We start from the raw sequence: 113,281 nt of genomic DNA, 5'->3' as shown, positions 1-113,281 counted from the left end.
GGCCATCACCGCGATGCGGTCGGCGCCGATGACTTTGCCGCTGCTGCGGATCTCACGCATCTTGCCGTCCAGGTAGCGCGCGGCGCTTTCCAGGTTGGCGTGTTCGCCCGGCGGGCAGGCGATGCAATATTCTTTGTCGAGAATATGGACGGTAACGGTATTCGACTGGGTCATGAGTCCTGCTCCAGGGCTTTGAGGCGCGAAATCATGGATTCGACCTTGTGTCGGGCCATTTCGTTCTTTTCGATTAGATGGGAGCGTTCCTCGCGCCAGGCCTGTTCATGTGCCAGGAGAACCCGGTTGCGGGCCTTGAGCTGCTCGACGCGCTGGATCAGTTGGTCCAGCTTGGTCGTGAGGGCGTGCAGGTCGACGTCTTCCATGGGGTCTCGCTAAGGCAAGGATTAACCGGACTATATAGGCTTGTACCTGAACGAGGTCAAACCTGCGCCGGCCTTGGATGGTCTTGGCGCGTCTGCCGGTGCTAGGATACGAGGCCTTCATTCTAGTGATTGCGCCGCTTGGCGCCTAGTGATCTATGCCGACTTCAAGTTCTCCTTATACCGCTTTCGCCGCGCTGCTCGCCAACAGCGGTCATCCCGTTTCCCCGGCCGAGTTGCATGGCCTGCTGCTGGGTCGCAGCTGTGCCGGCGCCGGCTTCGATATCGACGCCTGGCTGGTGGATGCCGCCGAGCTGCTCGGCGCTGCCCCGCAAGATAACGTGCGCCAGGCGCTGCTTGGCTTGCAGGAGATGGTCAAGGGCGAGCTGTGCGGTGACGAGGTCACGGTGGTGCTGCTCTTGCCGTCCGACGACGCGCCGCTGGGCGAGCGTGCCGCGGCCATTGGCCAGTGGTGCCAGGGTTTTCTCGGCGGCTTCGGCCTGACCGCACGTGAGAGCGCCCTGAGCGCCGAGGCAATGGAGGTGCTGCAGGACCTCTCGGCCATTGCCCAGGTGCAGAACGCCCTGGAAGAGTCGGAGGATGGCGAGAACGACTACATGGAAGTGATGGAATACCTGCGGGTGGCCCCGCTGTTGCTGTTCAGTGAATGCACCAAGCCTGTAGCCGCGGCCGCCAAACCGTCGCTGCACTGATTTTTTACGCATTAGAAATGGATCCAACCTGCCCATGATCAGCATCCCCAAGTCGGAATACGTCCGTCGACGCAAGGCGTTGATGGCGCAGATGGAACCCAACAGCATCGCCATTCTGCCGGCGGCGCCGGTGTATATCCGTAACCGCGACGTCGAGCACGTCTACCGCCAGGACAGCGACTTCCAGTACCTCTCGGGCTTTCCCGAGCCGGAGGCGGTGATCGCGCTGATTCCCGGCCGCGCACATGGCGAATACGTGCTGTTTTGCCGCGAGCGCTCTCCCGAGCGCGAGCTGTGGGATGGCCTGCGCGCCGGTCAGGACGGTGCGATCAGCCACTATGGCGCCGACGATGCCTTCCCGATTGGCGACATCGACGACATTCTTCCCGGTCTGATCGAAGGCCGCGAGCGCGTGTACTACGCCATGGGTACCAACCAGGAGTTCGACCGCCACCTGATGGAGTGGATCAACGTGATCCGCTCCAAGGCGCGTCAAGGTGCGCAGCCGCCCAACGAGTTCGTCGCCCTCGACCACCTGCTGCACGACATGCGCCTGTACAAATCGAGCAACGAGGTCAAGGTGATGAAGGAGGCCGCGCAGATTTCCGCGCGCGGCCATGTGCGCGCCATGCAGGCCAGCCGTGCCGGCCTGCATGAGTTCCACCTGGAAGCCGAACTGGACTACGAATTCCGCAAGGGTGGGGCGAAGATGCCGGCCTACGGTTCGATCGTCGCGGCCGGCAAGAATGCCTGCATCCTGCACTACCACGAGAACGATGCGCCGCTCAAAGACGGTGACCTGGTGCTGATCGACGCCGGTTGCGAGATCGACTGCTATGCCAGCGACATCACCCGCTGCTTTCCGGTCAACGGCAGGTTTTCGCCCGAGCAGAAGGCCATCTACGAGTTGGTGCTGGCCGCCAACGAAGAGGCGTTCAAGCATATCGGCCCCGGCAAGCACTGGAACGAAGCCCATGAAGCCACGGTGCGGGTGATCACTGCCGGCCTGGTCGAGCTGGGTTTGCTGCACGGCGAGGTCGACGAACTGATCGCCGCCGAGGCCTACAAACCCTTCTACATGCACCGTGCCGGCCACTGGCTGGGCATGGATGTGCACGATGTCGGCGACTACAAGATCGGTGGCGAGTGGCGGGTGCTGGAAGTCGGCATGGCCATGACCGTCGAGCCGGGCATCTACATCGCCGTGAATAACACCAGTGTGGCGAAGAAATGGCGCGGCATCGGTGTGCGCATCGAAGATGACGTGGTGGTGACCAAGAACGGTTGCGAGGTGCTTAGCCTTGGCGTGCCGAAAACCGTCGCCGAGATCGAGGCGCTGATGGCCGCCGCACCCACAGTGGCGGCCTGAATCCATGCAGCGAGTCGATCTGGCAATCATCGGCGGCGGCCTGGTCGGCGCCAGCCTGGCCCTGGCCCTGCAGGGCGAGGCCAAGGCGCGCGGCTGGCGCATCAGCCTGATCGAACCTTTTGCGCCGGGCGCAGGCTATCAGCCGAGCTACGATGCGCGATCTACCGCGCTGTCCTACGGCACGCGGCTGATCTACCAGCGCTTTGGCTTGTGGCAGGCCATCAGTGAGCGCGCCGAACCGATACTGCAGATCCACGTCTCCGATCGCGGCCGCTTTGCCGCGGCGCGCCTGCGCGCCAAGGACGAGGGCGTGCCGGCGCTGGGCTATGTGGTGGAAAACGCCTGGTTGGGCCAGTGCCTGTGGCAGGCCCTGGATCAGCAGGTGGTCAGTTGGCGCACTCCGGCGCAGGTGACTCGCCTGGATGCGCTGGAGAAGGGTTATCGACTGACCCTGGATGATGAGTCCAGCCTGGAGTGCGATCTGGCGATTCTGGCCGATGGTGGCCGCTCCGGCTTGCGCGAGCAGTTGGGCATAGGCGTCAGCCACAGGCCCTACGGCCAGAGTGCGCTGATTGCCAATATCAGTCCGCAGGACGATCACCAGGGCAGGCCTTCGAGCGCTTCACCGCAGACGGGCCGATGGCCATGTTGCCGCTGGCGGACAAGCGCTGTGCGCTGGTCTGGACTCGCTCAACGGCAGACGCCGAACGCTTGCTGCGGCTGGATGAGGCAGGCTTTCTCGAGGAATTGCAGCAGGCCTTCGGTTATCGTCTCGGCGCCTTGCGCCAGGTCGGTGCGCGGCATCTGTACCTGCTGGCGCTGACCGCGGCCGAAGAGCAGGTGCGCTCCCATCTGGTGGTGCTCGGCAATGCCGCGCACAGCCTGCATCCGATTGCCGGGCAGGGCTATAACCTGTCCCTGCGCGATACCCTGGCGTTGGCCGAGACGCTTCAGGCCAGCAGTGCGCCGCTGGGCGATCTGGCCACCTTGCAGGGTTATCTGCAACGGCAGCGGGTCGACCAGCAATTGACCGTGGGTTTTTCCGATCAGGTCACTCGCCTGTTCAGCAGTGGCGAGCCGCTGCTGGCCGCCGGGCGCGGCCTGGGCCTGCTGGGCCTGGATCTGCTGCCACCGGCCAAACGCTGGTTCGCTCGCCAGGCCATGGGCCTGGGCACCCGTATGGAGCGCTAGGCAATGACGGCTCGCCGTTTGGCGCGCAAGGCGCGCATGCTGCGCTGGGCGATGAATATCTATCCGCCCTACCTGGGCGCCGGGGTGTGGGTGCGGCATATCAGTGCGGACTTCCGTCAGGTGCAGGTCAAGATGGGCCTGAGCTGGTACAACCGTAATTATGTGGGCACCCAGTTCGGCGGCAGTCTGTATTCGATGACCGATCCGTTTTTCATGCTGATGCTGATGGAGAACCTCGGGCGCGACTATATCGTCTGGGACAAGGCCGCCCACATTGACTTCATCGCGCCGGGCAAGGGCCCGGTGTATGCAGACTTCAGCGTCGGCGCCGAGCTGTTGCAAGACATCCGTGCGCAGACCGCCGCCGGCGAAAAATACCTGCCCGAGCTGCAGGTCGAGGTGCGTGACGGCGCCGGAACCCTGGTGGCGCGGGTGCATAAAACCTTGTACGTACGGCTCAAGCCCCGTGCCCGACAGGCAGTTTAAGGAATCAACATGCGTGCGGATCTAATCATCGTGGGTGCCGGTATGGTCGGCAGCGCCCTGGCGTTGGCCCTGCAAGAGCAGGGCTTGGACATTCTCCTGATCGACGGCGGGCCGCTCAGCGTCAAGCCGTTCGATCCTGCCGCTCCCTTCGAACCGCGGGTCAGTGCGCTGTCGATCGCCAGTCAACGGGTGCTCGAGCGTCTTGGCGTGTGGCAGGGCGTCGCCGCGCGCCGCAGCAGTCCCTATGCCGAGATGCAGGTGTGGGACGGTTCCGGTACCGGGCAGATTCATTTCAGTGCGGCCAGCGTGCATGCCGAGACGCTCGGTCATATCGTCGAGAATCGTGTGGTCCAGGACGCCTTGCTCGAGCGTTTGCACGAGGGCAATGTCGGCCTGCTGAACAATGCCCGCCTGGAGCAGTTGCGCCGTTCCGGCGACGACTGGCTGCTGACCCTGACCGATGGCCGCCAGTTGCGTACGCCCTTGCTGATCGCCGCCGATGGCGCCAACTCGGCGGTGCGCCGCCTGGCCGGTTGCGCCACTCGTGAGTGGGATTACCTGCACCATGCCATCGTCACCAGTGTGCGCTGTGCCCAGCCGCACCAGGCCACGGCCTGGCAGCGCTTCACCGACGACGGTCCGCTGGCCTTTCTACCCTTGGCTTCAACGCCAGGCGAGCACTGGTGTTCGATCGTCTGGTCGGCCACCCCGAGTGAAGCCGAGCGCCTGATGGCGCTGGACGACGCCGGTTTCTGTGTCGCGCTGGGCAAGGCCTTCGAACATCGCCTGGGCGAGGTGTTGCACGCCGATCCGCGGCTGTGCATCCCGTTGCGCCAGCGCCATGCCAAGCGCTACGTCGAAGATGGGCTGGCGCTGATCGGCGATGCCGCGCACAGCATCCATCCGCTGGCTGGGCAAGGCGTCAACCTGGGCTTTCTCGACGCTGCAGTGCTGGCCGAGGTGCTGCTGCATGCCCTGGCGCGTGGTGAGCGTCTGGCCGATGAGCGCGTGCTAAGCCGCTACGAGCGTCGGCGCATGCCGCATAACCTGGCGATGATGGCGGCGATGGAGGGCTTCGAGCGGCTGTTCCAGGCCGATCCATTACCGCTGCGCTGGCTGCGCAACGCCGGCCTCAACTGGGTCGACGAATTGCCCGAGGCCAAGGCGCTGTTCGTCCGCCAGGCGCTGGGCCTCAGCGGCGATCTGCCGGAACTGGCGCGCGCCTGAAGCCGTCGCAACACCTTCCCTGTGTCACCCGTCACTGCGCCTGCAAAAGGCGTGGCGCACGGTGTTGCGGATTAAAAGGTTGGCGAAGATTGACCTAGGTCATGGCGGATTACGTCTGCGGGGCGAACAATGGTTGAGAAACGAAATGACATTCACTATTATTTAATCTTTCGACTCACCTTCGCTCAAGAGGCAGGATTCATGCAGGTAAGTAAGCGTTTGTTTGCCGCTCTCACCCTCACTGCGCTGGCCGGCGCCGTCCAGGCTGCCGATGAAGTGGTGGTCTACTCCGCCCGTATCGACGAGCTGATCAAGCCAGTCTTCGACGCCTATACCGCCAAGACCGGTGTAGCGGTGAAGTTCATCACCGACAAGGAAGCGCCGCTGCTGGCTCGCCTGAAGGCCGAAGGCGAGAACACCCCGGCCGACATGCTGATCACCGTGGATGCGGGCAACCTCTGGCAGGCCGAGCAGGAGGGCGTCCTGAAGAAGCTCGATTCCCAGGTGATCGCGAGCAATATCCCTGCTCAGTATCGCTCCAGCACCGGCGCCTGGACCGGCCTGTCGCTGCGTGCGCGGACCCTCGTCTACTCCACCGAGCGGGTCAAGCCGCAGGAACTGTCGACCTACGAAGCCCTGGCCGACAAGAACTGGGAAGGCCGTCTGTGCCTGCGTACCAGCAAAAAAGTCTATAACCAGTCACTGACGGCCACCCTGATCGAGACCCACGGCGCCGAAAAAGCCGAGACGATCATCAAGGGCTGGGTCAGCAATCTGGCGACCGATGTATTCGCGGACGATACCGCATTGATCCAGGCGATCGACGCTGGCCAGTGTGATGTCGGCATCGTCAACACCTATTACTTCGGCCGCCTGCACAAGCAGCAGCCGGACTTGAAGGCCAAGCTGTTCTGGCCTAACCAGGCCGACCGCGGTGTGCATGTCAACCTGTCCGGTGCCGGTGTCACCTTGCACGCACCGCACCCCGAGGCCGCACTGAAGCTGCTGGAGTGGATGACCACCGAGGACGCCCAGGGCCTGTTTGCCAGCCTGAACCAGGAGTTCCCGGCCAACCCGCAGATCGCGCCGTCCGCTGAAGTGGCTGCCTGGGGCAACTTCAAGGCCGACAGCATCCCTCTGGAAGTGGCCGGCAGGCGTCAGGCCGAAGCGACCATGCTGATGGATCGCGCCGGCTGGAACTGATCCAGGTCAGTGTCTGAGCGGCAACGGCAGAATCGCTTCGGTTTCCTGCTTTAGGCTGCAGTTATACTCCACGCCCCGGCTTAGTCCGGGGCGTTGTGTTTATGCCGTCGAGAAAATAGTTTCGAGGATTGTGCGTGGCCCTTCCTGCCCAGCGTCGCTGGTATCCCATCGCTTTTGCCGTTGCCCTGCTGGTCTTGCTGCCGCTGAGTGTGCTGCTGTTCAGCTGGCATGAGGTGGATCGGCAAATCTGGGCGCACCTGTGGCAAACCCAACTGCCGCGCCTGATCGGCAACACCCTGATGCTGGTGCTCGGTGTCGGGATCGGGGTCACTGTGCTCGGCGTCAGCCTGGCCTGGCTGACCAGCCTCTGCGAATTCCCTGGGCGGCGTTGGCTGGATTGGGCGCTGATGTTGCCCTTCGCCATTCCTGCCTATGTCCTGGCTTTTGTCTTCGTCGGTCTGCTGGATTTCGCCGGGCCGGTGCAAACCTTGTTGCGCGACTGGTTTGGCGCTGGCCTGCGTCTGCCGCGGGTGCGCTCCACCGGCGGGGTGATCATCGTCCTGGTGCTGGTGTTCTACCCCTATGTCTACCTATTGGCGCGTAATGCTTTTCTGGCTCAGGGCAAAGGCCTGATGGAAGCGGCAAGGGTGCTCGGGCAGAGCCCCTGGCAGGCGTTCTGGCGGGTGGCTCTGCCAATGGCGCGACCGGCCATCGGTGCGGGCCTGGCGTTGGCGATCATGGAGACTCTGGCCGATTTCGGCGCCGTATCGGTGTTCAATTTCGATACCTTCACCACGGCCATCTACAAGACCTGGTACAGCTTCTACAGCCTGACCAGTGCCACCCAACTGGCCAGCCTGCTGTTGCTCGCGGTGATGCTGGTGCTCTATGGCGAGCGCCGCGCTCGCGGTGCCGTGCGTCCGGCCAACGAGCGGCCCCGGGTCAAGGCGCTCTATCACCTCAAGGGTGGCCAGGCACTGGCCGCCAGCGTTTGGTGCGGCCTGGTGTTCGCCTGTGGTTTCGTCATTCCCGTGCTGCAGTTGCTGGTGTGGTTCTGGCAGCGCGGCCGTTTCGATCTGGACGAGCGCTACACCGCCTTGATTCTGCACACCGTCTACCTCGGCGGCATGGCCGCGTTGATCACGGTCACTGTGGCCTTGCTGCTGGCTTTTGCCCGGCGTATGGCACCGACTCGCTTGATGCGCTCGACCGTGAGCCTGGCCAATCTCGGCTATGCGTTGCCGGGGTCGATGCTGGCGGTGGCAATCATGCTGGCCTTCAGCTTCCTCGATCGCGAACTGGTGATTCCGCTGTCCAGTTGGCTCGGCGGCGCGGGCAAGCCGATCCTGCTCGGCAGCCTGTCAGCCTTGTTGCTGGCGTATCTAATTCGCTTCATTGCGGTGGCCTACGGGCCGCTGGAGAACAGCCTGGCGCGGATCCGGCCATCGTTGCCGGAAGCCTCGCGCAGCTTGGGGGTCGGCGGCATCGGCCTGTTCTTCCGGGTCTACCTGCCGCTGCTGGTGCCGGGGGCGATGTCGGCGGCGCTGCTGGTGTTCGTCGATGTGCTCAAGGAAATGCCCGCGACCTTGCTGATGCGCCCCTTCGGCTGGGGCACCTTGTCGGTGCGGGTGTTCGAGATGACCAGCGAGGGCGAATGGGCCCGTGCCGCGCTGCCGGCCCTGACCCTGGTGCTGGTCGGTCTGCTGCCGGTGATCCTGCTGATCCGCCGTTCGGCGCGGCGGATCAGCTAGGGGGCGGACCGGGACGCCGGCCGCTCATGAGCGCAGCGAACAGTCCACCGTTCGGCCGCGGAGAGTACGGCCAACGGCCAAGATGACCCGCGGCGGTCTTGCGGCTACAATGCGCGCCATTCGCTGCGGAGCGTCATTGCGATAGCCCGGGCCAGCGCCCTGTTGCAAAGGGCTCAGCCGGGTTCAGCACTTGCCCGCAGCTCTGCCAAGCCCGGAAGGAGACACCCATGGGACAGCGCACCCCTCTGTATGACCTGCACCTCGCCTTGGGTGCCAAGCTGGTCGATTTCGGTGGCTGGGATATGCCGCTGCACTATGGCTCGCAAGTCGAGGAACATCACCAGGTGCGTCGCGATTGTGGGGTCTTCGACGTTTCCCACATGTGCGTGATCGATGTCGGCGGCAGTCAGGCCAAGGCCTATCTGCAGCACCTGCTGGCCAATGACGTGGAGCGTCTGCACCTCTCCGGCAAGGCCCTGTACAGCGCCATGCTCAACGAGCAAGGTGGGGTGATTGACGACCTGATCGTCTACCTCACCGACTCCGCCGAGGGGCAGAGCGGCTATCGTCTGGTGGTCAATGCCGCTACCCGCGACAAGGATCTAGCCTGGATGCGTCAGCAGAGTGGCGCCTTCGCCGTCGAACTGCATGAGCGCAGCGAACTGGCCATGCTCGCGATCCAGGGCCCGCATGCCCGCGCCAAGACCTGCGAGCTGGTGACCCAGGCCCGCGCCGCGCTGATCCACGAACTCACGCCGTTCCAGGGCCTGGCGGAAGGCGACTGGTTTATCGCCCGCACCGGCTACACCGGCGAGGATGGTCTGGAGATCATGTTGCCGGCCGATCAGGCCGTGGAATTCTTTAATGACCTGGTCGGCGCCGGCATATCGCCGATCGGCCTGGGCGCACGCGATACCTTGCGCCTGGAGGCCGGGATGAACCTGTACGGCCAGGACATGGACGAGAACGTTACGCCGCTGGCGGCCAACATGGCCTGGAGCATCGCCTGGGTACCGGCCGGGCGTCAATTTGTCGGGCGCAAGGTGCTAGAAGAGCTGAAAAATACGGGTGTCCAGTCCAAGCTGGTCGGCCTGGTGCTGGAGGAGCGTGGTGTGCTGCGCGCCCATCAGGTGGTACGGGTTGAAGGCCTGGGCGAGGGTGAAATCACCAGCGGCAGCTTCTCCCCGACCCTCGGTAAGTCCATCGCCCTGGCGCGCGTACCGACCGCCACTGGCGAGCGCGCCGAGGTGGAAATTCGCGGGAAATGGTATCCGGTCAGGGTGATCAAACCGATGTTTGTCCGCCATGGCAAGGCCCTGATCTGAACGCGACTGCAGGCTGCGTCAAGCCTGTAACCTAGATGGAACTGGGAATGCCGTCACCCGCTGGGTGCGGCTGTGTGCGCTATGTTGCAATGACTTGATTTCGCTAAGAGGGTGTTTACAAATTACTGCGCTTGACCATGCCGCGTTGAAATCAGCCTCGAGTGCGAGCCCAGTCAAAATGCTCATGTACTCCTCGTACATTCCGCTTTTGACTCGCTTCGCTCGCCCTACGGGCCAGCCTGCGGCTGTTACTCCGCTGCGCTGCGTTTCGGTTGATTTCGCCTTGCCAGGTCATCGCGCGCTACTTTTGTAAGCCCCCTCTAAGGCCAACCCCTGCTAAATTCTCCTGACGGCGCGGTCGCCGTCATGTCTTACGAGGAACGACACATGAGCACTATTCCCGCCGATCTGCGTTACGCCACCAGCCACGAATGGGCCCGTCTGGAAGCCGATGGTACGGTCACCATCGGTATCTCCGATCACGCCCAGGAAGCCTTGGGCGACGTGGTCTTCATCGAGCTGCCGGAAGTCGGCAAGACCCTGACTGCCGGGCAGGAGGCCGGGGTGGTGGAGTCGGTCAAAGCCGCATCCGATATCTACACGCCGGTGGGCGGCGAAGTGATCGCGATCAACCAGGATCTGGCCGACAGCCCGAGAGCGTCAACAGCGATCCCTATGCCAGCTGGTTCTTCAAGCTCAAGCCAAGCGATGCCAGCGAGCTGGACAAACTGCTGGATGCGGCCGCCTACAAGGCGACTGCCGACAGCGACGCCTGATCGGCTCGCGCCAAACCGGCCCGTCGGGCTGGTTTGCGCACATGGAGCGGTGTTTTGTCCCGGCGGATAGAGCCTCGCGATGTCGAGACTTGGTCATTTTCATGCGTCCTCGACCCGCTTAGTGATGCCCGCCAGGCGTTCGTTGCCGGACTGTTCGCCGGCATCGCCAACGCCTGGGTCGGGGCGGTTTCCTGCTAAGGTAGACGCCCGCCATCCAGTGTGTCTGCTCGATTGATTGCCCATGCCTGAACTGCCTGAAGTCGAAACCACCCGCCGCGGTATCGCTCCCTTTCTCGAAGGTCAGCGGGTTACCCAAGTGATTGTGCGCGAGCGTCGTTTGCGCTGGCCGATCCCGGAAGACCTGGATGTGCGCTTGTCAGGGCAGCGCATCGAGTGTGTCGAGCGACGGGCCAAATACTTGTTGATCAAGGCCGAGACCGGCAGTTTGATCAGCCACCTGGGCATGTCCGGCAGCCTGCGCCTGGTTGAGTGTGGCCTGCCGGCGGCCAAGCATGAGCATGTGGACATCGAGTTGGAGTCCGGTCTGGCGCTGCGTTACACCGATCCGCGGCGGTTTGGAGCGCTGCTCTGGAGCACTGATCCCTTGCATCACGTGCTGCTCAGCAAACTCGGTCCGGAACCGCTGACCGAGTCGTTCGACGGCGAGCGCTTGTATCAGCAATCGCGTGGTCGTTCGATGGCGGTCAAGCCCTTCATCATGGACAACGCCGTGGTGGTCGGGGTCGGTAATATCTATGCGAGCGAAGCGTTATTCGCCGCCGGTATCGATCCGCGCCGCGAAGCCGGTTCGATTTCCCGGGCGCGCTATATGGCCCTGGGCGCGCAGATCAAGCGCATCCTCGTCCATGCCATCGAGCGCGGTGGCACCACCTTGCGGGACTTCGTCGGTGGCGACGGTCAGCCGGGTTATTTTCAGCAGGAGTTGTTCGTCTATGGGCGCGGCGGCGAATTTTGCAAAATTTGCGGCACGACCCTGCGTGAACTCAAACTGGGGCAGCGCGCCAGTGTCTATTGCCCACGCTGCCAGCGTTGAGCGGTTGTGAAAAAACGCTCGCCTACTGCGGCCGCCTCCAAACGACCGCAGCGGCGTTGCGCGACGTGAAAAGCAGGGTCATTTAGCTCATTAAACGCCCCTGCTTTTCATGCATCGCGCCTTGCCGCGAACGCCTGGAGACGGCCTCGCGACGGCGCTCGATATTTTCACAACCGCTGAGCGGTTGTGAAAAAACTCGCGAACGCTTTTCATGCGATTGACGGGCGTCACGCTGACAATTTCAAGAGCACTGTTATAGTTACTGGCACTGCCTCCTAATAGCTGAAGGATCGCCCCGATGAAACTGTTTCCCTCAACCGCTGTTGTCCTGGCGCTGACCGCTGGCTTGCTGGCGCTGCCGGCACAGGCGGAAGTGGTGCAAAACGCCAGTGGCGATCCGCTCTACACTGCCGAGGCGCCAGACGCCTTCTCGATGGTGGCGGATCTGTTGATTGCTCGTCCCTTGCTAATCGCTGCCACCGTGATCGGTGCCGGTGTATTTGTCGTGGCGCTGCCGTTCGCCGCTACCGGTGGTGGTATTGGTGATGCCGGCCGGGCCCTGGTGGTCGAGCCGGGCAAGGCGGCCTTCGTGCGCTGCCTGGGGTGCACCGGGGATGGCTACAACAAGCGCCAGTGATTGCGCTTGAACGCACACTGAATGCCTGACGCCGGCCGCGGCCTGCTTCTGCGATTACGGTCGTTTAGCTGGATTTTCCTGTTTGCCCTGCTGGCCCTGAGCTTCTGGTTCAGTGCCGGCTGGCTTGGCCTGTGCGCCGGCCTGGCGCTGTTCCTGTTCGGCATGCAGTGCCTCGAGGAGGGGCTGCGCCAGCTGGCCGGCGGAAAACTGGAGCGCCTGCTGGCGCTGAGCACTGCCACGCCCTTCAAAAGCCTGATGTTCGGCGTGAGCGCCACCATGCTGGTGCAGTCCAGTTCGCTGGTGTCGCTGCTGACCATCGCCTTCCTCAGTACCGGCCTGATCCAATTGGCGGCGGGAATCGCCATCCTGTTTGGTGCCAACCTGGGCACCACCAGCGGTATCTGGCTGCTGGCCCTGGCTGGGCAGAACGTCAGTCTCGGCCCCCTGGCGTTGCCTCTACTGGTGTTTGGCGTGCTCGGCAGTTTCACTGGTCCGCGAGGGCCTGCTGTCGGCCGGGTGGTGTTGGGCGTGGCGTTCCTGTTTCTTGGCATCGACCAGATGAAGGCCGGCTTCTCCAGCGTGGCCGGCGACTTCGACCCCCTGCAGTACCAGCTTCCCGGTATTGCCGGCCATCTGCTGTTTACTGGCGCAGGCTTGCTGATCACGGTATTGCTGCAGTCCAGCCATGCCACCCTGATGCTCACCCTGACGGCTCTGGCCGGGGGCCAGTTGGCGTTGGAGCAGGGCTTGGCAATCGCCATCGGCTCAAACCTGGGCAGTACGGTAACGGCGGTGATCGGCGCCCTCGGTGGCTCCCGCGCCGGGCAGCGCTTGGCCTTGGCGCATGTGCTGTTCAATCTGACCAGCGGTGCCCTGGCACTGGCTCTGCTGGTGCCGTTGGCGATCTTGGTGCAGTGGCTGACGGCGCCGCTGGGCCTTGGCGGCAACCTGCTGATTCAGCTGGCGCTGTTCCATACCCTGTTCAATGCCATGGGCGTGAGCCTGTTCTGGCCGTGGCAGGGTGCGCTGGCGGGCCTGCTGGAACGCTGGCTGCCGGACCACGAAGAACCCCAGGTGCTGATCACCGAACTGGCCGAGCCGGCGACTGAGCGGACGCGCGCGCGTTATCTCGACGACAGTGCCCTGGCCAGTGCCGACAGCGCGGCTCAAGCGGTGGTGCTGGAGTTGCAGCACCTGGCCCGTCTCAGCCTGGAGGTGATTTGCCACGCGCTCTATGTGCCGGTGGATCAGCTCGAGCGTAGCCGCCAGGACGAACGCCTGCTGAGCGCCCGCCCCGATCCCCGCGCGCTGGATGCCGAGCAGCTCTACCAGCGGCATATCAAGGGTGTGTACAGCGACTTGCTGAGTTTCATGAGTCGCCTGGAAGTCAGCCTCGATGAGGCGCATCAGCACTTCTGGGTCAGCTGCCAGCTGGCGGCGCTGCAACTGGTGGACGCGGTGAAAGATGCCAAGCACTTGCAGAAGAATCTCGGCTGCTACTTGCGCCAAGCTGACAGCAGCACCCGCCAGAGCTATGTCGAGTTGCGTCGACATCTGCTCGGCGTGCTTCACGAGGTACGCGAGCTGGGTCGGCTCGAGTTGCCCGATACGCTCTTGGACGAGCGCCTGCGGCAGTTCGACGAAGGGGCGGCAGCCTTCGACAGTGGCTTTCGCCAGCGCCTGTTCGCCGCCGTGCGCGAGCGTCGGCTGGATGGCCAGCAGGCCAGTTCGCTGATGAATGATCTGGGCTATGTCAGCCGTATCACCCAGAGCCTGCGCAACGTGCTGCTGCTCGGGCAGGGCGAGGGAAACGAGCTGTTCCGCCCGTTGCGCCAACTGGTGGCCGAGGATGGCCCGTTGATCCAGCTGGATTGAGGTATGAGTGGCCAGCGCTGCAAGGCTTGCTCGACGCTAGCTACCGCCGTGGCGGCGTAACCACTGCGCTGATGCCTACGCCGCGGGGGTCGCTGGCGGCTTGGACCCGTTTGCCCGACTTGTCCCAGAACAGCACCTGCTGGTTGCCGTAACTGCGCTCCAGGGCCTTGAGTTGATGGCCGCGGGCGCGCAGGGCGGCGATCTGCGCCGGGCTGAAGGTGTTCGGTTCGTGCTCGATCAGATCCGGGCGATATTGATGGTGATAGCGGGCGACGCCCGGCCAGCGGGTAATCGGCTGGCCGTCGAGGTACTCGAGCATCGCCAGCAGCACCATGCTCGGGATGCGGCTGCCGCCAGGGGTGCCGAAGCTGGCGAACTCGCTGGGGCTTTCGATAAAGCTCGGACTCATGCTCGACAGCGGGCGCTTGCCGGCGGCGATGGCGTTGGCCGGGCTGCCGACCAGGCCGTAGGCGTTGGCGCCCTGGACATCGGCGGCGAAGTCGTCCATCTCGTCGTTGAGCAGCACGCCGGTGCCGGGCGCAATGAAGGCGGCGCCAAACGGCAGGTTGATCGACAAGGTGGCGGCCACTGCATTGCCGTCGGCATCGAGCACCGAGAAATGGGTGGTGTGGTCGCCTTCGTGCCAGCCAACAGCAGGTGGCAGGCTGTCGCTGGGCGTGGCTTTATCTGGATCGATGCTGCCAGCCAGTTGGTTTATATAGCTCGGCGCGAGCAACTGCTCTTGCGGGTTGGCGACAAAGTCCGGGTCGCCGAGCAGGCCGCGATCGCGGTAGGCACGGCGCAGCGTTTCGACGACAAAATGCGTGCGTTGCACCGGTTCGGCCTGGCGCCAGGGCAGTTGTTGCAAAATCAGCAGGCTTTGCGCCAGGGCCAGGCCACCCGCCGAAGGTGGCGGCGCACTGATCAGCTCGCGACCATCAGCCAGGGGCACGCGCAGGGGGTGGCGTTCGACGATCCGGTACTCGGCCAGGTCGCGCAACGACCAGATGCCGCCGGCAGCGCGCACGCCACTGACCAGCTTCTCGGCGATATCTCCGGCGTAGAAGCCGGCATGGCCGTCGCGGGCCAGGCGTTCCAGGGTCGTGGCCAGCTCCGGTTGGCGCAGCAGGGAGAACTCTGCGGGGATTTCGCGTTCATCGTCGAGGAAAATCCGCGCGCTTTGCGGGTCGTCGCGCAGGGCGGCCAAGCGCCAGCTCGCCCGCTCGCGGTAGACCCTGTCGATGCTGATGCCGTCGCGGGCCAGGCGAATTGCCGGGGCCAGCGAGTCGCGTAGCGGCAGCCGGCCGAAGCGTTCAGCCAGCAGTACCAATGCGGCGGGCAGTCCGGGAATAGCGGCGGCCAGCGGGCCGTTGAGCGATAGCGGCTTCTGTACCTCGCCGTCACGCCGGTAGAGGTCGACGTGGGCGGCCAGAGGCGCGCGCTCGCGGGCATCGAGAAAACGATAGGTGGGCTGTGCGCCGGCTTCACGCAGCAGAAAGAAACCGCCGCCACCCAGGCCCGAGCTGTAAGGCTCGGCCACGGCCAGGGCAGCGCTGATGGCGACCGCCGCATCGAAGGCATTGCCGCCCAGGGCCAGGGTTTCCTGGCCGGCGACGGTGGCGGCGGGGTGGGCGCTGGCGATGGCCGCGCGTCCGGGTTGTTCGGCTGCCTGCAAGCCCAGGGCGAGCAGCAGCAACAGCGAGCTGGCGAACAGGCGCCAGGGCAGCGCGCCGCGATTCAGGCGGTGCATGGCGTCACGCCTTGCCAGTAATGATCAGGTACTTCTCCATCAGCTCGTCCTTGCTCTCGACGTGATGCTCGTCGAGCGGGATGCAATCGACGGGGCAGACTTGCTGGCACTGCGGCTCGTCGTAGTGGCCGACGCATTCGGTGCACAGGTTGGGGTCGATCACGTAGATCTCCTCACCCTGGGAGATCGCGCCGTTCGGGCATTCTGGCTCGCAGACGTCGCAGTTGATGCAGTCGTCGGTGATGATCAGGGACATGGAATTAAAGCTCCTGTCGCAGCCTTCGGCGACGACATTCTCAAACAACAATAGGCAGACAACGATGGCGAATTGTGCCGGATTGTTGGGGCGGGCGCCATGTGTGGGCGCGGGTCGGGAACAGGACATCTGGGCTGTAGGAGCAGGCCATGCCTGCGAACCGGGGCTGCCCGCAATACCGATCGCACGCATGGCGTGCTCCTACAAGGGTGGTCGCTCAGCGTTTGAAACGCTCGTGCAGGGCATCGGCCACGGCAGGATGGACGAATTTGCAGATATCACCGCCCAGCGCGGCGATCTCGCGCACCAGGGTCGAGGAAATATAGGAGTATTTTTCCGACGGAGTGAGGAACAGGCTCTCCACGTCCGGCGCCAGTTGACGGTTCATGTTGGCCAGCTGGAACTCGTATTCGAAGTCCGAGACCGCGCGCAGGCCGCGCAGAAACACATTGGCACCCTGCTCCTGGGCGAAGTGCGCGAGTAAGCTGGAGAAGCCGACCACCTCGACATTCGGCAGGTGCTTGGTCACTTCGCGGGCCAGTGCAACCCGTTGTTCGAGGGGGAACAGCGGGTTTTTCTTCGGGCTGGCGGCCACCGCAATGATGACGCTGTCGAACAGACGCGCGGCGCGTTCGACCAGATCGCCATGGCCTTTGGTGATGGGGTCGAAGGTGCCTGGGTATAACACTCGATTCATCGTGACGTCCTGGCGGATCCGTTGGGGAGTCGGATGGTAGCGCAGCGATCCCCTTGGGGCCAAGTCGGCGAGCGATTTAGGCTTTGCCACGGGCCACCTGGTACAACAGCACCGCGAGCGCCAGACAGGCCAGGGCGATCCAGTCGGCGATAACCACGCGGCGCAAGGCGTCGTTATAGCCGGGAGCGCTCCAGGCCAGCAGTAGAAAGCCGAGCACGCTGACCAGTCCGCCGAACAGGGCGAGGGGTTGCAGCGTCGGGCGCCAGGCGGCGTAGATCATAAAGGCGCCGAGTAGGCCGAACAGCAGGGCGCGGCTGCGCATCAACAGCAATAGGTTGGGCTCCTCGAAGGACAAACCATAAAGTGCCGCCAACCGCTCGGCGCCGAGCACGCCGCTGAGCGGCAGCAGGTGGATGATGCCGGTGACTATCAGCAGGCCTGAGAGGATTTTGGGCAGCATGCGAAGCTCCTAAGTGACAGATTCAGGTAGAAAGCCGCTCGGCCAGTTGGCTCGCCAGCTGCGCGGTCAGGCCATAGATCGACAGTTGTGGGTTGGCGCCGATGCTGGTGGGGAACAGCGAGCCGTCGTGGATCGACAGGTTGGCCAGCTGGTGATGCCGGCCCAGGCTGTCGGTGACCGCCTGGCGCGGGTCTTCGCCCATGGCGCAACCGCCCATGACATGGGCGCTGCCTAGGCGGGTGCGGTAAATTTCCAGACTCAAGTTGTCGATCAGGTTCTTGGCTTCGCCCAGGGTCTTCACATAGCCGGCGTCGGCATGCAGGGGCAGCACCGCGTTGGCGCCGGCGGCAAACTGGATCTCGGCCATGCTGTGATAGGCGCGGCGCACGCCATCCCAGGTGTAATCGGTCATCTGGTAGTCAAGCACCGGGCTGCCGTCGTCACGCAACTCGACAGTGCCTTCGGCGCTGTCCGGGTGGAAGCCGTCGCGCAGCAGGGCCAGCATCACGTTGGTGTTGGGCAACTGCTCCATGCGCAGGGCGTTGTCGATGCCGAAACGGCCGAGCAGGGTGGCGGTCAGGGCCGGGTGCAGCGGCGGCACTTCCAGCTTGTAGGACAGGCGGCCAGCCGTGCCGTCATCCCACTGGAAGTGATCGGAGTAGATCGATTGCGGCGCGCCATAGAAGGGGTTGATCACCTGTTCGAATAGCGCGGCGGAGAAGTTCACCAGGTGCAGGTAAGTGCGCTTGCCGGTGCGCCGGTGCGGGTCCGGCGCCTGGGAACGCAAGAGAATGCCCGGCGTGTTTATGCCGCCGCCGGCCAAGACATAGTGCTTGGCCTTGACCCGGATCTTGCGGCCGTTCGGCGCCACGCTGCGTTCGTCCATGCCCAGGCACTCGATGCCGGTAACCCGCTCGCCATCGATCAGCAGGCGTTCGGCGCGGGCCAGATAGAGCAGCTCGCCGCCTTTGTCCAGGGTCGCCGGGATGGTGGTGACCAGCATCGACTGCTTGGCGTTGGTCGGGCAGCCCAGGCCACAGTAGCCGAGGTTCCAGCAGCCGCGCACGTTGCGCGGGATGATTTTCCATGCGTAGCCGAGCTTGTCGCAACCGCTGCGGATCACCTCGTTGTTGGCGTTGGGCGGCACGGCCCAAGGTGCGACGCCCAAGCGTTGTTCCATCAGCGCAAACCAGGGCGCCATCTCCTCCTCGCTGTGGCCGGTAACGCCGTGTTCCCTGGCCCAGTGCTGCAGGGTCGGCGTGGGGGTGCGAAAGCTTGAGGTCCAGTTGATCAGGGTGGTGCCGCCTACCGCACGGCCCTGCATGATGGTGATTGCGCCATCCTTGCTCATGCGGCCGATGCCTTCCTGGTAGAGGCTGGCGTAAGCCTCGGCCTCGAGCATCTTGAAGTCGTCGCTGGTCTTCAGCGGGCCTTCCTCGATCAGCAGCACCTTGAAGCCGGCGGCGCTGAGGATCTCCGCGGTAGTGCCGCCGCCTGCGCCGCTGCCGACGATGGCGACATCGGCTTCCAGGGTCAGGTCGCTGTCCAGGCGCGAGCCGTCGTAGGTTTTCCAGCCGCGGGCCAGGCCTTGCTTGAACATGTCGGGTACGGGCATTTCGAATTCTCTTGTTGTTCTGGGCCGGTGTGGCGGCTCTGCGGTGGGTAGCGCTGCGCTCAACCTGCGCGGCCCGGCCCATCATACGTACGTAGGGTTTTAGACCGTCGGTGGGCCGGGGTAGCCGCAATGGGCCCAGGACTCGGCGCGGCTGTACCAGCTCATCATCACCAGTTGCAGCAGGGAGGCATGACCCATCTTCAACAGGCCGATGGAGCTGTTCTGCCAGCGATTGAGGAACACCTGCACATCGGCTGCCGAGGCGTTCTGCCAACTGCCCCAGACCCCGGTCAGTGGGCCGCGGGTCAGGGGCATGGCCAGCACGTCGAACAGTTGCACGGTCAGCTTGAGCAGTTCGGGCGACAGGTGGTTGAGGCTGTAGTCGAGGCTTTCGAGGGTGCCGTTGACGGCCTGCGCCATCCTCGCCGGAGCCACAGCGCCTTTCAGCATCACCGGAATCAGGGCCTGGAGGAAGGGCAGGTCGGATTCGCGGATCACGCTAAAGCCGAGCTTGGGCGTGCTGGCCGAGCAGCCGCTGAGGCTGGCGGTCAGCCCGGCAGTGGCGAGAAAGGCCGAGCCGAACAGGCCGACTTTCAGCAGGTTGCGCCGCGACAGGTGCGGGCGGGCAATCGTGGTGTCGTTCATTGTTGTTATCACCTGGATCGGCTTGTGTAGGGGGCGGGACGCCTAGTTCCATGCCTGCGAGAGCGACCATGCAAAAACATCGCGGGCATGGCCCGCTCCTACAAAGGAAGAGCTAGCGCACGAACAGCTTGTAGACCAGCTTGTGCAGCGTCTTGCCATAGGGTGGATAGATCAGCTTGGCGGCATTCAGGCGTTGCTTGATCAGCACGCCCTTGGCCTTGCTGAAGGTCAGGAAGCCTTCGTGGCCGTGGTAATGACCCATGCCGGATGGGCCAACGCCGCCGAACGGCATATCGTCCTGGGCTACGTGCAGCAGGGTGTCGTTCAGGCACACGCCGCCGGAATGGGTCTCGTGCAGTACGCGCTCTTGTTCGCCCTTGTCGTAGCCGAAGTAGTAGAGCGCCAGCGGCCGGGGGCGCTGATTGACGTAGGCGAAGGCCTGCTCGATGCCCTCGTAGGGGACGATCGGCAGCAACGGGCCGAAGATCTCGTCCTGCATCACCTGCATGTCGTCGCTGACATTCAACACAACGGTGTGCGGCATGCGCCGGCCCTGGGTTTCGGGGTACAGCGCAACCAGGGTCGCGCCCTTGCTCTCTGCATCGCTCAAGTAGCCGTTGAGGCGCTGCTGCTGGCGCTCGTTGATGATCGCGGTGTAGTCGGGGTTGTCCTCAAGCTGCGGGTAGAAACCCAGTACCGCCTGGCGGTAGGCCTCGACGAAACCCTCCACGCGGTCTTTCGGCACCAGCACGTAGTCAGGCGCCACGCAGGTCTGCCCGGCATTCATGGTCTTGCCGAAGGCGATGCGCTCGGCGGCGTCGGCCAATGGCACAGTGGCGGAGACGATGGCCGGCGACTTGCCGCCCAGTTCCAGGGTCACCGGGGTCAGGTTCTCGGCGGCGGCGCGCATCACGTGCTTGCCGATGCTGGTGGCGCCGGTGAACAGCAAGTGGTCGAACGGCAACTTGGCGAAGGCCATGCCGACTTCCGCCTCGCCCAGCACCACGCTGACCAGGTCCTCGGGAAACACCTTGGCCAACAGCTCCTTGATCAGTTGCGAGGTGGCCGGGGTCGACTCGCTCATCTTGATCATCACCCGGTTGCCGGCCGAGAGCGCGCCAACCAGCGGGCCAATGGCCAGAAACAGCGGGTAGTTCCAGGGCACGATGACGCCGACCACGCCGAGCGGCTGGTAGACCACCTTGGCCGAGGCCGGCAGGAACTGCATGCCGACGCTGCGCCGCGAGGGTTTCATCCACTTTTTGATGCGTTTGCTGGCGTAGTGGATGCCGTGCAGGCTGGGCATCAGTTCGGCGAGCAGGGTCTCGTCGGCCGAACGGTTGCTGAAATCCTGGGAAATCGCCTGGACCAGCGCCTCGCGCTCGTTGCTCAGCCGCTCGCTCAGGGCCTTGAGCCACATCAGTCGCTGCTCGGCGGACGGCATTGGGTTGGCCTGGTACGCCTGGCGTTGCAGGGCGAAGCTGGTTTCCAGCTGGCTGATCTGCTGCTGGCTGTGTTGCGGGTCTTGTAGATAGGCGGTGTCGGCGGCCATGTGCAGTTCCTCGGCATTGCAGTCCTGTCGACCCGAGAAGGGGAGGCCTGCGGAAAAGGGTGTGCTGGATTTTTAGAGCAATTACTCTAATATGTCAAATGGGATAACCGTGCCAGGCGACCAGCGCACCCAGGCGAGTCATCAGTCGCTGCCCAGAAGCTGCGCCTGGCTAGCCTATTGCGCCTTCCACCCTGTACCTTTGCCGGGCACTTGCAGTCGAGACCGAGCAGTTATGGCAGCGCCACCGAAAACCCGCGAACGCATCATTCAGGCCAGCCTTGAGCTGTTCAATGCCCATGGCGAGCGCAGCGTCAGCACCAACCACATCGCCGCGCACCTGGGCATTTCGCCGGGTAACCTGTACTACCACTTCGGCAACAAGCAGGCGATCATCGCCGAGCTGTTCGGCCAGTATGAGCGTCACGTCGACAGCTTCCTGCGTCTGCCGCCCGACCGGCCCATGAGCATAGACGACAAGACCTTCTACCTGGAGGCGCTGCTCGCGGCCATGTGGCACTACCGCTTCCTGCATCGCGATCTGGAGCATCTGCTCGACAGCGATGCCGAGCTGGCCGAGCGCTACCGGCTGTTCGCCCAGCGCTGCCTGCAGGGCGCGCAAGGCATCTACCAGGGCTTCGTCGAAGCCGGGATCCTGTTGATGAACCCTGCGCAGATCGAGGCGCTGGCGCTCAATGCCTGGATCATCATGACCTCCTGGGTGCGCTTCCTCTGCACCACCCGCAGCCAGCCCGGTGAGCTCAGCGAAGCAATGTTGCGCCGCGGCATCTATCAGGTACTGGCGCTGGAAGGCGGCTATATCGCGCCGCAGGCGCAGGCGGCGGTTGATGCCTTGTATGAGAAGTTGTTTGTGCCACTGCAGCAGGTGCTCTAGCTATTTGTTTGTGATGTTGATCACAGATTGACGGTAGAGTGGGTGGCGATCTAGTATCATTTTCTGCATGTGCACGTCGACCCTGTTCGGGGCCGGCGAGCATGCTAATCCTGCCTCCTTTTCTCTAAGGTTAATGCGCTTTCGGTGCATTGAGGTGTCTGTGAGTGCCCCCCCGTCGGTTCCAGCGGCAGCAGAGTTGCTGCCTTCTTCGCGTGCTTTGAGAAAAATCATGCTGGTCTTCGGTACACGTCCCGAGGCCATCAAAATGGCACCTGTAGCTCAAGCACTTGCGGCGGCCGATGACCTGCAACTGTGTTTGTGCGTCAGCGGGCAGCACCGGGAAATGCTTGACGATGTGCTAGGTCTTTTTTCGTTGAGTCCAGATCATGACCTCGACGTGATGACGCCGGGCCAGACACTGAATGGCCTCAGCGCTGCGATTCTCGCCAAGCTCGATCACGTATTGCAGGTCGAGATGCCTGACATGGTTCTGGTGCACGGCGACACAACAACTTCCTTCGCCGCTGCACTGGCAGCATTCCATCGCGGCATTCCGGTCGGCCATGTCGAAGCGGGGCTGCGAACCAACAATCTTTATGCGCCTTGGCCAGAAGAGGCCAATCGGCGGTTGACCGGGGTGCTCGCCAATCTGCATTTTGCTCCGACCGCCTGGGCGCAGGCGAACCTGCTCAAAGAAGGCGTGCCGGCCGCTCAGGTCAGTGTTACTGGCAATACAGTGATCGATGCTCTCATGTGGATGCGTGCCAAGTTGCGAGAAATGGACTGGAGGCCCGCTGATTCGACACTGGCTGGCCTGGGTGGTGAGGCGAGGATGGTCCTGATCACAGGGCATCGGCGGGAGAACTTCGGCGATGGGTTCTTGCGTATTTGCCAGGCGCTACGCAGTCTTGCTCAGCGTTACCCTGAGGTGCGTTTCATCTACCCTGTGCACCTCAATCCACGGGTTCAGGAGCCTGTCTATCGGTTGCTTGATGGACTGCCCAATCTACTGCTCATCGCGCCGCAGAGTTATCAGTCCTTCGTTTATCTGATGGATCGGGCCAGCATCATCCTCACCGATTCGGGTGGGGTGCAGGAAGAGGCGCCCTCATTAGGCAAACCCGTGCTGGTCATGCGCGATACCACCGAGCGTCCGGAGGCGGTGGCTGCCGGGACGGTGCGCCTGGTTGGAACCGATGAGGCACGTATCGTCGAGGAAGTATCACGCCTGCTTGATGATCCGGCAGCCTATGCGGCCATGCAGCGGACGCACAATCCCTATGGCGACGGCCAGGCGAGTGCACGGATCGTCGAACAGGTGCGTCAGTACCTGATGGTAGGGTGCCAGTGAGCGATTCAATCAGTTTGAGCTATGCCTTGATTGACGGCTTTACCTACTACCTCTACGGCCTGAAGTGGGTGACATTGGTCCTCGCCGTGCTGATGCTGGTGTTGGGCGTGGACGACCTGTTCATTGACCTGGTGTATTGGGGGCGAACACTCTGGCGTAAGCTGGGGGTGTTTCGTCGCGTTACCCGGGCCGACGAGTCGCTGCTCTACGGCGTCGCGGAAAAGCCCTTGGCAATCATGGTGCCGGCCTGGCGTGAGGTCGGAGTGGTCGGTGAGATGGCGCGTCTCGCGGCCTCGACCCTGGACTACGAGAACTATCAGATATTCGTCGGCACCTATCCGAACGACCTGGAAACCCAGGCCGACGTAGACGCCGTCTGTCTGCGTTATCCGAATGTGCACAAGGTCGTCTGTGCCCGTCCAGGACCGACCAGCAAGGCTGACTGCCTGAACAATATCATCGACGCGATGCTGCGGTTCGAGGAGCAGGCGAAGCTGAGTTTCGCCGGTTTTATCCTGCACGACGCCGAAGACGTAATTTCCCCGCTTGAGCTACGCCTGTTCAATTACCTGTTGCCGCGTAAAGACCTGATTCAGGTGCCGGTGTATCCCTACGTCAAGCGCTGGTGGAACTTCACGACGGGCCATTACGCCGACGAGTTCGCCGAGTTGCATGGCAAAGACGTGGTGGTGCGCGAGGCATTGGTCGGCCAGGTGCCGAGTGCGGGGGTGGGTACCTGTTTCAGCCGCCGCGCCATAGTCGCGTTGCTGGAGGATGGTGACGGGGTGGCCTTCGACATCCAGAGCCTGACTGAGGACTACGACATTGGATTCCGTCTCAAAAGAAAGGGAATGAAAGAGATTTTCGCGCGTTTCAGCGTATCGGATACAACCCTGGCCCCGCTGGGAGAGCGGCGTCGGGGGGTTAATAAACGTGCGGCCGGCGTCATCTGCGTGCGTGAGCATTTTCCCGAAACCCTGGAGGCCTCGATTCGCCAGAAAGCCCGATGGATCACCGGGATCGTCTATCAGGGCACCCGTACGCTTGGTTGGAGCGAGCAGCCGATGCTCAACTATTTTCTCTGGCGCGACCGCAGGGGTGGCGTCGCCAATATGGTCGGTCTGTTGGCCAGTTTGGTTTTTGTACAGTTGCTGATGATTTGGTCAGTCAGTCTGCTGCTGCCCGGCGCCTGGAATTTTGCCTCGGTACTGGGGGACAGTCCGCTGCTGTCCAGCCTGTTGCTGCTCAATGGCCTGCTGCTGGCTAACCGCTTGTTTCAACGTTGCTACTTTGCCGGCTCATTTTACGGTGTGGCGCAGGGCGTGCTGGCGGCGCCCCGGATGCTGTGGAGCAATTGGGTGAATTTTTTCGCCAATTTACGTGCAATGAAACAAGTGATCGCCATGGGCGATTCCCGTCGCGTGGCGTGGGACAAGACGTCTCACGAGTTTCCGGCGCTGGTCGACTCGCCCCGTCGCGAACCGATTGGCAGGAAACTGCTGCGTGCTGGGCTGATCAATCAAGAGCAACTGGAAGCGGTGCTGACCGCACCTCGTCGGCGGATCGGGCGAGAGTTGCTGCTGCGTGGCTTGGTCGACAGTCAGCAACTGGCCCAAGCACTGGCCGAGCAGGCTGAGTTGGAATGCTGTCCGCTCAATCCTTTCGCGCTGGATCGGCGCTTGATCGATGCGCTGCCAGCGCGCCTGGCACTGCGCTACTCAGTCCTGCCGGTTGCGGAGCAGGCCGATGGACTGGTCATCGTCTCCGAACGCGCACTCAGTCAGGTCGCACTTGGCGCAATGGCTCGTCAGCTGGGGCGTCCATTGATCAACAGGATCGCGCCGCAGGGCCGGGTCACGGTCGGGCTGCGGTATTGGTACGGCCGCCATCAGTCCAGCGCTACGGGTGAATTGCTGGAGCAGCTGGCAGCACGTCAGAACGACGCTGAGCTGATGGAGCGGGTCTGTCGTCATCAGGTCATGCTTGGAGACCTGATCCAGGAGTTCGGTATGTTGCCGAATACGGTCATGGCCCAGGCCCTGATCGATTTTGACCCTGAACTGGAGAGTCTGGGGAGTTCGCTGGTGCGGCGCGGGCTGGTCAGTGAAGTGGTTCTCCAGGAAGCCCTGGAAGAACAGCGCAAAGAGCAGCAAGTCGGTTTCCACGCGCTGGAGGAATGCATCAGATGCCACGCCATCACCGTTTAGGGCTATTGCCACTGCTCTTGCTGGGCTCTTGGTTTGCTCACGCAGAGCCGGCTGATGGGGCAAGTGAGCTGCAAAACTTCCGCAGCTTTCCTTTTATCGACAAGGCCTACAAGGCTCTGCAAAAAGACCAGCCCGTAGCAGCCGAAGAGCTGGCGCGGCATGTCCTCGAGAAGATCTCACCGAATGCCGTGGAGGCGAGACGGATATTGGTCCACGCCCTGCTGAAGCAGGGCCGCTATGCCGATGCGCTGGAAGTGGCCTCGGCCTTGCCGGCGCAAGAGCGCGCGGCGCAGATCAACGCGCTACGGATCGGCTGGATCACCTCCAGTGCAGCGCCGCCGGCGAAACAGCTGGAGGCCTGGTTACAGGCCGAGCCTGATGCGCTCGCCCGCGAGCGACTGATGCTGGCCTATGCGCAACAGCTGAGCGAGCGCGAGGGGCCCCCGGTCGCCTGGGCGTGGTTGCAGGCAGTGCCGATCGAGTTGACCCCGGTCTTGCGCCGTCATCGGGCGGTGCTGGCCGAGCAGTCCGGCGACTGGTCGGCGGTCATCGAGAGTCTCTTGCCCCTTCAGGCCGAGGCCGAGCTGGACGCCGAAAGTTGGCGCCGACTGGGGCTGGCCTATGCGGCGCTTGGGCGGCAGCAGGGAGTGGCTGACCTGCTGCGGCAAGCCCCCTCCCCGGAGGATGAGGGTTGGTTACGGCTGCTGCTGGCAGACCGAGCAGTTGGCCAAGGGCATACGCGTTCGGCGAAAGAGTTACTGCTGCCCCTAGATAGTGCAGGGGAACTCGATGCGCCGCACCGCGTCAGGCTGTTACAGCTTGCGCGTGATGATGGGGATGTTGAGCTGGCCATGGTCATGGCTGACGCCTTGCATCAACCCTGTCTGGATAATGCGGCCTGGCTGGCCAAGCTTGATCCGCCGCGGGCTCGTCGCGAGCTGGAACGTTGCTCGGCCGAGGCCGAGCCGCAGCGTTGGCTGGTGCTAGTTGAGGCTTTGCAGGCCGAGCAGCTAATGGCGCGCACAGTACTTGCCGAACCTTGGGATGCACTGCGCCGGGAGCATTTGCTGGCCCGTTGGATTGCGCGCGGAGACTTTATCAGCGCCCGAGCCTGGCTGGATGCCCAGCCCGACAGCGCGCAACGCTCAGCGCAGCAGGCGCAGCTCGCGCAGAAAATGGCTGATGCACCTGCGGCAGCAACGTGGTGGCAACGGCACTACCAGGCTACGGGCGATCTACGCTCGGCGGACCTGGCCAGTTATTTGTGGATGCAGACCGGCCAGCCGCTTCAGGCGCGGCAGCTTCTTGAGCGGGTGCAGCAAGGTCGGCGCGGCAATCTACCCGAGCCGCTACTGACTCGCCTGGTCGATCTGTATGGGCAGGCGAGGGATATTCCGTCGGCCCGCCTCGTTACCTTCAGAAGGCAGCTGCCGGCGACGCTACAAGGGCGCCTAACCAGTAGTTTGGCCGCTCAGGGGCTTTGTCCGCGGGTACAAGAACTCGCTGGCGATACTCCATCCGACCCGCTCGAGTGGCGTGCGCTGGGGCAGTGCTCGATGCCGGACCAGCCTGGACAGGCAGTGGTCTATCTACAGGCGGCGGTAGCTGCCGGCGATGCAGACAGTCGCGGTTTGTTGGCCTACGCCCTGGCTGCAGCCGGAATGCCGGCCCAGGCTTATGAACTGTGGTCGAGCTTTACCGAGCAGCAACTCGACGTTGAGGCCCGGCTCGCGCGGACCCGTGTAGCGTTGGCGAGTGACCAGGCCGACAAGGCCGAGGTGCACTGGCAAGAATTGACGGCGCGTACAGCAGAATACTGGCGGCTCGGCGCGTCTATCGCTGACGCGCGCAGTCGCCCCGCCGAAGCGTTGGCGCGCCAGCGAAAGGTCTTGGAGCTGGAGACGCAGGGCGGCGATTACTATCGGGCGGGCCAGCTAGCCATAAAAGCGGGTGGGGAGGAAGAAGGGCTGCAATGGCTGCGGCGTGCTGCCGAGCTGGAGCCGGACAATGGCGTGCTGCAGAGCGAATACGGCTTGCGCATGGCCGCCTCGCCTACTCCGGAGCTGCGGGCAACCGCCATCGCACCGTTGGTCAGGGCCAGTGCCTTGCAGGCGGAGGATTTTCGTCTGGCTGAGGCGCTCGCGGCGCGCTATATCGAAGTGGGGGATAAGCCGCGGGCGCGTGAGAGTCTGCGGCGCGCCATCGACCTGGAGCACGCGCAGTTGAAGGTGGTTGATGAGAGCATTCGCGATCTTCAGGAGCGCCGCTATGCCGCACGCCGCCAGCATGAATATCTGCAGCGGCGCGACAGTATTTCACTGGCGAGTACCTGGTCACCGGACGGAGTCGCCAGCGCCGCCGACCAGCGCGACTCGGGCGAATTTACTGAGACCGCGCTATGGGACCACTCCCTGGAGGACTACAGCGGCAAGCGGTTGTCGGTGTACGGGCGGCTGCTCGGCTCAGGGGATGGCGGTCCGCTGAGTTCGACCCTGGGGGGCGGCATAGGTCTGCGCTATGTGCCGTTCAATAACCTGAATCTGAACCTGTCCGCAGAGCTCTATCGGGAAGACTTCGGGGTGGCGGATAACGACTTGATGTTGCGTGCGACCGCGTCGTTTCTCGACCAGGGCAACTATCGCAATGACTGGCGCCCGACGCAGGACAGTTGGCCCGAGCGCTCGCTCTATCTGGATGCGGCATGGTGGGTCGATGAGTCCGAGCGCCTATTGCTGGTGCGCTACAACCAGGGCCAGATGTTCAAACTGGGCAGCCAAGGCGCGCAGGCGCTCGGCCCCTATGCGATGCTGCAAGGCACCGAGCAGGACGCGCAGCAGGACGTGCGCCTGGGCGCCGGGTTGCGTTGGCAATTATGGTTTGGCGCCACGCAGTACAGTGCGTATCGGCATCGGCTGGCGCTGAAGGTGGAATATCAGCAGGCACTGGGCGGCACGTTGTACGACGGTTCGAACGGTTGGTTGCTGGGTGTGGAGCTCGCCCTATGACGCGATTTTTGCTGGTCCTGGCACTTGCCCTGGGCATGGCGCAGGCGACTCGTGCTGAGACGCTGTTCTATCAGCCGTTGAACAGCGACGCGCAGCTCAGTGCCAGTGAATGGCGCGCTATCTGGCAGCAGAGCCGTGAACAGGGCGTCGATCGCCTGATCGTGCAGTGGACGCGCTATGGCGACGAAGACTTTGGCGGTGAGCAGGGCTGGCTGCGGGCCGCACTCCTGGACGCGCAGGCTCAAGGGTTGCAGTTAATCCTGGGGCTGTACCAGGATCCGGACTATTTCAGTCGGGTTGCCGCCGTCGACCAGCTGCCATTCTATTGGCATCAATTACTGGCGCGGGGGCTGGATCAGCAACGCCGTCTGGCTGTCGAAGGGTTTGCACCAGCAGGCTGGTATCTGCCAGCGGAGTTGTCGGATCGGACCTTTAACGACCGGGAACGGCGTGAGGAGTTCTTGCGGCAATTGCAGAGTCTGGCGGAGTTAATCAAGCAGCCACTGCATGTCAGCGCATACAGCAGCGGCCAGTTGGCGCCCGTGGCCAATGCCCGTTGGCTAAGCGAGCTGAAGGCGCGGGGGGTGCAGGTCTGGTGGCAAGACGGTGCAGGCCTGCGCGACATCCCCGCGGTGATACGCAGTGCTTATGCATCGGCCTTGCCGTGCGAGGTCGGTATCGTCAGCGAGGCCTTTACCCAGGTAAATGCGGAAGGGCAACCATTCCGGGCGGTTCCCGCAGCGCCCGTGGCTTACCCCGCCTGTCATCCAGCTGCAGTCTTTTCATTGCGCTATCAGCCGTGGGGAAAAGCCCTGCTCAGGGCCATGCCGCTATAGCGTCTCCAGCCACAGGGGAATGCGCCGCTCCAGGTAGTAACCCGGTCGTCGCGGCGAGCCGTCGATAAAGCCGACATGGCCGCCCTGCTCATGCAGCTCGAACTGGGTGCTGGGCGACAGCTCGTCGGCCTCGGGCAGGCTGTGGCGGAACACGAAGGGGTCGTCGGCGGCCTGGATGATCAGGGTCGGAGTTGCGATGCTGCCCAGGAAGTAGCGGCTGGACGAACGTTTGTAGTAGTCCTGGGCATCGCTGAAACCATGCAGCGGCGCGGTGATGCGCCCGTCGAAGTCCCAGAAGGTGCGCATGCCATCCAGTGCCCCGAGGTTGTCCAGGGTGGACAAGCGATCGGCCATGCCCTGGTGGGCGAACAGGCGCTGCTTGGTCTTCACGTAGGCGACCATCTCGTTCATGAAGTGCGCCTGGTAGATCCGCGAGAAGCCCAGGCCGAGGCGATCCGCACATTGATCCAGGCGAAACGGCACCGATACCGCGACGGCGCCTTGCACCTGGCTGTCGCTGCCGCTTTCGCCGAGGTACTTGAGCAGCACGTTGCCGCCCAGCGAATAGCCGACGACATACAGCGGCGTCATCGGCCGTTGTGCGCGTAGGTGGCGCACCGTTTCGGCCAAGTCGTCGCTGGCGCCGGAGTGGTAGCCGCGCGCCAGCAGATTGGGTTCGCCCGAGCAGCCGCGCCAGTTCAGCGCCGCGCTGGCCCAGCCGCGCGCCGCCAGGGATTGCTGCAGGCCGAGCACATAGTGCGAGCTGGACGACCCGGTCAGGCCGTGCAGCACCAGCACCAGTGGTGCTTCGGCGGCATGTGGACCGTGCCAGTCGAGGTCGAGAAAGTCACCGTCCTCCAGCCACAGGCGTTCACGCTGGCGCTGCAGTTGCGGTGGCTTGCGGCACAGCGGGTTCCACAGGGTCTGCAGGTGCGGGCCGGGTAGCCACCAGGCGGGGTTGAAGGTCGGACTCATGCTTGTCGCTCGTAGCGCGGATGCAATCCGGGGAAGTTGTGGCTAATCGACAATACCCCGCGGATTACACCCGGGCTACAGGGGCTGGCTGATGCGCCTGCCTGTTCCGGATTGGCCAGGACCGTGGCGGGGTGCCGTCTCAGCCACCCTGCGCGCTGCGCTGCCACAGCGCGTAATACACCTGACCGGCCTTCTGCTCTCGGTGCTGGCGCCAGTTGCCGGGCAGGCCGAGGCTGGAGGGCGGATGTTCGCTTTCGGTGTAGATCCAGGCATCAGCCGCCAGCCAGCCGTGTTGCTCCAGCAGGTTGCAGGCGGGCAGGAGCAGATCCTGGCTGAACGGCGGGTCGAGAAACACCAGGTCGAACGCTGTGGCGGCCTGGGTCTGCAGGTAGACCAGGGCATCGCTTTGCAGCAACTGGCCGTTCTCGCAGTTCAGGGTCTGCAGGTGGCCGCGCAGGCCGGCGATGGCGCTGGGGTTGCTATCCAGCGCCAGGGCACTGCCGGCCCCGCGTGACAGCGCTTCGAGGAACAGTGCGCCGCTGCCGGTGAACGGGTCGAGCACCGTGGCACCTTCGATGTAGGGTGCCAGCCAGTTGAACAGGGTTTCGCGCACGCGATTGGGGGTGGGGCGCAGGCCGGCGGCCATGGGGAAGTTGAACTGGCGCGAACGCCATTGCCCGCCGATGATCCGCAGTTGGCCATCGCCACTATGGGCTGTGCCCGCTTTGCTTGGCTTGCGCATTAGTGCTCCGGTACGGCTGAGGGTTGTTCGGCGGGGTCGTCGCTGGGTGGCGGCAGTTCTTTCTGTTCGACGGTAGGGCCTGCAGTGACAATCACCAGCGCCTCAGGATCGAGGTGCTTGGCCATGGCAGCCTTGACCTGCTCGGTACTGAGGGCCTGGACTTCACGCATGAAATCTTCCAGATGGCTCAGCGGCAGGTCGTAAAAGCCCATGGAGCCGAGCTGGCCAACGATCGCGGCGTTGCTCGCGGTGGACAGCGGGAAGCTGCCGGCCAGCTCGCGCTTGGCGTTGTCCAGTTCCTCCTGGGTCGGGCCGCTGGCCAGGTAGTCGCCCAGCATGTCCTTGACCAATTGCAGGGTGCCGGCGCTGAGTTCGGCGCGGGTCTGCAGGTTGATCATGAAGGGCCCGCGTGCCTGCATGGCGCTGAACCCGGAGGAGACGCCGTAGGTCAGGCCGCGCTTTTCGCGGACCTCGGTCATCAGCCGGGTGCCAAAGCCGCCGCCACCGAAAATCTGGTTACCCAGATAGAGCGCGGCGTAGTCCGGGTCGCGGCGGTCGATGCCGAGCTGGGCGATCATCAGGTGGGTCTGGTTGGACGGGAACTCGATATGGCTGAGGCCTGCTTGCGGCACTTCCGGTTGGGCAATGAGGGGTAGGGCCGGGCCTTGCGGCAGTGCGGCGGAAACCTCAGCCGTGAGTGCTTCTGCTTCGGCGCGCGAGAGGTCGCCGACCAGCGCGATCACGGCGTTGCCGGCGGCATAGGCCTTGGCATGAAAGGCCTGCAACTGCTCGCGGCTAATCGCCGGGACGGACTGTTCGCTGCCTTCGCTGGGGTGGGCGTAGGGGTGGTCGCCGTAGAGCCGCTCGAACAGCTGCAAGCTGGCGAGCTTGCCGGGGTTCTGCTTCTGGTACTCGAAACCGGCCAGCAGCTGGTTCTTGATCCGTGCCAAGCCATCGTCGGGGAAGGTTGGCTGGCCGATCACCTGATTGAACAATTGCAGGGCCGGCTCGCGTTTATCCACGGCGCTCAGGCTGCGCAGGCTGGCCACCGCCATGTCGCGGTAGGCGCCGTTGCCGAACTCGGCGCCGAGGTTTTCGAAGCCGGCGGCGATGGCGCCGACGTCTTTGCCCGGTACGCCTTCGTTGAGCATGGCGTTGGTCAGCATCGCCGCCCCTGGTACGCCGTCATCCTGGCTGCTGCCGGCGGCGAAGGTCAGGCGCAGGTCGAGCATCGGCAGCTCGCGCGCCTCGACGAACAACACCTTAGCGCCCTCGGCGGTTTGCCAGGTCTGGATCTCCAGGTTGCGCCGGCTCGGTGCCTGGCCGTTGAGTGCGGCGAGGGATTCGATGGCCGTCGACGGGGCGGGTTCGGCTTGGCTGCTGGTTTCGTCGGGGCGATTGTTCACCAGGACGAGAAGTGCCAACAGCGCCAGTACCGCCAGGCCGAGCAGGCCGTAGCGCAAACCATTGCGCTTACTCATCATGCTTCTCCTCGGGTAGAACATGGGCGACGCTCAAGCGGTCGCGGGTAAAGAAGGTTTTCGCCGCGCTCTGGATATCGGCCGGGGTAACGGCTTCCAGTTCGGCCAGTTCCTGATCCATCAGCGTCCAGGACAGGCCGACGGTTTCCAGCTGGCCGATGGCGGTGGCCTGGCTGGTGATCGAGTCGCGCTCGAAGACCAGTCCGGCGATGACCTGAGCGCGCACGCGGGCCAGCTCCTCGGCGGAGGGCGGGTTCTGCTGCAGATCCTGCAGCTCGCGCCACAGGCCGGCTTCGGCTTGCGCCAGGGTCTTGCCGGTTTGCACATTGGGCGTGGCGGACAGGACGAACAGGCTGTCGCCGCGCGTCTGGCCGTCATACCAGGCGGAGGCCCCGGAAACCAGTTCCTCGCCACGTTCCAGGCGCGTCGGCAGACGGGCGCTGTAGCCGCCATCGAGCAGGGTGGCGATCAGGCGCAAGGCATGCACCTGTCGCGGGTTTTCGGCGGTGGCCAGGCCCGGCACGTTGAAGCCCAGCATCAGGCTCGGCAGCTGGGTTTTCAGGTGCAGGGTGATCCGTCGCTCGCCCGGCGCGGCCAGTTCGCGGGGGATTTTCGCCGGCGGCACCGCGCGTGCAGGGATGTCACCGAAATAGCGTTCGGCGAGCACCTTCACCTCGCTGGCACTGACATCGCCAACCACCACCAGGGTGGCGTTGTTCGGTACGTACCAGGCTTCATACCAGGCGCGCAGCTCCTCGACGGTCATGCGCTCGAGGTCGGCCATCCAGCCGATGGTCGGGGTGTGGTAACCGCTGGCGGGGTAGGCCATGGCCTTGAACCGTTCGTAAGCCAGCGAGCTGGGCTTGTCGTCGGTGCGCAGGCGCCGCTCTTCCTTGATCACCTCGATCTCGCGGGCGAACTCTTCGGCCGGCAGCTTGAGGCTGGCCAGGCGATCGGCTTCCAGCTCCAGGGCCACACTCAGGCGATCCCGCGCCAGCACCTGGTAATAGGCAGTGTAATCATCGCTGGTGAAGGCGTTTTCCTCGGCGCCGAGCTCGCGCAGGATGCGTGAGGCTTCGCCGGGACCGAGCTTGCGGCTGCCCTTGAACATCATGTGCTCGAGGGCGTGGGACAGGCCGGTCTGGCCGGGCGTCTCGTAGCTGGAGCCGACCTTGTACCAGAGCTGGGACACCACCACCGGGGCGCGGTGATCCTCGCGCACGATGACCTTGAGGCCATTGTCCAGGCTGAATTCGTGAGTTGGTTGCGGCTCTGCGGCCAAGGCCGTCAGGGGCATGCAGAGCGCAGCGAGGAGCAAGGCGGCTGCGCGTTGGACTGTCATCTTCATCAATTGTCGACCTGTCGGACGGACCCGCTTGGACTTAGCGTCGGCGGGCGCGGAGGTGCTAGGATACGCATCCGTTTTACTGGCGGCCACGTCTGGTATGTGGTCTGAATATTACTGTGCGGTTTCTTCAGCTTTTTACCCGCCGCGCAGGCAATGTCTTAGACCCGCCCACTGGCGCGTCGCACCTTTGAGATAGCCGGCCTCCATGTTTGGTTCCAACGACGACAAGAAGACCCCCGCACCCAGCGCTACGCCGCCTGTGCCAGCAACTGCCGAGAAGCCCGCGGAGAAACCCGTGGAGAAGAAAGACCTGTTCGGCTGGTTGCGCAAGAAGCCGCAAGAGCCCGCCAGCAGTCAGCTTCCGGTTGCCCCTGAGCCGACGCCGGCTCCTGAACCGCAAGCATCAGTCGCCGAGACCGCTGCGCCAGCGGTCGAACCGCTTGCGCCGCCTGCCAGTGCCGTGCCGGCAATGACGCCGACGCCGACGCCGACGCCGACGCCGACTGAGTCTGTGGCCGAACCGGTGCAGGCGCCGCGACCTTCGCGGTTCCGCATCAATGCCGGCAGTGAAGTGCTGCATCCCGTCGCTCACCAGCCTGAACCCGAGCCGCCGACGCCGGTACCGGTGCCGGTGCCGGTTGCGCCGATCATGGAGCAGCCTGCGGGCGCCGAGGCGCTGGCCGAGCAGAACAAACCGGGCGATAACCAGGGCGGCTGGTTCGCCCGTCTCAAGCTGGGCCTGTCGAAGACCAGTGCCAGCCTGGGCGAGGGCATGGCCAGTCTGTTCCTCGGCAAGAAGGCGATTGATGACGAGCTGTTCGAGGAGCTCGAGACCCGCCTGCTGACCGCCGACGTCGGTGTCGAAGCCACCAACCTGATTATCCAGAGCCTGACCCAGAAGGTCGCGCGCAAGCAGTTGACCGACAGCGGCGCCTTGTACCAAGCGTTGCAGGACGAGCTGACGGCGCTGCTCAAACCGGTCGAACAGCCGCTGCACGTGGATCAGACCAAGCAGCCCTATGTGATTCTGGTGGTGGGCGTGAATGGCGCCGGCAAGACCACCACCATCGGCAAACTGGCGAAAAAACTGCAGCAGGACGGCAAGAAGGTCATGCTGGCCGCCGGCGACACCTTCCGCGCCGCCGCCGTTGAACAGTTACAGGTCTGGGGTGAGCGCAACCAGATTCCGGTGATCGCCCAGCACACCGGGGCCGACTCGGCATCGGTGATCTTCGATGCGGTGCAGGCCGCCAAGGCGCGCGGCATGGACGTGCTGATCGCCGACACGGCCGGCCGCCTGCACACCAAAGACAACCTGATGGAAGAGTTGAAGAAGGTCCGCCGGGTGATCGGCAAACTGGACGACACGGCGCCCCATGAGGTGCTGCTGGTGCTGGATGCTGGCACCGGGCAGAACGCGATCAATCAAACCAAGCAGTTCAACCAGACGGTGAACCTAACCGGCCTGGTCCTGACCAAGCTGGACGGGACCGCCAAGGGCGGGGTGATCTTCGCTCTGGCCAAGCAGTTCGGTCTGCCGATTCGCTATATTGGCGTCGGCGAAGGCATCGACGACCTGCGTACCTTCGAGGCCAACTCTTTTGTCCAGGCGCTGTTCCAGTCGCGGGAATCGTAATGATCAAGTTCGAGCAGGTCGGTAAGCGTTACCCCAACGGTCACGTCGGGCTGCACGAGTTGAGCTTTCGCGTGCGCCGCGGCGAATTCCTCTTCGTCACCGGCCATTCCGGGGCCGGCAAAAGCACCCTGCTGCGCCTGCTGCTGGCGATGGAGCGGCCGACTACCGGCAAGCTGCTGCTGGCCGGGCAGGATCTGGGGCAGATCACCAACGCGCAGATCCCCTATCTGCGCCGGCAGATAGGCGTGGTGTTCCAGAACCACCAGCTGCTGTTCGATCGCAGCGTGTACGACAACGTCGCCCTGCCGCTGCAGATTCTCGGCCTGTCCAAGCCGGAGATCGGCAAGCGCGTCGGTGCCGCGCTCGAGCGTGTTTCGCTGGCGGACAAGGCCGAGCAGTTCCCCGGCGAACTCTCCACCGGCCAGCAGCAGCGTGTCGGTATTGCCCGCGCGATCGTGCATCGGCCGGCCCTGCTGCTCGCCGACGAGCCGACCGGCAACCTCGACCCGCGCCTGGCGGCGGAGATCATGGGTGTGTTCGAGGACATCAACCGACTCGGCACCAGCGTGCTGATCGCCAGCCACGACCTGGCGCTGATCGCGCGCATGCGCCATCGCATGCTGACCCTGCAGCGCGGCCGCCTGATCGGCGATGGGGAGGCCGTCTGATGAGCGCCACCCGCATGCCACCCCCACAGCCGGCGCAGCGCGTTGGCGCCGCGCCGAAAAAGCACGAGCCGAAAACCCCAGGCGACGAGCCGGACTTTCGCAGCCAGCTCGACGCCTGGCTGGAAAGCCACCGCGCCAGCCTGGTCGACAGTCTGCGCCGCCTGACCAAGCAACCGATCGGCAGCTTCTTCACCTGCCTGGTGATGGCCGTTGCCCTGAGTCTGCCGATGGGCCTGGCCTTGCTGCTGGACAACGTCGAGCGTCTGGGCGGTTCCTGGCAGCGCGCCGCACAGATATCCCTGTTCCTGCAGGTCGAGGCGAGCGAGGCCGAAGGCCAGACGCTGCGCGAGCAGATTGCGGCGATGGACGATGTCGCCGCGGCCGACTGGATCAGTCGCGAGCAGGCCTTGCAGGAGTTCCAGCAGCAATCCGGGCTGGGCGAGGCACTCAAGGACTTGCCGGAAAATCCGTTGCCGGGCGTGGTGCTGGTAACCCCCAGGGAAGTCGACAAGGTCACCCTGGAGGCCCTGCGTCTGCGTCTGGCTGACTTGCCCAAGGTGCAGCAGGCGCAACTCGATCTGGTCTGGGTCGAGCGGCTGACGGCGATTCTCAGCCTGGGCGATCGCTTCGTCTTCGGCCTGACCCTGTTGCTGGTGATGGCCTTGTTGCTGGTGATCGGCAATACCATTCGCCTGCACATCGAGAACCGGCGTACCGAGATCGAAGTGATCAAGCTGGTCGGCGGCACTGACAGCTATGTGCGTCGGCCCTTCCTTTATATGGGCGCGCTCTATGGTTTGGGTGCCGGGCTGCTGGCTTGGCTGGTGCTGGCCTATGGCCTGGGCTGGCTGAATGACTCGGTGATTCGCCTGGCCGGACTGTACGGCAGCAACTTCGCCCTGGCTGGCGTGCCGGCAGGTGACGGCTTGTCGTTGCTGCTTGGCGCCGTATTGTTAGGCTATATCGGCGCCTGGCTGGCGGTCGCTCGGCACCTGAATGAATTAGAACCTAGATAGGTAAGTTATTGTTTTTATTGATATTGACTATGTGTAAGGGAACTTGTACAGGCGTTCCTAGTCGTAGAACTCAGTGTTACACTGCGTTCGATTCGTGAGTCGGAGGATCCACATGTCCACTTCTTTGCAACCTGTTCATGCTTTAGTCCCGGGCGCCAACCTGGAGGCTTACGTGCATGCGGTCAACTGCATACCGCTGTTGACCCCTGAGCAGGAGCGCGAGCTGGCCGAGAGCCTGTACTACAAGCAGGACCTCGAAGCCGCTCGGCAAATGGTGCTCGCCCACCTGCGTTTTGTCGTGCATATCGCGCGCAGTTATTCCGGTTATGGCCTGGCCCAGGCCGACCTGATCCAGGAAGGCAATGTCGGCCTGATGAAGGCGGTCAAGCGCTTCAACCCGGAAATGGGTGTGCGCCTGGTGTCGTTCGCCGTGCACTGGATTCGTGCCGAGATCCATGAGTTCATCCTGCGCAACTGGCGCATCGTCAAGGTCGCCACCACCAAGGCGCAGCGCAAATTGTTCTTCAACCTGCGCAGCCAGAAGAAGCGCCTGGCCTGGTTGAACAATGAGGAAGTGCACGCCGTGGCGGAAAGCCTGGGTGTCGAGCCGCGCGAAGTGCGCGAGATGGAAAGCCGTCTGACCGGCCACGACATGGCCTTCGATCCGGCTACCGAGGCCGATGACGAAAGTGCGTTTTACTCGCCGGCCCAGTACCTGGAAGATCACCGCTACGATCCGGCGCGGCAACTCGAGGCTGCGGACTGGAGCGACAGCTCTGCCGCCAACCTGCATGAGGCCCTCGACGGACTCGATGAGCGCAGTCGCGACATTCTCTACCAGCGCTGGTTGGGCGAGGAGAAAGCCACGCTGCACGAGCTGGCCGCCAAGTACAACGTCTCCGCCGAGCGTATCCGCCAGCTGGAGAAAAGCGCCATGAACAAGCTCAAGGGCTCGATCGCGGCGTAGTTGCTGCGTGACCCGAACAAGCCGCACTCGAGTGCGGCTTTTTTCCGTCTGGAGAATGCGTATGAACATGCCGCCCCTGCGTGCGCAGCATGGCTTGATCTTTGTTGCCGTCGCCCTGCTGTTCTTCGCCTGGGGCGCCTGGCTGATGCGCCCGCAACCTGCGGCGGCGCCACTGCCTTGGTTGGCCGAGTGGCAAACCGCCGTGCTCGTGCCCTTGGCCGATAACCGCCTGAGTCTGGCGATGTTGCGAACTCAGGTGGAGGGCGAGCTTTGGCTGCAGCCGCCGCGCTTGCTCTATCGTGCTGACTGGCAGGCGAGTGGCGAGCCCTGGACGCTGGAAGCCGAAGTCAGCCTGGGCGAGGCCGAGCGCGCCAGTCTGCTGGCCGCGGCCGGGTTGGGGGGGCAGCCGCTCAGCCAGCAACTACTGGCCGAGTTGGGCACGCATGCCATCGTTGCGCTGAGTCTCAAGCCGCAGCAGGCTGTGGCTGCTGAGCGGCTGGTCAGTAGCGTCGGCCAGCCGCGCCTACGCCTGGAGTTGGGCGAAGGCCAGGCCTGGGTCTATCCCGAGTCGGGGCTGACGGCACACACCGAAGACGAGCAGCTGCTGCTGTTGCATGTGCTGCCACGGCAGGCCTTGAAGCAGCCCTGACACCGACTTGCAGGGGCCCCGTCAGGATTTCAGCCAACTCGGCCACCAGTCCGGGAGCGTGACTTGCAGTCGGCTGAGGTAGTGGCTGCCGCCGAGTTGGCGCATCTGCTGGCGAATCCAGCGGGCGCGCCGGCTGACTTGTGCGCTTGGCTGGCCGGCACTGCGTTGGCGTGGGTTCGGCAGTACGGCGGCCAGCAGGCTGGCCTGTTGGGCCGACAGGTAGGGCGCGCCGATATTGAAGTGATGCCGTGCCGCGGCTTCGGCGCCGAAGATCCCGGTGCCCCACTCGGCGCTGTTGAGATAGACCTCGAGGATTCGCTGTTTCGGCCAGAGCAGCTCGATCAAACCGGTAAACCAGGACTCGATGCCCTTGCGCAGCCAACTGCGGCCCGACCAGAGAAACAGGTTTTTCGCCACCTGCTGGCTTAGCGTGCTGGCCCCGCGCAGCGAGCCGCCTTGCTGGTTGTGTACCAGCGCGGCGCGAATCGCGGCGATATCGAAGCCCCAGTGCTCGGCGAATTTCTGGTCTTCGCCGGCAATCACCGCGATTTTCAGGTCGTCCGGCAGCTCGCTCCAGGGGCGCCAGCTGCGCTCCAGGTCGATCGGTTTGCCGTCGATCCAGGATTCGACCTTGCGTTCGACCATCAGGGCCGTGCCAGGTGGCGGCACCCAGCGCAAGACCAGTACCAGTAGCGCCGAGCCGAGCATGAGGCAGAGCAGCAGTTTGAATATGAGGCGGCGGATGGAGCGAAACATGCGGGCTTGGCCAGGGGGATTTTGCCGGCCATTATAGCGGCCGGTTTGCCCTTGTCTGGAGTGATACATGGCGCGTCTATGGTTGTTGCTGTCTGCCTTCGCCGGTTTTACCGGTGTCGCCCTGGGGGCCTTCGCTGCCCACGGCTTGAAAAATCGGTTGAGCCCGGAGCACCTCGCAGTATTTCAGACCGGCAGCCACTACCAGTTGATCCACGCCTTGGCGCTGTTCGGGGTCGCCTTGCTGGCGCTGCAGGTGCCTGGCCGGTTGGTGAATCTGGCCGGAGGCTGTTTCGCCCTGGGCATTCTGTTGTTCTCCGGCAGCTTGTATCTGCTGAGCCTCAGCGGCATCGGCGGGTTCGGGATCATTACGCCGTTCGGTGGCCTGGCCTTTCTCGCCGGTTGGCTGTGCCTCGGCCTGGCGGCCTGGCGCTTCACCGAGCGCTGAACAGGACGGCTGGCGTGCCGCCCGGCGTTGCCAGTGCCGGTTAACCTGACCCCCACGTCAGAATGCTGGACGAATGGCACCCTTTAGCCTTGGTCATCGCCCGCGATCGGGCTAGAATGCCCGCCCCTCCCAAGTTGTGACCGCTGCGTTATGCGTATTCAGTTGAACGGTGAATCTTTCGAACTGGCCGATGGCGCTACCGTTGCCGACCTGGTCAGCCGTCTGGATCTGACTGAACGCCGGGTCGCGGTCGAGCTCAACCTGGATATAGTGCCGCGCAGCCAGCATGCCGCCACCGCGCTTCGCGACGGTGACCGGGTCGAGGTGGTGCACGCGATTGGTGGCGGTTAATCCGCACAGGAGTTTGCAATGAGCCAAATACGTAGCGACAAGCCTTTTACCCTGGCCGGCCGTACCTATCAGTCACGTCTGCTGGTCGGCACCGGTAAATACAAGGATCTCGATGAGACCCGCGCGGCTATCGAAGCCTCGGGGGCGGAGATCGTCACGGTCGCCGTGCGCCGCACCAATATCGGCCAGAACCCGGGTGAGCCGAACCTGCTCGACGTTATCTCGCCTTCGCGCTACACCATCCTGCCCAATACCGCCGGCTGCTACGACGCCGAGGATGCCGTGCGCACCTGTCGCCTGGCCCGTGAGCTGCTCGATGGTCACAAGCTGGTCAAGCTGGAAGTACTGGCCGACCAGAAGACCCTGTTCCCCAACGTGATCGAAACCCTCAAGGCCGCCGAAGTGCTGGTCAAGGACGGCTTCGACGTGATGGTCTACACCAGCGACGACCCGATCATCGCCCGCCGGTTGGCCGAGATGGGCTGTATCGCGGTGATGCCGCTGGCCGGCCTGATCGGCACCGGGCTGGGTATCTGCAACCCTTACAACCTGCGCATCATCCTCGAAGAGGCGACCGTGCCGGTGCTGGTCGATGCCGGCGTGGGCACCGCGTCCGATGCCACCATCGCCATGGAGCTGGGCTGCGCGGCGGTGCTGATGAACAGCGCCATCGCCCATGCGCAGCACCCGGTGATGATGGCCGAGGCGATGAAGTACGCCATTGACGCCGGTCGTCTGGCCTATTTGGCTGGGCGCATGCCGAAGAAGCTCTATGCCAGCGCCTCGTCGCCGCTGGACGGGCTGATCCGTTGAACCGAGCATGATCTGCTGCGCGTCGGCCATACGGCGTTAAAAATGGCTTCGGAATGCTCATTTACAGCCGTAAACTCGCATGCGAGCCCAGTCCGCATCCTCAGCCATTTTTGCCTTGTCTGGCTCTAGCTCGCTAGATCCGAGAGAGCTTTGCGTGCTGTAGGCAGACCCAAGAACCACCGATTTGAAGAGCCTCCGATGACCGAATCGCACCAACCCTCGTCTGCAGCCGAGGACAAGCGCCAGCACCGCGCTATCAAGAGTTTCGTGATGCGCGCCGGGCGCATGACCGAGGGCCAGCAGCGTGGCCTCGACCAGGGCTGGGCCAAGTTTGGTCTGCAGTTGGACGCTGGCGCCCCGGATTTCGATGGGCTATTCGGCCGCAGTGCGCCGCGGACCCTGGAAATCGGTTTCGGCATGGGCCAGTCCCTGCTGGAAATGGCGGCGGCGGCCCCCGAGCAGGATTTCATTGGCGTCGAGGTGCACCGCCCCGGTGTCGGCGCCTTGCTCAACGGCCTGATGACGCAAAACCTTGGCAACGTGCGGGTCTACAGCTGCGATGCCCTGGAAGTGCTGCGCAACTGCGTGGCCGACGCCAGTCTCGACCGCCTGCTGTTGTTCTTTCCCGACCCCTGGCACAAGGCGCGCCATCACAAGCGTCGTATCGTCCAGCCGGCGTTCGCCGAGCTGGTGCGGCAGAAGCTCAAGGTCGGTGGCGTGCTGCACATGGCCACCGACTGGGAGGCCTACGCCGAATACATGCTCGAAGTGATGAACGTGGCGCCCGGTTACCGCAACCTGGCGGCCGACGGCCGTTGCGTGGAGCGCCCGCAAGAGCGGCCGGTCACCAAGTTCGAGCGTCGTGGCGAGCGCCTCGGTCATGGCGTCTGGGACCTGAAGTTCCAGCGCGAGAACTGAGCGCTTGTGAAACGGCTCTTGTCTACTGCGGCCGCCTGCGAACGCCCGTAGCATGCCGCGCCGCGAACGCCGGGAGGCGGCCTCACGACGGCGCTCGATATTTTCACGACCTCTGCGCCTGTGTGAAGAAGTCGCGCTACAGCGAACGCGATGTCAGCGTCGCTATAGGTAACTGCAACTAAGCAGAGTATCGTGCCAGCCGCTGCTCCGGCAGCGTGACTGGGCTGACCCACAGCCACAGGACGCTTGCACAAGACCGGGACCACCCGGCGTCAGGACAACCCTCACCGCAACAGCGAAGCACATCAATCCCGACCCTTTTTGCGGTTCGGGTACAAAAAAGCAGTGGCGCAAGACGTCAACTGCGCTGAGGAGTTGGTTGTGTTGAGAAAATGTTCAATTCTGCTGCTGGCCGTCGTGGCGCTGCAGGCGCAGGCCCAGGTCGACAGTGCCCAGGCCGCGCGGCTGGGTCAGGATCTCACCCCGCTGGGTGGCGAGCGCGCCGGCAACCTCGCCGGCACCATTCCCCGTTGGCAGGGCGGGTTGGCCCAGCCGCCGGCCAATTACCGGCCCGGTATGCACCATCCCGACCCTTATGCCGGCGATGCGCCGCTGTATAGGCTCGACAGCCAGAGTCTCGCCCAGCACCAGGGGCAACTGCCGGCCGGCCTGAAGCTGCTGCTGGAGAACAATCCCGACTACTTTCTGGACGTCTATCCGACTCGACGTAGCGCTGCGGCGCCGCAACGCATCTACGACGCCACCCGCTTCAACGCGCAGAATGCCAAGTTGATCTCCGGCGGCAACGGCGTCGAGGGCGTTGCCGCGGGTATCCCGTTCCCGCTGCCGCAGAACGGCCAGGAAGCCATCTGGAACCACATCATGCGTTACCGTGGTGAGCAGCTCAGCATGGTTACCAACCAGGCAGCGGTGCTCGCCAATGGCGATTACAGCCTGCTCAAGCTGGAGCGTGACGTCTACTTCCGCTATGGCCGCGAAGGCACCAGCCCGCAGGATCTGGACAACACCCTGTTCTATTACAAGTACAAGGTGATTGCCCCGTCCATGCTGGCGGGCTCCGCGCTGGTGGTGGAGGAAACCCTCGACCAGGTGCTGGCGATCCGCAAGGTCTGGCGCTTCAGCCGTGGCGAACGCCGCGTGCGCCGGCTGCCGATGCTGGCCTATGACACCGCACGGCCGGATACCAACGGCATGGTCACCGCCGACCAGGTCGATGCCTACAACGGTGCGCCGGATCGCTACGAATGGAATCTGCTCGGCAAGCAGGAAGTGCTGGTGCCCTACAACAGCTACGCGGTGCATCAGCAGGGCATTGCCTACGAGGACATCCTCAAGCGCAACACGCTCAACCCCGAGCTGTTGCGCTATGAACTGCACCGCGTGTGGGTGGTCGAGGCCGAGCTGCGCAAGGGTTTCCGCCATCCCTATGGCAAGCGGCGCTTCTACCTGGATGAGGACAGCTGGCAGATCCTCGCGGTCGATCTGTATGACAAGAATGGCGAACTGACGGGGCTGCAGGAAAGCCACCCGATCAGTTACTACGAGGTGCCGATGTTCGGCAGCACCCTGGAAACCGTTTACGACCTCAAGGGCGCTCGTTATTTCGTCGATGGCCTGGATAACAACGAGTCGATGTACGACTTTAACGCGGCGCTGAGCCCGCGCGACTTCACCCCGCAGGCTCTGCGCCGCGACGGTAACTGAGGCGCAAACCAAGCGCAAAAAAGCCGCCTAACTGGCGGCTTTTTGCTGTGCGCGGCGCCGTCCTCGCTTGTGGCGATTAGGCGCTGGTGCGCGAGGAGTCGATGCCTCTGGGTTGCTGTGGTGGCCGCTCCAGGGGTTGAGTGCCAGGCACTCTGCGCGCCAGCCAGTGGTGCCGAGCCAGCGCGTTAGCAGGCCGTTGAAAAATGTAGCGAGCGAAGGCTAGGCAAGGCGAAATCGGCCGAAAAAGCGCAGTTTACGTGGTGTAAATGAGCATTTGATTCGCTTCGCTCACCCCTTCGGGGCCGCGCTAAAGCGCGTTCAACGCTTCGCTTTTGTGAGGCCGGTTTCAACGCCGCTTAGTCGAGCGCAGTAGTTTTTCAACGGCCTGTTAGGCATCAAGCAGGTCAGGCGACGGCGTACACCACCAGCTCCACCAGCATTTCCTCGCGGGCCAGGCCGGCGATGACCATGGCTGCGCGGTTGGGGTAGGGCGCGCTGAAGTATTCGGCGTACACCGCGTTGACCGTGGTCAGGTAGCTGCGGTCGGTGACGTAGATCAGCACCTGGGTCACCGCGTCCATGCCCAGGCCCGCGCATTCCAGGGTGTGCTTGAGGTTGTCCAGGGTCTGCCGGGTCTGCGCCTCGATGCCGCCGGGCACCACCTGGCCCTGGGCGTCGATGGGGATCTGCGCGGTGTACAAGGTGCCGTTGCCGATCACCGCCCACTCCAGTGGGGCCTTGGACGGGAACAGCTGGGTTTTCACGGCCTGTTTCATGGCGTGCTCCTATTTCGTGGGGAATAAAAAAGAGGGAGGCGACGGCTGTCGCGTTCCCTCAGAAAACTAGCGTCGAAGCGGTTACAGCCCTTGCTCGTCAGCCATGCGCCGGGCGATCTGCGGTGCGTTCCACAGGGCCGGCAGCAGCACCAGGGACACCGGCACGGCGGTGATGACGATGAACGATTGCAGCGCACTGATGCCGCCCGAGCCGATGGAGATCAGCAGGGCCGCCACCACGCCCATCATCACGCCCCAGAACACACGGATCTCGGTGCGTGGATGATCGGTGCCGGTCATCACCATGGAAATGGTGTAGGTCATCGAGTCACCGGTGGTGGTGACGAAGATGATGGTGAGGATCAGGAACAGTACCGAGATCAGGTAGCCCAAAGGCAGCTGCGCGGTGATCGCCAGCAGGGCGCCGGGCAGGTTGAAGCCGGCGAAGGCTTCGGACACCGAACCGGGGTTGCTCAGCTCGAAGGCCAGGCCACTGCCGCCGACGATGGTGAACCAGAAGCAGGTGATCACCGGCGCGACTATCGCGATCATGGTCACCAGCTCGCGGATGGTGCGACCACGCGAGATACGTGCGACGAACATCGCCATCAGCGGACCATAACCGAGGAACCAGCCCCAGAAGAACACCGTCCACCAGTCCAGCCAGGCCGGGTCGGCGCGGAAGGTGGCCATCGGGATGAACTTGTCCAGGTAGATGCCCATGGACTGCACGTAGGCATCGAAGATGAACGCGGTCGGGCCGAACAGCAGGATGAACAGCATCAGCACCACCGCCAGCACCACATTCAGCTGGCTGAGGATCTTGATCCCACGGGTCACCCCGGACACGGCGGAAATGGTGTAGGTCGCCACCAGTGCGCCGATGATGATCAGCTGGGTGCCGTAGTCGTTAGTGATGCCGAACAACTTCTCCAGGCCGAAGCTGACCTGCAGGCCGAGGAAGCCGATCGGGCCGATGGTGCCAGCGACTACCGCCAGCACGCAGCAGGCATCGATCAGGGCGCCGAACCAGCCGCTCATGACGCGCTCGCCGAACATTGGGTAGAGCAGGGTGCGCGGCTTGAGTGGCAAACCTTTTTCGTAGTGCAGGTGCATCAGCACGATGCCGCTGAGGGTGCCGAGAATCGCCCAGGCGAGGAAGCCCCAGTGCATGAAGCTCTGTGCCAGTGCGTTGTAGGCCGCCTGTGGGGTGCCCGTCTCACCGCCGTACAGTGGCGGTGGCGAGAGAAAATGCGCCATCGGCTCGGCCGCCGCCCAGAACACGCCGCCGCCGGCGAGCAGGGTGCACATGATGATCGACACCCAGGTGTAGGTCGGCATCTCAGGCGCAGCCAGGGCGCCCAGGCGCACGCGGCCGGTACGGCCCACGGCGAGGAACAGGCCGATGACGAAGGTCATGAGCAACAACACCTGCCAGTAGGCGCCAAACACCTTGGTCGACCAGGCGAAGGCGGTGTTGACCCACTCGGTCATCAGTTCGATGTCGAGCAGCGCGAGGATGGCGAACAGCAGCACGGCGCCGCCGCTCATCAGCAGTACGGGTACATCCACATCATGCAGCAGAGAGCGTTTGCCACTGTCGACGGCCCCCATCTGGGCCGCCTGCGATTTGCTATTCATAGTGTTCTCCTGACAAGAATTTTGTACTTGTTGAGTTGTTCAGGACAGTTACGGGGCAGGCTTGAGGCCCTGCTCCAGGGTGTTGAGCCAGTTGATACCCATCACCTTGGCGGTGTCTTCGGCGCTGAAACCGCGCTGCAGCAGGCCCTGGGTGATGTTCGGGAAGTCGCGGCTGTCGCCGAACCAGGTCAGCGGCTTGGGCCAGCTGGCGTTGCTCGCCGAGCCCTCGCCGTAATCGACCTGCTTCGACCAGCGGCCGCTGCGCATCCACTCCAGCACCGACTGCGGCTGGTTCTGGCACAGGTCGGTGCCGATACCGATGTGGTCGATGCCGATCAGCTCGGCGGTGCGCGCGACCATGTCGCAGAACTGCGCCAGGGTGCAGTCCGAGCCGTTGTGCAGGTGGAAGGGGTACAGGCTGAAGCCGAGCAGGCCGCCGGACTGGCCCAGTTCACGCAGCACGGTCTGCGACTTGTTGCGCTTGGCCGGATGGAAGAACTCCGGGTTGGCGTGGGAGATGATGATCGGCCGGCTCGACAGCTCGATGGCTTCCAGGGTGCTGCGCTCGGCGCTGTGCGACATGTCGATGAGCATGCCGACCCGGTTCATCTCGGCGATGGCCTGCTTGCCGAAGCGGGTGATGCCGCTGTCGCTGCCCTCGTAGCAACCGGTGGCCAGCAGGCTCTGGTTGTTATAGGTCAGCTGCATGATCAGCAAGTTGAGCTGGCGGAACACCTCGATCAGGGCGATATCGTCCTCGATCGGCGAGCAGTTCTGCGCGCCGAAGAAGATCCCCACCTTGCCCAGCTCCTTGGCCCGGCGGATGTCGGCGGCGCTAGCCACCGGCATGATCAGGTCGCCGTGTTGCTCGAAGCGGAGGTTCCACTCACCGAGACGGCTCAAGGTCTCGCGGGCGTTCTCGTGGTACACCAGGGTCACGTGCACCGCAGTGACTCCGCCTTGGCGCAGCTGGGTGAACAGCTCGCGGTCCCAGTTGGAGTATTGCAGGCCGTCGATCACGATCAGGTCGTCATGCATGGCGCCGTCCTCAAGCACGGATGTAGGTGGTCTTGACCACGGTGTAGAACTCGCGGGCGTAGGTGCCCTGTTCGCGCGGGCCGAAGCTGGAGTTCTTGCGGCCGCCGAACGGCACGTGGTAGTCGGTGCCGGCGGTCGGCAGGTTGACCATCACGCAGCCGGTCTTGGCGCGGCGCTTGAAGTCGCTGGCGTGCTTCAACGACTGGGTCATGATCCCGGCGGTGAGGCCGAAGTCGGTGTCATTGAGGGTGGCCAGGGCCTCCTCGTAGTCGGCGACCTTGATCACGCAGGCGATCGGGCCGAACACCTCGTCGCGGTTGATCTGCATGTCGTTGCGGGTCTCGACGAACAGCGCCGGGCGCATATAGAAGCCTTCGTACTCTTCCTCGATGCGCTCGCCGCCACAGGCCAGCACCGCGCCATCGGCCTTGGCCTGCTCGATGTAACGCAGGTTCTGCTCCAGCTGCTTGCCGTCGATCACCGCGCCTATCTGCGTGCCTTCGCGCAGCGGATAGCCGACCTTGAGCTGACCCATGCGCTCGACCAGGGCGGCGACGAAGCGGTCGTGCATGCCGGCGGTGACGATCAGCCGCGAAGAGGCGGTGCACTTCTGCCCGGTGCCGAAGAAGGCGCCGTTCAACGCGCAGTCCACGGCCAGGTCGAGGTCGGCGTCGTCGAGCACGATCAGGGCGTTCTTGCTGCCCATTTCCAGCTGGCAGCGGACGAAGTTGGCGGCGGTGGCGCAGGCCACCTTGCGCCCGGTCTCGACCGAGCCGGTGAAGCTCAGGGCATCGATCTTGTTGGAATGGATCAGCGCGTCGCCAACCGTGGCGCCGCTGCCCATGACCAGGTTGAAGGTGCCAGCCGGCAGGCCCTGGCGGGCGATGATCTCGCTCAGCGACCAGGCGCTGGCCGGTACCGCGTTGGCCGGCTTGAACACCACGGCATTGCCGAACGCCAGCGCCGGGGCGATCTTCCAGGCCGCGGTGGCCATGGGGAAGTTCCACGGGGTGATGATGGCGACTACACCGACCGGCTCGCGGCGGGTTTCGATTTCCACACCGGGGCGCACCGAATCGGCGGTCTCGCCCATCTGCCGCAGCACTTCGGCGGCGTAGTAGTGGAAGAACTGGCCGGAGCGGTAGACTTCGCCCATGCCTTCGGCGAGGGTCTTGCCTTCTTCGCGGGCCAGCTGCTCGCCCAGTTCGGCCTTGCGCGCAATCAATTCGTCACCGATCGCGGTCAGCACCTGATAGCGCTGCTCCAGACCGCTGCGCTGCCACTCGAGCTGACCGGCGATAGCCGCGTCGAGGGCCTGCTCGATTTGCCCAGCGTCGGCCTGGGCATAGTCGCCCAGCACATCCTGGATGTTCGCGGGGCTGATATTACGGATAGTCGCGGAGCCCGTAAGCCACTCGCCATTGATGTAGTTAGCAAAGATATCGCCGGACATATGCACCTCCTCTCAAACTGTTAACGAATGGTAGGCGCGGTTTTCGATAAACTAAAATGAGTTGTAAATATTGTTTGATAAGGAAAACTTACCGTGCTCGCCGACCTCAAGATCGTCCAACTGCGGCACTTCGTCTGGGTGCATGAGCTGCAAGGCTTTCATGCCGCCGCGGAAAAGGCCCACCGCACCCAGCCGGCGATTTCCCTGTCGATCCGTGACCTGGAGGGCAAGCTCGGCCAGTGCTTGTTCGAGAAGCGCAACGCCCGCGCGGCGCGGCCGGAGCTGACCCCCTTCGGCGTGCAGTTCATGGCCTACGCCAAAGAGCTGATCGCCCACCACGACCGGGTGATCAAGGACATGAGCCTGATCGCCCAGCATAAATCCGGGCATTTGCGCATCGCCTCGGTGCCGTCGATCGCCAGCCGCCTGCTGCCGGATATCCTCACGCGCTTTATCGGCGATGCCACCGACCTGCACGTCAGCCTGTTCGACGACAGCTCCGAGGTGGTGCTGGCGATGGTCGAGAACCAGCAGGTGGATTTCGGCATTGCCAGCCTGTGGGAGGCGGAGAGCGACATTCGCTTTATCCCGATCTGGGAGGACAGCATCGGTGTGGTCTGCCGCAGCGATCATCGCCTGGCTGGTGAAGCCGAATTGAGCTGGCAGCAACTGCGCGGCGAGCGGCTGATTGGCAACGGCACCTCGCGCCTGCTGGCTGGCACCGAGGCCGAAGAGCTGGTGGCCGATGCGCAGTTCTATATGTCCAATATGATCTCGCTGCTGGCCATGCTCGAAGCCGGCATGGGCATCACCACCCTGCCGCGTTTCGCCTTTCCGCTGGAGCACAGCCAGCTGCGCTTCATTCCGCTGAGCGAGCCGCTGGTGACGCGCGACATCGGCATCGTCTGCCTGGCCAATCGCTCGCTGCCGGTGGCGGCCCAGGCGCTGTTCGAGTTCATCCTGCGCGATAACGAGCTGGACCCGAGTGCGCTTTAATCTGATCGAGATGGCGTTATAGATAAGTTTCCCTTATCGGCTGATAGGGCGATCTGAATTGCCCTGCGCCGACCCTTGGACCACCATCGACGGCAGATAACAACAATCCTCCGTATCCCGCTTGGCCCTCAGCAGGCCGCAGTGCCGGGTACGGTTTGCCCCAGTCGAGGTCAAGCCCATGAGCACTCCTTCCAGCATCGATCCCGTCAAGCGCGGGGCACAGGCGATCCGCCTGCGTCCGGCCCATGTGGTCATGGACCTGGAACGCCTCGGCAGCCTGCACCAGAGCCGCCTGAGTTTCATGCGCTGCCTGGTGCGCAAGATCATGCGCGAGGGCTGGCAGATCGAGGCGCGGCGTTTCGAACTGGATGCCGAGGGCTACGGCACCGTGATCTACCGGGTGCAGACCAGCGGCGACCTGTTCAGCTTCGTGCTGTTTTCCCAGTATCTGGACCCGGACAAGCGCAACGACCGGGTGATTGCCAGCGAATGGGACCTGACCATGGCGCTGTGCGAGGGCGAGGTGGACGACGCCTACGTCGACTACCTGCGCCTTAACGTGCCGTTGCAGGAAGCCGGCCGCCTGGATTCACGGGTGATGGTGCTGTCGCGGGCCAACCGCAGCGTGCGCAACTTCGACAGCGTGGTGGCGGCCCTGAGCGCCGGCCAGCAGCCCGAGGTGGAGCAGATCGCCAAGGTCGGCTACCTCTATCGCACCACCGCGGTGTACGGCAGCGGCAAGCTGGGCATGGCTGACTGGGAGAAGGTCAGCAGCAAGCACCCGGACTTCGCCCGACCCTTCGCCGCCGAGATGTTCAACTGCTTCATGCTGCGCAACTTCAGCCTGCAGCAGGCCGAGCACATCGCCCGTCAGCGCGCGCCGGACACCGCAGTGCCGCTGCAGCCGGCGCTCAAGCGCTACTTCGGCATAGGCAATTCCACCGGCCTGGGCATGGCGCCCTACCTGATCAATCACCCGCAGCTGATCAGCCGCTGGATCGAGATGCGCGAGCTGGCCCTGGCGCGGGTGCGCGGTCTCGGCCAGGTCACCGCCGAACGTCTGGCTCGCCTGCAGGTGCTGGTCGAGCGCGGCACCCTGCATATCCAGCAGACCGTCACCGAGGACGACTGGCAGACCGGCAACAACCGGGTAGTGCTGGAAGACTTAGCCGCGCTGCAGGACTGGCTCGCCAACCACCCGCTGCAAAGCTGGGAGCAGTTGTCGAGCTGGGCCGAGCAGCAGCTCAGCCTGCAGGGTCAGGAGCTGCTCAACTGCATCCTGCTGGAGCTCTACCCGGAGCTGATCGACAGCTTGGAAGACAGTTTTTCCCTGGTCGAATCCCTCGAGTTGCAACCACAGATGCCGGCCGCCGAGTTGCAGGCGCTGATCGAGCAGCATTACGCCTGGGCCCTGGCCATCGACTTTGCGGCCGACGGCGCCAGTGAAACCTTCTGGTACCGCTCCGAGGAGAAACAGGAGCCGCGCCTGGGCAACTGCAACCTGGAGAGCGGCCGCGACAAGCAGATGCCCCTGGGCATCGGCTACCTGGCGCAGCAGTGTCATCGTCAGCTTGGCGCCTACCTGGCCGAGCATCCCGCGCAGTGCACCGCCAGCTTCCTCCTCCGTCACCCCGAGCAGCGCGGCATCGTGCGCCGTATGCAGAGCATGGCCAAGACCCACTACGGCGAGATCCAGGCCAACCTGCTCGATCGCGAGGTGCTGCCCATGCACCTACTGCGCTGCAAACTGGCCTTCTTCGGCGTCAGCAAGTTCGACCCGCGCTCGCGTCTGTGGGTGCGCAACACCATGTTCCAGGGCGCGCCGCTGCTGGAGGATATCGGCCAGCCGTTCGAGGACGACTGGTTCCTGCCCCTGGCCCCGACTGAGGAGAAGCGCTGATGTTGATCTCGTCGAATGAACTGACCTCCCTGCTCAAGCGCGTGTTCGAAGGCATGGGCTATCCCGTCGGCTACTACGAGGACGCCGCCGCCTTGGTGAAATGGCTGCAGGTGCATGGCGAGCTGGGCTTCGGCGAGCTGCAGCGGGCCTTGCCCTATGTCGCCGACAGCCAGAGGCCGGCGATGGAACTGCTGGCCGAGGAGAGCCAGGCGCTACTGTTCGACTGCTTTGGGCGCAGCGGCCTGAACTGCCTGCCGAGCATCGTCGAGCTGGCGCAGACCAAGGTACTGGAGCAGGGCTGCGTCAACGTCAAGGTGCGCAACTGCCACAACCGCAAGTTCATCCTCAAGCTGCTGGTCGACTGCGCCCGACAGGGCATCAGCGGCTTGGCCTACTGGCAGAACGGCAAGCAGCCGATCAGCGAGCATGTCGCCAGCATCGCCGCCGGCGCCCGCTACCCGAGCTACAGCGAGGCGCTGCTGGCCGATCCCGCCACGGCCGACACCCAGACGCTGACCCTGCTGCTCAGCACCCGCATCGACCTGCAGGGGCAGTTGCACGGCAGTGCGGGTCAGCGCAGCGGCTATCGCCAGGTCAGCCCCGAGCAATTCGCCCGCGCCGGCGAGGGCGCCCTGGAAGCCGGCATGGATATCTCCATCGAGCTGTGGCAACAGCTCAACCAGTTGGCCGAAGCGGTGCTGGTGGAGAACTCCGAGCAATCGCGCAGCGGCGCCGGTGGCCGTTAACAGGCCGTTGAAAAACGACTGCGCTCGGCTGACGTCGCCCTGCTTAGCTTTCGCGCGCTACATTTTTCAAAGGCCTGTTAAGGCTAGTGTCACGACAACGTTTAACTGTCGGTTAATCGCGGTCGTACCCATGTACCGCGATCCCTGTAGGGTGGGTTAGGCGCATGCTACCGATCGCGATGAGCCTGCAAGATCCGTTGCGGCGTAACCCGCCATCGGCGCGACGCAGGCCTATCGCCTGGTGGGTTACGCGGCGTGCCACCATAGCGCAGCCTGATTGTTCGCAGCTTGGCGCCGCTAACCTGCGCGGCCCGACCTAAGCGGCCCCACCCACCCTACAATGATCCGACCTTGCATGATTGACACGACACTAGGTAGATATAGGCCTTGATGGACTACAGCGGCAGCGACTGTCTGGCGCTGTTGATCGTGCTGGGCGGCAGCCTGGTGCAGGGGCTGCTGGGCATCGGCTTCGGCCTGCTGGCGGCGCCGCTGCTGTATCTGCTCGACCCCAGCTACGTGCCTGGGCCGATCTTGTTGCTGGGCTTTCTCCTGGCCTGCTGCATGCTGCTCGGCAATCGCCAGTCGATGGCCTGGCGTCGGCCCTTGCCGGCCATTCTGGCGCGATTGCCCGGCGCCTGGTGCGGCGCTCTATTGCTCGGCTTGCTGCCTGCCGCCTGGCTCGGTCTGCTACTCGGCGCCTGCGTGCTACTGGCGACCCTCAGCAGCTACCGCTGGCTGGAAGTGCGTTGCAACCCGCGCAACCTGGCCATTGCCGGCTTCTGTTCGGGGTTGATGGGCACCGCCACCTCGGTCGGAGGCCCGCCCATGGCCTTGGTCTACCAGAGCTGCAGCCGCATCAGCGCGCGCGATGAACTGGCCGCCTTCTTCCTGCTGACCACCCCGGTCTCGGTGCTGTTCCTGCTGTACCAAGACCGCATGCCGCTGGATTACCTGCACAGCACCCTCAAGCTGGCGCCTGGCGTGGTGGCCGGCTATGCCCTGGCCCGCTGGCTGGACGGCCGCTTCGACACACGCAGCCCGCGCCAACTGTTGCTGCTGCTCTCCCTGCTGGCGGCGAGTGGCTTGTTGGTGCACAGCCTGTGGCGGCTGTTGGCTTAGGCGCTAGGCCGAAGCGGTTGAGCGACTGAACAGCTGGTGGACAGCCTGATGGCAAATCAGTAGCTTCGCTGGGGCTTGCCGTCCATGTCGCGTTGTCCCCCGAGTGATGTCGCGTTTGCCGCGACCACCTCTGAGCTAGACAAGGACTTATAGGGCGACAAGGAACGTTATACGACATGTCGTCACGACAGAAAGCGCGACATGGCATGTCGCCTAATTACTAGTGATGCACTAAGAGCGCGCGCCAGGGTCTGGTTCAATATTTTGAGCTGATATTATTCAAGAATTTACAAGCTGAGTAGAGGAATATGAATCGTCGTAAAAAAATAAATCAGTTATTAAAGGCGCACGCCAAAAAAGCTAGTGCCAAATTGGCGCCAAAAAGTAAGTCTAACTACATTTGTAAAGCTGACCGTTTGAAACTAGCTACTGAGGCCGCTCAAGACGCAACCATTTTTTCTGAGAATTGATCCATGTATCTTAAGCGCCAAGTTAGTTCTATGTAGTGGCGGGTAAGATATTCTGTGCCGGCGCGCATAACAAGGCGCTGAAATCGCAACTTTTATTCGCTGGGACGGCGTACCGCCGCCCCTTAGCTTAATCATTATGCCTATAGAGCATGCCGCCATGAAACTGAAGGATCATGTTTGCCTAATGGCAGACTATAACCAGTGGATGAATCAAAAGATTTACGAAACAGCGGGAACGCTTCCGCCAGAAAAGCTGCATGAGAATAAAGGTGCATTCTTTAGTTCAATATTTGGCACGTTAAATCATATCTGTGTGGCTGACACCATCTGGCTCAAGCGGTTTACGCCTGCTTTGCTCGCGCATCAGGCATTGAATCAGATACTGGATTTGTCGTGTCCTGAGTCACTTGACGTACTGCTCTGTGAAAACTTCAGCGAACTTAAAGGCCGTCGCCAACTACTAGATGAAATCTTTTCAGATCTGGCTGCTTCATTAAGTGACGAAGAGCTTTCGCAGGTTGTTAGTTACCAGGACACTAAGGGTGTGGCTTCTACGAAGATTTTTTTCAGTCTGCTTATGCATGTTTTCAATCACCAAACGCATCATAGGGGGCAAGTAACAACACTTCTGAGTCAGTCTGGTATCGATGTTGGTATAACCGACCTTGTCTTTATTGTGCCAAATGCATAACAAGTCGCTCAACGTCGCCGCGTTGCGGCTGGACAGCCCCAGTCAGCACCTGCTGCGCATTTTATGCGCTGCCTGTGTCTGCCCTTTAGCCCATGTACAAGCGAGGTAGCCTGGGAACGAATTGCTGGACAACGCTTGCTTGTCCAGCAGCCTCTGCGATTGGCCGTGCCAGATTGCTTGAGGGCTATGCGGTCGTCAGCCTGATGCCGCATGCCAGCCGCGAGCCTGTAAAATAGCCGCCGCCATTACGGGCTGGGTTAAGCGAGCGGTAGTTGTATGGATGTGGCGTCACCCCTGGCAGCCTATCGGCGGGCCATCGAGCAGCAGGGCTTCGAGTCGGATCAGGCGCAGTGGCAGGCCGCGCAGTTGCTGGAAGACTGCCACCAGGCCCTGCATCAAGCAGGCAGCGCAGGGCAGCCACCGACCGGGGTGTATCTCTGGGGGCCGGTGGGGCGTGGCAAGACCTGGTTGATGGACCAGTTCCATCGCAGCCTGCGGGTGCCGACGCGGCGGCAACACTTTCATCACTTCATGAGCTGGGTGCATCGCCGTCTGTTTCAGCTGACCGGCACGCCCGCCCCTTTGCAGGCGCTGGCGCGCGAGCTGAGCGCAGAGGTGCGGGTGCTGTGTTTCGACGAGCTGTTCGTCAATGACATCGGCGATGCGATGATTGTCGGTCCTTTGCTGCAGGCGATGTTCGAGGCCGGCGTGGTGTTGGTTGCCACCTCCAACCAGCCGCCGCGGCAGCTGTATGCCGAGGGCTTCAACCGCGAGCGCTTTCTGCCGGCGATCGTGGCGATCGAGCAGCACATGCAGGTGTTGGGTATCGATGGCGGCCAGGACCATCGCCTGCATCCGGGCGCCGCGCAGCCGCGCTATTGGGTGGCTCATCCAGAGCAGCCGAGCGGCCTGAGTGAGGTGTTCGAGCAGCTGACGCCAGGCCAGCCGGCCTCGACCGAGCAGATAACGCTGGGGCACCGGGCGATTAACGTGGTGCGGCGTAGCGCGACGGCGCTCTGGTGTCGCTACGCCGAACTGTGCGAGCAGCCGCTGTCGGCCCTGGACTTCATCGGCCTGTGTGACCGTTACTCGGCCATTGTGTTGAGCGAGGTGCCCAACCTGAGTGCCCAGCAGCGCGCCGCGAAGATTGCCCGTGGCACCGAGGATGGTGTCGAGCGGGTGCAGGCCGGCGACCGTGAGTTACCCGAGCTGTCGGTGCATGACGACAGCGTGCGGCGCTTTATCGCCCTGGTCGATGAGTGCTACGACCGCCGCGTACCGCTGTATCTGGAGGCGCAGGTGCCGCTGGATCAGCTGTATACCCAGGGTTATCTGGCCTTTGCGTTTCGCCGCACCCTCAGCCGTCTGCACGAGATGCAGTTGCAACGCTTCGCCAGCGTCTAGCCCCCGCTAGCTGCGATCCGCCAGCACGCCGATCAGGAAGAACACCAGCAACAACACCGGCGCCAGGGTGTAATTGTTGAAGTGGCCGAGGCCTTGGGCCAGCCAGGGGGTGACGAAGACCATTGCCAGGCCGTAGCCGACCGCGCAGATCAGGACGAAAATCAGGGTGCGGAAGACGAAGTTGAGGCCGCCGATACTGCGTTGCACCCAGGCATTGATGCCGGGGCCGAACAGCACCAGCAGGGTGGCCATGATGGCCAGGGCGATGTCGTAGAGGTGGCCACGGCTCCAGCGCGACAGGGTGGCAATCAGGTCGAATAACAGGTCCAAACGGGGTCCTTAGCGCCGCGTGGCGCACAGCAGGTCAGGGTAGAAAGTGTTGCAGCAGGTCGTTGAGAAACAGCTGGCCTTCGCGGGTCGCCGTCAGGCGCGTCGGGTCGCTGTGCAGCAGGCCTCGGCGCTCGGCCTCGGCGCGGGCGGCGGCCAACTGGCTGAGTGGTAGGCCGGTGCGCTGAGTGAACAGCTCGCTGGCGCTGCCGGCCGATAGGCGCAGCACGTTCATCAGAAACTCGAAGGGCAGTTCGTCGGGGCCGAGCACTCGCTCGCCGGCGCTGAAGCCTTTGCTGGGGTCCAGGTAGTCCTTGGGCAGGCGGGTTTTCCAGCTGCGCTTGATCGTGCCGTCCGGGTTGCTCAGCTTGGCGTGGGCGCCAGCGCCGATGCCGAGGAAGTCGCCGAAACTCCAGTAATTGAGGTTGTGCCGCGCCGCCTTGCCGGGCTGGGCGTAGGCGGACACCTCGTACTGGGCGTAGCCGTGTTCGGCCAGCAGCGCCTGACCGGCTTCCTGGATGTCCCAGAGGATATCGTCCTCGGGCATCACCGGTGGCTGGTTCCAGAACACCGTATTCGGCTCCACCGTCAGCTGGTACCAGGACAGGTGGGTGGGGCCCTGGGCGATGGCGATGCGCAAATCGCTGAGGGCATCCTCAATCGACTGATCCGGCAGGCCGTGCATCAGGTCCAGGTTGAAGTTGTCGAAGCCGGCGGCGCGCGCCATGTCGGCGGCGCGGATCGCCTCGTCACCATCATGGATGCGGCCCAAGGCCTTGAGCTTGGCGGCCTGGAAACTCTGTACGCCGATCGACAGGCGATTGATGCCAAGGCCACGGTAGTCGCGGAACTTGGCCTGCTCGAAGGTACCGGGGTTGGCTTCCAGGGTGATTTCGATATCGGCGGCGAAGGGCACGCGGCGCTCAACTCCTTCGAGCAAGCGGCCCAGCGCCTTGGCCGAGAACAGGCTGGGCGTGCCGCCACCGAAGAAAATCGAGGTCAGTTGGCGGCCGTAGACCTGCGGTAGATCTTCATCGAGATCGGCGAGCAGGGCGTCGACGTATTCCTCTTCCGGCAGCGTGGGTCCGGCGGCATGGGAGTTGAAGTCGCAGTAGGGGCACTTCTTCACGCACCAGGGGATATGGATATACAGCGCTAACGGGGGCAGTTGGAAGCCCCCGCCCGTGGACAGTGTCATGCCAGCCTCAATCGTTGCTTGAGCAGGGCCATGGCGCGGGCGCGATGGCTCAGTTGGTTCTTCTCGCCGGGCGCGAGTTCGGCGCTGGAGCACTGGCGCTCCTCGACCCAGAACAGCGGGTCGTAGCCGAAGCCCTGTTCGCCGCGTGCGGCATGCAGGATATGCCCGTACCAGAGGCCTTCGCAGATGATCGGCAAGGGGTCTTCGGCATGCCGCACCAGTGCCAGGCAACAGACGAATTGCGCGCTGCGCTGCACGTCAGGGACGCCTTGCAAGACTTCGAGCAGTTTGGCGTTGTTCGCCGCGTCGCCGCGGCCATCGGCATAACGCGCCGAATAGATGCCCGGTGCGCCGCCGAGAAAGTCGACGGCCAGGCCGGAGTCATCGGCCAGTGCCGGCAAGCCCGATACGCGCGCGGCATGGCGCGCCTTGAGGATGGCGTTTTCGATGAATGACAAGCCGGTTTCTTCGGGCTCCAGGTCGCTGAACTCGCCGATTGAGCGCACACGCACCGCATTGCCAAGCATGGCCTGGAGTTCCTTGAGTTTGCCGGCGTTATGGCTGGCGAGGACGAGCTCGTTTAACTGGATCATCAGTCGGGGAAGAGTTCCTGGTTGAAGTCGAGGCTGTGCGTGTTGCCGCCGTCCGCCTGGATACTGAGGCTGAAGCGCAACATCTCCTGTTGCTCGATGGGGAACTGCGCCAGGTAGTAAATAGCCGTGCCTTCTTTCACCTGCTTGAACTGCAGGGGGTGGATCTGGCCGAGCAGGTTGCGTATCTCGCCACTGACGGCGGCGGCGGTCGGTTGGCCGGCCTTGAGCACCGCAATATTCAGCACGCCCTGTTTCTTGTTGCGGCTGAGGCCCGTCGCCGCGGCGATATCCGGTTGCAGGAAGCTGGAGTTGAAGGCGCTGTAGTGCACGTCCAGGTCGCCGAAGCTTTGTTTGCGTTCGGCAAGTGCCGGCAGACTCAGGCACAGGGCGATAAACAGTAGGGCGATGCGACGCATGGTGGTTCTCCTCAGGATGACCTGGTTGCCGGCGAATCAGTTGGCGGTCGGTCCGCTGATCCGATAGATGCCGATCTCACCTAACAGATTAGGCCAAATGCGGCTGGCCCAACCGTGCAGATGGTCGCGATCGACCGCCAGGCGGTTCAGTACCCTGGCGTTTTGTGCCAGGCACAGGCGCTCGAAGTCCTCGAAGGTACAGAAATGGATGTTCGGCGTGTTGTACCAGGTGTACGGCAGGAAGTCGGACACCGGCATGCTCCCCTTGCTCGCCAGGTACCAGCGGCAACGCCAGTGGGCGAAGTTGGGGAAGGTGATGATGCAGGTCTTGCCGATGCGCAGCATCTCCGCCAGTACTTTGTCCGGGAAGTGCAGGGCCTGCAGCGACTGGGTCATCACCACCACGTCGAAACTGTTGCTGGCGAAGTTGCCCAGGCCCTTGTCGAGGTTCTGCTCGATGACGTTGACGCCCTTGCCGACGCATTGGGCGATGTTGTCCGGGTCGATCTCCAGGCCATAACCGCTGACCTCTTTGTGCTCGGCCAGCCAGGCGAGCAGTTCGCCATTACCGCAGCCGAGGTCGAGTACCCGGCTGCCGGCGGGGATCCAGTCTTGGATGATGTCCAGGTCGGCTCTCATGCGCGCCTCATACTGCGATTCGGTTCATATAGCTGCTGAACGCCTGCAAATAACGCGGGATCGGGATCAGGAAGGCGTCGTGGCCCTGGGGCGCGTCGATTTCCAGGTAGCAGACGTTCTTGCGGGCGGCGATCAGCGCATCGACGATCTCCCGCGAGCGCGCCGGCGAGAAGCGCCAGTCGGTGGTGAAGGACATCACGCAGAAGTGCGCCTGCACCCCGGCCAGAGTTTGAGCCAGGTCGCCGTCGTGGTTGGCCGCCGGGTCGAAATAGTCCAGCGCCTTGGTCATCAGCAGGTAGGTGTTGGCGTCGAAACGCCCGGAAAATTCCTCGCCCTGGTAGCGCAGGTAGCTCTCGACCTGGAACTCGACGCTGTGGAAGTCGTAGTTGAGCTTTTCACTCTTCAGGCCACGGCCGAATTTCTCGCCCATGGCGTCGTCCGACAGGTAGGTGATGTGGCCGACCATGCGCGCCAGCATCAGGCCGCGCTTAGGGATCACCCCGCGCTCCTGGAAGTGCCCGCCGTAGAACTCTGGGTCGGTGAGGATTGCCTGGCGCGCCACTTCGTTGAAGGCGATGTTCTGCGCCGACAGCTTGGGCGCCGAGGCAATCGCCAGGCAGTGGCGGATGCGCTCGGGGTAGCTGATGGCCCACTGCATGGCCTGCATGCCGCCGAGGCTGCCGCCGACCACTGCGGCCCACTGGCCGATGCCGAGGGCATCGGCCAGGCGGGCCTGGCTGTGCACCCAGTCCTCCACGGTCATCACCGGGAAGTCCGCGCCAAAGGGTTTACCGGTGGCCGGATTGAGACTGGAGGGGCCGGTCGAGCCGTTGCAACCGCCGAGGTTGTTGAGGCTGACGACGAAGAACCGGTTGGTGTCGATCGGCTTGCCGGGGCCGATGCAGCTGTCCCACCAGCCGGGCTTGCGCTCGTCCGCGCTGTGGTAGCCGGCGGCATGGTGATGGCCGGACAGCGCGTGGCAGATCAGCACCGCGTTGCTGTGCGCGGCGTTCAGCTCGCCGTAGGTTTCGTAGACCAGTTGGTAGTCGGCCAGGCTGCGTCCGCACGCGAGCGCCAGGGGTTCGGCGAAATGCAGCACCTGCGGGGTCACCAGGCCAACAGAGTCTTGGGGAAAGGCAGTGGGCATCGACCCTGCTCGCAGTAAAGGAAGTGCCGCAGTCTAAAGAGCGCGGCCCCAGGCGGCAAGCGTGCGGGGCCGCGGGCAATGCCCGGCCGCGCTGCTGCCGGGCGGTTATTCGCCGCCGCTGTGGGCGCGTGCCACGCCGGGCAGATTGACCACCTTGCCCTGGCGCTGGATCGGCGCTGGACGGCGCAGGTGGCGCAGCATCTCGCCCGCCTGGGCCAGTTGCTGTTGCAGCTCGTCGCGGTAACCGGCCAGATGCTGGCCGCGCTGACGCGCCTGCTGGGTTTGCTGGGCCAGGGCCTTGAGCCGCAGCATGTGGCTTTCCAGCAACTGTTTGTGTTCCAGGGTGTGTTGCATCAGTGGCATCAGCGCGTCGCTGGCCCATTGCCCGGCCTCGACCCGCAGGCGCTGGTGCAGGCCGATGACTTCCTGCACCAGGGTGGCGAAGAAGCGTTTGCTCAGGCTGCGCTGTTCGGTGAGCAGGGTTTTCAGGTGCAGGCGGAACTGGTCGGCCTGGGTCTGCAGCTGTTTGAGTTCGCGCCGGTAGCGGTTGATGTTGAACTGCGGTGCATCGACGCCTTGCAACGGATTCTCTTGGTTGTGCCGGCGGTAGATGGCGGCGACCATCTTGTTGGCCATCTCGGCCTCATGCGCCAGGCTGTCGAGGTCATGCTCCACCGCGCGGAAGAACTGCAGGATTGCCTGGTTGATGCCCAGGGTGGTCCAGCTGCCGGCGAGGTCCTTGCGCACTTTATTCAGGTGTTCGTCGAGGCGTTCCGCACGCACGGCGATCTGCAGTAGCGCGCCTTGGCGCTTGAGCAGGCGCTGGTTGGATTTCAGGCCGAGCAGGCGCTTGTGATGCTGGTTGTGATCGTCCTTGGTCTTGGCAGTCAGCTCGAACAACAACTGGCCGTTGTCGTGCTGGTGGTTGCTCAGCAGCGCGTGTTGTTCGTTGACCTTGTCCAGGCGCAGGTTGAGTGCATGCTGACTGCCCTGCAGCAGGACGAGCACCTGGTTGACCACGCGCTCTTCGATCAGGCGTTCTTTCTGGCTGACGATGCGCTCGCACAGCAGATTCTCCAGATTGCTCATCTGGCTGCGGGTCAGCAACGCCTGATCCTTGCGCACCTTGGCCAGCAACGCCTGTTTGGCCGACAGCGGCAGCACCTCCTCGGGCTGGATGCCGAGTTGCCTGGCCGTGAGGGTCTGGATCTGCCGAATGGCGTTCTGCACGAAAGCTTCGCCGGCCAGGTCGTCCCAGAGGATGTCGATCTTGTTCAGCACGGCGAACAGGCAGGTCTGGGTGTCATCGTCGAGTTGGCGAATATGCTGCTGCCAGACCGCCATGTCGCTGGCGGTTACCCCGGTGTCGGCGGACAGCAGAAAGATGATCGCCTGGGCGCTGGGCAGCATCGACAGGGTCAGCTCCGGTTCGCTGCCCAGGGCATTCAAACCGGGGGTGTCGAGGATGCGCAGGCCCTGGCGCAGCAGCGGGTGGTCGAAGTTGACCAGCGCATGACGCCAGGCCGGCACCAGCACCTGGCCGGGTTTGCCGGTGCTTTCCAGGGTGTCGGGGTGGAAGCCCAGCTGGATGGCTTGCTCCACCGGCATGGGCTTGCTCTTCGCCACCTGGGTGAAGGCCTGGACCATGTTGTCCGGGTCGCTGAGGTCCAGCGGGATGTTCACCCAATGCCGGGGAATGCGCTTGAACTGAGCGACACTGGCCTCGGTGGCGCGGGTTTCGATCGGCAGCAGGCGGATGTAGGAGCGTTCCGAGCGGGGGTCGAAGAACAGCTCGGTGGGACACATGGTGGTGCGCCCGGCCTGGGACGGCAGCATGCGCTGGCCGTATGCGGAGAAGAACAGGCTGTTGATCAGTTCGGTCTTGCCGCGCGAGAACTCGCCGACGAAGGCCAGGGTGATGTGGTCGGTACGCAGCAGTTTCAGCGCGCGTTCGAGTTTGCCGTCCAGCGCCTCGGAGTTGAGCCGGTTGTTGACCAGCCAGCTGCGGTAGCGCGTGATCTGGCGCATCAGCTCGCGCTTCCAGTCGACGTAGGCATCGACCTGTTGACTGAGACGTTCCATGCTCATCCTGGCGTTCCTCTGGCTAGCGCGGCTCTGGGGCCGTGCTGTTACCGGCTCTGTCAGGCATCGCGTGGCGGGCGCTGATGCTCTGGGCTGACGAGCATTATGCGGAGCGAGCAGGGGGTGTCAATTGGCTAGCCGGTCGTTGAAATACTATCTGCGTGGGCGATACGGCGTTAAAAATGCGCTAAAAATGCTCATTTACACCAGTAAACTCCGCTTTTGACTCGCTTCGCTCGCCCTGCGGGCCAGCCTGTGGCTGTTACTCCGCTGCGCTACGTTGCGGTCATTTTTGCCTTGTCTCGCCGGCCTCGCCTACGTTTTTCAACGGCCTGCTGGTATTTCGATCCGGCTTGATGGTCGTTCAGGCGGGCCGAGCGGTCAGTTCGAGCTCTGCGGGCAATTGCCGTGGCTGTGTGATGCGCACGCGCTTCTGGCGGCTTTGCTGGCCGCTTTCCAGGCTGACCTGGCGCTTGCTCACGGCAAAGGCGTCGGCGAGAAAGGCCAGCAACTTGGCGTTGGCCTTGCCGTCGACTGGCGCAGCGGTGAGGCGGATCTTCAGCCGCTCACCGTGCAGCCCGGCGAACTCGTCGCAACTGGCTTTGGGCTGCAGGTGGCAAGCGAGGATCAGATCCTCGCCGTCCCAGCGATAGAAGCTCATCAGACCGCCAGGCTGAGGCCCTGGAACATGCCGGACATTACCGCCAGGTTGCGAATCACCAGCATGTCGATCAGGTTGAGAATCAGGAAGGCCACGATCGGTGACAGATCCAGGCCGCCCAGGCTCGGCAGCATGCGCCGGATCGGCGCCAGCAGCGGTTCGCAGATCTGATTGATCAGTTCGGCCGCCGGGTTGTGGCTGCCTTGGGCGACCCAGGACAGGATCACACTGATGATCAGGGCGAAGAAGAACACCTTGATGAACAGTGCGGTGACGCCAATGATCGACCAGACCAGCAGTTGCAGCGGATTGTCGAAGCCATAGCCCATCAGCATCAGGACCAGGGCCATGAGCACCAATTGCACCAGGATCGCCAGCACCAGCGAAGCCAGGTCGAGTCCGGCGAAACTGGGGATGATCTTGCGCAGGGGTTTGATCAGGGGGTGGGTGGCGCGCACGATGAACTGGCTGAGCGGGTTGTAGAAGTCGGCTTTCACCAGTTGCAGGATGAAGCGCAGCAGCACGATCAGCAGGTACAGGCTGCCGATGGTTTGCAGGACATAAAGCGCTGCGGTACTCAGTCCGATCATTATTGACTCCTTAATGGCTTATCTATCTGTGGGTCGGGCTGTTTATTGACCAAGCTGCTCGGCCAGTTCCGCCGAACGCTGGGCGGCGGCATTCAGCGCCTGTTCGACCAGGGCTTCGAAGCCGCCAGCCTGGAAGGTCTTGATGGCGGCCTCAGTGGTGCCGCCCAGCGAGGTAACGCGGCGCCGCAGTTCGCTGGCATCGACATCGCTGGCCACGGCCATGCGTGCGGCGCCCAGCGCCGTGTGCAGGGCCAGTTGGGCGGCGGTGTCACGCGCCAGGCCGAGCTTTTCGCCGGCGGCGGTCATGGCTTCCATCAGCAGGAAGAAATACGCCGGACCGCTGCCGGATACGGCGGTAACCGCATCGATCAGCTGTTCTTCGTCCAGCCACAGGGCTAGCCCCACCGCGCCAAGCAGCTGTTCGGCCTGCTGGCGCTGTTGCGCCGAAACCCGGCTGTTGGCATACAAGCCGCTGACGCCCTGGCGCAATAGCGACGGCGTATTCGGCATACAACGGACAATCGCAGGGACTGCCTCCGGTTGGGCGGCGAGCCAGCGTTGCAGGCTGGCGCAGTTGATGCCGGCAGCGATGGAAACGACCAATTGCGTCGAGTCGAGATGGGCGGCCAAGTCCAGGCAGACGTCTTTCATCACCTGCGGCTTGACGGCCAGGACGATGACCGCGCAGCCCTGAATGGCTTCGGCGTTGCTGGCGAAAGTTTCGATGCCATGTTCGGCGCTGATCTTGGCGCGTTGTTCGGCGCCATGGTCGCTGGCGCGAATGCTGCTGGCGTCAACGCCTTGGGCGCGCAGCCCGCCAATCAGGCTAGCGGCCATATTGCCGGCGCCGATAAACGCAATGCGGGGGGAGGTCATAAGCGGTTTCCTTATTTATCGAGTCGAGTAGAGCGGCGCTTATGCATAGTCGCGCTCGCCAAACAGGGCGGTACCGATACGTACCCAGGTCGCCCCTTCGGCAATGGCGGCCTCAAGGTCATGGCTCATGCCCATGGACAGGGTGTCGAGGTTCAGGTTCAGCTGGGCTTGCAGTTCAGCCAGGCGGGCGAAGGCGGCCTGTTGCGTCGCGCGGTCTTCGCTGGGTTGGGGAATTGTCATCAATCCACGCAGCTTGAGGTTGGGCAGTTGCGTCACCGCCTGTGCCAATGCCGGCAATTCTTCTGGGCTGCAGCCTGATTTGCTGGCCTCGCCACTGACATTCACCTGCAGGCAGATATTCAGCGAGGGCAGGTGTGGCGGGCGCTGCGCGGACAGGCGTTCGGCGATTTTCAGGCGATCCACCGAATGCACCCAGTCGAAATGCTCGGCGATCGTCCGGGTCTTGTTGGATTGAATGGGGCCGATGAAGTGCCAAATCAATGGCAGGCCGGCCAACTCGAGCTGTTTTTCCAGGGCTTCCTGCAGGTAGTTCTCGCCGAAATCATGCAGGCCGGCAGCATAAGCCTGGCGAATTGCCGCTGCGGGTTTGGTTTTGCTCACTGCGAGCAGGCCAATCGTTGCACAATCTCGCTCCGAGGCTTGCGCCGCCTCACGGATGCGTGCTCCGACCTTTGCAATATTCTCTGCTATCGTGGACATTACTTGCGCCAGCCGCCTAGTGTTCGCGGCATTCTACCGTCATTAGGGAGTCCCATGGATATCACTGAGCTGCTTGCCTTCAGCGCCAAGCAAGGCGCGTCGGACCTGCATCTCTCTGCTGGTCTGCCGCCGATGATTCGGGTTGACGGCGATGTGCGCCGGATCAATTTGCCGGCCCTGGATCACAAGCAGGTGCATGCACTGATCTACGACATCATGAACGACAAGCAGCGCAAGGATTTCGAGGAGTTCCTCGAGACCGACTTCTCCTTCGAAGTGCCTGGTGTCGCGCGTTTCCGGGTCAACGCCTTCAACCAGAACCGTGGCGCCGGTGCGGTGTTCCGCACCATTCCGTCCAAGGTGCTGACCATGGAAGACCTCGGCATGGGCGAGGTGTTTCGCAAGATCACCGACGTGCCACGGGGCCTGGTGCTGGTCACCGGGCCCACGGGTTCGGGCAAGTCGACCACCCTGGCGGCGATGCTCGATTACCTCAATAGCACCAAGTACCAGCACATCCTGACCATCGAAGACCCGATCGAGTTCGTTCACGAGTCGAAGAAGTGCCTGATCAACCAGCGTGAAGTGCACCGCGACACCCTGGGCTTCTCCGAGGCCCTGCGCTCGGCACTGCGCGAAGACCCGGACATCATTCTGGTCGGCGAGATGCGCGACCTGGAGACCATCCGCCTGGCGCTGACCGCCGCGGAAACTGGCCACCTGGTATTCGGCACCCTGCACACCACCTCGGCGGCCAAGACCATCGATCGGGTGGTCGATGTATTCCCTGCCGAAGAAAAATCCATGGTTCGCTCGATGCTCTCCGAATCCTTGCAGGCGGTGATCTCGCAGACCCTGCTGAAGAAAGTCGGCGGCGGTCGGGTGGCGGCCCATGAAATCATGATTGGCACCCCGGCGATTCGTAACCTGATCCGTGAGGACAAGGTGGCGCAGATGTACTCGTCGATCCAGACCGGCGCTTCGCTGGGCATGCAGACCCTGGATGCCTGCCTGAAAACCCTGGTAGCCAAGGGCCTGGTCACCCGCGAAAATGCGCGGGAAAAATCCAAGACCCCGGATAACTTCTAATTCGTATCTGGCCAGCCGCGAGGTTGGCCGAGACCCAGATCGCTGGTGAGGCACGCGCCCCAGGGGCTGGAGGTTGGCTAAGCGCGTGACGGTGATGGGCGAGATAACGCATGGAATTCGAAAAACTGCTGCGCCTGATGGTAGAAAAAGGCGGCTCCGACCTGTTTATCACTGCCGGCGTACCGCCGTCGATGAAGGTCAACGGCAAGATCATGCCGGTGACCAAGAACCCCATGTCGCCAGAGCAAACCCGGGAAACCGTGCACTCGGTGATGAACGAGCAGCAGCGCCGCGATTTCGCCGAGAGTCACGAATGCAACTTCGCCATCAGTGCCCGTGGCATCGGCCGCTTCCGCGTCAGTGCCTTCTACCAGCGCAACCTGGCCGGCATGGTGCTGCGCCGCATCGAGACCAACATCCCGACTCTGGATGACCTCAAGCTGCCGGAAATCCTCAAGAAGCTGGCGTTGACCAAGCGTGGCCTGGTGCTGTTCGTCGGCGCCACCGGTACCGGTAAATCGACCTCGCTGGCGGCGATGATCGGTTACCGCAACAAGAACAGCAGCGGCCACATCATCTCCATCGAAGACCCGATCGAGTACATCCACCAGCACCAGAACTGCATCGTCACCCAGCGCGAGGTCGGTATCGACACCGAATCCTTCGAGGTGGCGCTGAAGAACACCCTGCGCCAGGCGCCGGACGTGATTCTGATTGGTGAGGTGCGCACCCGCGAGACCATGGATCACGCCGTGGCCTTCGCCGAAACCGGCCACCTGTGCCTGGCCACCCTGCACGCCAACAACGCCAACCAGGCGCTGGACCGGATCATCAACTTCTTCCCGGCCGACCGGCAGAATCAGGTGTGGATGGACCTGTCGCTCAACCTCAAGGCCATCGTCGCCCAGCAGTTGATTCCAACCCCGGATGGCAAGGGGCGCCGCGCGGTGATCGAGGTGTTGATCAATACCCCGCTGGCGGCCGATCTGATCCGCAAGGGCGATGTGCACGAACTCAAGAACTTGATGAAGCGCTCCACCGAACTGGGTATGCAGACCTTCGATCAGGCGCTTTACAGCCTCTATAGCCAGGGCGAAATCACCTACGAAGATGCGCTGCTCTACGCCGACTCGGCGAACGATTTGCGCCTGCTGATCAAGCTCGGTTCGGAAGCCGACGGCGACCACCTGGCCCACCTGAGCGATGGTCTGTCACTGGAAGTCGCCCCCGATGACCCCGGCCGGCGTTTCCGCTGAAGTAATTCAATCCAGCCCGCACTCGCGGGCTTTTTTCATCGGGCGGTAAACCCTGCGCGGTCTTGCCGGTCCCATTCGTACCATTCAGCGGCGCAGGAGCAAGGCATGGACGTAAGAAAGGACACCCACAGCAAGGTCATCGGTTATCTACTGTGGATCTTCGGTTTTCTCGGCGCACACCGGTTCTACTACGGCAAGCCAGTCACTGGGACTATCTGGTTCTTCACCCTCGGCTTGCTGTTTATCGGCTGGATCGTCGATCTGTTCCTGATTCCGGCGATGGATCGAGAGGCCGATCTGCGCTTCACCGCCGGCGACAGCGATTACAACGTCGCCTGGGTTCTGTTGACCTTCCTCGGTGTTTTCGGGGTGCATCGCATGTACCAGGGCAAGTGGCTCACCGGGATCCTCTACCTGTTTACCGGTGGCCTGTTCCTGGTCGGTGTGCTCTATGATTTCTGGACCCTGAACGAGCAGATATCGATCAAGAATGCCCGGCGTAGCTGAAGGCCTAATAAAACATCGCCCGCAATGGATGAGTGTCATTCACCAATGAGGTTCAACCCTGCCGTGGGAGGGGCTTTAGCCGCGATAGAGCCGTTAAAAGCTCGCCGCTGAAGCGCCTCCCACATAGCCCAACCACCCTTATGCGTTAGCAATCACGCCTGGTAGCTGATCCGTCCATCGACCAGGGTGTAACGCACCGCGCCGGGCAGGCAGTGGCCGATAAACGGGCAGTTGGCACCCTTGGAGAACCAGCTTTCTCCGGCCAGGGTCGAGGCCTGCGGGTCGAACAGCAGCAGGTCGGCCGCTGCGCCCACGCTCAGGCGCCCGGCGGGCAGGCGCAGGGCCTGGGCCGGGCCGCTGGACAGGCGCGCGAGCAGGGTCGGCAGGTCGAGCAGGCCGTCTTGCACCAGGCTCATGGCCAGCGGCAGCAACAGCTGCACGCTGCTGATGCCCGGTTCGGTGGCACCGAAGGGGGCCAGCTTGGCGTCACGTTCGTGGGGTTGGTGGTGGCTGGAAATGGCACCGATCACCCCGTTCTTTAACGCTTCGCGCAGGCCGTCGCGGTCGGCGCGAGTGCGCAGCGGCGGTTGCACGTGATACAGGCTGGAGAAGTCGCTCAACGCCTCATCGGTGAGAATCAGCTGATACAGTGCCACATCGGCCGTCACTGGCAGGCCGCGGGCCTGGGCGGCGGCGATCAGTTGCGCGCCGCGAGCGCTGGTCAACTGGCTGAAGTGGGCGCGCACGCCGCTTTGCTCGACCAGCAGCAGGTCGCGGGCCAGGGCCACGGTCTCGGCGGTTTCCGGGATGCCGGCCAGGCCGAGGAAGCTGGCCGTAGGGCCTTCGTGGGCCAGACCGCCTTCGGCCAGGTCGTGGTCCTGGGAGTGGAAGATCACCGTCAGGTCGAAGGTGGCGGCGTATTCCAGGGCGCGGCGCAGGGTACGGGTGTTGCGGAAGCTATCCAGGCCGTTGCCGAAGGCCACACAGCCGGCGTCGCGCAGGGCCACCAGCTCGGCCAGCTGTTCGCCGTCCAGGCCTTTGCTCAGGGCGCCGATGGGGAAAACCTTGGTGTGGCCGGCCTCGCGGGCGCGGTCGAGGATCAGTTCGGCCACCGCCGGGGTGTCCAGCACCGGTTTGGTAAAGGGCGGGCAGCACAGGCTGGTGACGCCGCCTGCCGCCGCGGCCAGGGTTTCGCTGGCGATGCAGCCCTTGCGGCTGTAACCGGGTTCGCGCAGGGCAACGGACAGGTCGACCAGGCCGGGCGCGGCCACCAAGCCCTGGGCGTTGATGATTTTCTCCGCGACGAAACCGGCCGGCGTCTGGCCGATGGCGATCAGCTTGCCGCCATCGATGAACAGGTCGGCGACCTGGTCGAGGTTGCTGTTCGGGTCAATGACGCGGGCGCCAAGGATTGCGGTACGCATCAGTTGGATTCCTCGGCTTCCTGGTTGAGTTGACGCTGGGCATTCTGCCCGCTCATGGCCATCGACAGCACGGCCATGCGCACGGCAATGCCGTAGGTGACCTGGTTGAGAATCACCGATTGCGGGCCGTCGGCCACCGCCGACTCGATTTCCACGCCGCGGTTGATCGGCCCCGGGTGCATCACCAGGGCATCCGTTTTGGCCAGGGCCAGGCGTTGCTCGGTCAGGCCGAACAGGCGGTAGAACTCGCCCTCGCTGGGCAGCAGGCCGCCAGTCATGCGTTCGCGCTGCAGGCGCAGCATGATCACCACGTCGACATCCTTGAGGCCGGCGGCCATGTCGCTGTAGACGGTCACGCCGTACTGCTCGATGCCGACCGGCAGCAGGGTCTTCGGTGCGATCACGCGGATGTCCGGGCAGCCGAGGGTCTTGAGTGCCAGCATATTGGAGCGGGCCACCCGCGAGTGCAGGATATCGCCGACGATCGCCACCGAGAGGTTCTCGAAGCCGCCCTTGTGCCGGCGGATGGTCAGCATGTCGAGCATGCCCTGGGTCGGGTGCGCATGGCGGCCATCGCCGCCGTTGATGATCGCCAGGTTCGGGCACACGTGTTCGGCGATAAAGTGCGCGGCGCCCGAGTCGGCATGGCGTACGACGAAGATGTCGGCGGCCATCGCCTCGAGGTTGCGCAGGGTGTCGAACAGGGTCTCGCCCTTGCTGGTCGAGGAGGTCGACACGTTGAGGGTGATGACGTCGGCGGACAGCCGTTGGGCGGCTAACTCGAAGGTAGTGCGGGTGCGCGTGGAGTTCTCGAAGAACACATTGCACACGGTCTTGCCGCGCAGCAGCGGGACTTTCTTCACTGCCCGGGCGCCGACTTCGAGGAAGGAATCGGCAGTATCGAGGATTTCCGTCAGCAGTTCACGGGGCAGGCCGTCGAGGGTGAGGAAGTGGCGCAGCTGGCCTAGGTCATTCAGCTGCAACGGGCGCTTGGCATCAATCGGCGTCATCGCGAGGGTCTCAGTTGGCAAGCATCTGGAGTTCGAGGGTCAGCGGTGTGGGACCGGACAGTTTGACCCGCTGATCGGTGGCCAGCACCAGGCTGGCGCCGACCACGTCGGGACGGATCGGCAGCTCGTGAGCGTTCAGGTCGAGTAGGCAGACCAGGGTCACGCTGGCCGGGCGGCCATAGTCGAACAGTTCATTGAGGGCGGCGCGGATGGTGCGGCCGCTCATCAATACGTCGTCGATCAGCACCAGGTGCTGACCTTCGACCTCGAACGGCAACTCGGACGGCTGTACCTGCGGGTGCAGGCCATTCTGGGTGAAGTCGTCGCGGTAGAAGGAGACGTCGAGGATGCCCAGTGGCGCTGGATTGCCCAGGGCCTCTAGCAGCGCCTGGGCGACCCATACGCCGCCGGTACGGATGCCGATAAAACGCGGCTCGCTGATTTGCCGCTGGTTGAGATGGCCGATCAGTGCCGCAGCCATTTGCGGCAGCAGTTCGGCAGGATTGGGTAGGCTCATCGGGAACTCCTTGTGGGCGGGCCGGGCGAAAGCTGCTGCGGGCTGGGCGCATGATGCGGGCTTAAAAGCAGGCTCGGCGCGCCGGACTGAATGTTGTTCGCTAGGTTTATACAGGACCCGAGATCGCGTTTTTTCAAGACGAACAGTGCTCTGTCAGCCAGCCTTCGAGCAGCAGCGCGGCGGCCAGGGCATCGACCGGGCGTTCGCGATAGCCACTGTTCTGGCCTTGTTGCAGGCGCTGGCCCTTGGCCTCATAGGTGGTCAGGCGTTCATCATGGGTATGCACGGGCAGGTTGAAGCGGCCGTTGAGGCGGCGGGCAAATTTCTCCGCGCGCTCGCTCATCTCGCTCGGAGTGCCGTCCATGTTCAGCGGCAGGCCGACGACGATGGCATCCGGCTGCCATTCGCGCAGCAGCGCTTCGACCTTTTGCCAATCCGGCACGCCATTCTGGGCCTTGAGGATGCACAGTTCGCGGGCCTGGCCGGTGATCACCTGGCCGACGGCAACACCGATCTGCTTGCTGCCATAATCGAAACCCAGTAACAGGCGCAACGGTTTGGCCTCGCTCATCAGGCGTGTCCGGCTTGCGAGGTGAGCAGGCTGAGGTTGACGCCCAGGCGCGCGGCGGCGGCGTTCAGGCGTTGATCGAAGGGCAGTTCGAAGAGGATCGCATTATCGGCCGGGCAGGTCAGCCAGGCGTTGTCGGTCAGTTCGGCTTCCAGTTGCCCGGCATCCCAGCCGGCATAGCCGAGGGTGATCAGGTATTTTGCCGGTCCCGTGCCGTCGGCAATGGCGAACAGCGCGTCCTGGGAGGTGGACAGGCCCAATTCACCGAGCTCCAGGGTCGCCTGGAATTGCGGGCCGGTCGGGTGCAGGACGAAACCGCGATCGGTCTGCACCGGACCACCGGAGAAAATCGGCAGGTTCTGGCAGCGCAGCGGCGGCTCCTCGTCGGGACGCAACTGCTCCAGCACATCGGCCAGGCTGAGACCGTGGGGACGGTTGATCACCAGGCCCATCGCGCCCTGTTCGTTGTGTTCGATCAGGTAGATCAGGGTCTGCGCGAAATTTGGATCGGCCATGTGCGGCATGGCAATCAGGAACTGATGCTTGAGGTAGCTTGGTTTGGCGTCTTTCATGGGCATTAGTTTCAGGCCTGGAGCCAAGAGCTTCAAGCGTCACGCTGCAAGCGGCAAGAAAAAATCCGCTTGAGCTTGAGGGCTTGTGAAAAAATTCTCGCGACGGCGCTCGATTTTTTCACAACTTCTGAGCGTCAGTTGCTGGACAGGCGGTCGCCGCGTTCGAAGCGCCAGGTGCGGATGATTTCCAGGCGGTCGATATCGGCCAGGTCACCGGTGAACGGGGCGTAGGGTGCGGCCAGGCGCACGATGCGCAGGGCGGCCTGGTCAAGCAGTTGCTGGCCGGAGGACTGCAATACCTGGACTTCGTAGAGGGTGCCATCACGGTTGATCGAGACCAGCACCCGCAGGCTGCCATAAATCTGTTGGCGGCGTGCATCGTCGGGGTAGTTGAGGTTGCCGACTCGTTCGACCTTCTTGCGCCACTCGTCCTTGTACCAGGCGCCCTTGTCGCGCATGGTCGAGGCCGCACTGAGGCGGTGGATCTTCGGCCGTTTGGCGTACTGCTGGATGTCGTTGGCCAGTTCGGCTTCCAGGCTGGCAATTTCCGCAGAGAGTTGCGCGCTGTCGAATACCGGTGCCGGGGGGGCTTGCACGGTGGGCTTGACTGCTTCGCGCTTGACCGGGGTCTTTTGCTGTTGCGGGGCGCGAGTCGCTACTGCGGCTTTCGGCGCTTCCTGGCGCACCGCCGGCTGTGCCGGGGCCGCGGGCGGCGTTACACGCTTGACCTGGGTGTCCTGGAACAGTGCCTGCTCGGTGGTTTTCGGCGCGGCCTTGTGTTCCAGGGTACCGCTGCCCTGCTGGTTGTCCTGGGCGAGGAAGTCGGCTTCTTTCGGCTTTTCCTCGCTCTTAAAGGTCGACAGGGTGATTTCCAGGGTTTTGCTGATCTGGCTGGGCTCGGCCAGGCTGAAGCCCAGACCGAGAATCAGTGCGGCATGCAGGGCCGCGGCGAGGAACAGGGTAAAGCCCAGCCGATCCGCTGGGCGGACGCCAGCGGCGGGTAGATCGGGTGGGTTGGTGGCTGGGTTCATGCTGCTTCGGGTCTGTTCAGGTTGTCGCGCAGTCTGACGGCTTCACGCCGCTAGCTGCAAGCGACACGCTCGAAGCTGCTACTTGCTTCAAACTTTCGCCTTGACGCCTGTGGCTTGCAGTTGGCCCGCGATGGCATCCATCAGGCGCTCACCGATGCGGGTGTCGTAGGCGGCATCTATCTCGCGGATGCAGGTCGGGCTGGTCACGTTGATTTCGGTCAGATAGTCGCCGATCACATCCAGGCCGACGAACAGCAGGCCTTTCTCGCGCAGGGTTGGGCCGACGCCTGCGGCGATCTCACGGTCGCGTTCGCTCAGTGGGCGTGCTTCGCCGCGCCCGCCAGCGGCAAGGTTACCGCGGGTTTCGCCGTGTGCCGGGATGCGTGCCAGGCAATACGGTACTGGCTCGCCATCGATCATCAGGATGCGTTTATCGCCTTCGAGGATCGCTGGCAGGTAGCGTTGCGCCATGATCTGCTGTGTGCCATGGGCAGTAAGGGTCTCGAGAATCACCGAGAGGTTGGGGTCGCCCTCAGAGTGACGAAATATCGAAGATCCGCCCATACCATCCAGGGGTTTGAGAATGATGTCACGTTGCTCTTTGGCAAACTCGCGCAGAATGTCGGATCGGCGACTGACCAGCGTCTCGGGGGTGAATTGGGGGAACTGGGTGGCAAACAGCTTCTCGTTGCAGTCGCGCAGACTCTGTGGGCGGTTGACCACCAGTACGCCGGCTTGCTCAGCCTGTTCCAGCAGGTAGGTGGAGTAGACGAATTCGTTATCGAAGGGCGGATCCTTGCGCATCAGGATCACATCCAGCTCGGTCAACGCGACGTCGCGCTCGGCGCCCAGTTCGAACCAGCGCTGGGGGTCGTTGAATACGTTGAGTGGGCACAGGCGGGCACGTGCTTCGCCTTTGGCCTGGTAAAGGTCTTTCTGCTCCATATAGAAGAGCGACCAGCCGCGCGCCTGAGCGGCCAGCAACATGGCCAGCGAGCTGTCTTTTTTAAAGGCGATCTGGGCGATGGGGTCCATGACAATGCCGAGGCGAACGCTCATGGGGGATTCTCCGTGAAAGGCAGCAGGTTAGAAGGTGTCAGGGCTGGTGTGTGGCGTCAGGGTGGCGCCGGTACGGCGGGTGGTCAAGGAAAAAACCTTGGCCTTCCGCGGCTTATAGCTTGCATGGGGAGAGTGTGCTAAAAAGGCCCGACGATTGGGTTTTGACCCGTCGGTGGTAAGGCCTCAGGCGCACTGATAGAACGCAAAATAACGACTCACCGAGGCGATGGCAGGGTAAACATGGAACAGCATTCCGAGGGTTTGAGGGTGATGGTGATCGACGATTCGAAGACGATTCGTCGTACCGCGGAAACCCTGCTAAAGAAAGTGGGTTGCGAGGTAATTACCGCAGTTGACGGCTTCGATGCTTTGGCAAAGATCGCCGACACCCATCCGAATATTATTTTTGTCGACATCATGATGCCGCGGCTCGATGGCTATCAGACCTGTGCCCTGATCAAGAACAACAGTGCTTTCAAGTCCACCCCGGTGATCATGCTGTCGTCCAAGGACGGCTTGTTCGACAAGGCCAAGGGGCGCATCGTTGGCTCCGATCAATATCTGACCAAACCTTTCAGCAAGGAAGAGTTGCTCGGCGCGATCAAGGCCCATGTCCCTAATTTCACCCCGGTGGAACAGGCATCCTGACGTCTGCTGGATCGCGGTAGACGCCTTTTCATGTATTGGGAAACACCATGGCTCGAATTCTGATTGTTGATGACTCTCCGACCGAAATGTACAAGTTGACCGCCATGTTGGAAAAAAATGGCCATCAGGTACTCAAGGCGGAAAATGGCGCGGACGGCGTTGCCCTGGCGCGCCAGGAAAAACCCGACGTCGTGTTGATGGATATCGTCATGCCGGGCCTCAATGGTTTTCAGGCGACCCGCCAGCTGACCAAGGACGCCGATACCAGCCACATCCCGGTGATCATCGTTACCACCAAGGATCAGGAGACCGACAAGGTCTGGGGCAAGCGCCAAGGCGCCAAAGACTACCTGACCAAGCCGGTTGACGAAGCAACACTGCTGAAAACCTTGAATGCGGTATTGGCCGGTTGATGCTGCGCCAGTAACCCAATAAGAAGAAGGTCACGGCCGGCATGACGGATACGCAGACACCTTTTCAAACCCTCCTCGGAATCGACCAGCGTTGCCGGTTGCTGGCGGCTGGCCTGCCGTTGCAGCAGGTTGCCGTGCAAACCTGGAGCGGGATCGGTTTTCGCATGGGCGAGCGATTTTTCGTCGCGCCCATGGGCGAGATAGGGGAGGTGCTGCACGAGCCGCGTCATACCCTGTTGCCCGGGGTTAAAAACTGGGTCAAGGGCGTGGCCAACGTGCGCGGACGTCTGTTGCCAGTGATGGACTTGTGCGGTTTCTTCGGTAACGAGTTATCGCCGCTGCGCAAGAAGCGGCGGGTGCTGGTGGTCGATCACCAGGATGTATTCGCCGGGCTGACGGTCGATGAAGTGTTCGGCATGCAGCATTTTCCGGTGGACGCCTTCTCCGAGCAGCTACCGCCGCTCGAGGCATCCATCGCGCCGTTTATTCATGGCGTCTTCCAGCGCGAGCAGCCCTGGTTGGTGTTCAGTCCTCATGCGCTGGCCCAGCACCAGGGGTTTCTCGATGTTGCGTTTTAACAGTTTTTCGGTTGGGTCGGCTTTGTCGGCCTGTTGGGGTTGTGTGGGAACCGTAGCGCGGTCGGTCCGGGCGGGGGCCAGAAAATGAAAAAACTAAATACAGGCAACTTATTCACGAGTACGCGCAGCAGTACGCTGATCGCTGGGCTGTTTATCGTCCTGATCGTCTCCATCGTGCTGTTGTTTGCCAACTTCGCCTACATCAACACGCAATCCAATTACGATACGGAATACATCAGCCACGCTGGTGAGCTGCGGGTTCTGTCCCAGCGTATTGCCAAGAACTCCACCGAAGCGGCTGCCGGTACGGCCGAAGCCTTCGGTCTGTTGCGCGAGGCGCGCAACGACTTCGAGACCCGTTGGGGGTATCTGACCGACGGCAACCAGGCGAGCGGTGTGCCCTCTGCGCCGGAGCCCGTGCAGGCGCAGATGACTGCCGTGCAGCAGGACTGGGATAGCCTGCGGCAGAACACCGACGCCATTCTGGCCAGCGAGCAGACCGTTCTGTCCCTGCACCAGGTGGCTGAGACCCTGGCGGAAACCATCCCGCAGCTGCAGGTCGAGTACGAAGAAGTGGTCGACATCCTCCTGGAAAGCGGTGCATCGGCCGCCCAGGTTTCGGTGGCTCAACGCCAGTCGCTGCTGGCCGAACGTATTCTCGGCTCGGTGAACAAGGTACTGGCCGGTGACCAGAACTCGGTGCAAGCGGCCGATATGTTCGGTCGCGATGCCAGCCTGTTCGGGCGGGTATTGAGCGCCATGCTGGAAGGCAATGCGGCAATGGAAATTGCCAAGGTCAACGACGCGGAAGCGCTCGATCGACTGGCGGAAATTTCCGAGCTGTTCGAGTTTGTTTCCGGTTCGGTAGATGAAATTCTCGAAACCTCGCCGGAACTGTTCCAGGTGCGGGAGTCGGCCAACGGCATTTTCACCGTATCGCAGACCCTCTTGGATAAAGCCTCCGAGCTGGCTGTCGGCTTCGAAGACATGGCTGAAGGCCGTGCCATCAACACTCTGGCTGGATACGTACTGGGCATTTTGGCGTTGGGCTCGATCATCCTGATCGGCATCGTGATGGTGCGGGTAACCAACCGCCGCCTCGCTGAAACCGCCGAGAAGAACGAACGTAACCAGGCGGCGATTCTGCGACTGCTCGACGAAATCGCCGACCTCGCCGATGGCGACTTGACCGTTGCCGCGACCGTAACCGAAGATTTCACCGGTGCCATCGCCGACTCCATCAACTACTCCATCGACCAGCTGCGCGACTTGGTGGTGACCATCAACCTGACTGCTGTTCAGGTAGCTGGCGCCGCCCAGGAAACCCAGGCCACGGCGATGCACCTGGCCGAAGCCTCGGAGCACCAGGCTCAGGAAATCGCCGGGGCATCGGCTGCGATCAACGAAATGGCCGTGTCGATTGACCAGGTATCGGCGAACGCCTCGGAGTCCTCCGCGGTAGCGGAGCGTTCGGTAGCCATTGCCAACAAGGGTAACGAGGTGGTGCACAACACCATCACCGGCATGGATAACATTCGTGAGCAGATCCAGGACACCTCGAAGCGGATCAAGCGCCTCGGTGAGTCGTCCCAGGAGATCGGTGACATCGTCAGCCTGATTAACGACATTGCCGACCAGACCAACATCCTCGCTCTCAACGCCGCAATCCAGGCCTCCATGGCCGGTGACGCGGGCCGTGGCTTCGCCGTGGTAGCGGACGAAGTCCAGCGCCTGGCGGAACGTTCCTCTGCGGCGACCAAGCAGATCGAGGCCCTGGTCAAGACGATTCAGACCGATACCAACGAGGCGGTTATCTCGATGGAGCAGACCACCTCCGAGGTGGTGCGCGGTGCACACTTGGCGCAGGACGCCGGGGTCGCGCTGGAGGAGATCGAGAAGGTATCCAAGACCCTCGCAGCCCTGATTCAGAACATCTCCAACGCGGCGCGCCAGCAGGCTTCTTCGGCCGGTCATATTTCCAACACCATGAACGTGATCCAGGAGATCACCTCGCAGACCTCGTCCGGTACCACGGCTACGGCCAAGAGCATTGGTAACCTGGCCAAGATGGCCAGTGAGATGCGTAAGTCGGTTTCCGGCTTTACCCTGCCAGAAAGCGGCGAGCAGGCATAAGCAAGCGTGGCGTGGCGACCTTTTCCGGTTGCTGCCCAGCGTCTATGGCCATGAGCGAGAGGCACGACATGCAGTCAGGCGCCTGGGCTTTGCAACCAGTGGTGGACATGGCCGCCGCCGAGTTTCGCGCGTGGCAAGCGCTGCTCGAGGAACGCACCGGTGTGGTGATCAGCGAACAGCGGCAGGCGTTCCTGCAGACCAATCTGAGTGCGCGGATGCGTGAACTGGGTGTGGCGGATTACGCCAGCTATTTCCGTCAGGTCACCGATGGTCCGCGCGGGGCAGTCGAGTGGTCGACCCTGCTTGATCGCCTGACCGTGCAGGAGACTCGTTTCTTTCGCCACCGGCCATCGTTCGACGTACTCGAGCGTTACCTGCGTGAGCGACTACAACAAGGATTGACCAGTCCATGGGAGTTGTGGAGCGTGGGTTGCTCAAGTGGCGAGGAACCTTATTCGTTGGCCATCACGGCGGCTGAAGTGCTGCGTGACAGCGAGCAGCCCGAGCACTTTGGCGTAACGGGTACCGATATCAGCCTGAACGCCCTGAGCAAGGCGCGTGATGGTCAGTATGTCCCGCGCAAGTTGGAACAAATCGATACGGAGTTGGGTCAACGCTATTTTGTGGCCCAAGCCGATGGACGCTTCAAAGTAGTAGCGGATCTGGCGGCGCGAGTGTGTTGCGCCAGGCTCAATGTGCTGGAGTTGGCCAAGGCGCCAATGTCCGGTATGGACGTCATTTTTTGTCAGAACTTGCTGATCTATTTTCGCCGCTGGCGTCGCCGAGAGATCCTCAACTGCCTGGCCGAGCGCCTGGCACCGGGTGGTCTGCTGGTGGTGGGAGTGGGTGAAGTGGTCGGTTGGCAGCATCCGGACTTGCTTCCGGTGGCCGACGAGCAAGTGCTGGCGTTTACCCGCAAGGGATAGGGCAGAGCCAAGTTTATGAGTGGAGCGGCTATGGGGGATCGGCACGACTATGTCGCCCTGGAATGGGTCAAAGGCGAAATCGCGGAAACCCTGAAACAGGCGCGCCAAGCCTTGGAGGCGTACGTCGAGAATCCGCAGGATTCAACGCGCATGCGCTTCTGCCTGACCTATGTGCACCAGGTACATGGCACTCTGCAAATGGTGGAGTTCTACGGCGCTGCGCTGCTCGCCGAAGAAATGGAGCACCTGGCCCAGGCGTTGATGGAAGGTCGCGTGGCCAACCAGGGCGAAGCCCTGGAAGTGCTGATGCAGGCCATTCTCCAGCTGCCGGTCTACCTCGACCGTATCCAGACTGCCCGCCGCGATTTGCCGATGGTGGTGTTGCCACTGCTCAACGACCTGCGTGCCGCCCGTGGCGAAAAGCTACTCTCGGAAACCAGTTTGTTTTCCCCGGATATGTCCGTGCGCGCGCCAGCCTTGTCTGCCGAGTCCCTGGGCGAACTGCGCACCGCGGAACTGCCAATGCTGCTGCGCAAACTGCGGCAAATGCTGCAGGTGGCCCTGGTCGGGGTCATTCGCAATCAGGATCTACCAACCAATCTGGGTTACATGGCGCGGGTTTTCGGCCGTCTTGAGACGCTGTGCAAAGACGCGCCGCTAGGCCCCTTGTGGCAGATCGCCTCGGGTCTGGTCGAGGGCCTGGCCAGCGGCGGCGTGATCAACAGTCCGTCGGTACGCACCCTGTTGCGCGAGGTCGATAAAGAGCTCAAGCGTCTGCTCGAACAGGGCGCCGACGGGATCAACCAGCCTGCCTCCGACGAGTTGAGCAAGAATCTGTTGTTCTATGTGGCCAAGGCACCGGCGCAGTCGCCGCGCATCAGGGTCTTGAAGGAACGGTTCCGTCTCGACGACGCGTTACCGGATAACGATATCGTCGATGAGGAGCGTGCCCGTCTGGCCGGTCCGGATCGCGATGCCATGCGCTCGGTAGTCGGCGCGCTGTGCGAGGAGCTGGTGCGGGTCAAGGACAGCCTCGACCTGTTCGTGCGCAGTGACCGCAATCAGGTGGCCGAGCTGGATAGCCTGCTGGCACCGCTCAAGCAGATTGCCGACACCTTGGCCGTGCTGGGTTTCGGTCAGCCACGCAAAGTCATCCTCGATCAGATCGACGTGGTGCACGGCCTGGCCCTTGGCCGGCAGGCGCCGAGCGATGCAGTGCTGATGGATGTTGCCGGTGCGCTGTTATATGTCGAAGCGACCCTGGCCGGCATGGTCGGTCCGGTTGCCGACGGCTCTCGCGAAGAGAATCATCTGCCCACCACCGACGTGGCGCAGATTCACCAGCTGGTGATCAAGGAAGCGCGCAATGGCCTGGAACAGGCCAAGGACGCGATCATCGAATTCATTGCCTCGCAGTGGAATCACGAGCACCTGGCGCGTGTGCCGGCGCTGCTGACCCAGGTGCGTGGCGGCCTGGCCATGATTCCGCTGGCGCGAGCCGCGGATCTGTTGAATGCCTGCAATCGCTATATTCAGGAACAGCTGCTGGCGCGCAAGGCCGTGCCGAACTGGCAGAGCCTGGACACCTTGGCCGATGCCATCACCAGCGTCGAGTACTACCTCGAGCGGCTGGCCGAAGACCATGGCAGTCAGGGTGACCTGATTCTCGATGTGGCCGAGGAAAGCCTGGCAAGTCTCGGCTATCCACTGAAAGAAAAACCTTCGATTCTCGATGCGCTCGAGCCACGGCAAGAAGATTTCGCACCGCTTGCCGACCCTCTGCATGACCTAGACGTACTGGTCGATGAGCCGGCCGAGGCCGAGGCTCTTGAACCGGAGGCGCAGGTCGAACCCGCGCCGCTCGAGGAGCCGAGCGGCGAGCTCGGCGATCCCGGCACTGCGATGGTCGAGGCCCCGCAGCCACTTGACGATGACGGTTGCAGCCTTGCCCCGCTGGAAGCTGATCCACTGGCGCTCGATCTGCAGTTCGAGTCGCCGGCAATCGAAGCGTTGCCGGCCCTTGATCTCGGCGAAGAGCCACTGGCTACCTTCAGCAGCGATGCCATGCAGTTGGACGAGATACAACAGGAAGAGCCGAGTCTGGACGAGCTGGACAGCCCTGGCCATTGGGATGAGGCCGAGCTGGTATCGCTGGGCGTGCCCGAGGTTGAACTGCCGAGTGCGCCGCTGACGGTCGCTGAGCCCGCCCCCGAGGCCGACAAGCCGCTGTCGCTGGCCGATGTCATGGCCGCGCCGCTGCAGGCGATCAATCCGCCGGCTCACGATGTGCCGCCGAGTCTGCTGCCACCGCCGGCCGATGAAGAGTCGTTCGATGAAGAATTGATGGAGGTCTTCGTCGAAGAAGCCGGCGAAGTGCTGGAAACCGTCGGCGAGTTTCTGCCGCAATGGTGCGCCGACCCGGCTAACAAAGAAGCTTTGATCGAAATCCGCCGCGCCTTCCACACCCTCAAGGGCAGCGGTCGCATGGTTCGGGCGCTGGTCATCGGCGAGTTGGGCTGGTCGATCGAGAACCTGCTCAATCGGGTGCTCGATCGCAGCATCCAGCCTGCAGCCGACGTGCTGCAGGTGGTGGCCGACGTGGTCGCGCTGATGCCGGCCCTGGTCGAAGAATTCGCCACCAAGGCCCAGCGCCAGCGCGATGATGTCGACCTGTTGGCCGCCACCGCGCATGCGCTGGCGAAAGGGCAGAGCCTGGCGAAAGCCGATGCCCCGGCTGTCCCTATAGCGCCGCCTGAAGGTGAAACCGAGGCTGTTGCGACAGTCGCTGAGCAGGACGACGTACTCGATGGCGAGCCCCTCTATGGAGAGCCCCTCGATCCGCAGCTGTTGGAGATTTTCCGCAACGAAGCCGAAACCCACCTCGATACCCTGGTCGGTTTTCTTGCCAATTGCGCCCAGGAACTGCCACAGCCCGTCACCGACGACCTGCAGCGTGCCTTGCACACCCTCAAGGGCAGTGCCTACATGGCCGGGATTCTACCGGTGGCGGAGATAGCCGCACCGCTGGAAAAAATGCTCAAGGAATTCAAAAGCAATCTGATCCCGATGGATCTGGCCGAAGCCGAATTATTTAGCGCTGCCGAGAAGCTGTTCCGTCTGGGCCTGGCGCAGTTGGAAACTCAGCCGCTGGCTCCTTTGCCCGGTGCGCCGGAGTTCCTCGAGCGTGCGCACAAACTGCATCAGGATCGCCTCGAAGCCGCGCAAAGCAGTCGCCAGAGCGGGCAGGGCGAAACCCGCGATCCGCAGCTGATCGGCATTTTCCTCGCCGAGGGCATGGATATCCTGCTGGATGCCGAGGCTTTGCTGCGGCGCTGGCGCGAGCACCCGTCCGATCGTCAGGAATTGAGTGCCTTGCTGGACGAGTTGACGACCCTGGGGCGCGGCGCGGAAATGGCCGAATTGCCGCAGATCGATGAACTCTGTGAAGCCCTGCTCGACCTCTATGGTGCCGTGGAAGAAGGCAGCCTGGCGGTCAGTGAACGCTTCTTCAGCGAGGCGGAACAGGCGCATGAAGCACTGATCAACATGATGGATCAGGTCGCCGCCGGCCTCCAGGTCAGCGCCGAGCCTGCGCGGGTCGAGGCGTTGCGGGTTTTGCTCGGCGAAGCGCTGGATCCGCGCGCACTGGCACTGTTGTCCACGGAAGGTCAGGCGGGTCAGGAACCCGTCGAGTTGGATGCCGCTACTGCGGCGATCGAGCAGACGCCCTGGGCGCGGGAGAACGACGGCGAGACAGTGACGGCAGTCGAGTTGCAGGTCGATGAGGACGCCGGCTGCATGCCTGAGCATGCTGCTGCGCTCCCCGGTCATGAGGTGCTCGACGCGGAAATGGTCGAGATATTTCTCGAGGAAGCCGTGGATATCCTCGAAAGCGCTGGTCAGGCGCTGCAGCGCTGGAGCGCCGAGCCGGACAACAAGGCCGCCCTGTCGTCCCTGCAGCGCGATTTGCACACCCTCAAGGGTGGCGCAAGGATGGCCGAAATCCGTCCGATTGGCGACCTCGCCCATGAGCTGGAGTCCTTGTACGAAGGCTTGGTGGATCGGCGCTTCAGCCATTCCCCGGCGCTCGTCGCTCTGCTGCAGCAAAGCCACGACTGCCTGGCCATGTTGCTGGAGCAGCTACAAAATCAGGCTGAGTTGCAGCTGCCGCACGAACTGATCGAGGCGATTCGTCGCTTCCGTCAGGGTGGTGGCGCGCAGAGCTTGTCAGCTGCGGCCACGGCCGCCGAGGATGATCTCGAAGCCGAAGCCGAAGCCGAAGCCGAAGCCGAAGCCGAAGCCGAAGCCGAAGCCGAAGCCGAAGCCGAAGCCGAGCGTGAGGTTGAGGATGAAGACGTGCTGGCGTCATCGCTGCACAGTGAGGACGCAATCGAGCTGAGTCTGGAGACGGACCTTGAGGCAGACGCTGGGCAGGATCTTGCTGAGACCGAGCCGCAGGGCCTCGCAGTGCCTGCAGTAACCGATGCTGATATACCCGCGGCAGCACAACTCGAGGATCAGCCCGATCAGGAGCTGGTGGACATCTTCCTCGAGGAGGGTTTCGATATTATCGACAGCTCTGGCGCGGCCCTGCTGCGTTGGATGGATGACGTCGACAACAGCCTCGAACTGGAAGCCCTGCAGCGCGATCTGCACACCCTCAAGGGTGGTGCACGAATGGCGGAAGTACGCGAGATTGGCGATCTTGCCCATGAACTCGAATTCCTTTACGAAGGGCTCGGTGATGGTCGGCTGCGTCCTAGTCAGGAGCTGTTCGACCTGCTCCAGACTTGCCACGATCGCCTGGCCGAGATGCTCGATGCGGTGCGTGGCAAACGCGCGGTGCCCGATGGCGATGCGCTGATCGAGACGATCAAGCATTTTCGCGCCAACCCGGAGCAACAACTGAGCATACCGTCTGCCGTACAGCTCAAGGCAGTCGCGGAAAACCAGGGGCAGGACGATGACGAGTCGGACATCCTCGACATCTTTCTGGAGGAGGCCGACGACCTGTTGGAGTCGATGGAAGCAGCCATGGGCCGTTGGGACCAGAGCCGCGACGATGGCGCGGCTATCGATGACATGTTGCGCGTCCTGCATACCCTCAAGGGCGGCGCGCGGCTGGCCGGGCAGAATCGCCTGGGCAACCTGACCCATGACCTTGAAGCACACCTGAGCGAGGCCCTGCTGCAAGGTGCACCTTGGCCGGAAAGCCTGTTCCTCGATGTGCAGTCTGGTTTCGAGGGGCTGCAGAAAGAACTCGATCAACTGCGTCAGCGTCTACAAGCCAGTTTTGCTGAGGACGACAATGCGGCTGGCGTTGAGGCAACGGCGGCAAAAGTCCCCGGGCTGCTAGCGCCAATAGTCGCGGCCAGCGAACTGCCGGCGCGGGAGCTGGTGGCGAAAGTCCTGCCGTTCGTTCGTCGTGCGCAGGAAGCCGCGCAGGAAGCTGCCGCGCGACGTGCTCCGCAGGAGCTGGTCAAGGTGCCGGCGGAACTGCTCGAAGGCCTGGTTAACCTGGCCGGTGAGACCTCGATCTTTCGCGGTCGGGTCGAGCAACAGGTCAGCGATTTTGGTTTTACCCTGAGTGAGATGGAAGCGACCATCGACCGTGTGCGCGACCAATTGCGCCGTCTGGACATCGAAACCCAGGCGCAGATCCTCAGTCGTTACCAGGCCGAGGCCGAGCGCGCCGGTTACGAGGATTTCGATCCGCTGGAAATGGACCGCCATTCGCAGTTGCAGCAGCTTTCACGCGCCCTGTTTGAGTCGGCCTCCGACTTGCTTGATCTGAAAGAAACCCTGGCCATGCGTAACCGCGATGCGGAAACTCTGCTGCTGCAACAGGCGCGGGTCAATACCGAGCTACAAGAAGGCTTGATGCGCACCCGCATGGTGCCCTTCGATCGACTGGTCCCGCGGCTGCGGCGGATTGTCCGTCAGGTTGCTGGTGAGTTGGGCAAGCAGGTCGAATTCGTGCTCGGCAATGCCGACGGCGAGATGGACCGCACCGTGCTCGAACGTATTGTCGCGCCGCTGGAGCATATGTTGCGCAATGCCGTCGACCATGGCATCGAGTCGGCGGCGGTGCGCCGCGCCGCGGGCAAGCCGGAGCAGGGCACTATCCGCCTGAATCTGGGGCGCGAGGGCGGTGATATCGTCTTGACCCTCAGTGACGATGGCGGCGGGATCAAGCTCGATGCCGTTCGGCGCAAGGCCATCGAACGTGGCCTGATGGACCAAGGGTCGGATCTGACCGATCACGAAATTCTCCAGTTCATTCTTGAGGCTGGATTTTCCACTGCCGAGGCGGTCACCCAGATTTCCGGGCGTGGCGTCGGCATGGACGTGGTGCATTCCGAGGTCAAGCAACTCGGCGGCTCCATGAGCATCGACTCGACACCGGGCGAAGGGACGCGCTTTGCCATTCGTCTGCCGTTCACCGTGTCGGTCAACCGCGCGCTGATGGTGCTGTCGGGCGAAGACCTCTATGCCATCCCGCTGAACACCATCGAAGGCATCGTGCGGATTTCCCCCTACGAGCTGGAGGCGCTCTATGATCAGAGTGGCTCGGCTGCGGCGGAGACACCTCGTTTCGAGTATGCCGGTCAGGCCTACGAGTTGCGTTACCTCGGTGACCTGCTGAGTAACGGCCAGCAACCCAAACTGGTCGGCCAGAGCCTGCCCTTGCCGGTGATCCTGGTACGCTCGAGCGAGCACGCGGTGGCGGTGCAAGTCGATTCCCTGGCCGGTTCCCGCGAGATTGTGGTGAAGAGCCTCGGGCCGCAGTTCGCCGGGGTACACGGAATTTCCGGCGCGACTATTCTGGGTGACGGTCGCGTGGTGGTGATTCTCGACCTGCTGGCAACCATCCGCGTGCTGCATGCGCACCTGCTCAATCAACTGCATCCGCGCATGCTTGGCCACACGGCGACTGCCGCGGAAATTGAAGCGGATCGGCCGACCCTGGTCATGGTGGTGGATGACTCGGTCACCGTACGCAAGGTCACCAGTCGTCTGCTTGAGCGTAATGGTATGAACGTATTGACGGCCAAGGACGGCGTCGACGCCATCTCCCAGCTGCAGGAGCACAAGCCCGACATCATGTTGCTGGACATCGAAATGCCGCGCATGGACGGTTTTGAAGTGGCAACGCTGGTGCGTCACGACGAGCATCTGAAAGACCTGCCGATCATCATGATCACTTCGCGTACCGGTGCGAAGCACCGTGAGCGAGCGCTGGCGATTGGCGTCAACGAATACCTCGGCAAACCCTACCAGGAGTCGCTATTGCTCGAGAGCATTGCCAGGTTGGTGGATCGCCGCCCAGTAGAGCGCCACCCGGACTCGCGCGCATGACGGAGAAAAGCGTGGCACGTATTGCGGTCATTGCCGATACCTCCCTGCAGCGTCATGTGCTGCAGCAGGCGTTGACCGGGAGTGGCTATCAGGTCGTGCTAAACAGTGATCCGGCGCGCCTGGATGAAGCAACGCTGACGGCTTGCGAGACCGACCTGTGGCTGGTCGATCTGGCTCAGTCCGAGGATTTTCCGCTGGTCGACAACCTGATGGAAAGCGCCTGCGTGCCGATCTTGTTTGGCGAGGGGCATGCCCCGGAGCGGCATTCGGAAAACTACCCGCGTTGGGAACGACGCCTGTTTGGCAAGTTGAAGAAGCTGATCGGCGACCCATCGCAAGCGGTAGGACCCAGTCTCCAGGCGTTACTGGCCGAGGCACAGCGGCCAACTCGTCTGGATCTGCCACAGGTGCTCGCAGATACGCCGCTGGTGGTCGGTGAGCCGGCCCGGCAGGTCTGGCTGCTGGCCGCTTCGCTCGGCGGCCCGGCAGCGATCAAGGCTTTCCTCGACGCCTTGCCTGGTGGTTTGCCGGTTGGGTTTGTCTATGCCCAGCATATCGACCCCAGTTTCGAGTCGGTGCTGCCGCAGGCGGTCGGACGCCATAGCCAATGGCGTGTCAATCCGGCGCGTCACGGCGATTCGGTGCGCTGCGGCGAGGTGGTGGTGGTGCCGATCAGTCGCGAGCTGGGCTTCAGTGATGAAGGAACCATGCACATCAGCGAGCGTGCCTGGCCGGAACCCTACAGTCCGTCGATCGATCAGATGATGCTCAATCTGGCTAAGCATTATGCCGGGCTTTGCGGTGTCATTGCGTTCAGTGGCATGGGCAGCGATGGCAGCGCCGCAGCGGCCTATGTGCGGCGCCAAGGTGGCGCCATTTGGACTCAGCGTGCCGATACTTGCGTCTGCCCGAGCATGCCGGACAGCCTGCGCGAGGGCGGATACAGCAGCTTCAGCGGCGACCCGCGGGAGCTGGCCGCAGGGCTGGTCAATCATCTGGCCGAGCAGTGCAGTGAACCCGAAGCGCTTCAACCCATACAACAGATCACTGGGGCATAGCCTTTTCATGAGCCAAGTAGTCGCCACCCCGAATACCGTCAACAGCCTGACTGCGCTGCAGGTGCCACTGGCCGATCGCACCCTGTTGCTGCCTAACGTGGCAGTCGCCGAGCTGGTTGCCTATCGCGCACCGCAAGTCAGTGCCGGCATGCCGGCCTGGTTTCTCGGTCAGGTTAGCTGGCGTGACTTGAGTTTGCCGCTGTTGTCGTTCGAGGCGGCCTCCGACGGCCAGGCGCAGGTCGGTTCCACTGCGCGCGTGGCGATCATCAACGCCCTCGGCGGGCGCGCCAAGGTCAAGTTCATCGCCCTGTTGGTCCAGGGCATTCCGCGTTCGATAAAGGTCGGTACCGAGCTGCTGCGTGCCGACGTGCCGCTGTCGCCTCTGGAGCTGGATGCGGTGGTCATTGGCGAGAATGTGCTGAAGATTCCCGACCTGATTGGCCTGGAGCAGAAACTGGCGGATGCCGGGTTGATCTGAGGGATCGCCGCCCGGCCCACCCTCGCGTCTTTTAGAAATCTCCCCACAATTGCTGCGCCACGCTGAGCGCCACCACCGGTGCGGTTTCCGTGCGCAGTACCCGCGGCCCCAGGCGTGCGGCGTGGAAACCGGCATTTTTAGCGTGCGTCACTTCAGCATCCGCCAAACCGCCTTCCGGGCCGATTAGAAAGGCCAACGACTGCGGTTTGCCGTGGCTGGCCAGCGGCTCGGCAACCGGGTGCAGCACCAGCTTCAAGTCCGCCTCGACCAGGCCGAGCCAGTCGGCCAGGCCGAGCGGTGGGTGGATGACCGGAATCAGCGAGCGACCGCACTGCTCGCAGGCACTGATTGCCACCTGGCGCCAATGGGCCATGCGCTTGTCGGCACGCTCGTCTTTCAGGCGCACCTCGCACCGCTCGCTGACAATCGGGGTGATGGCATTGGCCCCCAGTTCGCAGGCCTTCTGGATCGCCCAGTCCATGCGCTCGCCACGTGACAGGCCCTGGCCCAGATGGATGTGCAGCGGCGATTCGGCCAGACCGGCGAAGACTTCACGCAACTCGACGCGCACGTTCTTTTTGCCGACCTCGATCAGCTCGCCGAGAAACTCGTTGCCGCTGCCGTCGAACAGTTGCACGGCATCGCCAGCCGTATGACGCAGTACGCGGGCGATGTAGTGGGCCTGGGCTTCTGGCAGCTCTTGCTGACCGAGAGCGAGTGGGGCGTCGACAAAGAAGCGGGAAAGGCGCATAGGGGCGAACCTGAGGCAAAGGCGTAAATTCTAGCGCTAGGCTGCGCTGTGCGCACCGCTATCCGGCGCTCTTTCCATCCACCGCAGTGTCGCCAGGGTGGATGGGTGAAGCGTAATAAACCCTGCGCCACGTTCAGCCCGGATCGCGAAAGTCCGGGTAGCGCGTGTTGCCCACGGCTACGCTGACCGAGTTGCGCGTCGCCAGATCGATGCCTTCAGTGGCGACCTCGGCAAGGAAGTCGATCTGCTCTTCAGTGATCACATAGGGCGGCAGGAAATACACCACGCTGCCTAGCGGGCGCAGCAGGGCGCCGCGTTGCAGGGCGTGCTGGTATACCTTGAGGCCGCGCCGCTCCTGCCACGGGTAGGCGGTCTTGCTCGCCTTGTCCTGAACCATCTCGATGGCCAGGGCCATGCCGGTCTGGCGGACTTCGGCGACATGCGGGTGATCGACCAGGTGCGCGGTGGCGCTGGCCATGCGCGCGGCGAGCTTCTTGTTGGCCTCGATGACATTGTCCTGCTCGAAGATATCCAGGGTCGCCAGGGCCGCGGCGCAGGCCAGCGGGTTGCCGGTGTAGCTGTGCGAGTGGAGGAACGCGCGCAGGCTGGTGTAGTCGTCGTAGAACGCCTGGTAAATGGTGTCGGTGGTCAGGCAGGCGGCCAGCGGCAGATAGCCACCGGTCAGGGCCTTGGACAGGCAGAGGAAGTCCGGGCGGATGCCGGCCTGTTCGCAGGCGAACATCGTCCCGGTGCGGCCGAAGCCGACGGCGATCTCGTCGTGGATCAGGTGCACGCCATAGCGGTCGCAGGCCTCGCGCAATAGCTTGAGGTAGATCGGGTGGTACATGCGCATGCCACCGGCGCCCTGAATCAGCGGCTCGACTATCACCGCCGCCACCTCATGGCCGTGCTCGGCGAGGGTCTGCTCCATATGGGCGAACATGGCCCGCGAGTGGGCTTCCCAACTGATGCCGTCGGGGCGCAAATAGCAGTCCGGGCTGGGCACCTTGATGGTGTCCAGCAGCAGCGCCTTGTAGGTGTCGGTGAACAGCGCGACATCGCCGACCGACATGGCTGCGATGGTCTCGCCGTGGTAGCTGTTGGTCAGGGTGACGAAGCGCTTTTTCTCGGGCTGGCCGACATTCAGCCAATAGTGAAAGCTCATCTTCAGCGCGACTTCGATGCAGGATGAGCCGTTGTCGGCATAGAACACCCGATCGAGTCCGGCCGGCGTCATCTTCACCAGGCGCTCGGACAGTTCGATCACCGGCTGGTGGCTGAAGCCGGCGAGGATCACGTGTTCCAGTTGGTCGACCTGATCCTTGATGCGCTGGTTGATCCGCGGGTTGGCGTGGCCGAACACGTTGACCCACCAGGAGCTGACCGCGTCTATGTAGCGCTTGCCGTCAAAGTCTTCCAGCCATACCCCGTCACCGCGCTTGATCGGCACCAGGGGCAGCTGTTCGTGATCTTTCATCTGCGTGCAGGGATGCCAGAGCACATTCAGGTCGCGCTGCATCCAGTGGTCGTTCAGGCTCATCGAAACACTCTCCCAATCATCTGCGGCAAGCCTATCAGATGCCTCCCTGCCCATGTGCGCTACAGTCGGCCGGCTCGCCGAGCGCGGCGACACCGGTCATCCGCTCTGGCAGGCCGTCGGTAGGCGTTGCCTGAACTTCCGGCGAGCCTTGTGTACCAACTGAGTTGGATAAAATCCCTGGTTTAATCATCGTATTTCCCGATATTTCAAAGCGAAAAATTCCGCTTTTAATCGATAGATTTGCCGCTACCCTTGCCGGATCATTTTTTTAGCGAACTTTCTGTGCGGAGCCTTCTCGATGCAGTGGCGTAACACCCCCTCCCATTACGGTTTGATCAGCATTGCCTTGCATTGGCTGGTGGCGCTGGCGGTCTTTGGCCTGTTCGGGCTGGGCTACTGGATGGTCGGCCTGGATTACTACAGTGGCTGGTACAAGAGCGCGCCGGACCTGCACAAGAGCATCGGCATCCTGCTGTTCGCCGTGATGCTCGGGCGCATGCTCTGGCGCTGGCTCAGCCCGGCGCCGGCCAGCCTGGCCAATCACAGTCGGCTAACCCGACTGGGCGCCAAGTTCGGTCACACCTTTCTCTATCTGGGATTGTTCGTGTTGATGCTAGCCGGCTACCTGATTTCTACCGCCGATGGCCGGGGTATCGAGGTATTCGGCTGGTTCGAGGTGCCGGCGACCCTCACCAGCATTCCCGATCAGGAAGATGTGGCCGGCCTGGTGCATGAATACCTTGGCTGGGCCCTGGTGATTTTCGCCGCTATCCATGCACTGGCCGCTCTGAAACATCACTTTATCGACCGTGACCGCACGCTGACCCGCATGTTTGGTCGCTGACACCTTTTCTGGTGCGTGGAATGACCCGCGTGCCGAATTATTCAACCTCATAAGGAGATTGCCCATGTTGAAGAAAACCCTCGCCGCCCTGGCTCTCGGTTCCGCTCTGCTCAGTGCTGGCCATGCCATGGCCGCCGATTACGCCATCGACAAGCAAGGTCAGCACGCTTTCGTCAATTTCAAGATCAGCCACCTGGGTTACAGCTGGCTGTACGGCACCTTCAAGGACTTCGACGGCAGCTTCAGCTTCGACGACAAGAACCCGGAAGCCAGCAAGGTTAATGTCACGCTCAACACCCAGAGCGTCGACACCAACCACGCCGAGCGCGACAAGCACATCCGCAGCGGCGACTTCCTTAATGTCGGCAAGCACCCGACTGCGACCTTCGCGTCCACGGCGGTTAAATCCACGGGCGAAGGTACGGCCGATATCACCGGTAACCTGACCCTCAATGGCGTGACCAAGCCGGTGGTGATCGCCGCCACGTTCATTGGCCAGGGCGATGACCCGTGGGGCGGCTATCGTGCCGGCTTTGCAGGCAGCACCATGCTCAAGCTGAAAGACTTCGAAATCGAGAAGGATCTTGGCCCGGCTTCCGCGGAAGTTGAGCTGATCATCTCGGTGGAAGGCGTGCGCCAGTAAGCCAGCCACGCTGCTTCCCCAGAACGCCGACCTCAGGGTCGGCGTTTTTGCAGGTGCAGAAACGACAACGCCGACCCTGAGGTCGGCGTTGTCGTTAAGCGTGCTGCTTAGCTTTCGCGATTACGCGTCAGCAGGGCAGGCTTCTCGCCGCGCGGACGACTGCTTGGCAGCTGGTCGAGTTGCTCGGGCGTCGGGAAGCGCTCAGTGCTGCGCGAACCTTTGTGCACGATCACCGGCTGCTTGTCACTAGGGCTCTTTACCGGACCCTCTTTGCGTGGCAGTTCATCGCGGTTGAGCGAGGTGGTGGTTTCACGCGAGTCGCGCGGCGGACGGGCGCGGCCGGAGGCATTGCGTCCTTGACCGCCCGAACCCTGGCGTTTGCCTTGGTTGGCTGTAGCGCCAGTACCGGCGCCTGCACCGCTGCGTGGGTTTTTGCTGGGTGTGCGTGGGGCTTGGCCAGCAGCATTGCTGGCGTTAGGACCCGAAGCAGGCGCACCGGGCCGACGGCCACGGTTCTGCTGCTTGTTCTGGTTCGGGCTGACATAGTCGGCCCGATTACCAAAGTTATCGATTTCGTCGTCGCGGAACTCATCCGGTGCCCGATCCGGTGGCAGGGCGGGTACTGCCGGCGCCGCAGCGCGGCCGGGTTGAGCGCTGCGCGGCTGCTGCGAACGGGCGGCCTGGGGCTTGGCCTTGCCGCTGTCCTTGCCCTTGTCCTTGCGCCCGCCGCCGTGGCGTTCGCCTTCAGGCTTGGCACCGCGGGGTTGGCGCGGCTTCTGCGGCTCGCGCACTTCCGGGCGCTCCGCCTCGACCGTGCTGGCGTCGAAACCGAGCAGGTCGCCATCGGCGATTTTCTGCTTGGTCATCCGCTCGATGCCCTTGAGCAGTTTTTCTTCATCGGGAGCGACCAGCGAGATCGCCTCGCCACTACGCCCGGCGCGACCAGTACGGCCGATGCGGTGAACGTAGTCTTCCTCGATGTTTGGCAGCTCGAAGTTGACCACGTGCGGCAGTTGGTCGATGTCCAGGCCGCGGGCGGCGATATCGGTGGCAACCATGATCCGCACGGCGCCGGCCTTGAAGTCGGCCAGGGCTTTGGTGCGAGCGTTCTGGCTCTTGTTGCCGTGGATCGCCACGGATGCCAGGCCATGCTTGTCGAGGTACTCGGCCAAGCGATTGGCGCCGTGCTTGGTGCGGGTGAACACCAGCACCTGTTCCCAGGCGCCGGCGCTGATCAGGTGAGCGAGCAGGGCACGCTTGTGGCTGGCCTGCAGGCGGTATACGCGCTGTTCGATGCGCTCGACCGTGGTGTTCGGCGGCGTGACCTCGATGCGCTCGGGGTTGTGCAGCAACTTGCCGGCAAGGTCGGTGATGTCTTTGGAGAAGGTCGCCGAGAACAGCAGGTTCTGCCGTTTTGTGGGCAGGCGTGCCAGGACCTTCTTCACGTCATGCACGAAGCCCATGTCGAGCATGCGGTCAGCTTCGTCCAGGACCAGGATTTCCACGTGGGACAAATCCACGGCACGCTGGCCGACCAGGTCAAGCAGGCGGCCGGGGCAGGCCACCAGGACGTCGACGCCCTTGGCCATGGCTTGCACCTGGGGGTTCGTGCCGACACCGCCGAAGATGCAGGTGCTGACGAATTTCAGGTCACGGGCATAGACCTTGAAGCTCTGGTGCACCTGGGCGGCCAGTTCGCGAGTGGGGGTGAGCACCAGTACGCGGGGTTGTTTCGGGCCGTGGCGGTGCTCGCGATCGGGGTGACCGTTGGGGAACAGCAGTTCCAGGATCGGCAGGGCGAAACCGCCGGTTTTACCCGTCCCTGTTTGGGCGGCAACCATCAGGTCGCGGCCTTGCAACACGGCGGGAATGGCCCGCTGTTGCACCGGGGTAGGCTGGGTGTAGCCCGCTGCCTCGATGGCGCGGACTAAAGCCTCGGAGAGACCGAGGGAGGCAAAGGACATGAGTAATCCTGTCTAGTGAGGGCGAGGCCCTATGGGGTGTATTACCTGACTTGAATCGCACTTGGGGGGTGCAATCCCGTCCGGTACTGCTGGTCTCTGGTGACTAGCATCCGGGCGCAAGCCTGGCGGGAAGGGTCGAGTATAACAGAGCAATGCCCTTGCGCAGCGTTCGCCTGCTTAATGGTTTGCCGTCTTGCCTGGGGGCTGTACTGCGAGTCGGGTCCGATCCGGGCTGTTGTAGCGTGCTTTCAAGGCGGCATAGGCTGGTTCATGTTTGAAGCGGCGCAGTTCACTGGCGAAGCGCTGGGCCAGTTGATCAAGCCCGGCATTGCGGCGCAGGCCCAGGTACAACTTGTCGCGACTGATGACCCGGGGATGATGCTGGATGTGCTCATCCAGGCCGGTCTGGGCCAGGATAAAGCGTCCACCGCGGCGGTCGTTGATCACCAGGTCGACCCGTTTGCGCACCAGCTTGCCGAAGTTGGCCGCGTGACTGGGGGCCGGTTCGCGGGTAAACAGCGTGGATTCACGGAAGTCCCGGTTGTTGTACCAGTAGCCGGCGGAGACGCCGATTTTCAGCCCGCGCAAATCCGTCAGGCGTTGAGATGGATGGGGATTGGCCTTGGCGTAGAACAGCACGAATTCGATCTGCGACAGCGGCTCGCTGGGAAACAGCATCAAGGCTTCGCGCTCCGGGGTGCGGAAGATGTCCAGAATGCCGTCGGCCTGGCCCTGTTCCAGCGCCATCAGGCAGCGCCGCCACGGTAGCAGTTGCCATTCGACCTCGACACCCAGTCGTTGCAGGACGATCTGCGCGGTTTCGTAATCGAGGCCGCGCAGTACGCCGTTGTCATCATGGATATAGGGTGGCCAGGCTTCGCTGACAATGCGCAGCGTCTGGCCCTGGGCCGCGAGGCTCAGGCCGGCGAACAGCAGCGCGGCGATTAATTGGCGGTGGAATAATGGCATTGCGCCAGATTACCCGGGCAACACGGTGCTGAAAAGTGGCCAAACGGTCTGATTTGGGTGGTTAGTTCACAAAACAAAAGGACATCGCGCCTTCCGGGGAGGGCGCGATAAACCGGTTCAGGTCACCAGTTTGTAGCAGGGCACGTAGGCCGTGTTGCCCGGTAGCTTCATGCGATGCTGGTCGACAAAGGCCTGCAGCAGGCGATCCAACGGCTGCATGATGTCCTGGTCGCCGGTGATTTCGTAGGGGCCATGCTGTTCAATCCGGCGGATGCCCTGGTCTTTGACGTTGCCGGCGACAATGCCCGAGAACGCGCGGCGCAAATGCGCTGCCAGTTCATGCACCGGCTGGTTGCGGGTCAGCTTGAGGCCGGCCATGTTCTCGTGGGTGGGTTCGAAGGGGTGCTGGAAGTTCTCGTCGATCGTCAGCAGCCAGTTGAAGTGGAAGGCGTCATTCTGCTTACGCCGGTACTGGGTGACCTCGTTGATGCCTTGTGCCATCTCCCGGGCCACCTGGCTCGGATCATTGATGATGATTTTGCAGCGTTGCTGCGCTTCAGGGCCGAGGGTGGCGCCAATGAATTCATGCAGCTGCTCAATGTAGGGCGCGGCTTTTTTCGGCCCGGTCATGATCAGCGGGAAAGGTAGGTCTTTGTTGGCCGGGTGCATCAGGATGCCGAGGAAGTACAGCAGCTCTTCGGCGGTGCCGGCGCCACCGGGGAAGATGATGATGCCATGGCCGACGCGGACGAACGCCTCGAGGCGCTTTTCGATATCGGGCAGGATCACCAGTTCATTGACGATTGGGTTGGGTGCTTCGGCGGCGATGATGCCCGGCTCGGTCAGCCCCAGGTAGCGGCCGTCGACGTTGCGCTGCTTGGCGTGGGAGATGGTTGCGCCTTTCATCGGTCCCTTCATCACGCCCGGGCCGCAACCGGTGCAGATATCCAGGCCGCGCAGGCCCAGTTCGTGGCCGACGATCTTGGTGTATTTGTATTCTTCGGTGCTGATCGAATGGCCGCCCCAGCACACCACTATTTTTGGTTCCACCCCGGCGCGCAGGGTGCGGGCGTTGCGCAGCAGGTGAAAGACGTAGTCGGTGATGCCTTTTGAGCTGCTGAAATCCACCCGCTTGTTTTCCAGTTCGCTCTGCGTGTAGACGATATCGCGCAGGGCGCTGAACAGCATTTCCCGGGTGCTGGCGATCATTTCGCCGTCGACGAAAGCATCGGCCGGCGCGTTGCGCAGCTCCAGACGAATGCCGCGATCCTGCTGAAGAATGCGAATCTCGAAGTCCGGGTAGGCTTCCAGGATGGTCTTGGCGTTGTCGCTGTGCGAACCGGTATTGAGGATCGCCAAGGCGCACTGGCGGAACAAGGCGTAAACGCTACCGGAGCCGGTCTCGCGCAGTTGTTGTACCTCGCGCTGCGACAGGGTTTCCAGGCTGCCCTTGGGGGTCACTGTGGCATTGGTGGTTTTTCTTGTGGTCATTTAGCGCTCCAAGGTTGTCATCCCGCTCAAACCATATAGGGCCAGAGGCGCGGTCAAAAGATGGGGTCGGGCAGTCCGGCAGCGTTTGCCCCGGCTTGATGCTGCTGCCGGGGTTCGCTTTACGGCTGCGTTGGCAATCAGCCTAACAGGCTGCGGCCAGCAAGCCTCGCCGTAGCGGGCCTGTGACCTGCAGCGCCATGTGGCCCGCCTGCAACCAGGCAGGAGGGGGCATGACGCACATAATGCCCGGCGCAGTTATCAGCGCGGCAGCTTGAGGTTGTTCCAGATTGCCAGGCTGGGGGCTGCCAGGTTCATGCTGTAGAAGTGCAGGCCCGGGGCGCCGCCTTGCAGCAGGCGTTCGCACATCTCGCTGATCACTTGCTCGCCGAAGGCGCGGATGCTGTCGCTGTCATCGCCATAGGCCTCCAGCTGCTTGCGCACCCAGCGCGGGATTTCGGCGCCGCAGGCATCGGAGAAACGTGCCAGCTTGCTGTAGTTGGTGATCGGCATGATGCCCGGTACCACCGGGATATCCACGCCCAGCTTGCGCACCCGCTCGACGAAGTAGAAGTAGCTGTCGGCGTTGAAGAAGTACTGGGTGATCGCACTGCTGGCGCCGGCCTTGGCCTTGCGCACGAAATTGGCGATGTCGTCCTCGAAATTGCGCGCCTGCGGATGCATCTCCGGGTAGGCGGCGATTTCGATATGGAAGTGGTCGCCGGTTTCTTCGCGGATGAAGCTGACCAGTTCGTTGGCGTAGCGCATCTCGCCGCTGGCCATGCCCATACCGGAGGGCAGGTCGCCGCGCAGGGCGACGATGCGCTCGATCCCGGCCTTCTGGTACAGGTGCAGCAGTTCGCGCAGTTCGGCCTTGGAATCGCCGACGCAGGACAGGTGCGGCGCCGTGCTCACGCCGACCTCGTTATTCAGCTGCAGCACGGTATTCAGGGTACGGTCGCGGGTCGAGCCGCCAGCACCGTAAGTGCAGGAGAAGAAATCCGGGTTGTAGCTCGCCAGTTGGCGTGCCACGTTCAACAGTTTTTCATGCCCGGCTTCGGTCTTGGCAGGGAAGAACTCGAAGCTGAAGCGGCGTTCTTGAGACATAAGAAAATTCCGTAGGGTGGGTTAGCCGAAGGCGTAACCCACCATGGTTCTCGATGGGTTAGGCCGCTGCGCGGCTAACCTGCGCGGCCCGACCCATCCTACGCATCAATAGCGATAGGCGTCCGGCTTGAACGGGCCTTCCTGGGTGACGCCAATGTACTCGGCCTGCTGCTTGGTCAGTTGCGTGACCACGCCGCCAAAGCCCTTGACCATCTCCAGTGCCACTTCTTCGTCGAGCTTCTTCGGCAGCACTTCGACGGTCAGGCGTTCGGCTTTCTGCGCGGCAGGCAGCTCGGCGTACTTCTGGCCGAACAGGAAGATCTGCGCCAGCACCTGGTTGGCGAAGGAACCGTCCATGATCCGGCTCGGGTGGCCGGTGGCGTTGCCCAGGTTAACCAGGCGGCCTTCGGCCAGCAGGATCAGGTAGTCGTCGTTGAGCGGATCGAGGTCTTTGCCGGTGCGGTGGATCTTGTGCACCTGCGGCTTCACTTCTTCCCAGGCCCAGTTCTTGCGCATGAAAGCGGTGTCGATTTCATTGTCGAAGTGGCCGATATTGCACACCACGGCGCGCTTCTTCAGGGCGGTGAGCATATTGGCGTCGCAGACGTTGACGTTGCCGGTGGTGGTGACGATCAGGTCGATCTTGCCCAGCAGGGCCGCGTCGATGCTGGCGGCAGTGCCGTCGTTGATCCCGTCCTTGAACGGTGAAACCAGTTCGAAGCCGTCCATGCAGGCCTGCATGGCGCAGATCGGATCGATTTCAGAGACCTTGACGATCATGCCTTCCTGGCGCAGCGATTGCGACGAACCCTTGCCCACGTCGCCGTAGCCGATCACCAGCGCCTGCTTGCCGGACAGCAGGTGGTCGGTGCCGCGCTTGATCGCGTCGTTGAGGCTGTGGCGGCAGCCGTACTTGTTGTCGTTCTTGCTCTTGGTCACCGAGTCGTTGACGTTGATCGCCGGGACTTTCAGGGTGCCGGCCTTGAGCATGTCGAGCAGGCGGTGCACGCCGGTAGTGGTTTCTTCGGTGACGCCATGCATCCGGTCGAGCATCGCCGGGTATTTGTTATGCAGGATTTCGGTCAGATCGCCGCCGTCATCGAGGATCATGTTGGCGTCCCACGGCGTGTCGCCAGCGAGGATGGTCTGCTCGATGCACCACTCGTATTCGGCTTCGGTTTCGCCCTTCCAGGCGAATACCGGAATGCCGGCGGCGGCGATGGCCGCTGCGGCCTGATCCTGGGTGGAGAAGATGTTGCAGGACGACCAGCGCACTTCGGCGCCCAGGGCGATCAGGGTCTCGATCAGCACGGCGGTCTGGATGGTCATGTGGATGCAGCCGATGATCTTCGCGCCCTTGAGCGGTTGCTCGGCGGCATACTTGCGGCGCATGCCCATCAGGGCTGGCATTTCCGATTCGGCGATGATGATTTCGCGGCGGCCCCAGGCGGCCAGGGAAATGTCGGCGACTTTGAAGTCGGTAAAACCGGCAGGCGTCAGTACAGCGCTCATAAATGAGTTCTCCATTCGTTTGTGTCGAATGGGCGCCGTTGGTGCGTATGGTTAACGCCCCATCCGAGCCTGACAAAACCCTGGGTCGACAGGGTTTGCTGCAGCGCCCCTCGGACAGGTGGCGGGAGCGACCGGGCTGTGCCGATCGTGTGAAACCCGGCGATTATAGCGATGCCGCGCGCCAAGCCCAAGGCTTTCCGTCGCCCGGGATGGACGTGGGTGGTAGCCTTGGCCAATTCCGCCGCAATGGACCGAGCATGGGCAATCACAAGAGCGAGATACGGCGACGCAATGTCGACAAAATCCTTCTGGCCGCCGAACAAGTCTTCGCGGAGAAGGGCTATGGCGGCACTGCCATGGGCGACATCGCCGGACAGGTCGGGCTGCCGCGATCCAACCTGCATTACTACTTCAGCACCAAGGACGACCTCTATCGCGCGGTGCTGCTCGGCCTGCTCGAGTTGTGGAAGCAGGACGCGCTGTGCTTCGAGATGTACGACGATCCGCGCGTGGTGCTCAGTACCTATATCCGCGCCAAGATGAACCACTCTCGCACCCGCGCGCATGGTTCCAAGGTCTGGGCCGACGAGATCATCCACGGCGCCCCCATGCTCGGCGCGACCCTGGATGACAGCCTGTACAGCTGGGCGAAGATGAAGGAGGCGAAGATTCGCCAGTGGGTGGACGACCGGCGCATCCTGGCGGTGGAGCCGTCGGCACTGCTCTACATGATCTGGGCCTCGACCCAGCATTACGCCGACTTCAGCCATCAGGTCGGGGTGCTCAACGAGCATCAGCCGCTGTCCGACCTGCAGTTCGAGCGGGCGGTGCAGACGGTGACCAGTGTGATTCTGCGCGGCATTGGCCTGGAACCTTGAGTCCGTGTCCGCGTTCGCGAACTCATTCGGCATGCATACCGCGCGATTGATGCGGATCGTCGCCCGGCTGCGCCCATGCCTTCGCCGCCAGTCCGGCAAAACCCCGGGCTGCGTATGGTCGTTCGGCGCGAGCCTGGGGTAGACTCGCTGACTCCCTCGAAAGCCGCCTGCGATAACGCCATGCTCGAACAGTACGTCAAGATGATCCTCACCTCGCGCGTCTACGACGTCGCGGTGGAAACTCCGCTGCACGCCGCCAACCAATTGTCCGAGCGTCTGGGCAACCAGATTCTGCTCAAGCGCGAAGACCTGCAGCCGGTGTACTCGTTCAAGATTCGCGGCGCCTACAACAAGCTGGCGCAGCTCTCGGTCGAGGAACGTGCGCGCGGGGTGGTTACCGCCTCCGCTGGCAATCATGCCCAGGGCCTGGCCCTGGCGGCCAAGGTGCTGGGGGTCAAGGCGACCATCGTGATGCCCAAGACCACGCCGGAGATCAAGGTCCAGGGCGTGCGCTCGCGCGGCGGCAAGGTGCTGCTGCACGGCGACAGCTTTCCCGAGGCGCTGGCCTATTCGTTGAAGCTGGTGGACGAGAAGGGCTACATCTATATCCACCCCTATGACGATCCGCACACCATTGCCGGCCAGGGCACCGTGGCCATGGAGATCCTCCGTCAGCAGCCGGGGCAACTGGACGCGATCTTCGTGCCGGTCGGCGGCGGCGGGCTGATCGCGGGCATCGCCGCCTACGTCAAATACCTGCGGCCCGACATCCGGGTGATCGGCGTCGAGCCGGATGACTCCAACTGTTTGCAGGCGGCCATGGCCGCTGGCGAGCGTGTGGTGCTGCCACAGGTCGGGCTGTTCGCCGACGGTGTCGCGGTGGCGCAGATCGGTCAGCACACCTTCGATATCTGCCGGCACCATGTCGACGAGGTGATCACCGTCAGCACCGACGAGATCTGCGCGGCGATCAAGGACATCTACGACGACACTCGCTCGATCACCGAGCCGGCTGGCGCCCTGAGCGTCGCCGGGATCAAGAAGTACATCGAACGCGAAGGCTGCACTGGCAAGGTATTGGTCGGCATCGACTCCGGCGCCAACGTCAACTTCGACCGCCTGCGCCACGTTGCCGAGCGCGCCGAACTGGGCGAGAAGCGCGAGGCGATCATCGCCGTGACCATCCCCGAGCAGCCGGGCAGCTTCAAGGCCTTCTGCGAGGCGATCGGTAAACGCCAGATCACCGAGTTCAACTACCGCTACCACAGCGACAAGGAAGCGCACATCTTCGTCGGCGTGCAGACCCACCCGGAAACCGACCCGCGCGCCGCCTTGGTGGAAAGCCTGCGAGGCCAGGGCTTCCCGGTGGTGGACCTGACCGATAACGAGCTGGCCAAACTGCACATCCGCCATATGGTCGGCGGTCATGCGGCGCGGGTGCGCGACGAGGTGGTGCTGCGCTTCGAGTTCCCCGAGCGGCCGGGCGCGCTGTTCAACTTCCTGCAGAAACTCGGTGGGCGCTGGAACATCTCGATGTTCCACTACCGCAACCACGGCGCCGCCGATGGGCGGGTGGTCGCTGGCCTGCAAGTGCCAGAGGCCGAGCGCCATCTGGTGCCGGCGGCGCTGGACGCGATCGGCTATCCATACTGGGACGAAAGTGAAAACCCGGCGTACACCCTCTTTCTGGGTTAACCGACCGGCGAGACATTCCTGCGTGCGATCGGGTGGCGTTGCCATCAGCCTCGCCCGACCGGCGTACACGACATTGCTTAACCACTTATTGCGTCGGTCATCCGACAGGGAACAACCGCCTCATGGATCCATACCTGCTTCTGCGAATCGCTCACAGCCTGCCCGCCATCCTGCTACTGCTTGGCGTGCTGGCCCATGTCTTCATGCTGTGGAAGGCCCGGCGTGGCGGCGATACGGTCATCTTGCAACGCAAGCTGCGGCGCACTCGCATGATCAGCCTGCCGCTGCTGGGCTTGCTGGCACTGAGCTTGCCGGTCAGTGGTTGGGGGCTGGTGAATCTGCGCGGTTGGCCGCTGGGGCAGACCTGGTTGCTGGGCGGCAGCATCCTGTTCGCGGTGATGATGCTCTTCGGCCTGTTGCTTGCCGGTCGCCTGGCCGCCTGGCAGGCACTGGGTGACACGCCAGCCTCTAGTCGCCTGCTGGGCTTTACCGCCGCGTATGCCGGGCTGATCGTCCTGTTGCTGCTGGTGATCATGGGCCTGATGGGCGCCAAACCCGCCTGACGGTGCAGGCACTCATGTAGATCCGTTTATGCGCAATGCTTCGTAGGAGCGGCGGGGCGCCTAGCCCATGCCCGCGATGCTTTTGCAGGCATGCCCTATCGCGGTCATGGGCCGCTCCTACGAAGCGGTGTAGGTGGAGACGCTTTTTTCATCCACCATCGTCGTTGGTGGATGAAAAAAGCGTCTTCACCCTGCACGGCTGCAGACCTTGCGCCTAAACATAGGGTCTAGAAGGGCCTGAGGCAGGCCTGTTCTTGGGCAACCTACAAGGGACAGGCGCTTTCTAGCGCAACGAGATCACCGGCCAGCCGCGTTTTTCGGCTTCGGCGCGCAGGTTCGGGTCGGGGTCGACTGCTACGGGGTGGGTGACTTGCTCCAGCAGCGCCAGATCGTTCATCGAGTCGCTGTAGAAGTAGCTGTCGGCCAGGCTGAAACCGGTTTCCGCCAGCCAGCGGTTGAGCCTGGTGACCTTGCCCTCCTTGAAGCAGGGCACGTCGGTGGTGCGCCCGGTGTAGCGCCCGTTGGCCATTTCACATTCGGTGGCCAGCAGGGTGTCGACGCCCAAGCGTGCGGCAATCGGCGCGGTGACGAAGCGGTTGGTGGCGGTGATGATCAACAGCTTGTCGCCGGCGCCGCGGTGTTCCTCGAGTAGGGCTTCGCCCTTGGCCAGGATCATCGGTTCGACGCAGTCGCGCATGAACTCGCGGTGCCACTGCTCGAGTTGCGCCATCTCGCTACGACCGAGAATTGTCAGGCTGAAATTCAGGTAGTCGGCGATATCCAGGCGGCCCGCCAGGTAGTCCTGGTAGAACTCGTCGTTGCGCGCCTTGTAGGCGATGCCATCGAGAATGCCGCGCTCACACAGGTAATCGCCCCAGGCGTGATCGCTGTCGCCGCCGAGCAGGGTGTTGTCGAGATCGAATAAAGCCAGACGCACAGGACACCTTTCATCAAAACCTAGAAGGGCCGTCAGGATAACGACTTTTATAAGAGCTGCCCATTCGGGTGCCTGCGTTGCTGCTGTCGCGACCTTTGTGGAACAATGCCGAACCATGCGTTTACGAGGTTGTGCGCCGTGATCGATCCTGATGGTTTTCGCCCCAATGTCGGCATCATTCTGACCAATGATGTTGGCCAGGTGCTCTGGGCGCGTCGGATAAACCAGGACGCCTGGCAGTTCCCGCAAGGCGGGATCAACGACTATGAGTCACCGGAAGAAGCGCTGTACCGCGAATTGAACGAGGAAGTCGGCCTGGAGCAGCAGGATGTGAAAATTCTCGCCTGCACTCGGGGTTGGTTGAGGTATCGTCTGCCTCAACGTCTGGTTCGCACCCACAGTCAACCGCTGTGCATCGGCCAGAAACAGAAGTGGTTCCTGCTGCGTCTGACGTCGGACGAACAGCGGGTGCGCATGGACCTGACCGGCAAGCCCGAGTTCGATGGCTGGCGCTGGGTCAGTTACTGGTACCCGTTGGGCCAGGTGGTCACATTCAAGCGCGAGGTCTATCGTCGCGCCCTCAAGGAACTCGCTCCGCGGCTGCTGGCGCGGGACTGATACGGACTAGAGCCGAGCCATGCTCAATACGCTGCGCAAGATCGTCCAGGAAGTTAATGCCGCCAAGGACCTCAAGGCGGCCTTGGGCATCATTGTGCAGCGGGTCAAGGAGGCCATGGGCAGCCAGGTCTGCTCGGTCTATCTGCTCGACCCGGAGAGCAACCGCTTCGTGCTGATGGCCACCGATGGCCTGAACAAGCGCTCCATCGGCAAGGTCAGCATGGCGCCCAACGAGGGCCTGGTCGGTCTGGTCGGCACCCGCGAGGAGCCGCTCAATCTGGAGAACGCCTCCGAACACCCGCGTTACCGCTACTTTGCCGAAACCGGCGAGGAGCGCTATGCCTCCTTCCTTGGCTCGCCGATCATCCACCATCGCAAGGTGATGGGCGTGCTGGTTATCCAGCAAAAGGAGCGGCGCCAGTTCGACGAGGGCGAAGAAGCCTTTCTAGTCACCATGAGCGCCCAGCTCGCCGGGGTTATTGCGCACGCCGAGGCAACCGGCTCGATCCGCGGCCTGGGCAGGCAAGGCAAGGGTATCCAGGTGGCCAAGTTCGTTGGCGTGCCAGGTTCGCCCGGTGCGGCGGTGGGTACGGCGGTGGTGGTATTGCCGCCGGCCGATCTGGAAGTGGTGCCGGATAAAGCCGTCGACGACATCGCCGCCGAGCTGACCTTGTTCAGCAACGCCCTGGAAGGCGTGCGCAGCGACATGCGTGCGCTGTCGGCGAAGATGGCCAGCCAGCTGCGCCCGGAAGAGCGTGCGCTGTTCGACGTCTATCTGATGATGCTGGAAGACGCCGCCCTGGGTAACGAGGTGGTCAAGGTCATCCGTACCGGCCAGTGGGCCCAGGGCGCACTGCGCCAGGTGATTGGCGAACACATCAATCGTTTCGAGCTGATGGACGACGCCTACCTGCGCGAGCGCGCCAGCGACGTCAAAGACCTCGGCCGCCGCCTGCTCGCCTATCTGCAGCAGGCGCGTCAGCAGACCCTGGTCTACCCGGACAACTGCATCCTGGTCAGCGAGGAGCTGTCGCCGGCAATGCTCGGTGAGGTGCCGGAAGGCAAGCTGGTCGGCCTGGTTTCGGTGCAGGGCTCGGGCAACTCGCATGTGGCGATCTTCGCCCGCGCCATGGGCATTCCCACGGTGATGGGGGTGGTCGATCTGCCCTATTCGAAGATCGACGGCATCCAGCTGATCGTCGATGGCTACCATGGCGAGGTGTTCACCAACCCCAGCGAGCTCCTGCGCAAGCAGTATGCCGAGGTGGTCGAGGAAGAACGCCAGCTGACCCAGGGCCTCGATGCCTTGCGTGGCTTGCCGTGCGAGACGCTGGACGGTTACCACATGCCGCTGTGGGTCAATACCGGTCTGCTTGCCGATGTGAAGCGTGCTCAGGAGCGCGGCGCCGAGGGCGTGGGTCTGTACCGTACCGAAGTGCCCTTCATGATCAAGGAGCGCTTTCCCAGCGAGAAGGAACAGCTCGCCATTTATCGCGAGCAGCTGGTCGCCTTCCATCCGTTGCCGGTAACCATGCGCAGCCTGGATATCGGTGGCGACAAGTCGCTGAGCTATTTCCCGATCAAGGAAGAAAACCCCTTCCTCGGTTGGCGCGGCATCCGTGTCACCCTCGACCACCCGGAAATCTTCCTGGTGCAGACCCGCGCCATGCTCAAGGCCAGTGAAGGCTTGGATAACCTGCGCATCCTGTTGCCGATGATTTCCGGGATTCAGGAGCTGGAAGAAGCGCTGCACTTGATTCACCGCTCCTGGGGCGAGGTGCGCGACGAGGGCGTCGACATCCCGCTGCCGCCGGTTGGGGTGATGATCGAGATCCCCGCAGCGGTCTATCAGGTGCGCGAGCTGGCGCGTCAGGTCGACTTTCTCTCGGTCGGCTCCAACGACCTGACCCAGTACCTGCTGGCGGTGGACCGCAACAATCCGCGCGTCGCCGAGCTCTACGACTTTCTCCATCCGGCAGTGCTGCAAGCGCTGTGCAAGGTGGTCGAAGGCGCCCATGCCGAAGGCAAGCCGGTGAGTATCTGTGGCGAAATGGCCGGTGATCCGGCGGCGGCGGTGCTGTTGATGGCGATGGGCTTCGATAGCCTGTCGATGAACGCCACCAACCTGCCCAAGGTCAAGTGGCTGCTGCGTCAGATCAGCCTGGGCAAGGCCAAGGAGCTGCTGGCCCAGGTGATGACCATCGACAATCCGCAGGTGATCCACAGCACCCTGCAGCTGGCCCTGCGCAACCTTGGCCTGGGTCGCATGATCAATCCGGCGTCGGGTATCCAGGCCTGAATCCCATGCGGGGTGCAGCCTAGCGCTCGATCCTCACCTCGTTCAGCTGTCCGCCCAAGGGGCCGTAGCTGCGCTCGACCAGGGTTCGCGAACCGTCGGCCTTGACCAGCAGCACCGTGCTGGCACGGGTGCCATAGCTGTGGGTGGCGATGAAAATGCTCGAGAGCAGGCGTTCAGTATTCAAACCCATGCCGGTGTCGGGTAGGCGAGCGTCTTCGGCTTGTTGGCGGTCATGGAGCAGGTCCAGCAACGCCGGAATCTGCGGCGCTATCAGGCACTCGTCGAGCAGCGCCTTGGCTTTTTCCACCTTGGGCCAGGGTGTGTCCAGTTCGGCATTCGACAGGCCGTAGAGCCCCGCCGTCAGTTGCACGGGCTCGCCTGCGCGCGAATTCAGCAGCCAGAGCTGCTGCTGATCGCCGAGTAATAGGTTGAAACCAGAATAGTCCCCGGCGCGTTGCGCTAGCTCGCGCAAAAAGGCTTCTGGGCCGAGCGGGCCACTCAGGAACTGGATGGGAAGTTCGCCCCTGGAGCGACCTCGCGGCGGCTGGCGGGGGTCGCGGATATTAGTCAGCGCGGCGAAACGGCCCTTGGCGCCGATGCCCAGCCAGGTGCCCCCGGCCTGTTGGTCGCGCCCGGCGATCACCCCAGGCATGTCCGGCCATTGCGCCAACGGCAAGCTGGGGCGGTCATAGAATTCGTCGCGGTTGGCTGCCATGACCAGTGGCAACTCGTGGCCTGGACGCCAGGCGAATACGATCAGGCACATGGGAATCCTATCGGGGGGCAGTAAGCTTGAGGTACTAAGATTGAAGCGCAGCTGCCCGATTGCGCAAGTCTCGGCTTCAGCTTCGCGCTTCCCGCATCTGCCTGCGACGATTACCATTGCGCATTGTTTTCGGGGGTGGCGATGGAAATCTTGCTGTATTTAGTGCTCGGCGCCGCTGCCGGCGTGCTGGCCGGCATGTTTGGTGTCGGTGGCGGGATCATCATCGTGCCGGTGCTGGTATTCAGTTTCGCCGCCCAGGGTTTCGATGCAGCGGTACTGACCCATCTGGCGGTGGGGACTTCTCTGGCGACCATCGTCTTCACGTCGGTCAACTCGATACTGGAGCACCATCGCCGAGGCGCGGTGCGCTGGCCGATCTTCGTCTGGATGACTCTGGGCATCCTGCTGGGCGCGGCCATGGGGGCGATGACCGCCGCGGCGATTAAAGGGCCGCAGCTGCAGAAGATCATCGGCGTATTCGCGATCCTTATCTCCCTGCAGATGGCCCTGGATCTTCGACCCAAGGCCAGCAGCTCGGTCCCCGGCAGGCTGGTGTTGGCCGTCGCCGGCGGGGTGATTGGCTGGGCTTCGGCGATTTTCGGGATTGGCGGCGGTTCGCTCAATGTTCCCTTCCTGACCTGGCGCAGTGTGCCTATGCAGCAGGCGGTGGCCACTTCCGCGGCCTGCGGCCTGCCGATTGCCGTGGCCGGTGCGCTGACCTTCATGTGGCTGGGCTGGGACAGCCCGCAATTGCCGCAGTGGAGCCTGGGCTTCGTCTATCTGCCGGCCATGGCCGGGATTGCCGCCACCAGCATGTTTTTTGCCCGTTTTGGTGCACGCCTGGCGCATCGTCTGTCGCCCCGCCTGCTCAAGCGCCTGTTCGCCTTGCTGCTATTCAGCGTTGGCGTGAATTTTTTGATGTGAGGAATTAACATGCTGGCTTACCCGCAGATCGACCCCGTGGCAATTGCCCTGGGACCATTGAAGATTCACTGGTATGGCCTGATGTACCTGATCGGCATCGGTGGCGCCTGGTGGTTGGCGTCGCGCCGGCTAAATGCCTTCGAGCCGAGCTGGAACAAGGAAAAGCTCTCCGACCTGGTGTTCTGGGTGGCCATGGGGGTGATTCTCGGTGGACGCCTGGGCTATGTACTGTTCTATGACCTGGCCTCGTACATCGACCAGCCGAGCCTGATCCTGCAGGTATGGAAGGGCGGCATGTCGTTCCATGGCGGCTTTATCGGCGTGATGCTAGCGACCTGGTGGTTCGGCCTGCGTAACGGCAAGAGCTTCTTCCAGCTGATGGATTTCATCGCGCCGCTGGTGCCGATCGGTCTGGGTGCCGGGCGCATCGGCAACTTCATCAACGCCGAACTCTGGGGCAAGGCCACCGACGTGCCTTGGGCCATGATCTTCCCGACCGATCCCGAGCAACTGGCGCGCCACCCCTCGCAGCTCTACCAGTTCGCGCTGGAGGGCGTGGCCCTGTTTGTCATCCTCTGGCTCTACTCGCGCAAGCCGCGGCCGACCATGGCGGTGTCCGGCATGTTCGCCCTGAGTTATGGGATCTTCCGCTTCATCGTCGAATTCGTCCGGGTGCCGGACGCTCAGCTCGGTTACCTCGCCTGGAACTGGCTGACCATGGGCCAGGTACTCAGTCTGCCGATGATCTTCGGCGGCCTCGGCTTGATCTGGTTCGCCTACCACCGCCATGCCGCCCAGGGAGCCGTCCGATGAAACAGTACCTCGACCTGATGCGCCTGGTGCGCGACACCGGCACCTTCAAGAACGACCGCACTGGCACCGGCACCTACAGCCTGTTCGCCCAGCAGATGCGCTTCGACCTGGCCGCGGGTTTCCCCCTGGTCACCACCAAGAAGTGCCACCTGAAATCGATCATCCACGAGCTGCTGTGGTTTCTTCAGGGCGACACCAACATCAAGTACCTGAAGGACAACGGCGTACGCATCTGGGACGAGTGGGCCGACGAGAACGGCGACCTTGGCCCGGTCTACGGCTATCAGTGGCGCAACTGGCCGGCGCCGAATGGCCAGTCGATCGACCAGATCAGCACGCTGATCGAGATGATCAAGACGAATCCGGACTCGCGCCGCCTGATCGTCTCGGCCTGGAATCCCGCGCTGGTCGAGCAGATGGCCCTGCCGCCCTGTCATGCGCTGTTCCAGTTCTACGTCGCCGACGGCAAGCTGAGCTGTCAGCTGTACCAGCGTTCGGCCGACATCTTCCTCGGCGTGCCCTTCAATATCGCCAGCTATGCGCTGTTGACCCTGATGGTCGCCCAGGTCTGCGGCCTGCAGCCGGGCGAGTTCATCTGGACTGGCGGTGACTGCCACCTGTACGCCAACCATCTCGAACAGACCGACCTGCAACTGTCCCGCGAGCCGCTGCCGCTGCCGACCATGCAACTCAACCCGGCAGTGAAGGACATCTTCGCCTTCACGTTCGAGGACTTTGAACTGCTCGGCTACCAGGCGCATCCGCACATCAGTGCGCCGGTCGCGGTCTAGTGCTCTGGCGCTAGGCCCTAGGCTGTTGTGCAAACGCCGCAGCGCCCAGCCGAAGAACACCAGGCCGATAGCGATCATGCACGGGAGCAGGCCGGCAACCGGGCCGCAAGCGTTGCCGGTAGTTTTGTTACCCTGACACTTTGTTGGTTGGGGAGGAGTCTGCTTGTGCCTAGGATTTTGATCATTCTGCTGCTGTGTCTGATGGGGTTGCCCGCCGCTGCGCAGGAGTCGAGCGCGCCAGTCTTGCGGGTGGGCATTAACGAGGTGCCGCCGTTCGTCATCCGCGAGCCCGATGGCAGTTGGCGCGGCATCAGCATCGATCTGTGGAAGGCGGTCGCCGAGCAGTCGGGCTATCGCTACGAGCTGCTGCCGATGCCGTTCGAGCACCTGTTGCCGAGCCTGGAGGACGATCAACTGGATGTGGTAGTCGGCGCCCTGACCATGACCGCCGAGCGCGAGGAGCGCTTCGACTTCACTCATCCGTTCTATCGCACCGGGCTGGCCATCGGCGTACCGAAGGGTGGCGATGGCAGTGGCTGGGCGGCGGTCAAGGGTTTGCTGTCCTGGCAGTTCGTCAGCCTGATCCTCGGCCTGGCGGTGTTGATGCTGGTCGTTGGCGGCCTGCTCTGGCTGTTCGAGCGGCGGCATAATCAGGAGCAGTTCGGCGGCACCCCGGTGCAAGGCTTGGGTTCCAGCTTCTGGTGGGCGGCAGTGACCATGACCACGGTCGGCTACGGCGACAAGGCGCCGGTGACCCTGGGCGGGCGGCTGATTGGCCTGGTGTGGATGTTCGCCGGCTTGATCATGGTGTCGACCTTCACGGCGGCGGTGACCAGCGCGCTCACGGTGGGCAACCTGCAGGGCGGAATCCAGGGGCCGGAGGATCTGCGGCGGGCTCATGTGGCGACTATCGAAGGCACCATCAGTGCCCGCTACCTGGACAGCCTGCGGATTCGCCGTAGCGATTACCCCGGCCTGCTCGAGGCGATGCGCGCGGTACAGCAGGGCGAGGCCGATGCAGTGGTCTACGACCTGCCGATCATGCAGTACCGCAATGGCGAGCTAGGCGAGGGTGGATTGCGCATGCTGGCCGGCACCTTCGAGAACCAGTCCTACGCGTTCGCCCTGGCCAACGGCAGCCCTTACCGCGAGCGGCTCAGCCAGGAAGTGCTGCGTATAACGAACGACGCTGACTGGAGCAAGGTGTTGGAGCTGTACCTGGGAAGGCCCTGAAAGGGTATTTACAAATTACTGCGCTCGGCCATGCTGCGTTGAAATCAGCCTCTGAGAAAAGGTGAAAAAATCCTCGACCACTGCGACCGTCTCCGGCGGCGCGCGGCTGACAATGCGCGACGCAAAAGATGGCAGCACTGCAGAGGCGCACGACTAGGTAGCGACCGCCAGGGATGACCATCTCGCGAATGCCGAACCCATACGGCGCCACGGCCTCGTGACGCTCGCCGCACATGGCGAAGCGCAATGCCTGCGCAGGTGGGGTAGCGGGGGTGCCGTAGGGAATGCCCAAGGTGCGGCTCGATGCCAGCGGCGACGGTCCGCTCTGCATACGCCACTGGATAAATTTGCCCACGCTCTTATCGATAAGCTTCGTTGGCCCGCAATGCTCAAGGGCTGCGACCCGGACTTCGGAGAATTCCACGGTCGGTACTTGCATGATGATGGTCCTGGAACAGTGAGGGATGACGAACACCAAATGCCATGTCTGCCAGTTCGACTCCTTCCTGAACGCACTCTGAGTCATAGCAAACGGTGAAAAGGGGACGGATTTATGTATAGGGCGGACGTTCAGAGCAGGAAAAATAAATCTTCCCCCCCTTTGGCCGACGAACCCAGCCAAGACTGAATACAATGTGCGCACGATTATCCCGGGCCATGAATATGGCTGCACTGGACAAGGAACTCGCCTCCATGGCCTCCCCAGATAAACAGAAAAAACGCGCCCAGCGGGCCAAGGTCAAGGCCAAGCAGAACCGTTCGGGCAAGTCCCAAGCCAATGTCGTACATCCGCTGCTGGCCAATCCGCTGATCAACGAACCGTTCGATGATGTCGAAATCGACCTGAGCACCTTCGATTTCAAAGACATCGAAGAAAACGGTTTCGACCCGGCGCACTTCGACGACCTGTTCCAAGCGATGAAAGTCGGCGAAGGCATCAGTCTGATCGCGATGTGCGTGGTGTTCCTGCAATACCCGGTGTTGGAACTGGTGGTCGCTGAGGAGGCGGAAGACGCGGCCACCGACTTCATGATGGGCCTGCTGATTACCTATCGCGGGATCTTCCACGATGAAGACGAAAACACGGCAGTGGAATGGATCGGCGGCGACGCCTTCCAGCATGCCTACAACGAAGCGTCGATGATCCTGCAGAAGAAGAACGCTCGCGGCTCCCCAGGCGCCCGCGCCTAAAGAGGAAACGGAGGAAAGGGAACGGATTTATTTATAGGGCGGACGGTCCGCTTGTGGTCGATTTCTGCCGGTGACCAACGCCTGCTACGGGGCGGAAACTGCCTGCCGGGCAACGACCGCCATCAACCACCTCAGACGTGCTGCCATCGATGAGGATGAGGCCATCTGTGGTCGCGCTATATCCATATCTCCACCCATTGGACGCCTAGCGAGGGCCTGCTGCAGCACAGCACGGCGGTGCCCATTGCAACAACAGGCCATCTACGGGTGCAAGCCAGGGCGGAGTGTACGCACGCCCCTCGGCTTCTATCTGGCTACGACGCCGACAACGTCGCGCTCAGCACCTCGACCTGCTCCTGACGTTCTGCCTGTTGCAGGCGGGCGCCTGGGTTGAGTGAGGACCATTCGGGATGGGCGCGGGCCTTGTGCAGGGCGTCGGGCAGTTTGCCCTCGCGCCATAGCGCCTCTTGCGGTGCGGGCAGCGTGATGGCCTGCACCGCCGCATGGCCGCGGGCTTCCAGGGTTTGCAGGAGTAATTGTTGGCGCAGGGCGAGCAGGCGCAATACGGCGTCGTCCACGGTCAGTTCGCGCTGGCCCTTGAGCTTGCCTTTCAGGCGGGTGCCATAGCCGCGCAGGGTCTGCGCGCTGCCGCCGATCAGGGCGCCGAGGACGGCCGCGGCGCCGAGGGTGACGCCGCCGACCAGCAGGTCGATGCCAACTCCGGTGGCGGCGCCAGCGGCCATGCCGCCGCCGACCTTGACCCCGAGCTGCTTGAGGGTTTCCGGGTTGAACAGGTCGTCACCCCAACGGCCGTCGAGCAATGGCACTGCTTCGGCCTTGGCGTCGTCCTGGCGGAAGGCGTAAAGCCGTAGCAACGCTTCGACGCAACGCTGCTCGCGCTGGCGGATGGTTTCGCGCAGTTCGCGGATCGCGCCCTGTTCCAGGGTTGGCTGGGCCGCCACGCTACGCCGGCAGGCGGCGCAATCGAGCAGCAGTTCGGCGATCAGGCGGGTGCCGTTGTGACGGCGGGCCTGGCGCTGCGCCTCGTGGTCGTCGATCAGCCGTTGCAGTTGTGGCCGGGCTTTTTCTTGCAGCAGGGCCAGGCTCTCGTAGAGGCGGCGTTCGCCATCCAGCGGCGGCGCCACGCTGTCGAAGGCGACCCGCGCATGCAGGCCAAGGCGGGCCAGAGCCTCGCGCCAGTCGTCTTCGCGGTGCTGATGGCCGGCGACGAAGTTCAGCACTGGCAGCAAGGGCCGGCCGCACATGGTGAGTATCGCCAGTTCGTCGCGGTACTTGGCCAGTACCGGCTCGCGGGCGTCGATCACATACAGGCCGGCGTCGGAGGCGAGCAATTGGCGCAGCACCTTGGCCTCCTGTTCGAAACGCTGGCGCGCCTCGCTGCCATCGAGAAAGCGCGCCAGCCGGGCGGGGCCATCCAGGCGTTCGCCGGGGCGGTCCAGACGTTCCAGGTAGTCGAGCAGGGCGATGGCGTCTTCCAGGCCGGGGGTGTCGTACAGCTCCAACAGCGCCAGACCGTCCACCGACAGGCGTACACCCTCGACATGGCGGGTGGTGCTGGGGCGATGTGAGACCTCGCCGAAACCGACATCGCGGGTCAGGGTGCGCAGCAGCGAGGTCTTGCCGACATTGGTGTGACCGACCACGGCCAGCTTGAGCGGGTGGTTCATCGTCGCCCCCGTAGTTGCCATGTGCATGCGCAAGGTCTGCGTCGCTCTGGTAGCCCGGATGCAATCCGGGGAGGCTTGCCGAGCGGGATAAAGCGCCCGGATTGCCTCCGGGCTACGCCTTTGTCGATGTCAGTCATGGCCTGTCTCCAGCCAGTTCAGCGGGGCACTGTCACTGTGCGCCAGGTGCAACTGGTCCAGGGCGCTGTGCCAGTCGC

General features: G+C 63.1%; 102 protein-coding genes, 3 pseudogenes and 1 riboswitch (2 of these 106 running past the window's edge). Of the genes and pseudogenes, 57 read left to right on the top strand and 48 right to left on the bottom strand.

All coding sequences use genetic code 11. The features are described 5' to 3' along the window. Positions 1 to 174: the 5' portion of a cell division protein ZapA gene (locus tag B2D37_RS16900; protein WP_079203782.1), read on the bottom strand. The gene continues 156 nt to the left of window position 1, outside the view; only the first 174 of its 330 coding nucleotides appear in the window; it begins with the start codon at positions 172 to 174; its stop codon lies beyond the left edge, outside the window. Next, the gene (locus B2D37_RS16895; RefSeq protein WP_079203781.1) at positions 171 to 380 is read right to left on the bottom strand and encodes a TIGR02449 family protein; all 210 of its coding nucleotides are present in this window, start codon (positions 378 to 380) and stop codon (positions 171 to 173) included. The genes B2D37_RS16900 and B2D37_RS16895 overlap by 4 nt, the downstream gene beginning before the upstream one ends. A gap of 155 nt (positions 381 to 535) precedes the next feature. On the opposite strand from B2D37_RS16895, the gene B2D37_RS16890 reads away from it, so the two are divergent. From B2D37_RS16890 to B2D37_RS16835, 12 genes and pseudogenes are all read left to right on the top strand, one after another. Then, the gene (locus tag B2D37_RS16890) at positions 536 to 1,090 is read left to right on the top strand and encodes a YecA family protein (protein WP_079203780.1); all 555 of its coding nucleotides are present in this window, start codon (positions 536 to 538) and stop codon (positions 1,088 to 1,090) included. Positions 1,091 to 1,124: 34 nt separating this feature from the next. After that, positions 1,125 to 2,459, top strand: coding sequence for a Xaa-Pro aminopeptidase (gene pepP / locus B2D37_RS16885; RefSeq protein WP_079203779.1), 1,335 nt, complete (start codon positions 1,125 to 1,127; stop codon positions 2,457 to 2,459). Between the two features lie 4 nt (positions 2,460 to 2,463). Next, positions 2,464 to 3,650, top strand: a pseudogene (gene ubiH, locus B2D37_RS16880) (2-octaprenyl-6-methoxyphenyl hydroxylase). Positions 3,651 to 3,653: 3 nt separating this feature from the next. Beyond that, a complete protein-coding gene (locus B2D37_RS16875; protein WP_079203778.1) occupies positions 3,654 to 4,136 on the top strand; it encodes a DUF4442 domain-containing protein in 483 nt (160 codons plus the stop codon). Positions 4,137 to 4,145: 9 nt separating this feature from the next. Continuing rightward, positions 4,146 to 5,363, top strand: a complete 1,218-nt coding sequence (locus B2D37_RS16870) for a 2-octaprenyl-3-methyl-6-methoxy-1,4-benzoquinol hydroxylase (protein WP_079203777.1) — start codon at positions 4,146 to 4,148, stop codon at positions 5,361 to 5,363. Positions 5,364 to 5,564: 201 nt separating this feature from the next. Next, positions 5,565 to 6,566 (top strand): extracellular solute-binding protein, encoded by a 1,002-nt coding sequence (locus tag B2D37_RS16865; protein WP_079203776.1) that lies wholly within the window; start codon positions 5,565 to 5,567, stop codon positions 6,564 to 6,566. A 134-nt stretch (positions 6,567 to 6,700) separates the two neighbouring features. After that, on the top strand, positions 6,701 to 8,317 hold the full coding sequence (locus B2D37_RS16860) for an iron ABC transporter permease (RefSeq protein ID WP_079203775.1): 1,617 nt from the start codon (positions 6,701 to 6,703) through the stop codon (positions 8,315 to 8,317). Positions 8,318 to 8,544: 227 nt separating this feature from the next. Next, complete coding sequence (gene gcvT / locus B2D37_RS16855; protein WP_079203774.1) at positions 8,545 to 9,642, top strand: glycine cleavage system aminomethyltransferase GcvT; 1,098 nt, start codon at positions 8,545 to 8,547, stop codon at positions 9,640 to 9,642. A gap of 387 nt (positions 9,643 to 10,029) precedes the next feature. Continuing rightward, positions 10,030 to 10,418, top strand: a pseudogene (gene gcvH, locus B2D37_RS16850) (glycine cleavage system protein GcvH). A 241-nt stretch (positions 10,419 to 10,659) separates the two neighbouring features. Beyond that, entirely contained in the window at positions 10,660 to 11,472 is an 813-nt protein-coding gene (gene mutM / locus B2D37_RS16845; protein ID WP_079203773.1) for a bifunctional DNA-formamidopyrimidine glycosylase/DNA-(apurinic or apyrimidinic site) lyase, read from the top strand. Between the two features lie 298 nt (positions 11,473 to 11,770). Next, a complete protein-coding gene (locus tag B2D37_RS16840) occupies positions 11,771 to 12,109 on the top strand; it encodes a multidrug transporter (RefSeq protein ID WP_079203772.1) in 339 nt (112 codons plus the stop codon). A 21-nt stretch (positions 12,110 to 12,130) separates the two neighbouring features. Next, positions 12,131 to 13,984: a Na/Pi cotransporter family protein gene (locus B2D37_RS16835; protein ID WP_079203771.1), complete on the top strand. Its 1,854-nt coding sequence runs from the start codon at positions 12,131 to 12,133 to the stop codon at positions 13,982 to 13,984. Positions 13,985 to 14,024: 40 nt separating this feature from the next. Here B2D37_RS16835 and ggt read toward each other — a convergent pair whose 3' ends face one another. The 7 genes from ggt to B2D37_RS16800 all read right to left on the bottom strand — a co-directional run bounded on the left by ggt (position 14,025) and on the right by B2D37_RS16800 (position 20,959). Next, positions 14,025 to 15,734 (bottom strand): gamma-glutamyltransferase, encoded by a 1,710-nt coding sequence (ggt, locus tag B2D37_RS16830; RefSeq protein ID WP_079203770.1) that lies wholly within the window; start codon positions 15,732 to 15,734, stop codon positions 14,025 to 14,027. A gap of 4 nt (positions 15,735 to 15,738) precedes the next feature. Continuing rightward, positions 15,739 to 15,990 (bottom strand): YfhL family 4Fe-4S dicluster ferredoxin, encoded by a 252-nt coding sequence (locus B2D37_RS16825; protein WP_079203769.1) that lies wholly within the window; start codon positions 15,988 to 15,990, stop codon positions 15,739 to 15,741. Positions 15,991 to 16,207: 217 nt separating this feature from the next. After that, complete coding sequence (gene coaD / locus B2D37_RS16820) at positions 16,208 to 16,687, bottom strand: pantetheine-phosphate adenylyltransferase (RefSeq protein ID WP_079203768.1); 480 nt, start codon at positions 16,685 to 16,687, stop codon at positions 16,208 to 16,210. Positions 16,688 to 16,763: 76 nt separating this feature from the next. After that, positions 16,764 to 17,147 (bottom strand): phosphopantetheine adenylyltransferase, encoded by a 384-nt coding sequence (locus tag B2D37_RS16815; RefSeq protein ID WP_256573090.1) that lies wholly within the window; start codon positions 17,145 to 17,147, stop codon positions 16,764 to 16,766. A 22-nt stretch (positions 17,148 to 17,169) separates the two neighbouring features. Beyond that, positions 17,170 to 18,762 carry a GMC family oxidoreductase gene (locus B2D37_RS16810; RefSeq protein ID WP_079203767.1) on the bottom strand — a complete coding sequence of 531 codons (1,593 nt, stop codon included), beginning with the start codon at positions 18,760 to 18,762 and terminating at the stop codon, positions 17,170 to 17,172. A gap of 99 nt (positions 18,763 to 18,861) precedes the next feature. Beyond that, complete coding sequence (locus B2D37_RS16805; protein WP_079203766.1) at positions 18,862 to 19,407, bottom strand: twin-arginine translocation pathway signal protein; 546 nt, start codon at positions 19,405 to 19,407, stop codon at positions 18,862 to 18,864. 112 nt (positions 19,408 to 19,519) lie between these two features. Then, on the bottom strand, positions 19,520 to 20,959 hold the full coding sequence (locus B2D37_RS16800) for a coniferyl aldehyde dehydrogenase (protein WP_079203765.1): 1,440 nt from the start codon (positions 20,957 to 20,959) through the stop codon (positions 19,520 to 19,522). A 232-nt stretch (positions 20,960 to 21,191) separates the two neighbouring features. On the opposite strand from B2D37_RS16800, the gene B2D37_RS16795 reads away from it, so the two are divergent. The 5 genes from B2D37_RS16795 (at position 21,192) to B2D37_RS16775 (ending at position 29,250) form a co-directional block, all read left to right on the top strand. Continuing rightward, on the top strand, positions 21,192 to 21,851 hold the full coding sequence (locus B2D37_RS16795) for a TetR/AcrR family transcriptional regulator (protein ID WP_079203764.1): 660 nt from the start codon (positions 21,192 to 21,194) through the stop codon (positions 21,849 to 21,851). Positions 21,852 to 22,080: 229 nt separating this feature from the next. Beyond that, positions 22,081 to 23,202, top strand: a complete 1,122-nt coding sequence (gene wecB, locus B2D37_RS16790) for a non-hydrolyzing UDP-N-acetylglucosamine 2-epimerase (RefSeq protein WP_305879838.1) — start codon at positions 22,081 to 22,083, stop codon at positions 23,200 to 23,202. Positions 23,203 to 23,216: 14 nt separating this feature from the next. Next, positions 23,217 to 25,409, top strand: a complete 2,193-nt coding sequence (locus B2D37_RS16785; protein ID WP_079205010.1) for a glycosyl transferase family protein — start codon at positions 23,217 to 23,219, stop codon at positions 25,407 to 25,409. Then, entirely contained in the window at positions 25,388 to 28,414 is a 3,027-nt protein-coding gene (locus tag B2D37_RS16780) for a phage receptor (protein ID WP_177345240.1), read from the top strand. Before B2D37_RS16785 ends, B2D37_RS16780 begins: the two co-directional genes overlap by 22 nt. Beyond that, positions 28,411 to 29,250 carry a DUF4434 domain-containing protein gene (locus B2D37_RS16775; protein ID WP_079203762.1) on the top strand — a complete coding sequence of 280 codons (840 nt, stop codon included), beginning with the start codon at positions 28,411 to 28,413 and terminating at the stop codon, positions 29,248 to 29,250. Before B2D37_RS16780 ends, B2D37_RS16775 begins: the two co-directional genes overlap by 4 nt. Here the strand turns inward: B2D37_RS16775 and B2D37_RS16770 are convergent. From B2D37_RS16770 to B2D37_RS16755, 4 genes are all read right to left on the bottom strand, one after another. After that, on the bottom strand, positions 29,245 to 30,225 hold the full coding sequence (locus tag B2D37_RS16770) for a hydrolase (protein WP_079203761.1): 981 nt from the start codon (positions 30,223 to 30,225) through the stop codon (positions 29,245 to 29,247). The genes B2D37_RS16775 and B2D37_RS16770 overlap by 6 nt on opposite strands. Before the next feature lie 139 nt (positions 30,226 to 30,364). Then, positions 30,365 to 30,967 (bottom strand): 16S rRNA (guanine(966)-N(2))-methyltransferase RsmD, encoded by a 603-nt coding sequence (rsmD, locus tag B2D37_RS16765; protein WP_079203760.1) that lies wholly within the window; start codon positions 30,965 to 30,967, stop codon positions 30,365 to 30,367. Beyond that, positions 30,967 to 32,448 (bottom strand): pitrilysin family protein, encoded by a 1,482-nt coding sequence (locus tag B2D37_RS16760; protein WP_079203759.1) that lies wholly within the window; start codon positions 32,446 to 32,448, stop codon positions 30,967 to 30,969. Before B2D37_RS16760 ends, rsmD begins: the two co-directional genes overlap by 1 nt. Then, positions 32,441 to 33,796 carry a pitrilysin family protein gene (locus B2D37_RS16755; RefSeq protein WP_079203758.1) on the bottom strand — a complete coding sequence of 452 codons (1,356 nt, stop codon included), beginning with the start codon at positions 33,794 to 33,796 and terminating at the stop codon, positions 32,441 to 32,443. The genes B2D37_RS16760 and B2D37_RS16755 overlap by 8 nt, the downstream gene beginning before the upstream one ends. A 205-nt stretch (positions 33,797 to 34,001) precedes the next feature. Between B2D37_RS16755 and ftsY the strand changes: the two genes are divergently transcribed. The 5 genes from ftsY (at position 34,002) to B2D37_RS16730 (ending at position 38,732) form a co-directional block, all read left to right on the top strand. After that, the gene (ftsY, locus tag B2D37_RS16750) at positions 34,002 to 35,432 is read left to right on the top strand and encodes a signal recognition particle-docking protein FtsY (protein ID WP_079203757.1); all 1,431 of its coding nucleotides are present in this window, start codon (positions 34,002 to 34,004) and stop codon (positions 35,430 to 35,432) included. Beyond that, a complete protein-coding gene (gene ftsE / locus B2D37_RS16745; RefSeq protein ID WP_079203756.1) occupies positions 35,432 to 36,100 on the top strand; it encodes a cell division ATP-binding protein FtsE in 669 nt (222 codons plus the stop codon). The genes ftsY and ftsE overlap by 1 nt, the downstream gene beginning before the upstream one ends. Beyond that, a complete protein-coding gene (gene ftsX, locus B2D37_RS16740) occupies positions 36,100 to 37,116 on the top strand; it encodes a permease-like cell division protein FtsX (RefSeq protein WP_079203755.1) in 1,017 nt (338 codons plus the stop codon). The genes ftsE and ftsX overlap by 1 nt, the downstream gene beginning before the upstream one ends. Before the next feature lie 112 nt (positions 37,117 to 37,228). Further along, a complete protein-coding gene (gene rpoH / locus B2D37_RS16735; protein WP_079203754.1) occupies positions 37,229 to 38,083 on the top strand; it encodes an RNA polymerase sigma factor RpoH in 855 nt (284 codons plus the stop codon). A gap of 61 nt (positions 38,084 to 38,144) precedes the next feature. Continuing rightward, on the top strand, positions 38,145 to 38,732 hold the full coding sequence (locus tag B2D37_RS16730; protein WP_154067109.1) for a hypothetical protein: 588 nt from the start codon (positions 38,145 to 38,147) through the stop codon (positions 38,730 to 38,732). A 21-nt stretch (positions 38,733 to 38,753) separates the two neighbouring features. On the opposite strand, the gene mtgA is transcribed toward B2D37_RS16730, so the two are convergent. Beyond that, positions 38,754 to 39,488, bottom strand: coding sequence for a monofunctional biosynthetic peptidoglycan transglycosylase (gene mtgA / locus B2D37_RS16725; RefSeq protein WP_079203753.1), 735 nt, complete (start codon positions 39,486 to 39,488; stop codon positions 38,754 to 38,756). Between the two features lie 67 nt (positions 39,489 to 39,555). Between mtgA and B2D37_RS16720 the strand changes: the two genes are divergently transcribed. The 5 genes from B2D37_RS16720 to B2D37_RS16700 all read left to right on the top strand — a co-directional run bounded on the left by B2D37_RS16720 (position 39,556) and on the right by B2D37_RS16700 (position 43,740). Next, entirely contained in the window at positions 39,556 to 39,933 is a 378-nt protein-coding gene (locus B2D37_RS16720; RefSeq protein WP_079203752.1) for a DUF423 domain-containing protein, read from the top strand. Positions 39,934 to 40,083: 150 nt separating this feature from the next. After that, on the top strand, positions 40,084 to 40,284 hold the full coding sequence (gene thiS / locus B2D37_RS16715; RefSeq protein WP_079203751.1) for a sulfur carrier protein ThiS: 201 nt from the start codon (positions 40,084 to 40,086) through the stop codon (positions 40,282 to 40,284). Between the two features lie 18 nt (positions 40,285 to 40,302). Continuing rightward, positions 40,303 to 41,097, top strand: a complete 795-nt coding sequence (locus tag B2D37_RS16710) for a thiazole synthase (protein WP_079203750.1) — start codon at positions 40,303 to 40,305, stop codon at positions 41,095 to 41,097. Between the two features lie 198 nt (positions 41,098 to 41,295). Then, a complete protein-coding gene (gene trmB / locus B2D37_RS16705; protein ID WP_079203749.1) occupies positions 41,296 to 42,015 on the top strand; it encodes a tRNA (guanosine(46)-N7)-methyltransferase TrmB in 720 nt (239 codons plus the stop codon). 381 nt (positions 42,016 to 42,396) lie between these two features. Further along, positions 42,397 to 43,740, top strand: a complete 1,344-nt coding sequence (locus B2D37_RS16700; protein ID WP_079203748.1) for a DUF1329 domain-containing protein — start codon at positions 42,397 to 42,399, stop codon at positions 43,738 to 43,740. 404 nt (positions 43,741 to 44,144) lie between these two features. Here the strand turns inward: B2D37_RS16700 and B2D37_RS16695 are convergent, their stop codons facing one another. The 4 genes from B2D37_RS16695 to B2D37_RS16680 all read right to left on the bottom strand — a co-directional run bounded on the left by B2D37_RS16695 (position 44,145) and on the right by B2D37_RS16680 (position 48,648). Next, on the bottom strand, positions 44,145 to 44,516 hold the full coding sequence (locus B2D37_RS16695) for a RidA family protein (protein ID WP_079203747.1): 372 nt from the start codon (positions 44,514 to 44,516) through the stop codon (positions 44,145 to 44,147). A gap of 81 nt (positions 44,517 to 44,597) precedes the next feature. Further along, positions 44,598 to 46,157: a BCCT family transporter gene (locus B2D37_RS16690; RefSeq protein WP_079203746.1), complete on the bottom strand. Its 1,560-nt coding sequence runs from the start codon at positions 46,155 to 46,157 to the stop codon at positions 44,598 to 44,600. A gap of 48 nt (positions 46,158 to 46,205) precedes the next feature. After that, the gene (locus B2D37_RS16685) at positions 46,206 to 47,195 is read right to left on the bottom strand and encodes a membrane dipeptidase (protein ID WP_177345239.1); all 990 of its coding nucleotides are present in this window, start codon (positions 47,193 to 47,195) and stop codon (positions 46,206 to 46,208) included. 10 nt (positions 47,196 to 47,205) lie between these two features. Continuing rightward, the gene (locus B2D37_RS16680; protein ID WP_079203745.1) at positions 47,206 to 48,648 is read right to left on the bottom strand and encodes an aldehyde dehydrogenase family protein; all 1,443 of its coding nucleotides are present in this window, start codon (positions 48,646 to 48,648) and stop codon (positions 47,206 to 47,208) included. Between the two features lie 93 nt (positions 48,649 to 48,741). Here B2D37_RS16680 and B2D37_RS16675 point away from each other — a divergent pair, with 93 nt between their 5' ends. The 7 genes from B2D37_RS16675 (at position 48,742) to zapE (ending at position 55,977) form a co-directional block, all read left to right on the top strand. Next, positions 48,742 to 49,644 (top strand): LysR family transcriptional regulator, encoded by a 903-nt coding sequence (locus B2D37_RS16675; protein ID WP_079203744.1) that lies wholly within the window; start codon positions 48,742 to 48,744, stop codon positions 49,642 to 49,644. 178 nt (positions 49,645 to 49,822) lie between these two features. Further along, complete coding sequence (locus B2D37_RS16670) at positions 49,823 to 51,544, top strand: hypothetical protein (protein WP_079203743.1); 1,722 nt, start codon at positions 49,823 to 49,825, stop codon at positions 51,542 to 51,544. Beyond that, positions 51,544 to 52,290 (top strand): DUF3726 domain-containing protein, encoded by a 747-nt coding sequence (locus B2D37_RS16665; protein WP_079203742.1) that lies wholly within the window; start codon positions 51,544 to 51,546, stop codon positions 52,288 to 52,290. Before B2D37_RS16670 ends, B2D37_RS16665 begins: the two co-directional genes overlap by 1 nt. A gap of 390 nt (positions 52,291 to 52,680) precedes the next feature. Next, positions 52,681 to 53,412, top strand: a complete 732-nt coding sequence (locus B2D37_RS16660) for a TSUP family transporter (protein WP_079203741.1) — start codon at positions 52,681 to 52,683, stop codon at positions 53,410 to 53,412. Between the two features lie 308 nt (positions 53,413 to 53,720). Beyond that, positions 53,721 to 53,882, top strand: a complete 162-nt coding sequence (locus B2D37_RS16655; protein ID WP_079203740.1) for a DUF2986 domain-containing protein — start codon at positions 53,721 to 53,723, stop codon at positions 53,880 to 53,882. A 157-nt stretch (positions 53,883 to 54,039) separates the two neighbouring features. Continuing rightward, a complete protein-coding gene (locus B2D37_RS16650) occupies positions 54,040 to 54,573 on the top strand; it encodes a DinB family protein (protein ID WP_079203739.1) in 534 nt (177 codons plus the stop codon). Positions 54,574 to 54,849: 276 nt separating this feature from the next. After that, on the top strand, positions 54,850 to 55,977 hold the full coding sequence (zapE, locus tag B2D37_RS16645; RefSeq protein WP_079203738.1) for a cell division protein ZapE: 1,128 nt from the start codon (positions 54,850 to 54,852) through the stop codon (positions 55,975 to 55,977). Between the two features lie 6 nt (positions 55,978 to 55,983). Here the strand turns inward: zapE and B2D37_RS16640 are convergent, their stop codons facing one another. The 11 genes from B2D37_RS16640 to B2D37_RS16590 form a co-directional block, all read right to left on the bottom strand. Beyond that, on the bottom strand, positions 55,984 to 56,307 hold the full coding sequence (locus tag B2D37_RS16640) for a DUF3392 domain-containing protein (protein ID WP_079203737.1): 324 nt from the start codon (positions 56,305 to 56,307) through the stop codon (positions 55,984 to 55,986). A 34-nt stretch (positions 56,308 to 56,341) separates the two neighbouring features. Then, positions 56,342 to 57,502: a radical SAM family heme chaperone HemW gene (hemW, locus tag B2D37_RS16635; RefSeq protein ID WP_079203736.1), complete on the bottom strand. Its 1,161-nt coding sequence runs from the start codon at positions 57,500 to 57,502 to the stop codon at positions 56,342 to 56,344. Beyond that, positions 57,499 to 58,095, bottom strand: a complete 597-nt coding sequence (gene rdgB / locus B2D37_RS16630) for an RdgB/HAM1 family non-canonical purine NTP pyrophosphatase (RefSeq protein WP_079203735.1) — start codon at positions 58,093 to 58,095, stop codon at positions 57,499 to 57,501. Before rdgB ends, hemW begins: the two co-directional genes overlap by 4 nt. Further along, the gene (locus B2D37_RS16625; protein ID WP_079203734.1) at positions 58,095 to 58,511 is read right to left on the bottom strand and encodes a DUF4426 domain-containing protein; all 417 of its coding nucleotides are present in this window, start codon (positions 58,509 to 58,511) and stop codon (positions 58,095 to 58,097) included. The genes rdgB and B2D37_RS16625 overlap by 1 nt, the downstream gene beginning before the upstream one ends. A 36-nt stretch (positions 58,512 to 58,547) precedes the next feature. After that, on the bottom strand, positions 58,548 to 59,150 hold the full coding sequence (gene metW, locus B2D37_RS16620) for a methionine biosynthesis protein MetW (protein ID WP_079203733.1): 603 nt from the start codon (positions 59,148 to 59,150) through the stop codon (positions 58,548 to 58,550). A gap of 7 nt (positions 59,151 to 59,157) precedes the next feature. After that, positions 59,158 to 60,297 carry a homoserine O-acetyltransferase gene (locus B2D37_RS16615; RefSeq protein ID WP_079203732.1) on the bottom strand — a complete coding sequence of 380 codons (1,140 nt, stop codon included), beginning with the start codon at positions 60,295 to 60,297 and terminating at the stop codon, positions 59,158 to 59,160. A 105-nt stretch (positions 60,298 to 60,402) separates the two neighbouring features. Then, positions 60,403 to 62,385 (bottom strand): dynamin-like GTPase family protein, encoded by a 1,983-nt coding sequence (locus B2D37_RS16610; protein ID WP_079203731.1) that lies wholly within the window; start codon positions 62,383 to 62,385, stop codon positions 60,403 to 60,405. 358 nt (positions 62,386 to 62,743) lie between these two features. Next, positions 62,744 to 63,040, bottom strand: a complete 297-nt coding sequence (locus B2D37_RS16605) for a DUF167 family protein (RefSeq protein WP_079203730.1) — start codon at positions 63,038 to 63,040, stop codon at positions 62,744 to 62,746. After that, a complete protein-coding gene (locus B2D37_RS16600; RefSeq protein ID WP_079203729.1) occupies positions 63,040 to 63,630 on the bottom strand; it encodes a YggT family protein in 591 nt (196 codons plus the stop codon). The genes B2D37_RS16605 and B2D37_RS16600 overlap by 1 nt, the downstream gene beginning before the upstream one ends. Before the next feature lie 42 nt (positions 63,631 to 63,672). Further along, a complete protein-coding gene (gene proC / locus B2D37_RS16595) occupies positions 63,673 to 64,506 on the bottom strand; it encodes a pyrroline-5-carboxylate reductase (RefSeq protein ID WP_079203728.1) in 834 nt (277 codons plus the stop codon). A 39-nt stretch (positions 64,507 to 64,545) separates the two neighbouring features. Further along, positions 64,546 to 65,226, bottom strand: a complete 681-nt coding sequence (locus B2D37_RS16590) for a YggS family pyridoxal phosphate-dependent enzyme (protein WP_079203727.1) — start codon at positions 65,224 to 65,226, stop codon at positions 64,546 to 64,548. A 54-nt stretch (positions 65,227 to 65,280) separates the two neighbouring features. On the opposite strand from B2D37_RS16590, the gene B2D37_RS16585 reads away from it, so the two are divergent. From B2D37_RS16585 to B2D37_RS16575, 3 genes are all read left to right on the top strand, one after another. Continuing rightward, the gene (locus B2D37_RS16585) at positions 65,281 to 66,315 is read left to right on the top strand and encodes a type IV pilus twitching motility protein PilT (RefSeq protein ID WP_079203726.1); all 1,035 of its coding nucleotides are present in this window, start codon (positions 65,281 to 65,283) and stop codon (positions 66,313 to 66,315) included. Positions 66,316 to 66,425: 110 nt separating this feature from the next. After that, on the top strand, positions 66,426 to 67,571 hold the full coding sequence (locus B2D37_RS16580; RefSeq protein ID WP_079203725.1) for a PilT/PilU family type 4a pilus ATPase: 1,146 nt from the start codon (positions 66,426 to 66,428) through the stop codon (positions 67,569 to 67,571). A 105-nt stretch (positions 67,572 to 67,676) separates the two neighbouring features. Next, the gene (locus B2D37_RS16575; protein ID WP_079203724.1) at positions 67,677 to 68,078 is read left to right on the top strand and encodes a TM2 domain-containing protein; all 402 of its coding nucleotides are present in this window, start codon (positions 67,677 to 67,679) and stop codon (positions 68,076 to 68,078) included. Positions 68,079 to 68,230: 152 nt separating this feature from the next. Here B2D37_RS16575 and B2D37_RS16570 read toward each other — a convergent pair whose 3' ends face one another. The 7 genes from B2D37_RS16570 to gshB all read right to left on the bottom strand — a co-directional run bounded on the left by B2D37_RS16570 (position 68,231) and on the right by gshB (position 74,259). Next, complete coding sequence (locus tag B2D37_RS16570; RefSeq protein ID WP_079203723.1) at positions 68,231 to 69,502, bottom strand: dihydroorotase; 1,272 nt, start codon at positions 69,500 to 69,502, stop codon at positions 68,231 to 68,233. Continuing rightward, complete coding sequence (locus tag B2D37_RS16565) at positions 69,502 to 70,512, bottom strand: aspartate carbamoyltransferase catalytic subunit (RefSeq protein ID WP_079203722.1); 1,011 nt, start codon at positions 70,510 to 70,512, stop codon at positions 69,502 to 69,504. The genes B2D37_RS16570 and B2D37_RS16565 overlap by 1 nt, the downstream gene beginning before the upstream one ends. 10 nt (positions 70,513 to 70,522) lie before the next feature. Then, a complete protein-coding gene (pyrR, locus tag B2D37_RS16560; protein WP_079203721.1) occupies positions 70,523 to 71,029 on the bottom strand; it encodes a bifunctional pyr operon transcriptional regulator/uracil phosphoribosyltransferase PyrR in 507 nt (168 codons plus the stop codon). A 133-nt stretch (positions 71,030 to 71,162) separates the two neighbouring features. Then, positions 71,163 to 71,600: a Holliday junction resolvase RuvX gene (gene ruvX, locus B2D37_RS16555; RefSeq protein WP_079203720.1), complete on the bottom strand. Its 438-nt coding sequence runs from the start codon at positions 71,598 to 71,600 to the stop codon at positions 71,163 to 71,165. Continuing rightward, positions 71,600 to 72,169: a YqgE/AlgH family protein gene (locus B2D37_RS16550; RefSeq protein WP_079203719.1), complete on the bottom strand. Its 570-nt coding sequence runs from the start codon at positions 72,167 to 72,169 to the stop codon at positions 71,600 to 71,602. The genes ruvX and B2D37_RS16550 overlap by 1 nt, the downstream gene beginning before the upstream one ends. 134 nt (positions 72,170 to 72,303) lie before the next feature. Beyond that, the gene (locus B2D37_RS16545) at positions 72,304 to 73,200 is read right to left on the bottom strand and encodes an energy transducer TonB (RefSeq protein WP_079203718.1); all 897 of its coding nucleotides are present in this window, start codon (positions 73,198 to 73,200) and stop codon (positions 72,304 to 72,306) included. An 87-nt stretch (positions 73,201 to 73,287) separates the two neighbouring features. After that, positions 73,288 to 74,259 (bottom strand): glutathione synthase, encoded by a 972-nt coding sequence (gene gshB / locus B2D37_RS16540; RefSeq protein WP_079203717.1) that lies wholly within the window; start codon positions 74,257 to 74,259, stop codon positions 73,288 to 73,290. 240 nt (positions 74,260 to 74,499) lie between these two features. Between gshB and pilG the strand changes: the two genes are divergently transcribed. The 8 genes from pilG (at position 74,500) to B2D37_RS16500 (ending at position 87,852) form a co-directional block, all read left to right on the top strand. Then, on the top strand, positions 74,500 to 74,907 hold the full coding sequence (pilG, locus tag B2D37_RS16535) for a twitching motility response regulator PilG (protein ID WP_079203716.1): 408 nt from the start codon (positions 74,500 to 74,502) through the stop codon (positions 74,905 to 74,907). 47 nt (positions 74,908 to 74,954) lie between these two features. Beyond that, positions 74,955 to 75,320, top strand: a complete 366-nt coding sequence (gene pilH / locus B2D37_RS16530) for a twitching motility response regulator PilH (RefSeq protein ID WP_079203715.1) — start codon at positions 74,955 to 74,957, stop codon at positions 75,318 to 75,320. Between the two features lie 41 nt (positions 75,321 to 75,361). Continuing rightward, positions 75,362 to 75,898, top strand: coding sequence for a chemotaxis protein CheW (locus B2D37_RS16525; protein ID WP_079203714.1), 537 nt, complete (start codon positions 75,362 to 75,364; stop codon positions 75,896 to 75,898). Between the two features lie 84 nt (positions 75,899 to 75,982). After that, positions 75,983 to 78,031: a methyl-accepting chemotaxis protein gene (locus tag B2D37_RS16520; protein ID WP_079203713.1), complete on the top strand. Its 2,049-nt coding sequence runs from the start codon at positions 75,983 to 75,985 to the stop codon at positions 78,029 to 78,031. A gap of 68 nt (positions 78,032 to 78,099) precedes the next feature. Further along, a complete protein-coding gene (locus B2D37_RS16515) occupies positions 78,100 to 78,957 on the top strand; it encodes a CheR family methyltransferase (protein WP_079203712.1) in 858 nt (285 codons plus the stop codon). Positions 78,958 to 78,987: 30 nt separating this feature from the next. Further along, positions 78,988 to 86,316: an Hpt domain-containing protein gene (locus tag B2D37_RS16510; RefSeq protein WP_079203711.1), complete on the top strand. Its 7,329-nt coding sequence runs from the start codon at positions 78,988 to 78,990 to the stop codon at positions 86,314 to 86,316. Next, positions 86,313 to 87,374 carry a chemotaxis protein CheB gene (locus tag B2D37_RS16505; protein ID WP_079203710.1) on the top strand — a complete coding sequence of 354 codons (1,062 nt, stop codon included), beginning with the start codon at positions 86,313 to 86,315 and terminating at the stop codon, positions 87,372 to 87,374. Before B2D37_RS16510 ends, B2D37_RS16505 begins: the two co-directional genes overlap by 4 nt. A gap of 7 nt (positions 87,375 to 87,381) precedes the next feature. After that, positions 87,382 to 87,852, top strand: coding sequence for a chemotaxis protein CheW (locus B2D37_RS16500; RefSeq protein WP_079203709.1), 471 nt, complete (start codon positions 87,382 to 87,384; stop codon positions 87,850 to 87,852). A gap of 31 nt (positions 87,853 to 87,883) precedes the next feature. Here the strand turns inward: B2D37_RS16500 and B2D37_RS16495 are convergent, their stop codons facing one another. After that, positions 87,884 to 88,603 carry a 16S rRNA (uracil(1498)-N(3))-methyltransferase gene (locus tag B2D37_RS16495; protein WP_079203708.1) on the bottom strand — a complete coding sequence of 240 codons (720 nt, stop codon included), beginning with the start codon at positions 88,601 to 88,603 and terminating at the stop codon, positions 87,884 to 87,886. 133 nt (positions 88,604 to 88,736) lie between these two features. After that, a complete protein-coding gene (locus tag B2D37_RS16490; protein ID WP_079203707.1) occupies positions 88,737 to 90,143 on the bottom strand; it encodes an adenosylmethionine--8-amino-7-oxononanoate transaminase in 1,407 nt (468 codons plus the stop codon). Positions 90,144 to 90,441: 298 nt separating this feature from the next. On the opposite strand from B2D37_RS16490, the gene B2D37_RS16485 reads away from it, so the two are divergent. Together B2D37_RS16485 and B2D37_RS16480 are read left to right on the top strand one after the other, a co-directional pair. Next, on the top strand, positions 90,442 to 90,987 hold the full coding sequence (locus B2D37_RS16485) for a cytochrome b (protein ID WP_079203706.1): 546 nt from the start codon (positions 90,442 to 90,444) through the stop codon (positions 90,985 to 90,987). Positions 90,988 to 91,051: 64 nt separating this feature from the next. Continuing rightward, on the top strand, positions 91,052 to 91,630 hold the full coding sequence (locus tag B2D37_RS16480) for a YceI family protein (protein ID WP_079203705.1): 579 nt from the start codon (positions 91,052 to 91,054) through the stop codon (positions 91,628 to 91,630). A gap of 107 nt (positions 91,631 to 91,737) precedes the next feature. Here the strand turns inward: B2D37_RS16480 and B2D37_RS16475 are convergent, their stop codons facing one another. From B2D37_RS16475 to ahcY, 5 genes are all read right to left on the bottom strand, one after another. Then, positions 91,738 to 93,594, bottom strand: a complete 1,857-nt coding sequence (locus B2D37_RS16475; RefSeq protein ID WP_079203704.1) for a DEAD/DEAH box helicase — start codon at positions 93,592 to 93,594, stop codon at positions 91,738 to 91,740. 177 nt (positions 93,595 to 93,771) lie between these two features. Beyond that, a complete protein-coding gene (locus B2D37_RS16470; RefSeq protein ID WP_079203703.1) occupies positions 93,772 to 94,563 on the bottom strand; it encodes an ABC transporter substrate-binding protein in 792 nt (263 codons plus the stop codon). Between the two features lie 117 nt (positions 94,564 to 94,680). Next, complete coding sequence (gene ppnN / locus B2D37_RS16465; protein WP_079203702.1) at positions 94,681 to 96,054, bottom strand: nucleotide 5'-monophosphate nucleosidase PpnN; 1,374 nt, start codon at positions 96,052 to 96,054, stop codon at positions 94,681 to 94,683. 258 nt (positions 96,055 to 96,312) lie between these two features. Next, a complete protein-coding gene (gene metF / locus B2D37_RS16460) occupies positions 96,313 to 97,158 on the bottom strand; it encodes a methylenetetrahydrofolate reductase [NAD(P)H] (RefSeq protein WP_079203701.1) in 846 nt (281 codons plus the stop codon). A gap of 105 nt (positions 97,159 to 97,263) precedes the next feature. Further along, positions 97,264 to 98,670, bottom strand: coding sequence for an adenosylhomocysteinase (gene ahcY / locus B2D37_RS16455; protein ID WP_079203700.1), 1,407 nt, complete (start codon positions 98,668 to 98,670; stop codon positions 97,264 to 97,266). Between the two features lie 23 nt (positions 98,671 to 98,693). Beyond that, positions 98,694 to 98,788, bottom strand: a riboswitch (S-adenosyl-L-homocysteine riboswitch). Positions 98,789 to 98,927: 139 nt separating this feature from the next. Here ahcY and B2D37_RS16450 point away from each other — a divergent pair. The 3 genes from B2D37_RS16450 (at position 98,928) to B2D37_RS16440 (ending at position 101,806) form a co-directional block, all read left to right on the top strand. Further along, the gene (locus B2D37_RS16450; protein ID WP_079203699.1) at positions 98,928 to 99,548 is read left to right on the top strand and encodes a TetR/AcrR family transcriptional regulator; all 621 of its coding nucleotides are present in this window, start codon (positions 98,928 to 98,930) and stop codon (positions 99,546 to 99,548) included. A gap of 180 nt (positions 99,549 to 99,728) precedes the next feature. Further along, a complete protein-coding gene (gene ilvA / locus B2D37_RS16445; RefSeq protein WP_371915405.1) occupies positions 99,729 to 101,243 on the top strand; it encodes a threonine ammonia-lyase, biosynthetic in 1,515 nt (504 codons plus the stop codon). A 122-nt stretch (positions 101,244 to 101,365) separates the two neighbouring features. Further along, positions 101,366 to 101,806 (top strand): DUF2269 family protein, encoded by a 441-nt coding sequence (locus B2D37_RS16440; RefSeq protein ID WP_079203697.1) that lies wholly within the window; start codon positions 101,366 to 101,368, stop codon positions 101,804 to 101,806. 283 nt (positions 101,807 to 102,089) lie between these two features. Here B2D37_RS16440 and B2D37_RS16435 read toward each other — a convergent pair whose 3' ends face one another. Next, positions 102,090 to 102,743, bottom strand: coding sequence for an HAD family phosphatase (locus tag B2D37_RS16435; RefSeq protein ID WP_079203696.1), 654 nt, complete (start codon positions 102,741 to 102,743; stop codon positions 102,090 to 102,092). A 138-nt stretch (positions 102,744 to 102,881) separates the two neighbouring features. Here B2D37_RS16435 and B2D37_RS16430 point away from each other — a divergent pair, with 138 nt between their 5' ends. Beyond that, positions 102,882 to 103,361: an RNA pyrophosphohydrolase gene (locus B2D37_RS16430; RefSeq protein WP_079203695.1), complete on the top strand. Its 480-nt coding sequence runs from the start codon at positions 102,882 to 102,884 to the stop codon at positions 103,359 to 103,361. Between the two features lie 19 nt (positions 103,362 to 103,380). Then, positions 103,381 to 105,660: a phosphoenolpyruvate--protein phosphotransferase gene (ptsP, locus tag B2D37_RS16425; RefSeq protein ID WP_079203694.1), complete on the top strand. Its 2,280-nt coding sequence runs from the start codon at positions 103,381 to 103,383 to the stop codon at positions 105,658 to 105,660. Between the two features lie 19 nt (positions 105,661 to 105,679). Here ptsP and B2D37_RS16420 read toward each other — a convergent pair whose 3' ends face one another. Next, entirely contained in the window at positions 105,680 to 106,426 is a 747-nt protein-coding gene (locus B2D37_RS16420; protein WP_079203693.1) for an NRDE family protein, read from the bottom strand. A gap of 141 nt (positions 106,427 to 106,567) precedes the next feature. On the opposite strand from B2D37_RS16420, the gene B2D37_RS16415 reads away from it, so the two are divergent. The 4 genes from B2D37_RS16415 to B2D37_RS16400 all read left to right on the top strand — a co-directional run bounded on the left by B2D37_RS16415 (position 106,568) and on the right by B2D37_RS16400 (position 110,187). Next, a complete protein-coding gene (locus tag B2D37_RS16415; protein ID WP_079203692.1) occupies positions 106,568 to 107,350 on the top strand; it encodes a sulfite exporter TauE/SafE family protein in 783 nt (260 codons plus the stop codon). Positions 107,351 to 107,359: 9 nt separating this feature from the next. Beyond that, on the top strand, positions 107,360 to 108,163 hold the full coding sequence (gene lgt, locus B2D37_RS16410; RefSeq protein WP_079203691.1) for a prolipoprotein diacylglyceryl transferase: 804 nt from the start codon (positions 107,360 to 107,362) through the stop codon (positions 108,161 to 108,163). After that, complete coding sequence (locus B2D37_RS16405; RefSeq protein ID WP_079203690.1) at positions 108,160 to 108,954, top strand: thymidylate synthase; 795 nt, start codon at positions 108,160 to 108,162, stop codon at positions 108,952 to 108,954. The genes lgt and B2D37_RS16405 overlap by 4 nt, the downstream gene beginning before the upstream one ends. A 165-nt stretch (positions 108,955 to 109,119) precedes the next feature. After that, on the top strand, positions 109,120 to 110,187 hold the full coding sequence (locus B2D37_RS16400) for a transporter substrate-binding domain-containing protein (RefSeq protein WP_256573089.1): 1,068 nt from the start codon (positions 109,120 to 109,122) through the stop codon (positions 110,185 to 110,187). A 145-nt stretch (positions 110,188 to 110,332) separates the two neighbouring features. Here B2D37_RS16400 and B2D37_RS23800 read toward each other — a convergent pair. Then, positions 110,333 to 110,719, bottom strand: a pseudogene (locus B2D37_RS23800) (GyrI-like domain-containing protein); the annotation flags it as partial. A 161-nt stretch (positions 110,720 to 110,880) separates the two neighbouring features. On the opposite strand from B2D37_RS23800, the gene B2D37_RS16390 reads away from it, so the two are divergent. Then, on the top strand, positions 110,881 to 111,378 hold the full coding sequence (locus tag B2D37_RS16390; RefSeq protein ID WP_079205006.1) for a hypothetical protein: 498 nt from the start codon (positions 110,881 to 110,883) through the stop codon (positions 111,376 to 111,378). 314 nt (positions 111,379 to 111,692) lie between these two features. Here the strand turns inward: B2D37_RS16390 and B2D37_RS16385 are convergent, their stop codons facing one another. Both B2D37_RS16385 and B2D37_RS16380 read right to left on the bottom strand, forming a co-directional pair. After that, the gene (locus B2D37_RS16385) at positions 111,693 to 113,066 is read right to left on the bottom strand and encodes a GTPase/DUF3482 domain-containing protein (protein WP_079203688.1); all 1,374 of its coding nucleotides are present in this window, start codon (positions 113,064 to 113,066) and stop codon (positions 111,693 to 111,695) included. A gap of 129 nt (positions 113,067 to 113,195) precedes the next feature. Beyond that, positions 113,196 to 113,281, bottom strand: the final stretch of a protein-coding gene (locus tag B2D37_RS16380) for a DUF2868 domain-containing protein (RefSeq protein ID WP_079203687.1). The gene runs 1,303 nt beyond the window's last position; the window shows 86 of its 1,389 coding nt (coding positions 1,304-1,389); the start codon falls outside the window, past its right edge; the stop codon is at positions 113,196 to 113,198.

Origin of the sequence: Pseudomonas sp. CC6-YY-74 (assembly GCF_002025205.1) — a bacterium.
GTDB classification, from domain to species: Bacteria; Pseudomonadota; Gammaproteobacteria; order Pseudomonadales; family Pseudomonadaceae; genus Aquipseudomonas; species Aquipseudomonas paeninsulae.
The sequence above is the reverse complement of the archived record's forward strand: the minus strand, read 5'-3'. Positions and strand labels throughout refer to the sequence as shown.

Coding starts and splice junctions, on each gene's coding strand:
- rpoH (WP_079203754.1), top strand. CDS start 37,229: ATGTCCACTTCTTTGCAACCTGTTCATGCTTTAGTCCCGGGCGCCAAC.
- B2D37_RS16795 (WP_079203764.1), top strand. CDS start 21,192: ATGGCAGCGCCACCGAAAACCCGCGAACGCATCATTCAGGCCAGCCTT.
- B2D37_RS16870 (WP_079203777.1), top strand. CDS start 4,146: ATGCGTGCGGATCTAATCATCGTGGGTGCCGGTATGGTCGGCAGCGCC.
- B2D37_RS16485 (WP_079203706.1), top strand. CDS start 90,442: ATGCAGTGGCGTAACACCCCCTCCCATTACGGTTTGATCAGCATTGCC.
- B2D37_RS16670 (WP_079203743.1), top strand. CDS start 49,823: ATGAGCACTCCTTCCAGCATCGATCCCGTCAAGCGCGGGGCACAGGCG.
- B2D37_RS16805 (WP_079203766.1), bottom strand. CDS start 19,407: ATGAACGACACCACGATTGCCCGCCCGCACCTGTCGCGGCGCAACCTG.
- B2D37_RS16490 (WP_079203707.1), bottom strand. CDS start 90,143: ATGAGCCTGAACGACCACTGGATGCAGCGCGACCTGAATGTGCTCTGG.
- B2D37_RS16600 (WP_079203729.1), bottom strand. CDS start 63,630: ATGATCGGACTGAGTACCGCAGCGCTTTATGTCCTGCAAACCATCGGC.
- B2D37_RS16810 (WP_079203767.1), bottom strand. CDS start 18,762: ATGCCCGTACCCGACATGTTCAAGCAAGGCCTGGCCCGCGGCTGGAAA.
- B2D37_RS16650 (WP_079203739.1), top strand. CDS start 54,040: ATGAAACTGAAGGATCATGTTTGCCTAATGGCAGACTATAACCAGTGG.
- ftsY (WP_079203757.1), top strand. CDS start 34,002: ATGTTTGGTTCCAACGACGACAAGAAGACCCCCGCACCCAGCGCTACG.
- B2D37_RS16515 (WP_079203712.1), top strand. CDS start 78,100: ATGCAGTCAGGCGCCTGGGCTTTGCAACCAGTGGTGGACATGGCCGCC.
- pilH (WP_079203715.1), top strand. CDS start 74,955: ATGGCTCGAATTCTGATTGTTGATGACTCTCCGACCGAAATGTACAAG.
- B2D37_RS16415 (WP_079203692.1), top strand. CDS start 106,568: ATGGAAATCTTGCTGTATTTAGTGCTCGGCGCCGCTGCCGGCGTGCTG.
- metW (WP_079203733.1), bottom strand. CDS start 59,150: ATGAGAGCCGACCTGGACATCATCCAAGACTGGATCCCCGCCGGCAGC.
- ppnN (WP_079203702.1), bottom strand. CDS start 96,054: ATGACCACAAGAAAAACCACCAATGCCACAGTGACCCCCAAGGGCAGC.
- B2D37_RS16680 (WP_079203745.1), bottom strand. CDS start 48,648: ATGTCCGGCGATATCTTTGCTAACTACATCAATGGCGAGTGGCTTACG.
- ftsE (WP_079203756.1), top strand. CDS start 35,432: ATGATCAAGTTCGAGCAGGTCGGTAAGCGTTACCCCAACGGTCACGTC.
- B2D37_RS16605 (WP_079203730.1), bottom strand. CDS start 63,040: ATGAGCTTCTATCGCTGGGACGGCGAGGATCTGATCCTCGCTTGCCAC.
- lgt (WP_079203691.1), top strand. CDS start 107,360: ATGCTGGCTTACCCGCAGATCGACCCCGTGGCAATTGCCCTGGGACCA.
- B2D37_RS16405 (WP_079203690.1), top strand. CDS start 108,160: ATGAAACAGTACCTCGACCTGATGCGCCTGGTGCGCGACACCGGCACC.
- B2D37_RS16570 (WP_079203723.1), bottom strand. CDS start 69,502: ATGCGTACCGCAATCCTTGGCGCCCGCGTCATTGACCCGAACAGCAAC.
- B2D37_RS16525 (WP_079203714.1), top strand. CDS start 75,362: ATGACGGATACGCAGACACCTTTTCAAACCCTCCTCGGAATCGACCAG.
- wecB (WP_305879838.1), top strand. CDS start 22,081: ATGCTGGTCTTCGGTACACGTCCCGAGGCCATCAAAATGGCACCTGTA.
- B2D37_RS16520 (WP_079203713.1), top strand. CDS start 75,983: ATGAAAAAACTAAATACAGGCAACTTATTCACGAGTACGCGCAGCAGT.
- rdgB (WP_079203735.1), bottom strand. CDS start 58,095: ATGATCCAGTTAAACGAGCTCGTCCTCGCCAGCCATAACGCCGGCAAA.
- ptsP (WP_079203694.1), top strand. CDS start 103,381: ATGCTCAATACGCTGCGCAAGATCGTCCAGGAAGTTAATGCCGCCAAG.
- gshB (WP_079203717.1), bottom strand. CDS start 74,259: ATGAGCGTTCGCCTCGGCATTGTCATGGACCCCATCGCCCAGATCGCC.
- B2D37_RS16625 (WP_079203734.1), bottom strand. CDS start 58,511: ATGCGTCGCATCGCCCTACTGTTTATCGCCCTGTGCCTGAGTCTGCCG.
- ruvX (WP_079203720.1), bottom strand. CDS start 71,600: ATGAGCGAGGCCAAACCGTTGCGCCTGTTACTGGGTTTCGATTATGGC.
- pyrR (WP_079203721.1), bottom strand. CDS start 71,029: ATGAGCCTACCCAATCCTGCCGAACTGCTGCCGCAAATGGCTGCGGCA.
- B2D37_RS16510 (WP_079203711.1), top strand. CDS start 78,988: ATGGGGGATCGGCACGACTATGTCGCCCTGGAATGGGTCAAAGGCGAA.
- B2D37_RS16865 (WP_079203776.1), top strand. CDS start 5,565: ATGCAGGTAAGTAAGCGTTTGTTTGCCGCTCTCACCCTCACTGCGCTG.
- mutM (WP_079203773.1), top strand. CDS start 10,660: ATGCCTGAACTGCCTGAAGTCGAAACCACCCGCCGCGGTATCGCTCCC.
- B2D37_RS16475 (WP_079203704.1), bottom strand. CDS start 93,594: ATGTCCTTTGCCTCCCTCGGTCTCTCCGAGGCTTTAGTCCGCGCCATC.
- pepP (WP_079203779.1), top strand. CDS start 1,125: ATGATCAGCATCCCCAAGTCGGAATACGTCCGTCGACGCAAGGCGTTG.
- B2D37_RS16480 (WP_079203705.1), top strand. CDS start 91,052: ATGTTGAAGAAAACCCTCGCCGCCCTGGCTCTCGGTTCCGCTCTGCTC.
- B2D37_RS16760 (WP_079203759.1), bottom strand. CDS start 32,448: ATGAGTAAGCGCAATGGTTTGCGCTACGGCCTGCTCGGCCTGGCGGTA.
- B2D37_RS16505 (WP_079203710.1), top strand. CDS start 86,313: ATGACGGAGAAAAGCGTGGCACGTATTGCGGTCATTGCCGATACCTCC.
- B2D37_RS16690 (WP_079203746.1), bottom strand. CDS start 46,157: ATGAATAGCAAATCGCAGGCGGCCCAGATGGGGGCCGTCGACAGTGGC.
- B2D37_RS16895 (WP_079203781.1), bottom strand. CDS start 380: ATGGAAGACGTCGACCTGCACGCCCTCACGACCAAGCTGGACCAACTG.
- B2D37_RS16440 (WP_079203697.1), top strand. CDS start 101,366: ATGGATCCATACCTGCTTCTGCGAATCGCTCACAGCCTGCCCGCCATC.
- ilvA (WP_371915405.1), top strand. CDS start 99,729: ATGCTCGAACAGTACGTCAAGATGATCCTCACCTCGCGCGTCTACGAC.
- B2D37_RS16585 (WP_079203726.1), top strand. CDS start 65,281: ATGGATATCACTGAGCTGCTTGCCTTCAGCGCCAAGCAAGGCGCGTCG.
- ftsX (WP_079203755.1), top strand. CDS start 36,100: ATGAGCGCCACCCGCATGCCACCCCCACAGCCGGCGCAGCGCGTTGGC.
- hemW (WP_079203736.1), bottom strand. CDS start 57,502: ATGACACTGTCCACGGGCGGGGGCTTCCAACTGCCCCCGTTAGCGCTG.
- proC (WP_079203728.1), bottom strand. CDS start 64,506: ATGACCTCCCCCCGCATTGCGTTTATCGGCGCCGGCAATATGGCCGCT.
- B2D37_RS16800 (WP_079203765.1), bottom strand. CDS start 20,959: ATGGCCGCCGACACCGCCTATCTACAAGACCCGCAACACAGCCAGCAG.
- B2D37_RS16495 (WP_079203708.1), bottom strand. CDS start 88,603: ATGCGCCTTTCCCGCTTCTTTGTCGACGCCCCACTCGCTCTCGGTCAG.
- B2D37_RS16545 (WP_079203718.1), bottom strand. CDS start 73,200: ATGAACCCAGCCACCAACCCACCCGATCTACCCGCCGCTGGCGTCCGC.
- B2D37_RS16775 (WP_079203762.1), top strand. CDS start 28,411: ATGACGCGATTTTTGCTGGTCCTGGCACTTGCCCTGGGCATGGCGCAG.
- B2D37_RS16730 (WP_154067109.1), top strand. CDS start 38,145: ATGAACATGCCGCCCCTGCGTGCGCAGCATGGCTTGATCTTTGTTGCC.
- B2D37_RS16565 (WP_079203722.1), bottom strand. CDS start 70,512: ATGACGCCGATTGATGCCAAGCGCCCGTTGCAGCTGAATGACCTAGGC.
- B2D37_RS16615 (WP_079203732.1), bottom strand. CDS start 60,297: ATGCCCACTGCCTTTCCCCAAGACTCTGTTGGCCTGGTGACCCCGCAG.
- B2D37_RS16580 (WP_079203725.1), top strand. CDS start 66,426: ATGGAATTCGAAAAACTGCTGCGCCTGATGGTAGAAAAAGGCGGCTCC.
- B2D37_RS16470 (WP_079203703.1), bottom strand. CDS start 94,563: ATGCCATTATTCCACCGCCAATTAATCGCCGCGCTGCTGTTCGCCGGC.
- B2D37_RS16385 (WP_079203688.1), bottom strand. CDS start 113,066: ATGAACCACCCGCTCAAGCTGGCCGTGGTCGGTCACACCAATGTCGGC.
- ahcY (WP_079203700.1), bottom strand. CDS start 98,670: ATGAGCGCTGTACTGACGCCTGCCGGTTTTACCGACTTCAAAGTCGCC.
- B2D37_RS16815 (WP_256573090.1), bottom strand. CDS start 17,147: ATGCTGCCCAAAATCCTCTCAGGCCTGCTGATAGTCACCGGCATCATC.
- mtgA (WP_079203753.1), bottom strand. CDS start 39,488: ATGTTTCGCTCCATCCGCCGCCTCATATTCAAACTGCTGCTCTGCCTC.
- B2D37_RS16390 (WP_079205006.1), top strand. CDS start 110,881: ATGGCCTCCCCAGATAAACAGAAAAAACGCGCCCAGCGGGCCAAGGTC.
- B2D37_RS16660 (WP_079203741.1), top strand. CDS start 52,681: ATGGACTACAGCGGCAGCGACTGTCTGGCGCTGTTGATCGTGCTGGGC.
- B2D37_RS16770 (WP_079203761.1), bottom strand. CDS start 30,225: ATGAGTCCGACCTTCAACCCCGCCTGGTGGCTACCCGGCCCGCACCTG.
- B2D37_RS16665 (WP_079203742.1), top strand. CDS start 51,544: ATGTTGATCTCGTCGAATGAACTGACCTCCCTGCTCAAGCGCGTGTTC.
- trmB (WP_079203749.1), top strand. CDS start 41,296: ATGACCGAATCGCACCAACCCTCGTCTGCAGCCGAGGACAAGCGCCAG.
- rsmD (WP_079203760.1), bottom strand. CDS start 30,967: ATGCGCAAGCCAAGCAAAGCGGGCACAGCCCATAGTGGCGATGGCCAA.
- B2D37_RS16890 (WP_079203780.1), top strand. CDS start 536: ATGCCGACTTCAAGTTCTCCTTATACCGCTTTCGCCGCGCTGCTCGCC.
- B2D37_RS16755 (WP_079203758.1), bottom strand. CDS start 33,796: ATGAAGATGACAGTCCAACGCGCAGCCGCCTTGCTCCTCGCTGCGCTC.
- B2D37_RS16710 (WP_079203750.1), top strand. CDS start 40,303: ATGAGCCAAATACGTAGCGACAAGCCTTTTACCCTGGCCGGCCGTACC.
- ggt (WP_079203770.1), bottom strand. CDS start 15,734: ATGCACCGCCTGAATCGCGGCGCGCTGCCCTGGCGCCTGTTCGCCAGC.
- B2D37_RS16550 (WP_079203719.1), bottom strand. CDS start 72,169: ATGAAAGACGCCAAACCAAGCTACCTCAAGCATCAGTTCCTGATTGCC.
- B2D37_RS16685 (WP_177345239.1), bottom strand. CDS start 47,195: ATGCATGACGACCTGATCGTGATCGACGGCCTGCAATACTCCAACTGG.
- B2D37_RS16825 (WP_079203769.1), bottom strand. CDS start 15,990: ATGTCCCTGATCATCACCGACGACTGCATCAACTGCGACGTCTGCGAG.
- B2D37_RS16840 (WP_079203772.1), top strand. CDS start 11,771: ATGAAACTGTTTCCCTCAACCGCTGTTGTCCTGGCGCTGACCGCTGGC.
- B2D37_RS16835 (WP_079203771.1), top strand. CDS start 12,131: ATGCCTGACGCCGGCCGCGGCCTGCTTCTGCGATTACGGTCGTTTAGC.
- B2D37_RS16420 (WP_079203693.1), bottom strand. CDS start 106,426: ATGTGCCTGATCGTATTCGCCTGGCGTCCAGGCCACGAGTTGCCACTG.
- B2D37_RS16780 (WP_177345240.1), top strand. CDS start 25,388: ATGCCACGCCATCACCGTTTAGGGCTATTGCCACTGCTCTTGCTGGGC.
- B2D37_RS16695 (WP_079203747.1), bottom strand. CDS start 44,516: ATGAAACAGGCCGTGAAAACCCAGCTGTTCCCGTCCAAGGCCCCACTG.
- B2D37_RS16875 (WP_079203778.1), top strand. CDS start 3,654: ATGACGGCTCGCCGTTTGGCGCGCAAGGCGCGCATGCTGCGCTGGGCG.
- B2D37_RS16655 (WP_079203740.1), top strand. CDS start 53,721: ATGAATCGTCGTAAAAAAATAAATCAGTTATTAAAGGCGCACGCCAAA.
- B2D37_RS16720 (WP_079203752.1), top strand. CDS start 39,556: ATGGCGCGTCTATGGTTGTTGCTGTCTGCCTTCGCCGGTTTTACCGGT.
- B2D37_RS16500 (WP_079203709.1), top strand. CDS start 87,382: ATGAGCCAAGTAGTCGCCACCCCGAATACCGTCAACAGCCTGACTGCG.
- metF (WP_079203701.1), bottom strand. CDS start 97,158: ATGTCTCAAGAACGCCGCTTCAGCTTCGAGTTCTTCCCTGCCAAGACC.
- coaD (WP_079203768.1), bottom strand. CDS start 16,687: ATGAATCGAGTGTTATACCCAGGCACCTTCGACCCCATCACCAAAGGC.
- thiS (WP_079203751.1), top strand. CDS start 40,084: ATGCGTATTCAGTTGAACGGTGAATCTTTCGAACTGGCCGATGGCGCT.
- B2D37_RS16575 (WP_079203724.1), top strand. CDS start 67,677: ATGGACGTAAGAAAGGACACCCACAGCAAGGTCATCGGTTATCTACTG.
- B2D37_RS16450 (WP_079203699.1), top strand. CDS start 98,928: ATGGGCAATCACAAGAGCGAGATACGGCGACGCAATGTCGACAAAATC.
- B2D37_RS16590 (WP_079203727.1), bottom strand. CDS start 65,226: ATGTCCACGATAGCAGAGAATATTGCAAAGGTCGGAGCACGCATCCGT.
- B2D37_RS16610 (WP_079203731.1), bottom strand. CDS start 62,385: ATGAGCATGGAACGTCTCAGTCAACAGGTCGATGCCTACGTCGACTGG.
- pilG (WP_079203716.1), top strand. CDS start 74,500: ATGGAACAGCATTCCGAGGGTTTGAGGGTGATGGTGATCGACGATTCG.
- zapE (WP_079203738.1), top strand. CDS start 54,850: ATGGATGTGGCGTCACCCCTGGCAGCCTATCGGCGGGCCATCGAGCAG.
- gcvT (WP_079203774.1), top strand. CDS start 8,545: ATGGGACAGCGCACCCCTCTGTATGACCTGCACCTCGCCTTGGGTGCC.